Source organism: Leptospira andrefontaineae (assembly GCF_004770105.1).
Lineage (GTDB): Bacteria > Spirochaetota > Leptospiria > Leptospirales > Leptospiraceae > Leptospira_B > Leptospira_B andrefontaineae.
The window spans coordinates 1-115,343 of the sequence record NZ_RQEY01000016.1; the positions used below are offsets into that span (position 1 = coordinate 1).

Consider the following 115,343-nt stretch of genomic DNA (forward strand, 5'->3'; position numbering starts at 1 on the left):
TCTTTTGTCTAAAAACAGTTAAACTGATCTCGTTTAAGAATTTTGAAATTATACCTTCGGAGAAATAAATGAAAACCGAATATACGATTTTCCAAATCGATGCATTTACAGATTCCTTATTCAAAGGAAATCCTGCAGCAGTTGTTCCCTGGGAAGGAGAATGGCTACCGGACCTAAAACTCATCGAGTTAGCATCGGAGAATAATTTATCAGAGACTGCATTCTTTCGACCCAGAAAAGAAAAAGGAGAATATGATCTGAGATGGTTTACTCCCGGTGTAGAAGTCGATCTTTGCGGTCATGCAACTTTAGCTACTGCATTTGCGATCTACGAAGTGTTGGAAAATAAATCGGATGTTTCTTCTTTAAAATTCCATACTAAGAGCGGGCTCTTGGAAGTGTTTCGGGAGAATGGAAAATACTATTTGGATTTTCCTGCGAGGCCTCCTGTAAAGACCGAATATTCTCCGAATGATGTGGCTTCTTGTTTTAATATAAAAGCAAAAGAGATTTTAAAAGCTCGAGATATCCTATTCGTTTTTGAAAAAGAATCGGATGTGCGAAATTTAATTCCGAATCATGAAGCTCTGAAAAATCTTCCATTCTTTGCCGCGATTGTGACTGCGCCCGCAGACAGTGGGAAGTCCTACGATTTTGTTTCCAGATTTTTCGCTCCTGCCAAAGGAGTTCCAGAAGATCCAGTGACCGGTTCTTCTCATTGTACATTGATCCCCTATTGGTCGGAAAAATTTGGGAAGAAGGAACTGAATGCCTACCAAGCTTCTGCAAGAGGGGGACATTTGGTTTGCGAGGACAGAGAAGAAAGAGTTCGCATCGGAGGAAACTGCAAACTTTATATGAAGGGAACCTTTTATTTAGAGTAGAAGTTTTACTTGTAAGATTTATTCTTCAGACCTGAATCCAAAATTTGTAATACCTTCTCTGCAGCTTGCAAAGCGTTATTCTTATCAATTTGTAATACAGGATTATTCAGTTGGCATTCGTTGAGCAGAACTGAATAACCATGAACCAAGGACCAGGCAGCGGTTGCTATTTCTCTTGCTTCGAATTTATTGATCTTTTGAGATTCACAAATAAGAACTGTTTCCCAAAGTTTTAAAAAAGAATTTTTACCTGCCTTCGTTAGATCTTCTAAGTCACCCACTGGTCCAAGATCTATATGCCACATTGCTCTATAATAACCAACATTTTCCAAACAAAAAGAAATATAAGCAATGCCAAGTCTTCTCAATCGATCGAATGGATCAGATGGAGAAGAAGCATTCTCCGCTTTAGTAAATTCTTCAGTGATCTTTATAAATCCATCTTTTGAAATTTCTGCGAGAAGGTCCCTATGAGAAGGGAAATGTCTATAAGCAGCGGCATGACTGACTCCTGCTTCTCTTGCGATCTCCCTAATCGTAAACGCTGAATCTTTACTTATTTCTAGACGTTTTAGGGCCAGTGTTTTTAGGGTCTCCGCCAGATTCCCATGGTGATAAGAACCTTCCGGTTTTTTCATTTTTTTCTTTGCGGGCATAAAAAATTTCCTAAAAAATGTTGACGTTGGTAACATTTGGTGTTACCAATAGTAACATTCTCGGACCAATAATAGATTTTTCAAGTAAATCCCGGATCAGATCGGGAAATTAAGAGGTTTTATGACTCCAGAACTAACATTTAAACTGGCCAGCAATTTTGCGATTATAGGCTGGCTATTACTCGCTGGTCTTCCAAATGCCAGAGTAACCAAATTATTGATAAGGAACGGGGTTTGGCCTTTGATCCTTTCCGGATTGTATTTGTTGATACTTGCATTATATGCAAGAGGAGGATTCGATTTCGGATCTCTGGAAGGTGTGACCAAACTTTTCGCTAATCCTTGGGTATTGCTCGCAGGATGGGTTCACTATCTTGCATTCGACTTATTTGTCGGAATTTGGGAAACGAAAGAAGCAGAAGTTTTAGGGATTTCCAGATGGATACTCATCCCTTGTTTGTTTTTCACGTTGATGTTCGGACCAATCGGTTATCTATTATTTCAGATCGTTCGTTGGAGAAAAGGAGGAAGCCATGCAAGCATCTAATATCATATATCCGAATCATTCTCAGTCGGAAGGTTTTTTCTATTCTTTAAGAAAGAATAGAAGCCTAAGTTTTTATACTGGGTTGGTATCTTTACTTTTAATACCAGTCTATCTTCTTCTTTCCCAACTCGATCCAAGGACCGTTATGGGAATCAACACTTGGATCAAACCAATCAAGTTTGCAGTTTCGATTGGGATCTTTCTTTGGACAATGGCCTGGTTTTTGGATCAGCTTAACGATTTTCCTGTTTTTAGAGATAGAATGGAGAAGTATTTCGTGATCGCTCTCTCGGTAGAGTTAATACTGATCACTTTTCAAGCGGGTAGAGGTGTACAATCCCACTTTAATAATTCTACCATTCTAAATTCGGTGATCTATGGGATTATGGGGCTTTTTATTTTTCCTATGATGGTAGTGCCAATCTTAATGGATCGGAAATTTAAACTTTTAAGTTCAAAATTTGATCCTAGGATTTTGATCTCGATTAGATTTTCTCTTTGGATATTAGCGATCGCTTCTATCATTGGGTTTATTATATCTCAAAGGCTCGCTCATGCTGTAGGAGTTCCAGATGGTGGCCCCGGATTGCCTCTTGTAAATTGGAGCAAGAACGGCGGAGATATTCGTATTGCACATTTTGTCGGAATTCATGCTTTGCAAGTTCTACCTTTGTTTGCTTTCTTAGCAATTAAACAAAGTTGGAATTCTTTAAGTGTTAGAATTGTATCTATAGGTTATGCAATCCTAGTAGGAGCAGTTTTTGTAAATGCGATGTTTAGTCGTCCTTTAATCTAAGATACTACGGATCCGAACCTATCGTCTAAAAAGGAAATCATAATGGAATATTTTAAATCAGTATTGATCTTTCTGTTCGCAGGTCTCTGCGAGATAGGCGGTGGGTATCTTGTATGGCTTTGGTACAAAGAATCCAAATCAGTAATCTATCTGATTGCGGGGGGATTGATCTTGGCCTTGTATGGAGTAGTTGCCGCTTTACAATCTTCTTCCTTTGGAAGAGTGTATGCTACCTACGGTGGATTTTTTATCGTAATGTCTTTGCTTTGGGCTTGGAAGATGGATGGATTCCAACCGGATAGATACGATATTATCGGATCCTTGATAGCGCTCTTCGGAGTTGCAGTGATCTATTATACTCCTAGATAAAAGATCTTTAAAATAGAAGAACTAACCTCTTTCTGTTCCGAAATAAAATTTTCCTTGTTTGCGGATCAGGTTCCTTTGGATCAATCCATCGGCAATGATGAGTAGGCCTTGAGCTGCCGCATGTTTCTTTTCGTCCGGAACATCATTTTGTTTGGACATTAATTCGTGAACGAAAGCTCTACGTTTTGCATCCATAACTCCTAACATGGAACCGCAAACTTTTTTATCTCCCACTAAGAATGCAAGAGCCAAGGTTTGAGGAGGAGTTTCATTGCATAAATAAAACAATGCGAGATTATCAAAGAAGGATAATTCTTCGAAGGACTTTAGAGTTAATTCTTCCTTATCTTCTCCGCTCATATTGACTCCTGTTCTTTGATCTTAGAATCCAGATATTCCACTAAGTATTTGGAATTCGGCTCTTCTCCGGTTGCTTGTCGGATCAGTTCCTTTGCTTCCAAACTTCTACCCTTACTGTGAACATGTTTTCTAAGCCAATTAAGGAGAGAAGAAGTTTCTCTGTTTTTCAATTCATCCTTAAACTTGGGATTCTGTTTCAAGAAGGCAGAATAGAGTTGGGCCGCGTAAATATTTCCCAAAGAGTAAGTAGGAAAATAACCGAAGGCTCCTCCGCTCCAATGAACATCCTGTAAAAAACCTTTAGAGTCGTCCGGAACAACCACACCTAATAAAGATTTCATTCCATCTTTCCATGCGCCTGAAAGATCTTTTAATAAAAGTTCCTTTTTGAAGATCGCTCTTTCGATCTGGAATCTTAGGATCACATGTAGATTATAAGTGATCTGGTCTGCTTCTACTCGGATCAAAGATGGATTGGATTTATTCACAAAAGAATAAAGTTTAGAAAAAGGAAGAGAAGATTCTGAAATACCTAAGTTCTTCAGAAATAATGGATAGATCCCTTCCCAAAATTCTTTGGATCTTCCCACCTGATTTTCCCAAAGGCGGCTCTGGGATTCGTGAACACCTAAAGAAACAGAATCTTTTAAAGGAGAGGGACCTCCTACAATCAAAGAGATCCCCGCTTCATACAAAGCGTGACCAGTTTCATGCAAAACCGAATACACGGAAGAAAGAGGGTCGGATTTTTCATAACGAGTGGTGATCCTTTTGTCAAAAGAACCTAAAGAAGTGGAGAACGGATGAGCACTTGAATCTAAACGAAATCCAGACTCAGGCAAACCTAAAAGAACAGGAAGACTTGTATTAAAAGGAATTTGTGACTCGATCGGAAAACTTCCCTGAAAAGGAAAGCTTGCATCTTTTGCCTTTGCAATCAAAGGTACTAAAGATTTTCTAAGATCTGCAAATAGAATTTCTAAATCTGCTGCTTTTGCTTCCGGTTCATATTCATCTAAAAGAGCGTCATACGCTTCCGTAGAATAACCGAAATAGTCGGCCTTTTGAAAAACTAGATCTACTATCTTTTGCAAAACAGGAAAGAAAGAAGAAGCATCATTCTTCTTTCTTGCATCTACCCAAATAGAATGAGCCTGGCTTGTGACTTTGGAAAATTCTTCCACCCAAGAGATGGGTAAACAAGAAGAACGATCCAGATCTTTGAATAATAAATATAGCTCTCTTTCTCTAAGTGATTTGCCTGGAAGATCGTTGCGGGAATTTTCTTCCCTGGCTTTCTCCGCTAAACTACGAAATGAATCACCGATAAAAGATTTATGAGCCAACCCGGAAAGAAAACTAAGTTGGTCACCTCTTTCAGCTAAACCATCACTTGGGATGCCGATTTCCATATCCCAATGCAATACACTTCCAATGTTTCTAAGATGATAAATATTACGAAATTCATCCCGATAGGCTTTGAACGCCGGAAGGATATTTTCCCAATTTTGAAGCTCGGATTCCCACATACTTAAAAAACATTCTTTTCGATTGACATCTCGCCCACCAACCAAAAACTGACTTTTGTCTATCGCGGGCATGGTGTAATGGCTAGCACCGTAGCCTTCCAAGCTTCTAGTGAGGGTTCGAGTCCCTCTGCCCGCAAAAATTTCCCTTTTCAATCAAAACAAAATTGCGTAGAGGTCGAGTCAACCTTTCACCTCACCCAAAGATCGTATCTAAATACATCATAAACACAAACCCAAAGATTAGCGTCAAAGCAGAGAAGTCGTGGAATCCTTTCTTATGAGTTTCCGGAATGATCTCGCCTACTATGATAAACAACATAGAATTTCTAAATCTCATTTTGTCAGAAAGTTTTTTCTGGACTTGTTTTTACTTCGTGTTTAAATCTGACCTCATTCTTTGTATTGGTGGAGAATTATGGATCGAATTCTAAAATACGTTTCTATTCTTTTGATTTTATTGTTTGCAGTGACTTTGTCTGCTCAAAACGAAACCTATACTGTAACTGCAAATTCTTGGCCTGCTGATTTTTCTTCTTTCGAATCATTTAGAGATACGAATGCAAGTACTTCTCAAGGAGCGGTTATCGTTCTTTTGGCTGCGCTTTCTATTTATTCCAAAAATGCGGAAGAAGGTAAGAAGGCGTTAATCATCTGTCTTGATGCTAACTCTCTCATCTCGGATACTTCTCCCAACGGATACAAAGGTTTCAATATCAATCGGAATACCATCGATTTAGTGAAAAGACAGTTGGAACAACATCCTTATTTGATCGGTTCTTATCTTCCTGGTTCTTCTTTCCAAAACGGTTATAAACCTTCTAACCCTCCGTACAATTTTACACTAACTTCGAATAGATTCAGTGGAACAGAGGAGTCTGGACAGAAGAAATTATTTCTTCCTTCTTCCGGAGCTGATACTCCGAGGCCTGTGACTGTAAAAAGAAATGCTAAAGGTGTATGGAAGGCTTCGGAGTTCTCCAGTTTATTGGTAGGTATTAAAAAGCCTGCGACTTCTAATCCAGCGGATGATCTTTGATCATTTTTCATATTTCTGATCTTAAATTCTGGAAGTAATTTCAGGGATCTTATCCTCTAATCGTTATAGCTGGGACTTCCGGTTATAACGATGTTCTCTTTTCGGACTTTTTCTTTCGTACTTCTGGCCTTCTCCCTTTCTTTGAGCTCTTGCAAACATCATTCGAATGGAGAAAGAGATTCTATTTTATTATTTCTTTTAACTAGAGTTTGGATCCCTTCTCCTGGGACTACTTTCCAAATCCAATTTTCAGATACCTTAGATGAATCTGTGGATGCACAAGTATTCGATATAGATTCAGATCTCACTGATTCCGATCCGACAGTGATCCAAAGATTACATGCTGCCGGTAAAAAGGTGATTTGTTATATAGATGTGGGTTCTTATGAAAACTATAGATCGGATGCTTCTAAATTCCCGCCGGAAATATTAGGAAATGTTTATAGTGGTTATCCAGACGAACAATGGTTGGATATAAGGCGTATTGATCTTTTGAATCCGATATTTTCCGCAAGATTTGATAAGGCGAAAGCAAAAGGTTGTGATGCAATCGATCCTGACAACCTAGACGGATATCAAAACGATACCGGTTTTCCATTGAGTGCAGATGACCAGATCAGATTTAATCGCTGGGTCAGCGACTTAGCACATTTTAGAGGAATGTCAGTAGGTTTGAAAAATGATCCGGATCAAATTCCATATTTGATCCGAAACTTTGATTGGGCTATTACTGAAAGTTGTTACGACGGCGGCTGGTGCAATTTAGAAGAAGCATTTCCAAATAAAGGTTCTGCAGTTTTTCAGATAGAATATGTGGAAAATGGAACGACCAAGAACGATTTCTGTTCTCAGTCGATCTCTCTTCGTTTATCCGGTTTTTTGAAAAATCAAAGTTTGGATGCTTATCGGGATCCTTGTCCTTAAGAAGCTTCCTTTTGAAGCATATCCGCAGCAAAAGCTTCTTCTAATTGACGAACCGCATTTTTGGAATAAGCAATGAGTTCTTTTTCGTTATGTCTGAGTTTGAATTGGTCTTCGACCATTTTCTCATCATAGTCTCTGAACTTTTGGATGAAGTATTTTACTTCCGAAGGTAAAAATCCCAGATCTTTTAAAGTTTCTTCTGCAAGCTCTAAAGAAGAAGCAAATGTGTCTCTTCGTATCGTTTCAATCCCCAGTTCCATCAGATCGAAGAAGTGGGATCTGTTTCTTGCTCTTGCGATAATTCTTAAGTTCGGGAAATTCTCCTTAGCCATCTTTGCGATCTTTACGGATAACTCTGCATCTTGGATTGCAAGTACAAGTATCTCTGCATGAGCCGCTCCTGCTGCAGTTAAAAGATCTAATCTACTTGCATCTCCATAGTAGATCTTATGACCGAATTTTCTGGCTGCATTTACTTGATCTGCATTATGTTCTAATGCAGTGAATCTTATTTTATGGAGATATAACATCCTGGAAATGATTTGTCCTACCCTTCCAAAACCTGCGATGATTACGCGGTTCTTTTCGTAAATAGGATCGGCCGGTCTTTCTTCTTCTTCGTGTAAATAAGGATCTATTACTTTTTCCTTAATAATTCCTACAAAAGGAGTGAGTATCATAGAAGCAGTAACGATTACTATAGAATAATCGGTGATCTCTTTAGAAAGAACACTTAATTGGGCAGCTACATTCAGGATCACGAATGCAAATTCTCCGCCTTGGGAGATGCTAACTGCAAGATTGGAAGAAGAATCTGAAGTAAGTTTCGCTAGCTTTCCTAAAACAAAAAGGACAATCCCTTTCACTGACATTAGTCCGAATGCAAGGCCGAAGATCAAGAACGGATGATTGATCAGAATTTCCAAATTCATGGACATTCCAACAGCAAGGAAGAATAGACCTAATAATAATCCTTTAAAAGGTTCTAGGTTTGCTTCTAACTCATGTCTGTATTCGGAATCTGCGAGCAACACACCACCTAAGAAAGAACCGAGTGCCATGGATAAGCCTACCTTCTCCATTGCGAAAGAGACTCCTAACACTAACACCAGAGAAAGTGCTACGAAAATTTCATGATTTCCGGTAGCAGCTATCATTCTGAAAAGAGGCCTCATTAAAAAACGTCCGCTCAAGATTACCAAAAGGATTGCTGCAATTGCAGTTCCTAATTTATAAAAATTGAATCCATTATGAGCGCTTTGACCGGGCTCCAAAGCAGCCAAAGGAAGAATTGCCATCACAGGGATTACCGCTAAATCCTGGAAGAGAAGGATTGCAAATGCGGATCTTCCATAAGAAGTATTGAGTTGGTTTTTTTCAGCCAAAGACTGAAGAGCAAACGCAGTGGAAGAAAGTGATAAACTCACTCCTAAAATAATCGAAGAAATGAATCCCAATTGAAACAGATATCCGATCAATCCACCTAGCAAAAGTGAGGAAACTGCAACTTGGAACAATCCCATTCCAAAAACCGGTTTTCTGAGCACCCAAAGTGTCTGGGGTCTGAGTTCCAACCCGATCAAAAAAAGAAGAAGGACTACACCGAATTCTGCAAAATGCATGATCTCGGTTCCGCCGGTCACAAGTCGGATCCCATGAGGTCCGATCAGAATTCCTCCGACGACATAACCTATGATCGAACCGATCCCTAATTTTTTAAACACGGGAACACATAGAACGGCTGTGCTAAGTAATATAATGGCAGTAACCAGTAGACTTTTCTCTTCCATCAATGCTCTTCCTTTCGGTCTGGATTAATTTTCATTAGACATTTTACGGATAGGTAATAAAACCACTTTTCCTAAGTATGATTCTTGTTCTCAAACTGGAAAACGCTATAATTATTTTGGATTTATATAAGGAAAAAGCGGTTTCTTCATTAGATTCGCGTTAAGAAACATCTTTCGATTAAAAATGAGTAGATGATAGATAATTCTAAAAAAATCAAAAATTTATGATTCGCAAATTCAGATTTTCCAAATTTATATTTCTACTCTGCGTTTATTCATTTTCGGGAACGCTTTTTTCAGAAGATTTAAAGACCCAAGAGACATTGGATAAACCCAAAGACAAGATTGCCCAAAGTAAGGACGAGAATCTAAAGGTTGATGCACAAGATTCTTCGGAAACAAAACAAGAAGAGGAGGTCGGCCTTAAAAAAGAAGAACTGAATCTTAAAAAGAAAAACGATATGGTGATCCCGATCCAATTCGGTTTTTTCATCGATGGTTATTATAATGCCAGTTTGAATCGCCCCGATTCCAAAGAATTATCTTATACCACTCAAGCAACTCGTACGAACGAATACAATATCAACCTAGCTTATCTGGATGCAAAAGTAGATACCGATAAGTATAGAGGAAGATTCGCAGTCCAATACGGCACATCGGTTGTCGCAAATTATTCGGGAGAAGGGACCACAGGTAAAACTTCTAATGAAACTTCGATCCGAAACATGCAAGAAGCGTACGGTGGAGTTCGATTAGGAAAATCCACGTGGCTGGATGCTGGAATTTATTTCGGGCATCTAGGATACGAATCTTGGATCTCACATGACAACTTTGTGTATACGCGAGCATTCTCACTGGACTACGTACCTTATTACGTTTCCGGAGCAAGATTGAGCGGTAAGATCACCGATAAACTTTCTTACCAACTTCATTTGAATAATGGATACCAAGTAGTTTCGGACAATAATAAAGATGTCTCCGGAGGTTTCCGATTGGAATGGAATCCTCTTCATAACCTGATGTTCCGTTGGAATACTTTTATAGGAAATGAACAACCAACTACTACTCCGAAAGAAACCAGATATTATAATAATTTTATCGCAGAATGGAAACTGTCACAACGACTTATATTAGCTTCTTCTTTTGATGTGGCTTATCAGGAAAGAGCAAGCAGAGAAGATTTGGTCTATACTCCGGAAGGTCCGATCTATTTACGTCGAGATGGAACAGCTTTTAGACAGACCTATGTAGGAAATTTATGGTTTGCATATCGATTCTTACCTGATTGGAGAATTGGTGTTCGATTAGAAAGATATCTGGATAGAGAGCAGATGATCGTGGTCACTAACACGAAAGACGGCTTTCAGACCAGCGGTGCGACTGCGACATTAGATTATCATCCGGACCCTGCGATTTTGGTGAGATTCACTTACCAATACAGAAGATCAATGGATTCCATTTATCCTCATGAGAATAATACGTCCAAGCTAGATCGTATGTTCATCTTTTCTCTTTCTCTTAAGATTTAAATCGATCCGACAAAATTATTGGGAGAAGTTTTTTCCCGGAAATACCGGGAGGAGATAGAAGAATATTCTTACCTATTTTAGAATTTACACTGGAGCCGATTGCAATCCGATTTCTTTCGCAAACATCTAAGCACGAAACTTCCAGAACTTTAATACCGCGGATTCCTTCTGACCGAAGAGCATCTTTTAATTCAGATTTCAGACGGGTTTTTCTGCCGTTTGTTTCTCCGTTGATTTTCATCGCACATTTACTACATACGAAAATTGCCTCTTCCCAATCTGCAGAAATAGATTCTACATTTTGTATCTGGCTTTCTTCTCTTCCTTGAAATAAAGAAATTAAATTCATTTTGTTTCCTCTTAGATCATGTTGGAGGAAGAGCCGGATCCTTGGATTTATTTCGCATCTTTTTACTAAAATTCGATTTTTACAGTTAGACTCCGGTCTTAAAAATTTTCGTTTTTTCATTGTATACTTTTAGAATTTTTCTAAAAAAGATTGAACAAAATTAAATTGTATGCAATCTATTTACTACGTAACTAGGAGGTGCCCACCTGTGGCCCAGAATTTATACGAACTAACCGCTACTTTAAACAACGGATCGGAAAAGAAATTACAAGATTATAAGGGAAAGGTCCTATTGATCGTCAATACCGCTAGTCAATGCGGATTTACTCCTCAATACAAAGGACTTCAGGAAATGTACGATAAGTACAAAGGAAAAGGTCTGGAAATATTAGGATTCCCTTGCGACCAATTCGGTCACCAGGAGCCAGGAAGCGACGCAGAGATCCAAAGCTTCTGCCAAGTAAACTTCGGTGTGAATTTTCCTCTTTTCAAAAAGATAGAAGTAAACGGAGACGGAACTCATCCTGTTTACCAATATCTCAAAAAACAAGCACCTGGGCTTTTAGGAAAATCCATTAAATGGAATTTTACTAAATTCTTGATCGATAAACAAGGGAATGTGATCAAAAGATTCGCTCCAATGACTCCTCCGGAAAAACTGGATAAACAGATCGAGGAACTTCTTTCAAAGTGAATTACGAATCCTTAAAGTTAGAGAAACAGATCTGTTTCCCACTTTACGCTTCTTCCAGGGCGGTGACTGCTTTATACAGACCGCTTTTGGAGGAATTTGATATTACTTATCCTCAATATCTTGTTCTTCTTGTCCTTTGGGAAACGGATAGAATCCCTCTAAAAGAAATAGGGGAAAAATTATTTCTGGATTCTGGGACCCTAACTCCTCTTCTCAAAAAAATGGAATCTTCCGGCCTTTTGACAAGAGATAGATCCGACCAAGACGAACGTTCTCTTGTGGTTAGCCTAACCACAAAAGGAAAAAAATTGCAAAAAAAAGCGGTTTGTATTCCGGAACGATTGTTGGAAGAATCAGGTCTTACTGCCGAAAAGGTACAAGGCCTGAAACGAGATCTGGACGACCTTCTTATTATCCTAGAACAAAAATTAAGAAATTCGGCGTGACAAATCCGTTTTATCGAAAACTATAGAGCCGCTTTTTTTAAATAAAGCGCTCGCGCTAAGGAGTTAAGAATGAAACGTCAATTATCCGCAATATCATTTGCTGCGGTACTTATATTCGGAGCTTGTTCTTCCGATCAAAAAAAATCAGAAGCTGCTTACGTTCCGAATTCTGATATTCGTGTTGTAGAAGCGAATATGGTTAAAGAGGGAGATAAAAGAATTAAAGCAGAAGCTGTTTTAGGAACTCCTACTTTCGAAGAGAACACCCAAGACGGATCCGTTTTAGAATGGTATTTTGAATCCACTACTTATCAAAAGAATTCTTACAAAACTCTGGCAGAAAAACCTTCCAGAATAGATGACAGCACTAAGTATATCAAAGTGATCGTAGATAAAAAAGGTGTGATCAAAAAATACGAATACAAACTGTAATTCGAATATAGATTAACATCTACAAGAAGGGCCGCAATTTACAGCGGCCTTTTTTATTTTTAGATATCGTCTTCCATTAGATCGATTCCGGCAAATCCCAAGAGAAAGTCTAAAAATTCCCCAAAATTAAATCCTAATCTTATTCCATATCGAATGGAAATATACAATTCCACTTCGAATAAAAATGCGGAAGGATAGTCGTCTTTATTTTTAGGATTTTGGGCTAAGAATGTTTGGATCGCCTCGTTCCTTTTGTGGGGATCTAAACTTTCTAAATATTTTCGAAAGAATGCTTCTTTTTTGGCCTTTCTTCTTTCAGAGACTGGATTATTATAAAAACGTAAATATCTGATTTCGTAACTTTTAGAATTTAATCTTTCGTCGGAAAGTTCAGGAGTTGGATTTGGGTCCTGCTCTGATTCAGGGTTTTCCGGGAGTAATAGAAAGTTATCACCTGTTTGTGAATTCTGTTCAGGCTTTTTTGTTTCTTCTTTTTTAGGAGTTTCGCTAGGAGGCAAGGAGTGAAACTTCTCCCCTCCTAAAAATCCAAAGATCAATTGTTGGGATCTATAAGGCCCGTAAGTTCCACCTCTTAATCCGTAACCGGTTCCTAAGTCTCTTTTGCCGGGCTCAGATTCCCCACCTTGAAAAACAAACCCGGTTGCAAGAGGTCCAATACGAACCCCGATCCCATAACCAGGAGATTCGATCCCTGCGGTGAAAACGTCTCCAAGATCTTTTTTTCTGTGAGACCAGTAAGTTGAACAATCGATCACTACAAATCCCAAAAGAAAAATACAGAAAAAATGTATGATGAGTCTTTTTTTCATTTCGGGAAATAGTCTGAATTTAGTCGCCAAGATTAGCTTTCCGCTAAGCTCTCCGTTTCATCAGGAAAGGCAATCGTAAAAGTGGAGAAATTTTATTGGTTTTCTTCCTCTAGTCTTATTGAAAAGTATCCCGTTAGAAAAATTAAAATTGGAATGAATAGATGAACGAATTGGAAGAAACGCGAGTCCGTCATAAAAACATCGCCGTCTTCGGAGGCGGGCCGATGGGAGTTCATCTTTCCGTATCATTAGCCGAAAGAGCCGACAGACTTTTTCTTTGGTACTTTGATAAGAAGAAGGCGGATCGTCTTCAAAAAGATAGATCCGCAGAATTGTTGGAAGAATTTGTTCCCCTTGCTGACAATATTATTGTTACAAACGATTTCGATTTTTTATCACAAGGTTCTTGGATAATCGTTATCGCAGTTCCTTCCCGACAAAAGGAAAACGTGATCGATAGGATTTCTTCTTATCTTTCTGAACAAGAAGAACATACGATTATTTCTTTTACCAAAGGTTTAGTTTCTACTTCTACTCGTAGAAAGACAAATGCAGTCACTTTCTCTGACTATGTAATCAAAGTCAGGGAGATGAAAGAAAATCTGAACATGGAGTATGTAGCCGTGGCAGGGCCGAACCTTCTTTCAGAGATGGCTAAAGGAAAGCATAGCTTCTTCTCGATTGCATCCACAGGTGAAAGAGCTTCCGAGGTCATGGAAGATCTTTTTTCAGGTCCCAGAAATCATATTAAAACTTTTGAAGATATCAGAACCTTAGAATTATTCGGTGTGATGAAAAATCCGATCGCGATCGCGTGCGGGCTTGTGAATGGAATTCCTGAATGTGGATCCAATTTTGAAGGTGAGCTGATCAGCTTAGGTTTTTCAGAAATATTAACTCTACTAAACGCGTTGGAACTTCCTGTAAAACCTGCGATGGAATTCGGGTTAGCAGATCTGATCACTACCGCAACTTCCAGATCCAGTCGGAACAGAGCTTATGGACAAAGATTTATTCGTAAATTGATCTCTGGAGAAGACTCTCCGAATCTACTTGAAAGAATTGAGTTATTCTTAAATCCAAAAGAATTTATCCAAAAAGAAATGAGCCAGAGCGAAACACATGTTGAAGGGGCCTATGCACTTTCTACCATTCTGGATCTGGCAGAAGAGAAGAAGGTGGAACTCCCACTTTTTACTACGCTCTTCGAAGTTCTTACTAGAAAAGTTTCTCCTACGGAGATGATCCGATTCGTTTCCAAATCTACTAGCGATGATATCAGAAATATTTCCAGAACAGCTCGCAAAAGATTCGGTCTGTCATTAGCCTCCGGGAAGGAATTCCAACAAGCCTTAAGAAGAAGGGTGCTTCGACATGTTCATTCTCAACCTGGATTATCGGACCGGATCTTAAAGCAGTCCGGACTCCAGGTTAAGTCTTTAGAAAAAAGATATTCTGAAGCTGTGGAGACTGAAGCAGGAACGGATCTAATGCTTTTGCCAAGAGAGATTGAGTTATGGAAAGAAGCAGAAGTCGCGTACGAAAATGGAAAAAGCAGAAATCTAGAACGTTTGGTGGAGTTTTATGTTTCTGAAATTGCGGACGAATATAGTCCGCTTTTTAGAGAATCTCTTATTCATTTAGTTGCTCCTGCTCGTTTTGCGATTGGAGGTTTCAAACCTGGAGGAGGGCTTCCTAAGATCGGCGGAAATATAAAAGAGATCAAAGCTCTCGCTTCCAGATATGATATTTTATATACTCCAACTCATAGATCTCATTTGGATTCTATCGAAGTGGCTTTCGGTTTGAGATGGCTTGGGCTTCCCGTTCCAAGATATGCGGCGGATAAAAAAGTAATGGGAACTCCAGGGCTTGCCCGGGTTTTAAAATCCTTGGGCGCTTACATGGTGGATCGAAAGAGAAATCGAAACCTTCTCTACTTAGAATGTTTGACCCAATATTCTACAATGATGTTAGAAGCTGGAATTCCTACGTTGGTATATCCGGAAGGAACCAGATCTAGAACCGGCGGCATCATTCCGATCAAAACGGGAATTCTCTCTACATCTGTGGATGCATTTAAACATACGGGAAGTGAAGTGATCATAGTTCCTATCGTTCTTTCCTACGAGAACGTTCCGGAAGATGTGGAGTTTGCTGGAAAAGACACTCATCTTTCATTTAGGGATTTCTTATTCAAAAGAACAGAAGTGTATATGGATCTTTGTGAACCGATCCCTGTTTCCAGATATATTCAAGAAGATGATCCTACTCTTTCCATTTCTATGGAGATTTCCAGATCCTGGCAGGCTCACCATAAAATTCTTCCAAACCATATAGTTGCAAAACTTTTAATGGAAGCAGATGGAGAAATCAGTTCTTCCGATCTATCTAAGATGATCGAAGAAATGATCCTGACTAGAAAAGGAAATTATCTGACTAAGGATGTTTCTGAAATTTTAGACCGAGGGCTTAAGGTTCTAAATTCCAGAAAATTTATCAAAAAGGAAAACGGCCAGATCAAGGCATTAGAACCTGAACTTCTGCAATATTATGGAAACATGGTACCAGACCCGACCTAGTCGGGTCCGTTTTATTAATCTACTTTGATCTTAGATGCGATGAGAACCGCTCTTTTGCGAAGCATAGAAATGGATTCGTCTTTATCTGAATAAGTCAGGGCCACTCCCATTCTTCTGTATTTTTTAGTGATCGGTTTTCCGAAAATTCTAAGATCGGATTCAGGCATTTCACATGCTTTATCCAGTCCTTGTATATTCGGGACCTGTCCTTCTGTTTGAGCGAGAATAACAGCGCTTGCTCCTCTTCTTACCAAAAGAATTTCAGGAATAGGAAGACCTAAAACAGTTCTAGCATGTAACTCGAATTCATTAAAACTTTGAGTGCCAGCTAAGGTAACCATTCCAGTATCGTGAGGTCTCGGAGAAAGTTCCGAAAAATAAACATCATCTTTCGTAAGGAAAAATTCTACTCCCCAAATACCTGCGCCGCCTAATTCTTTAGTGACCTTCTCTCCCATTTCCTGAGCGGACTTAAGTTGCGAATCGCTGATCTCGGCAGGTTGCCAACTTTCTTGGTAATCTCCTCTTTCTTGTCTATGACCGATAGGAGGACAGAACAAGGTTCTTCCCGACTTTTGAGTGACGGTTAACAAAGTGATCTCGGATTCGAAAGAGATAAATTCTTCGACGATGATCTCGGAAGCACCCGTTCTTCCTTTGGTTTGAGAAGCGACCCAAGCAGGTTCAATATCTGCCTCGGTTTTAATTACGGACTGCCCTTTTCCGGAAGAAGACATCAAAGGTTTTACAACGCAAGGAATTCCAATAGTCGAAATTGCTTCTTTCAATCCTTCTAAGGTTGAGGCATATTTATACTTTGCTGTTTTTAAGCCTAAGGTTTGAGAAGCAAGATCTCTGATCGCTTTACGGTTCATTGTAAAGTTTGCGGCTTTAGCACTTGGAACTACTTGGTAACCTTGTTTTTCGTATTCGTAAAATCTTTCTGTTCGAATTGCTTCAATTTCCGGAACGATCAGATCCGGTTTATGTTTGGCAACGACTCTATCTAACGCGTCTCCATCCAACATATCGATGACTTCTTTTTCATGAGCGACCTGCATTGCGGGTGCTCCGTCATAACTATCGACTGTAATTACATATTGGCCTAATCTTTGGGCTGCGATTACGAATTCTTTTCCGAGCTCACCTGAGCCGAGCAGAAGTATTTTCTTTCTCATAGGTTCTTTTGAGAGAATTTCCGGAGAGGAAGGAGAATGGAAAGGAAAAAATAAGGACTTGGCCGATTTGCAGAATACAAACCGGCCTTATGAGTTTACTTTTTCTTTTTAGTGACCACGTCGAAGTTTTTGTATTGAATATACTCTACTTCGGAAATATTCAAACGGAAGATACCTTTGGTAGAGTGCACCAACATGATATTTCCTACCTGGGTCACCACTGCTCCATATAATATCGTTTTATCTAGTTTATGAATGGATTCTAAAACACTGTAATATTTTTTGATCTCTTCTTCAGAATCTAGTTTTTGAGAACCTGCAATTGACTCTACTTTATCCAGAGCAATATTCAGTTTTTCACTTTGGTCCTTCTCTATTTCTTTTGCTAAGGACTTACTGTCCAAGGTTCCAGAGATAAGATCTTCATCTACTTTTACTAGGGTTTCCAGATCAGCACTTTCTCTAGGATCTCTTTCGAATTTCCCTTTTTGGACAGTACGAACTAGATCAGTTCTGAAACTTTCAATACTTTGGGAGACTGCTGCATCATCTAATCGATTTAAAATGGTTTGAGCGAGTTGGTCGAATTCAGGTTTAACTTCTGCCTCTTCTTCCTCGGAGATTACGATCTCATTTTCTTCCAACAACTTTTGGAGTTTTTGGTAGTTTGGATTTTCTGCAATTTTATCCGCTTGGATTACCTGGCTGACGGGAGCCTTCAAGGTCATAGCGACCATTCCCTCGTATACTTTGATCTTAGGAAGTGTGCCTTGGACTACTTCAAAAGAGAATGCTGTTCCTCGAACGCCGGCGATCGCGGTAGGTGTGGAAATTTTGAACTGTTCCTTCTGGCTTAACTTATTCGTTTTTACAAGAAGAAGCCCTGTTCTAACTGCGAGGGAAGTTTCTTCCGAACCTTGTCCATGGAGAGAATCGATACTTAAATTTGTATAAGACTTTAAACGGATCACATGACCCAAACTTGTTTGTAGGTCCAAGGTCCCGCTATTTGTTTTGATGGTATCGTCTTTTTGTAAGACACTTCCTAAAGAAAGAGGGATAAGTTTTCCGTTTCTTTCCACTTCTACTTTTCCAGTCAGAAAAATGACCACTAAACCTGGCTTGGATTTAGAAACTTTTGAGCAGAAGTTTGAGGATCCGATGAATGTTACAATCAGTAACAGAAGAAAGAGTTTTCGATTCATTTGTTTATTCCGCCTGGAAATAAAATAGTTCCGATCTATTTAGAACGGATAAAATATATTTCCAATAATAAATAACAAACTGAAACTTACGTTTTTGCAAAAATTCTGAAAATTCCTTTTTATAGAATAGTTTGCTCCGGCTAAAGTGGTTTTATCCATATGTATAACTCGATTTTCGTCCTGATCTTTTTGTTTTTAGTATTTCCTCTTGCTTCTAACGATATAGGAAAAATCAGATTTAGCGGAACCGCAACCGATTTGGAAACCGGCAATTTGCTGTATAAGGATTTTCATGAGGAAACTTGGGAAAACGGCAAACACGTTAGTTCTATTATTATCTATAAGGATCCGGAAGGAAAAGTTTTCGCAAAGAAAAAGATCAATTTTCTGAAGAATAGAATTCTTCCAGAATTTCAATTGGAGGATTATAGAGACGGATATCTGGAAGGAGGAGTATTACAAGGCGCAACTTCGGTTAAATTATTTGCCCGCAAAAAACTCGAGGATATAATCCAAGAAAAGACCGTAGAGACTGGGAATTTATCCGCCCTAGACGGAGGTTTTGATTATTTCGTGATCGATCATTGGGAAGAACTACTATCCGGCAAAAAAATAAATTTTCACTTTTTAGTTCCGTCGGAAAGAGATAAGTTCCTTTTCTCTGTAGAAAAGACCAAAGAAGGGGATTATAAAGGTAAACCTGCCTTGTTCCTAAAACTGAAGATAGCGAGTGCTATTCTTTCCATGTTCGTAAAACCGATTGATTTAGTGTATGATATAGAATCCAAAAGAATTATGGAGTATAGGGGAACCAGTAATATTAACGATGAAAACGGTAAAAGTTATAAAGTAAAAATCGTTTACGGGCTTAGATAAAATTCTAAAACCCAAGTCTCCAAAATGCGAGCCCCTTTAACTTTACGTTTTTCGCATATTCTTCCCAGAGTTTTAGATCCAGGACAAGGCTACCTTCTCCTTTGTCAGTACTGATCAGATAAATTCCTTCTTTTTCTTTTCCGTATTGGATTACGAAGTTTCTGTCGGAGGATTGGGTCAGAAGTTTAGGACGTTTTACACCCTTCTTCCAATAATAACCGTAAAGAGGGAGACCTAACCAAATCTGTTCCGGTTTATATGTTTTAAGAAGATATTTTACATTTAGTTTTGCCCAATTAAATTCGGTCACCGGTCCCGGAGATGTTTTAATGGAATGCAGATCGTAAGCCATAAGCACAATTTCATCTGCGAGATTTTCTTTATAAATTTCAGAATGAAAACCGGATAGTTTAGGATCGAATCCTTCCGGAGGAAAAATTGCTAAAGTAAGAAGTTTACCTTTTTTCTTTAGGGCTGGTTGGAGTTCCAACAAGAGCTCTTTATAATGAGTAGAATATTCCAGGCCTAATCCTTCGAAATCCAAATGGATCCCTGAATAGAAAGAATGATTGTCCAAATAGAGTTCGAGATTTCGGACGAGAGTTTTTCTGAGTTGGGGAGAAGTTAGGACCTTCTTCCCTATCGCAAGGGAGCGAAAAGTAATGAGTGGGAACCATCGGATCTCATTCTTCTTTCCAATTATTTGAAGGGTAGAAGGTACCAAAGTCCCGGAAACTTCTCCATTAGCGCTGATATAATTCCCTGTAAAAGAAATGCTGGTCCCTGGTTTGAAAACCTTCTCCCAGTAAGCTAAGGGTTTAGAGCTTAGATCCTGGCTTATAGTATACTTCCAGACATTCTCCTGAGCCGATAAGGGACATAGGGAAATGCAAATGACGGAGGTAAAAATGGATCCGAGCCTTGAAAAGATCTTCATTTATCCGTCCTGTAATATTAAGGAAACCGATCCTTGATTTTTCTTCAATCCTGAAGGTTTGATCTCCGATTTTAAATACATAGCCAGGGTCGAAGAATTAGGCAGGATGCGAATGATGGCAATCACGAATACAGGAATGGGTGAATTGATCCGAGACGGATTAGATCGTCTTGGTATTTTATCCTCCTCTAAGAGGGCGGAGATCACCCTACATTCTACCAGCTTATTCGAACTATATAAAGTGAGATTGCCTGACGCTTCTCAACTTGCCATTAAGATCATTCCTAAAAAAGAAATGGCCGATACCGAAGCAGAAGGTTTGGAACAACTTTGTAGACTCGGAGTTCGAGTCCCGGAATATCTAGGAACTGTTCATCTCGGAAAAGTTTCACTTCTTGCAATGGAATTTGTACAAACAGGTTCTTCCGCCGGGTTTAGAGAAGACCTAATCGCCAGCTTAAAAAATTTATACAAAAACGAATTCGGTTCCTGGGGTTGGAAGAAGGATAACTTTATTGGTTCTCTGAATCAAGCCAACGGTTGGTTCTCTTCCTTTAGAGAATTTTATTGGGAAAGAAGATTAAAACCTCAGATAGAACTTGCACAAGTTCGAAAACTTCTGACAGACAAAGACTCATCCGCAATCAAGGGGATCTTTGATAAATTTTCTGAAGATTGGGGATTGGATCATGTAAAACCTAGAATGGTCCATGGAGATCTTTGGTCAGGAAACGTTTTGCAAGGTAAGAATGGTTTTGCATATTTGATAGATCCTTCCGTGGCTTATTCTCATCCGGAACAAGACCTTGCAATGTTGCAATTATTCGGAAGTCCTTTAAATCTGGAAGAGATGCAGGATATTCTGGCCACTGCAGGTTTGGATGATCCGGGTAATCTAAAGGATAGAATCCAATTCTGGCAGTTGTATCCGGTACTTGTGCATATCAATTTATTCGGAGCTTCTTACCTGACTAGCCTCCGGCACATTCTACGCTATTACGGCGTGAAATAGTTTTCTTGATAGAATCCAAGTTTTCTGTTCTTTAGTAAGAAACCGACTTAAATCCGGGGAATGTCTTTGCCCAAAATCGCAAAAAAGAAAGCGCCAATAGCTTCCAAACAAAAAGAGAAAAACTCTAAGCTAAATCTGAGAAAATCACCTTCTCAAAAAAGAGCTATAGAGAGGGTCGAGTATATCCTGGATATAGTCGCTGATCTTTTGGATGAGGTTGGAACAGAAGGTCTTACTACAAATCTGATTGCGCAAAGAGCTGGCATACCTATCGGTTCTTTATATCAATATTTTCCAAATAAACACGCCATCCTAAAAGCTGTCGGGCAAAGGCATTTGGAAAGAGTGAATTCGATGATATTGAATTTTCTGGAAACTTCTCCAAGCAAAACTGAATGGGAAAATCTTGTAGATAAACTCATAGATGCATTTGCTCAACTTTATAAATCCGAGCCCGGGTTTATACCGATGTGGTCGAATAAAAACTTAGATCCTGAACTTGTGATTATAGATAGAGAAAATAATAGGGCGATCGCCAACTTTATAGCGGAGTTATTTTTCGGAGTCATTCCTTGGATGAAGAAAAAAGAGGAAATGATGGTCATGTCCCGGATCATGGTAGAAGTATCCGATTCTGTTCTAAGCCGTTGGCTCCGAGAAAGACAAGATAGCGCACTTGCTGATGGGATCTTACAAGAGCTGAAAACAATGCTTAAAGCTTATATGAATTATTATATCCAGAGAGGATCTAAATGAAGGCCTTTCTATTCGAATTTCCTCTAACGGCTTTTATTGTAGCTCTGATCACCATTTCTCAAATTATTCTTACCGTATTTGTTCCGGAAGAAATTATAAACGCGTTCTTTATCAGTCGGCCTGGGGAATTTTATCCTTGGAAATGGATTGGAATGGTTTTCTTACATGCCGACTTCACCCATTTATTTTGGAATATGATCTTTCTATTTTTCTTAGGAAGGATCGTAGAATATAAAGTCGGCCAAGCAAAATGGCTACTTTTCTTTTTTATGGGCGCACTTGTTTCCGGCGGTTTGGATTCTTTCGTAAGAGGAATGATCTTGGGAGAAAACCAACCTGCTATTGGAGCCTCAGGTGCTGTGTCTGGATTGGCAGCCGTTGCCGCTTTACTTTCTCCTTTTTCAATTCGAGTTAGAAAGAGAAGTTATCCTTTTCCTGTTTTTGCAGTGGCTTGGCTTATGGTATATTCTGATATCACCAATTTATTTTCCAGGGATCAGGTGGCACATTGGGCTCATTTAGGTGGATTCATTTCTGTTGTATTCACTGCATATTTTTTAAATAATAAGATCAAACGAGAGCTACACACTGGATTTGCATTAAACTTAGTATTTGTCGTCTTACTCTTGATCTTAGGATTTTTTGTCGGGGCGAGATAATTGATAGAAGTTCAATTTACTGCTTACGAATACAATTCAAACGATTCTTTCTCCAATTCAGTTTATGAAATGAAAGGTTCGGAAGAATCTGGCTGGCAGATCTTGCGAAATTCTTCTCCTTATTTAGAACTTGGAAAAGGTTATAGACTTCTCAAAACGGAACTTTGTGGGATCTGCTCAACGGATTTAGACCGCAGATTTTTGCCTTTTCCACTTCCTCAGATCATTGGACACGAAGTAGTTGCATCCGATTATCTTACAGGTAAAAAATACGTATTAGAAATTAATGATACAGTAGTTTCCAGGGGAGAAGAAGCGGATCCTTTTTGCCAAGTTGGAATTCCAACACATAGCCCGACCAGAATGGTTTTGGGAATAGATCGTCTGCCTGGAGGATTCGGACCTTATATACTCGCACCCAAAGGAAACCTAGTCGAAACAAAACAACTAGGAGATATGGAAGCGGTTCTATTAGAGCCTTTCGCTGCCTCATTGCATGGTGTAGAAGTTTCTCTTCATAGGGCCGGATCGGATCTCAAAAAGATCGCAGTTTTAGGTCCAAGGCGTTTGGGCTCTTTAGTAATCGCTGCTTTAGATCTATATAGAAAGAGAAACAATTTAAACTATAAAATTGTTTCTTTCGTCCGACACCAAAACTTAGCGGATCTATCTTTGAGAATGGGAGCCGATCAAGTCTTATACTTTTCGAATTTGGGAGAGGAGAAAGTAGTAGAAGGGCTATTATTTGAGAGAAATGTAGGAGTTCCAACAATCGCATCTTGGTCCGATTACAAACATTCTTTCGATCTAGTATTTGATACTACCGGTTCAATTTCCGGATTAGAAACTAGCATTTATCTTACCTATAAAGAAATTCATAGAAAAACTACGAACGGCCAGGCTTCTCTTGGAATTACACATCTCACCGAGCTAGTGGTGGATGAGATTTCCGTTACAAATCTTAGATCTGGCTTTTTGGATTTGGTTTGGGGGATTTCAACAAGTACTCCCGCTTGGGTGTATGTTTCTTCTTCTGCTTCCTTAAACAAAAAAGAGAAAGAATTATTAGATGATCTGGAAAAGAAGGATCAGATTCGGATCTTTAAAGGTTCGATTGAAGAAGGTAATAAATTCCTAGAGTCTGTAAACTTTACAGGCGACCTACCTAGATTCGATTTTGCAATCCTAGATTCTTCTTCCGAGCTAGACTTAGTGATACGTCCAGATAAGAAGGAAGAAAAATCCTTGGTTCGGCCAAGAGGTTTTATTCTGATCTCCAAGTCTGCAGAGCGAGAATCCAATTTATTTTTAGATTGGATTACAGGCGGTGGAATTTTGAGCACAAGTAGATGTGGGGACTTTGTTCGGACAAGGGAGCTTCTTGTATCCGAGCCCGGATTTTTAAAATCTGTTTCTGAAAACTTGATCAGCAAAGAATTCGATTCCAGATCTATTCCGGAAGCGTACACAGACGCAAGAAAACCGGAGAATATAAAAGTGGTTGTCAGGCATAAAGCTTCCTGAGCGAGTATTTAGTGACTTGCGAGGATGGCTTTGAGCAAACACGGTTTTTTTCAAATCACACAAAAGGTTTTTTTGAGAAAAGGAAAGGAACTTCTCATTCTTAGAGACCGCAAATCCGGATTCGGGGATCTTCCCGGTGGAAGAATGAACGAGGACGAATTTTACGGAGACTGGTTGGAAAGTTTGTCCAGAGAGTTAAAAGAAGAAATGGGAGAATCTTGTGAGATCAAGATCCACCCTCGGCCTATCCTAATCCATAAACATAGAGTCAGTGATGGAAATCATCCATGCGTTATCGTAGCTTATCATGGAGAATTTGTATCGGGAGAGATTACTCTTTCCGACGAGCATGATTATATTGCTTGGGTAGATGCTGCCACTTACGATCCAAAACCTTTATTTTTCGAATACATGTTGGATGCTCTGCAATTATACCAAAAAGAATATGTTCCTCAGATACCTGATGGTAAATTAAATCCCAAAGGTTGGTTGGTATGAGCCCGTTCGTTAGGAATGCACTCGCTTCCTTAGTTTTAGTTCCGATTTTTGCATTTATCGGATGGCTTCTCTCTGGAGTTTCTTTAAGCGAAGAAGAATTCCAAAAAAGGATCTCTAAAAAAGAAACAAAATCCGTTTCTTTAGGTTGGGATAGAAGGTCAGGAAATTTACTCATAGTTCAGTTGGAATTCAAACCTGAATATTTTACTAGAGAAGACAGATTCAGGGCCTGGCTAGAAGAACCACTTGCTCTTGCAAAAGAGAAAGGCTGGCTCCAAAGTTCGACTGTCGTTGCATTTCCTCCGGAAATAGGGAATTACTTTTTCCTAATGGATTCCAGGAAGGAACTTTTGGATTCGGAGAATATTGACTCTGCTTGGAACTGGGCTTTATTCTTCCAAAGGATCTCTATTAAGAATTTCTCTCATGTATTGGATGGAGAAGCTGTTTCTTTTTCGATCGCACAAGATTCCAAAGAAAGATACGAAAGGATTTTCGGAGACCTGGCAAAGATGTATGGAGTCTCTATCTTAGCAGGATCCATTTGTTTACCTTCTCCTGAAGTGAAAGAAGGAAAACTTTCTATCAAACCTGGCGAGTGGCAAGAAAGAGCATACATATTCGATCCTTCCGGAAAATTTTTAGAAGGTTCTTTACTTAGGACTTCTTCCCAAAAATCAACAGACGCACAGGTTGTGGGTTCTGAAAAAGAAATTCTTCCCGAGGTCTGGGTAGCAAATCTTCCTTCTGGTAGATTAGGGATCTTATTCACAGAAGATCTAAAATCTCCCCAAATGGAAGAGATTGTTAAGAAAACTTATGTAAACAAATTGATCGGACTTGGTTCCCAAGAAGACGAAGGTAAGTTTAGAGAATGGATTAAAAATTCTTCTTTTGAATCCAGCGGACAAGTTCAGTTTTCCGGAAAAGTATGGGATCAAGAATTTCCGGCAAAAAGTTTTGCAAAGACTCGTTATGGTTCCCCTGAGCCGATAGAAGGCCAAAAAGGAAACCTGATTATTAATATCTTTTTCTAAAGAATTATTTGTCTCTTGCTTCTTCGTACAATTTGAGGATTCTCCAATCTTCTTCTGGAAACTCCAAATTTGTTAGATATAGTCCGCCTTTTTCATTCTCGCAAAGAACTTTGTTCTGATCCACAAGCCAGATCCTTTCACAAAGTAAAGGTAAAACCTGGCTTTTGCGAGAAGGTCCCCAAAGATGGACTTTGCCTGAATAATTAGAAACGAATTCATTCTTACCCGGAAGTTTCCAAGGATTGATTTCTTTTCTGCTGATCGTGAATAGTTTACTGCTAGAAGGTTTGCCTTTTCCGAATTGTAACCTTCTTAAATGAAGCCTGCCTATGGAGCCGCCTAGATAATATGCGGAGTCGCCGGTGCCATAATAGATCAATGGGCTGATGACTTCTTGGTCTATTTTTTCCACTGATTTCTTTTCCGGTTGGAAATAGTATAAATAATAAGAGCCTGCGTTTCCGGAGAAGAGCAAGAAATCTTTTCCGATCGGATAAAGATAGAATCTTGCTTTGAGTCCTGTAAAAGGTGGAACGATTTTTTCTTTAGAGACAATTAGTTTAGGAGTTCTTGGTTCTACTGTTTTTTCTTCATAGAGTTGGTTGTCTACGAAGTAGTAAATTTTGGAACCATCGTCTGAGATCCCACCTCTGTTCCTACAAGATATTTGTGCGCCTGATTCATACAGAAGATCATTATTTTTTAATGATATAGCAAACAAGCGGCAACCGTTTGTCATCGGATATTCTGCCAAAGCGAAGTTTGCGTTTAAGGAAACTGCAAGAGACGCAGGAACCTCATCTAAACTTTTAGAGCCATTAGATCCATCGCTTGCATCTCTCCAAATTAATTTACTATCTTCCAGATAAACTAATCTTTTTCGGTCGTAAGAGAGTTCGACTATTCTTGGGGTTTCGGGTTTTTCGGAAGAAAGAACTTCGTCGTCTGATTTAGGTTTTACCAGATAATCCTTTAGCATGCCGGAGGCTTTTTCATAACTTTGCTCTTCCAGTAACTCTTGGATCTCTTCTATTAAACTTTCCTGTTTACTTTTACAGTTCCAGGAAAGAAAAACCAGTAATAAGAAAGATAAGATTCTGAACATTCGATAGAACTTAGATTTTGAGTTCAGGCAGTTTCCTCAGCCCATGGCTCGTCCGACTGGACGCTAATAATATCTTTAGAAAATAATTTCTGTGCTCTGGAGGCTACATTACGAGTTTCCAAAAAGGAATATCCTCCAGAAAGTAAGGATCCGAAAATTGGGAGCCAAAATCCGTTTTTAGGTTTTGCAAACTTCTTCCCTTTAATCAAACTTTTTGCAATTTGATAGGTTGCTTCTTGCAGAAGTTTCCAAGCCATAGGTCGGATCAAAACTCTTGCTCCAACATCTTTGAGAACATTTCTGAAAAATGAGGTCTTGTCCTTGAATAAACAATAAGCCATAAGTTCCGGTGTAACCTGATGCTCTTTTCCGTATAAAGCGGCGATGTCTTTTACCAATTTACCTTGGAGCCTTAAGACTAAAATAATTTCGGGAGCCAATGTCACAAGTCCCAAACGTCCTTGGGGAAGGGCGAGAGCGGCGCTCGCTGCTCCTGTTTGGAGAGAAGATTTCTGGGTTAGCTCTTGGATGAGCTCATCAGGCGATCCTATGGTTTTCGCATAGGGGCTACGATAGGAATGCAGACCGGATAAAAGATTCAGTATCTGATCGGAAACTGCTGAGAGAATCGAATTGTAGTTTTCCATGTAGAGGAGTAAGGTACCAAGGCAATGGGATACGGTTTCTATGTTAGACAGACTAGAAAAAATACAACAAAAATACCTCAAAATATCGGACGAACTCACAACCGCGTCCAATCCGGATGATTTAAAACGACTTTATAAGGAACGTTCCCGACTCACGCCCTTATTCGATAAAATTACCGAATACCAAAAATTAATTCAGAACAAAAAAGACGCTGAAGAACTTTTAAAAACCGAAAAAGACGGGGATATGCGCTCCATGTACGAAGAAGAGCGCAAAGAAGCGGAAGAAAGGATAGAAAGTTTGGAGAAGGAGTTGGAAATCCTACTTCTTCCTCCTGATCCGAATTCAGGCAAAAATATACTTCTCGAAATAAGAGCAGGGACCGGTGGAGAAGAAGCTGGATTATTCGTCTCCGACCTATTTAGAATGTACACTAAGTATGCGGACAAGCAAGGCATCCGTCATGAGATCATAGATTCTTCTCCTACCGGGATAGGCGGATTAAAAGAGATCATCTTCGCGATGGAGAATGATAAAGCTTACGATCTTTTTAAATTCGAAGCAGGAACTCATAGAGTGCAAAGAATTCCTGCAACTGAATCCGGAGGTAGGATTCACACAAGTGCTGTGACTGTTGCAGTTTTACCGGAAGCAGAAGAGTCTGAGATCAATATAAACGAAAACGATCTGAGAGTGGATGTATATCGTTCTTCCGGTTCTGGCGGACAGCACGTCAACACTACTGACTCTGCGGTTCGTATCACTCACATTCCAACAGGTATCGCAGTTGCATGTCAGGATGAAAAATCCCAACACAAGAACAAAGCAAAAGCGATGAGGATCTTAAGTGCTAGGATATTAGAAAAACAGGCGGAAGAAAAGAAGGCCGCAGCTGATGCTCTAAAAAAACAGATGGTGGGTTCAGGAGACAGATCCGAAAGAATACGAACGTATAATTTTCCGCAAGGAAGATGTACGGATCATCGGATCGGATTCACTAGTCATAATCTTTCTGCTATAATGGAAGGTGATCTGGACGACTTGATCAACGCCTTAACGGAAGAAGATAGAGTCAAACGCCTCGCAAATTCACAGGCAAATTAGAACCGTTTTAGACTTCTGTTCGTCCAACCGAATAAAGTTGATGTTTCAGCCTAAAATTTTGCGATGGTAATCAGAGTATGATACTAGAGATAGAAGAACCGCATCGTAGGATCTGCGGGGAAAGAATACCATTTGAAAATATACACGCGGTTTCCATGAGCCTTCCGGAAGTCGCTGATGTAATCGGATACGAAGAAAAAAGAACCGAAACTCTTTCCAGATTAAAAGCGGGATATCCTCGATTTGTAGCTCATGCTTATATCGAAAAAATTTTAGATTATAATAGAGAGACCAACGCAGTCGACGGTCCTCAGTTTATCGTAAACTCCCGCAAAGCCGCCGAACATATTGTTTCATTCTTCAAAGTAAAAGGTGCAAGAATCATAGAAGACGAAGGTATCATCACTTTAACAATACCTTCCGATAAAGAAAACGAATCCAAAATATTATCCTTCATCCAACATACGGGATGTTTATTATCTTCTCGCAAGGCAGAAGATTACTTATTCAAAAAAGGACTTATAGATTCTATATACAAAGAAGAATCCAGAAAAGAAAAACCTTATGATAAGGTAGAAGCATCATTATCCTCTTTATATCCGGGAAAAGATCTGCAAGTATATTTAGCAACTTCCGGAATGAATGCAGTTTATGCATCTTTTAGAGCATTGGATAAAATTCGTGCAAAAGAAGGGAAAGATATCTGGCTCAGACTCGGATGGTTGTATGTGGATAATATTAGAATATTAGAAAAATATTCTAGAGGTTCTCATATATTCCATGATGTAGTCGATCTAAAAGAATTAGAAGAATTCCTTTCTAAAGAAGGCCATCGAGTAGCAGCAATCCTTACTGAGTCTCCTACAAATCCACTTATCCAAGTTCCGGATTATCCTGAACTCAAAAAACTTTTGGAAAAATACGGGATTCCTTTGGTGGCCGATATTTCCGTAGCGGGTTCCGCAGTTGTGGATCTTTCTCCGTATGCGGATGTGATCGTAGAAAGTTTAACCAAGTTCGCATCTGGACATGCTGATGTAATGATGGGTGCTTTATTTTTGAATCCTTCTTCTCCTTATTTTGAGAGTTTGAAAAAGGATTCTCCTGAGTTTTTAGAAACTCCTTATATCAGAGACTGCGAACGTATGTCCTTCGAATTAGAAGGGTATGTTGAAAGGGTAAAAGAGATCGGAAGGAATGCTGCAAAGCTTGCAAACTTCTTCTCTGATCATCCTAAGATCAAAGCAGTTCATTGGAGTGGTTCCGAAGAAAATCACGGAAATTTTTCCAAGATCGCAAGAGATAAAGATCTTCATTGTGGAGTGATCACGATCGAGCCTGGAGTTCCTTTGGAACCATTTTATAATTCTTTAAGGTTGCTAAAGGGGCCAAGCTTCGGAACTGAGTTCACTCTGAACATGTTGTATATGTATTTGGCACATTACGAGTTAGTATCTACAGAAGCAGGTAGAGGATTTTTACGAGAAGTAGGATTGGATCCAAGCCTGATCCGAATTTCTATCGGAAGAGAAAATCCGGATCTTCTAATTGCAGAATACAAAAAAGCTCTGGGGGATTAAACCCGCCAGAGCGAAAAATTTGAACGGTTCTAAAGAAGACGTATCTTAGGCAGCAGAACGAACACTTTGTAGTTTGCCACCAGTTTCAGTTTCCGATTGTAAAACAGTTTTATAGAAAATTTGGAATAATCCAAATTTAGAAATTCCTAAAGCATAAATCACTAAAACGGAAACAATTGCCCCTAAGATCCAACCTAATTGGTGAATGATCACGCTGGAGATGATCGCAAATCCCAATGCACCCACGAACACAGTTGCTAAGAACGCAATTGTAGAAGCAAAACCGGAAGGGGATTTTCTAACGGAAAATTCTCCGGAGCCACCTAATTCCCAACCTTCTTTTTCGATCTTTAGAAGTGAAACGATCAGAACTGGAATTAAGATCACGCCCATCGCATATAAAGTGATCGCAACATCAGAGGTTAGCCAGTTGATTGCTGTTCCCCAGGTCCATGTGTGGAATTGTTCCACGGACTCTGAGAAAAATCTTTTATAACCTGTTCCGTCCCATCCATGAACTAGAATGAAGAACATTCCAAAATATCCCGCAGGAACTTGCAGATAAGCTAAGAAATTTTTCCCTGCTTCGATCAATTTCCAAACAACCCAGAAACCTAAGATCCCTTGGGAGATATTCGTTAAACCGAATAAAGCCACAAGCCAACCAGGCATTGTCTTATCTCCAGCATGCATTGTTTCCCAACTAGTAAACTGCCAGACAAGGTAGAGACCGGATGGGGCGAATAATAAACCTAAATAAAGAAGGTTCGAGATGAAATAGGTATTCTTCCAAAATGGGACCTTCTCCTCCTCTTTTTTTATGGAAGGAATAGAACCTGGCGTTGTCTCTCCTGCCTGCAATTTTTTAATTTGGCGAGCTGCGGCCATTGCATAACCGGCTCCCAGGCCGTAGGCCCAAAAAACATCCACTTGAACCATTGGATTAAAATCTCCTCACCTTAATTAGATATAAGAATGACATGTCATTCAGTTTTTGTCAATAGGGGAAATCGAAAAATTTCAAAGAAAAACGTGTTTTACTTTGAAGCGGAAATGACTTATCTGTCATTCCGATTGGGTTGGGAATTTTCATTAAACAGGGAAATTATGAAAAGAACAACAATAAGCTTAATGTTACTTCTCATCATTCTACTTGATTGTAGATTTTTAGGGGTCGGCTCCGAGTCCTTAGAGGATTTGAAAACAAAATATGCGAACTCGGAATCCAAGTACGCTCCGATTGGGGATTTAAATATCCATTATAGAGACGAGGGCCAAGGACCTGTAATCATATTATTACATGGTGTATGTTCTTCATTGCATACATGGGATTCTTGGGCAGAATTATTAAAGTCTCGTTATAGAGTGATCCGCATCGATCTTCCTGGTCATGGTCTTACAGGCCCTCCGAGCGATTTGGAGAAGTTGAATTTGGAAGAAGGTGTAGAAGTCCTGAACAAATTCCTGGAATATCTAAAAGTGGATTCTTTCTATTTGGTAGGGAATTCTATGGGAGGTTATATCTCCTGGAATTATGTATTAAAATATCCTAATAAAGTTCAAAAATTGGTATTGATAGATGCGGCCGGATATGCGCAACCTATGCCTCCTATGATTGCATTGGGAAGTAATCCTATCGTAAGTCCATTTGCACGTCATATGCTGCCAAGTTTTATGGTGGAAAAAAGTGTAGATGAAGTTTACGGAGATCCTACAAAGATCACGCCTGAGATCAAAACAAGATATGTGGATCTTTCTAGAAGAGAAGGAAACAGGCAGGCTTATAATTATTTTTTCAGGACTGCCAGGGAGAAGTTTACTGATCCTAAAATTTCAGAAGGGATCAAACTGGTAAAAACTCCGACCTTGGTTATGTGGGGAAAAGAAGATCATTGGTTAAAATTGGAATATGCACAGAATTGGACTAAGGATCTCCAGAATTCTAAGTTCATTTCTTATGAAGGGGCAGGTCATATTCCTATGGAAGAAATCCCGGATATTACTGCAAAAGATCTTGTGGAGTTCCTTATATTATAAAATTTGAATTTAACGTTTGCCCATTCCTTCTAACATAAGAGTGGGCATTTCTTCCAGCCAACGTTTTGCAAATTTAGAATCTACTTTGGAAGATAGATTGATCCTAATTCCTTCGAACATCATCGCATTTACGGCTTGGGATGCGATTCGAGTATCCAATTCTTTTCTTAAAAATCCTTTTTTCACACCATTCTTCAGGTATAACTCAGTAAGCCTGGCACTTTTATCTATTCCAAGTTGTACTTTTCTTTTTACAGTTTCATCCAATGCCATCGCTTCGAAAAAAACGATCTTTGCTTGCCTTGGGTCTTTACTGAAAAGTTGAAATAGTTCCCAACCGATATTCTTGATCTGGTTTCTGTATTCTTCTATAGTGTTTGATTTTTCAGGACTTTCTTTACGGACTACTTCTAATAACCCAAGAAGGATCCGATCCACTAGTGCATGTAAGATATCTAATTTATTCTTAAAATAACGGTAACAGGTACCATGACCTATGTTTAATTTTCCGGCTATGTCTGCGATCCCTGCCTCGTGGTATCCTTTTTCGGAGAATACATCCAATGCTGCTTCCAGGATCTGTTCTCTTCTTGCTTCTGCCCTGTTGGCGATCGGACTAGGAGGCTTTGTTCTCATGTTCTCCTTACTCTGATTTGGAGAACTAGTTCGCAAGAAATTTTCCTAATTCGGAAGTTCAAAACGGATTTGGAAACTGGCTCCATGATCTTTGGAACTGGAAAAATCCAATTTTCCTTTCAGTTGTTTAGTTAGGACTTGGACCAGGGTTAATCCGAAAGAGTGAGTTGCGATCGGATTCAACTCGTTCGGCAAACCGACTCCGTTGTCTGAAACTTCTAAGGTTACTACATTTTCCTTTTTCTGAAGCCTGACTTGAATCTTTGGCCTTTCATCCGTAGGAGAAAAATTATGAGGGAATGCATATTTGAAAGAATTTGTAAGTAATTCATTCAACGCAAGTCCGAGCGGAATCGCAATGCTGATCTCTAAATGGATAGGGCTTGATATCACATCCACTCTTGTTTCCGCTCCGATCTTATAGGCAGACCTGATCTTCTCCACAAGCCTTTTGGAATAACCTGAAAATTCTACATTTCCCAGATCGTTAGATTGGTATAACTCGTCATGGATCAACGCCATGGTCTGGATCCTGTTTTGGCTTTCAGTAAATGCTTCGTGAATCTTAGGATCGTTTTCGTATTCCGACTGAAGATTAAATAAACTGGAAATCACCTGGAGATTGTTTTTTACTCTGTGATGGATCTCTTTCAACATCACTTCTTTTTCTTTTAAGGAAGATTTTAACTGTCTCTCAGCCTGTTTTTTATCAGTTATCTCCGTAACAGTAATAATGGTAGAAGAGAATGTGTCTTCGAATTCCGGTGCCAAGGACCAACGAATGGATGCTTCGAATTGTTTTCCGTTGCAAGTGGATAATGTAGTTTCTGTATGAAGAACTCTTGCTCCAAAACGAATTCGGGTCAGAAGTTTTTTGAAATAATGATCGTTTCCTTTTCGGAAAAAATTCCTGGCAAGAAATAAGACTTCTTCCTTTGAACTTGCATGGAATAATCGAACGGATTCTTTATTCGCATCTACTACACTTACAGTTTCATAACATTCAGAAACGAATTTGGGATTCGTCTTCAGGAATTTAGTAAATTCCTTTCTGGACATTTTAGGTAATTCCCCGAGCATTCTTTTTACCTCAGAGTAATCACATTCTAAAATTGCGATCGGGACATTCTCGAATAAACCTTTATAGATCGCCTCGCTTGCTCCTAAAAATCGATAGGAGCGATCCAATTCTTGGGTCCTTTCTGCGACTAATCCTTCTAATCTTTTATGCGATTGATAGATCTCTTCTTGTGCATCGATTCTTTCTTTTACTACCGACAAAGCCAGAAGGGAAGCGATTGAGATAGCGGAAAGAAAACTTTGTAAAAGAAGAAGGGAAACTTCTTGTGAAGCGGGAAAATTATATGAATTTCCTTTTGCTGTTCCTAATATCGCTATGATGGAAACGATGATGAGTATGAGAGAAGATTCTCTTCCGCCGAATCTGAGAGAAACAAGTGAAATGACTGCGATCAGAAGATAAGAAAGAGGAAAGTATGCAGGAACTTCATTGATGCTGAAAAAGTAAACGATCCCTCCTCCTAATAAAATCAAGAAGGAGACTAGTCCCACACTTTCTTTCCAAGAATGTACTTGGAATCTCGCGACTCCCGGTCCTAACCAACTTAAAAAAAACGGAAAGTATACGAATACTCCTAAAGAATCCCCCATCCACCAAATGATCCATGTAGGAAAAAGTGAATTTATATCCAGTATTCCTAAAACTAGAAGTCCTGAACATGCGATTGTCGCCGCGATAATACAAACTAATGTTTCTATCCAAAGGAATCTAAGAACGAAGGAGGTGTTTTTCGTAAGATCTAATCCAGGAATAAATTTTTTATATAAATAAGCTCCTGTGAAAGATTGTAATGTGCTTCCGCAGGCAATCAGTGCTGCTGCTCCAAAATAAATACTTAGTTCCTGTCCCGGAAGATCCTCATGCCGGATCTGGCAATTGTATAAAAAGGAACCTGTGAAAATCCCTAGATAAGAAACTCTTCCGAATAATAAAGGAGTGACTAACCCCCAGCCGGATGCAGGCCATATGGGGGACGCGTAATCCGAAAAAGTCCCGAAAGATTCTCCGAATTTTCCCAAAAGAAAATAAACAGAAGTTACCAGAAGAAATTTGGCAGGGGTTTTAAAGAATTTTAGGGATCGATATAACATTAATCTTAGAATCTTATTCATTTCGCTTTTAGGATTCGGAAGCAGCTGAGAATAAGGTTTTAAGACCTTATCCAATGATTTCCGATCTATTTCAAAACTCCAGGAAACCCTTTATTTATTTAGGGGAAGGTTTCTCTGAAGAGGGACGTCTAGTTCTTACGGAGCCGAATGAGATTCTTACTACTAATCGACGAAGTGAAGCAAGGAAATTCCTCTTAGAAATTCAAAACAAGGTCTCACAAGGATACCATGCGGCCGGTTGGATCTCCTACGAAGCCGGAGATTTGTTTTTAAATCCTGACAATATGGAAGAAGTTTCGGAAGATCCACTCCTTTGGTTCGGAATTTTTTCTGAGCGGAGGACCTTAAACCCTACGGAAATTTCGGAATGGGAATCAAAATTTAAGGATAAAGGTTATTCTGCAAAAATCGGATCCGAGATGGATCTCAAAGAATACCAAGAGATCTTTTACAAGATCCGGAACTTTCTCTACGAAGGTGATGTTTATCAGGTCAATTTTACATTTCCCCTACAGATAGAATTAGAAGGTTCTATCGGAAGATTGTTTTTCGAACTCAGAAAAAAACAGCCCGTTCCATACGAGGCTTGGATACATACCGGAGATTCCATTCAGATACAAAGAGATATTCTTTCCTTCTCTCCTGAACTATTTTGGGAAAGAAAATTGAATCAAATCAGAACTGTTCCTATGAAAGGAACAAGACCCAGAGGAAAAGATCTCGCAGAAGATCAAAAATTGAAATTGGAACTTTCCGATTCGGAAAAAGACAAAGCGGAAAATTTGATGATTACCGATCTTCTCCGAAACGATTTGGGAAGGATTTCTTTGCCAGGTTCAGTCAGTGTCTCTAAACTTTTTTCAATCGAAGAATATCCTACAGTTTTCCAGATGACCAGCGAGGTAAGATCAGAACTTTCTTCGGAAATAAAATGGACTGATATTTTAGAAGCATTGTTTCCAGGAGGTTCTATCACAGGGGCTCCTAAAAAAAGATCTTCAGAGATCATCCGTACTTTGGAAGAAAAGAGAGGAGTTTATACCGGTGGAATATTCTATCTTTCTCCCCAAAAAGAAATTTCTTCCATCGCGATCCGCACTCTTGAATTCTTACAAGATCCTTCCGGACAAAAAAAAGGAAGAATGGGTGTAGGTTCCGGAATTACGATCGGTTCCGATCCGAATGCGGAATGGGAAGAATGTTGGTCCAAGGCAAAGTTTCTGAACGATACAAAAGAGAACTTTCACTTGTTCACGACTGCAATTTGTAAAAGAAGAAAGATTTATTTTTTAGAAGATCATAAAGAAAGAATGAGAACATCCGCAAAAGAATTCGGGTTCGTTTGGAAGGAAGAAGGATGGGAATCCGCAGTTAAGGATATTGAGACTAATATTTCTTCCGACAAAAAGTATAGAGTGAAAATTATTCTTTCGCGAAATGGAGAATTCCAATCAGAAGTTTCCGAATTTCATCCAGGCCCCAAAGAAGGGAAGGTTCTTTTCAGCGGAACTTCTACCAATAAAAAAAATCGGTTTTTTTATCATAAGACAAATATCAGGGAACTCTTTTCAACCGGTTATGAATCTGCAGTTTCGAAAGGTTATCTGGATCAAATTTACACAAACAAAGAAGGTTATCTGACGGAAGGAGCAATTCATTCTATTTTTCTTTTCTTAAATGAAGAATGGGTCACTCCCTCTTTAGAAGAAGGAATTCTTCCTGGAGTTGCCCGAAAACAATTGGTTCGAAAATTAAAAGCTAAGGAAAAGAAAATTTCTAAAGATGATCTAAGTCTCGCGTCCAAGATCATTTTAGTAAATTCGCTTAGAGGAATTAGAAGGGTTTCTGGAGTAGATTTCGAATGAGAAGTTTTTTAGGATTGGTTCTTCCGGATCCCATAAAATCGGATCTGGAAAAAATTTGTTTCGGGCTGGAAGAGATCCGCTGGGTTTCTCCGGAAAATTTTCATGCCACCCTGGTCTTTCTGGGAGAGTTAAAACCGGAAGAGATCGAAAAGGTTTCAGAGATCTGCGGTCAAGTATCGGAAAAAAGTTTTTCTTTGGAGATCAAGGGAGTAGGCTTCTTTGGTAATAAATTTCCAGAGATCCTCTATGCAGGTGTAACACTTTCAGAAGAGCTGAAAAGACTCCAAAAGGTTTTAGAATCTACTCTTAGAAGAGAAGGTTTCTCTATTGATAAAAGGGATTATAGGCCTCATATAACGATTGGAAGATTCAAAAGAACTCCTGAAAAACGTTTGGATCTGTATTTAAATGAATTTTCCCAATTCCAAACCGACATAGTTCCAGTGTCGGAATTCCATTTATTTTCTAGTCGCAGCGGAGCGAACGGTCAGATATACTCGGTCGAAGAATCATATCCTCTTCTCTTGGAATAAATGGAAAACCCCAGACAAAATCAATATTCTCCTATCCGGGATTTTTCCGATTTTTTCGCGGATCCTAGACATTCCGCAGAAGAGGTCGTTGGCATTGGTGGAGATTTAAAACCGGATCGTCTTCTGTATGCTTATACTCGAGGGATTTTTCCTTGGGCGGATAAACCTCTACTTTGGTTTTCTTTGGATCCGAGGGCTATCTTTGACCTAAATGTTCTTCATATTAGTTCCAGAGTTCACCGAAGAATTCGCCAAAAAAAGTTTACTGTTACGTTTAATCGCGCATTTGAACAAGTTATGCGTTGCTGCGCATTCCGAACGGAAGAACAAACTTGGATAACAGAGAACTTTCTACAGGGTTTTACCAACTTTCATAAGGAAGGTTATGCTCATAGTGTCGAGGTCTGGGACGAAAATGGACGGTTAGGTGGGGGAGTGTATGGTGTCGCAATCGGTAAATTTTTTGCCGGAGAGTCGATGTTCTCCTTTTTACCTGATTTTGGTAAGATCGGACTCTATTTTCTATTTGAAGCACTGAAGAAGGACGGTTTCACATTATTCGATACCCAGCAGATGAACCCAGTCACTTTGAATCTGGGAGCTTATGAGATCCCGAAAGATAAATTTTTGGACCGTTTGTCACTCGCTGTAGCAATCCCGAATAAATGGGTCCCTCCTGTGGATGAAATCTGATTTTTATGTAAAATGCATTTGATTTGTCTCGCATAATAATAAAATTACGACACAAACCAAAGTTTCTATAGGAAGATCATAATGAACCTATTCAAAAAAATTCTTGTTACCCTTCTTGTGTCTGCAATCGCTCTTTTCGGTTTCACCGGAGTTAGTGCACAAGAGACTACCGGCGATGCTCCTGCAAAGACTGAAGATGCTGGTGCTTCTAAAGCTGAGAAAAAAGAAAAGAAAGCTAAGAAGAAAAAAGGTAAGAAAAAACACCACAAGAAGCATAAGAAAGATTCCAAAAAAGGAAAAGAAGAAGGAACCAAATCTGACTCTACCCCTGCTCCTGCTGAAGAAGGCGCTGGCGAAGAACAACAGTAATATTTTTCCTTTATCACTCCGTTCGAGGTCCTCTCGGACGGAGTTTTCTCTTTTTAATCTCCTCTCCTTTGATTTTGCACTGCACCTACGCTCTAACTACTTCTAAAATTTAGTTGACGGGTCGACTTCTCACATTAACGTAAACGCGCTTTATTGAGATAAGCGTAATATATCCCTTCTTCAAAGGAATAACTCCAATGTACAAGAATTTAGCAGACATGTACCTTAAGGCCGCTGAGTCTTATGGGGACAGACCAGCGTTTTGGTCGAAGGATGAAAATAAAGAATATCAATCGACTAGCTTTAAACAATTAGTAGATCTAGGTCTCTGTTTATCAGAGGCATTAATAGATCTAGGTGTGAAGGCCCGCGAACATATCGGAGTGTTAGCCGATAACCGTTTGGAATGGATCATTGTTGATGCGGGAGTTTTACTCTCCGGTTGTGCAAACGTTCCAAGAGGGACTGACGTAACCGATTCCGAGATGGAATATATCTTAACTCACTCGGAAGCTTCCGTAGTTTTCTTAGAAAACGATAAAATGTACGAGAAGTTTGTTAAGAACAAAGCCAAACTGAAAGGCGTTGAAACCGTCATCATCATGGATAAAGACAGCAAAACAAAAGCGAAAGGCGTTTTGCATCTTTATGATCTGATCGAAACTGGCAAAGAGTTAAGATCCAAAGGCGGACATAAGACTGAAAAAAGAATCGAAGGTATCAAACCGGATGATCTATTCACTCTGATCTATACTTCCGGAACAACTGGAATGCCTAAAGGTGTAATGCTAATGCATTCCAACATGGCGCACCAGATGGAATATGTTGTTCCTTTGATCCTAAAAAAATCAATTATCCGAGACGACGACAGTATGTTGTCGATTCTACCTGTATGGCATATCTTTGAAAGAGTGGTAGAATACTCTGCGATCTCTCTTGGGATCTCTACTTTCTATACTAAGGTTGCTGACCTAAGAAATGACCTGGCAAAAGCCAGACCTTCTTTCATGGCTTCTGCTCCAAGGGTTTGGGAAAGTATTTATACTGGGATTTACAATAAGATCAATGATCCTAAACAAACTCCTCCAGTTCGTAAATTCCTATTCAATACTGCGTATCTGTTCTCTAAGAACTATAACGCAGGGGTTCGTTTCCTGACCGGAAAAGAAGTGGATTACGAAAACCGTAATATCTTCCAATCTTTGGCACTTGCGGTTAAGGCGATTGCCAAGGTGATATTATTTGGGCCATTCACAGTTTCTTTGATCAGTGCTGTTGGATATTCTTATATCAAGATGTATAAGCCTGAATTGGCATTCTTAGCGCCGGTTCTTCTTACAATCGCGATTTTAGGGCTTATCTTTAATTTCAAAACTTTGGACACTATCGTTCTTTCCAAGATCCGCCAAGCTACTGGTGGGCGTTTGAGAGGAACCTTATCCGGTGGTGGAGCTTTACAACGTCACGTAGATAATTTCTTCAACGATATCGGGCTTCTGGTATTAGAAGGTTATGGAATGACCGAAAGTGCTCCTGTGATCTCAGTTCGTCATTATGATCATCCGATCATCGGTTCGGTAGGATATATCGTTCCAAAAACGGAACTTCAGTTGAGAGATGATCATGGAAACGTGCTCACTCATATCAACGATCAAAGGCAGATTCTTGCTGGTAAGCTTGGAGTAAAAGGTATCGTTCATATCAAAGGGCCACAAGTGATGAAGGGATATTACAAAAATCCTGAAACCACTAAGAAGACCATTGTAGACGGATGGTTGAACACCGGAGATATCGGGTTCATCAACTATAAACATACTCTGACACTTACAGGAAGAGCGAAAGAAACTGTGGTTCTTTTGGGCGGAGAAAACGTAGAGCCGGTTCCAATAGAAAACCGTATGGACGAATCTCCTTATATCAAACAATCTATGGTATTCGGTCAGGACCAAAAAGTTCTGGGAGCGATCATCGTTCCGGATCTAGAAGTTCTTCAACCTTGGTTATCTCAGAACGGTATCCAAGCTAAGGACATTAAGGATTTGATCGACAATGCAAAGGTGATCGATTTCTACAAAAAAGAGATCAGAGAATACAATAGTACTAAACACGGATTTAAGTCTTTTGAATTGATCCAACATGTGGTACTTGCACAAAAACCTTTTGAGATAGGAGATGAATTAACTAACCTACTCAAAATGAAAAGGCACGTGATCACTGAAAAATATCAGAAGAGAATCGATAAAGTTTATAAATAAGAACTTACATTCTAATCAGTGCTTTAGAAAATCCCTCGGACTAAACCCGGGGGATTTTTTTTAATCTAATTTATAAATCCTCGGAAGGATCTCTTCACCTAAAGATAAAACAGCAGGATCATGCATTGTTAAAATTTTAGTCCCGTTCGACGATAGAACGGAAACATAATCCAAAAATTCTTTATTATTGGAAAGCGAGAAGGTCCTTTCCGAAGAAAGGACCTGGCCTTGTTTACAAAATTCTATCCAATAACATTCATCTCCTGTAATCAGGAATTTTTTACCCGGAGATATTAACCATTCTATAGCGACTGAACCTTGGGTATGTCCTCTAGTTAATAAGATCCTAAAATTTTGAAAAATTTCCAGGCTGGAATTTACAAATTGAACTTTTCCTGATCTTTCTTTAGCAAGAAGTTTAGGTGCTACAGATCTATTTGTATTTTTCAGCGAATTCCAGTCTTCCGGAGTAATATAAACTTTTGCATTTGGAAAAAGGGCAACCCCTCCCGAATGATCCGAATGAAAATGAGTGAGAATAATCTCTCCGATCATTTCAGATTTGATCCCGGCAGACTTTAAAATTTTATCCGGAGAGATCCAATTATGGACAGTAATTTCAGGAGTTGCTATGGAAGAAGTTCCGGTATCGATTAAAATATAACGTTTATCTAATTTTATTAGATAAAATAAGAATACGATCTCAGACTCACCTTCCTGTTTGTCTGAATTTGTAAGTCGATTAGGATAAAAAGATTTTCCAAGTAAAATTGCATACAAACCATCTTGCAATTCATTAGGAGATAATTTGGAACCGGAAACTTCCTTGTTTCGATTTTTGATTTTTGGGGAAGAAGTTCCGCAATAGAACAATAAAACCGAGACCAATAAAATGAAAATTTTCAAAATAGAAGCACCAACTGATCTACTTTTTCTTGATTTCCTGACTAGCTCAACGGATTTTTAGTCTAATCATTAAATCTACGGGGACGAATTAGGTTTCGACTGTTGTAGTTAAGATGTGGTGGCATGTAGGGGTGAGGGGCCTCTTAAAAACCTTCAAAACTTTAAACGCTAACAACGAATTAGCACTAGCAGCTTAATCGCTACTACGGAAGAAAGGCTTACTCTCCCGGTGGTTTTTCTTCTGCCTTAAACGGGAGACTTTTTAGATCGGTTTTCGGTTCACGATTTAAAGAGTATTTGGATCGAATAGGAAGGACACGCCTGCTTGTGGGCTAAGGCCTTTCGAGATTTAAAACATAAGACAAACATGTAGAGGCCCCATTAAGGCGCAATAGGACCCGGGTTCGAACCCCGGCGTCTCCAATGTAATCTTTTAAATTATTTCAATCCGTCCAAAAAGGCGCTGACTCTTTTCTCATACTCTTTGGGATTTATTTCCCGAGCAGAGCCATGTTCTCCTTTTTCTAAAATCCAGACTTGTTTTGGACCCAAATACAAATCCGCTAAATCCAAAGTCTGTTGAAAAGGAACTACCTGATCTTCTTTGCTATGAATGAATAAGATTGGCACAATGTTGACGTTTGCCAAAGAACTGGCAGGGCTTGGAGAAGTTTCAAATTTTCCTCTTATCTGAGTGAGTTTAATCAAAAGATGAGAAAACAAAGCTGGAATATCTTTTGCCGTACCGGGGAATTCTAAGATCAATCTTTCAAAATTATACATTGGATTTTCTGCGATCACTCCGGAAAGTTTGGGCATCTCCGGCAAAGAGATCAGTATGGAAGATGCTCCCACAGAACTTCCTAACGCGTAAATATGATCGTATCTTTCTGAAAGATATTGATATATAGATAGGACATCCTTGGATTCTCTATAACCGTAACTAAGGCCTGGTATTACACAACTTGCTTCTCCATGACAAGCGAAATCGAAACTAAAAACGTCCAACCCTCTTTTCAAAAAGAAGCGGATATGTTTTGTCATTTCTCTTTTATCACTTCCTCCTCCATGTACTAAAAAGATCGCACCTTTCGATTTTCCTTTTCCATTTTCGAGCGTGCCGATTTTCCAAGTTGGAAGATCAAATCCATTTGTTGATGGTATCTTTAGTTCTTCGAATTTAAACTCATTAGAATTTCTTAAGTCTCCACAAGATGGTCCCCAATGTTTTTCTGTTTCAGCGCTACATGCGGAGAAGTCTTGGTTATTTCTCCAAACAGGGAATAATAACTGATTGCTTGCGGACCAAATCCCGAAGCTCATAAAGATTGGGATGAGTAGAATGATAGTCAGGATAGACCATAATAAGATACGTTTCATAAAACCTCGTTTTCTATCCTTATATCAATCGAGGTTTTGGAAATTGGACAGTCAGGGAGAATTTTTACTTAGGAAAAACCTTTTTTCCAAGCTCTATTCCTAATCGAACATTTTCTGTCAGTAGGCTTGCATTTGTGGTCATTCTTCCTGCAGGAAGCGTTTTTTCTGGAGCTATAATTTCAAAGCGAACCCCTTTCGGTGGATCGTTTAGTATTTCCATAGCTCGGTTATAACGATTGTATCTTTGTTCTATAAATGCTTTTCCCATTTCCGGAAATTTAGGAAATGCAAGACTTCCTAACAAAGGACTTGTAGGAGTTAATCTAAAATCCATAGGTTTCGTAAGAATGACTGTAATATCTTTATAACCTGCGGATAATACCGCTTCAACAGGGATAGGATCTAAGACTCCACCATCGGTATACTTTGAGTTTTCTAAAAGACCATATCCTTTAGTTGCGATTGGCAAAGAAGTAGCGGCTCTTAAAAGTGGAAAAAGATTCTGAGAAGTAGCTCTTATATATTCCGGCTGTAAAGTTTTGAAATTACTAACTACAATATAAAAAGGAACAGTTTTCTTTTGTTTTAGCACATCTACTTTGATCGGTACCTTCTCTTGGAAAATATGATCTATTAGATAATCTTGATCTAATATTCTTTTTCCTCTGAAAAGATTCCAAAAAGAAATCAGATGATTTCCTGCTAATTCTTTTCTCCAAATATCCAAGGCCCTTTCAATATCTTCAGTAGAAGGATTCGGCTCCGTAACATAATATGCGGAAGAGCAAGAACCGGAAGAGACTGCAACGATCAGATCGAATTTGCTAGGCGGATAAGTTGGAGCCATGGAAGAAAGAACTCCACCTGCGAAGGAACCTCTCATTCCTCCACCTTCTATAATTAGCGCTTTGCCTTTTTTCTTTTTGGTAAACTTAGGTAGGAATGACATTGGATAAACTATTTAGAATTATTAGGACGTTTTCTGTACCAAAGCCATAGAATGACTACAAGACTGATCAATGCTCCTAAAAATTCTCTTCCGAGTTCAATATAAGGTTTTTCATCAGTCATTTTTGCGGTGATTAGATTTTCGTTTCCAGTTCTCAGCCAATCAAAGAACCCATCGATCGTAGCTGCGATCTCAATCCCAGCCATACCGATGATAGCATACAATAAAGGAAGTTTGTCCTTATCGAATGCTGCAAGTATACAAGCTAGAGAAGAAGTGAAATACAATAACATCCAATGCAATGGATCCGGATCATTATACTGAACTGCACCTGCAAAAATAAAATAAGCTGCTAAAAGAAGAGAAACTATTTTAAAGATCATATTATTGCCCTATGATTCGGGTATTATTCGATTTGCTTGTCGTTCTTGCAAATCGGTTTTTATTTGTTTTCTTCCGTTGAAGGCAAACCGCTAAATACCAATTTATATGCTGGAGTTTCTTCATTGATCCAACTTTGGTGGAATTTTACTCTTTTTACTTTCCAACCTTTTTCAGTCATCAACTGGCGTATTTGTTTGTCTCTGAAAACTGCTTCGGAGAATGCAATTTCTCCTCCATCAGCGATTGCTTGCAACTTTGCTGCAAAGTTTACAGTATTTCCGAAATAATCTATATTGCTATTTAGGTTTACGGCTAAACAGGGTCCTGTATGTAAACTGATCCGAATTCGGATAGGAGTCTCAGTATTCTCCTCAGAGAAAAATTCTTGGAGCCTTACGGAAGCTTCTACCGCTGCGCTGGGAGAAGGGAAAGCAGCCATCACAGCGTCTCCGATTGTTTTAACTACAGCGCCTTGGAATTCTCTTACCACTTTATAAACTTCTACGAAATGATATCTGACTTCGGAGAATGCACCTGAGTCTCCCTTATTATAATAGAATTTTGTAGAACCCACGATATCAGTGAATAAGATAGTCTGCATTCCAATATCCAATTGCAGATCGGTGGAAAGAGCTTCTTGGGAAAATAGATCTCTGAAGTCTTGGAAATTGAATAAGTCAGTAGGCCTGAGACAATCTTGGTCTTCTTTTCTTTCTTCGATCACAAAACCTTTCCGGGAAGAAGAAAGGTTTTCTAAGATTAGTTTAGGATGATCCGCGATCTCTATCTGTTCCGGAACCTCGTCTGTTTTCCAAACTAAGGTTTCATTTGGGACTTCTTCTTTAATTTCTAATAGAGAATAGTTTTTTTCTCCGTTTACTCTAAGGCGGTAGACTCCAGGAGAAAGTAGTAGTTTAGAATTATATGTTTCTCCTGATTCCAAATATTTTTGGAATCGGATATGGCTTTTGGTAGCAGGTTCCGCAGCACAGAACATTCTCTTTTGCACTTCTCGGATAGAAGGATGTACATGAAAAGTGATCTCGATAGAATTCAATTGATTCGCTTCGAATTGTATATCGCAAACTTCGCAGTTATCTCTTGTAGGAAGATCTCCTAAATGTTGTGCTTCTGTTCTAACTCCTCTGCAATGTGGGCAAACCACATCCCAGCTCATCGTGAATAATCCCAATCTACATCCGTGTAAGAATACAAGCAGCAGTTCTTTTTCCGGGATTTTCCAGGCTTTGGATAGCGACTTGATCCTGATCCGATAAAGGTCCGATTCGTCAGCATCTAAAATATAATTTAAAACTTTATCGACTAGTTCTCTAGGTTGGCCTTCTCGAATATATCCAACTCGTATCTGTTGCATTCTTGCAGGGAAGACAGGATTTTTTTCCGATTTGGATTCTTTGATTACACTTAATGCACTTGGTCCTAACCAACTATAGGATCTTGTTTTGATTAAGTCTTCTACTACGCCTTTTAATCCTTTTTCATAGGCTTTTTCGAGTTGTACCATTACGATCTTTAACAGGTTTTTTCCGAGCCAACCTTTAGGGATCCAACCGAAGTATACGAATAATCTTGTGGAACCTTCTCCCAATGGATAAACAAGGTATCTTGTTCTTACGTAGTAAGCGAATCCTTTGGAATAGATCCTGGCATTATTGAGTTGTTTGCAATATTCCCATTCCCATGGAACTTCTTCCCATTCTGAAACGATACCTGCGTTTTTGGACTTACCGAAGAGTCGTCCGTTGATCTCCTGAAATTTCATTTCAGGAATATCTATCCTTTTATTAAAAGAAGAAGTGTCTATTAACCAAGGCCATACTTCTTGGGGAGAAACATCCAAGTCGAATTTCCAAAGTTTTTCAATCGGCTCTCCTAAAGAGGTCCATTTTTCCTCCCAAGGATATTTTTCCAAATAGGTCTGCAGATCCAAGGTATTCGGATCTAACATATCATTGTCTTCGATGGAATCGATCGTTTGCATCGGTTTCTCCGGAAAGGGTAGAAGAATAAAAAAATTCCTTCCTCTCTTAGATTATCTTTTCGGCAGTTTTGCAAAAAGAAAAGTGGAATAACCTTATGGGCGAAGATTTCATTTTTTCCAAATTTGGAGCCAAATTCCGTAACCAAACTGGGATCGGCCAATTGATGGAGGACCTGGGTAATCTTTCTCCTGGGGTCTCTATGTTGGGCGGTGGAAGCCCTTCCTTAATCCCTGAGGTGGAAGAAGTTTGGAGAAAGATCCTAAACAAATTCTCCGTATCCGGGGCCTGGGATTCTATTTTAGGTAAATATGAAACTCCCACAGGCAAAGAGGAAACATTAGAAACACTTGCTTCCTTATTAAGTTCGGAAACAGGAACTTCGGTCTCTAAAGATCAGATCGCTATCACTAACGGTTCTCAAAACGCATTCTATCTTTTGCTTAATTTTTACTCAGGAAAATTCGAAGACGGAACATTCAAAAAAATATTCTTACCTGTTTTGCCCGAATACATCGGTTACCTGGACCAACCTATAGATCCGGATTCATTTGCTTATTCTTTCGGGAAAGAAGTTGTTACGTCAGAGGATGGATTTCGTTACGAGTTGGACCCTTCTTCTTTTGATCAGATACAGGAGGATCTTGGATGTGTAGTTCTCTCCCGTCCTACAAATCCAACAGGAAGAGTAGCCAAAAAAGAAGAATTACAACTGATCCTTAAGTTTGCGAGAAGCCGCAAGATCCCTTTCCTATTAGATAACGCATATGGTTTTCCTTTTCCAGGAATCGTATTTTCGGACGAGAAACTTTTTCATTCCGAAGGTATGGTTCAAAGTTTTAGTTTTTCTAAAATAGGTCTGCCTGGTGTCAGGACGGGTTTTGTTTTAGGAGATCCCGAAATCATAAAAGCATTAAATAAAGCGAATGCAGTTCTGAATTTGGCAGGTGGAAATCTTGGCCAATATATTGCTTTGGAATTCGTAAAATCAGGAGAATGGTTTAAACTTTCTCGAGACATAGTAAAACCGTATTACCTCAAGAAAAGGGAACTCGCAATTTCCTCGATCCGAAGAGAATGGAAGGGGAAGTTAAAATATAGGATCCATGAAAGTGAGGGGGCTTTCTTTCTTTGGGTCCAATTTGCAGGACTTCGCAAAAAAATTTGCGAAATTTATCCCTTATTAAAAGAAAAAGGGGTCATTATCGTACCAGGTAAATATTTCTATCCGGTTACTAAAAGTGGAGATAGTTACGGTGAAGATTCTATCCGTATGAGTTTTGCCAGAGAAGATTCGGAAATCCAAGAAGGAATACGAAAAATAGGCGAAATTCTAAGTACTTATGCGGATTAATTCGATCTAATTTCAGCTGATTCCGAGTGGAATAAAATTGTTTCATTCTCTCTTTCTTTTATAGATCTTGGTTGGAAGGAAACGATAGAAAATTTCCTAACTCGGATTGTTGTTCCGATACGGTGCAAAACATGGAAACCTTGGAGCAGGAAATATCCTTTGAGGAGCTAGCTTCCAATCAAAACAAGGCCCCGGACTTGGAGGCCCTGGCACCGGATTATATCTTCTTAAATGATGGAGCCGTTGGACTTTCTGCCACTGCCCGTTGTATCCTGGACGAACTTCGAGACTGGCATAAAAAGACCGAAAAACACGGCTCTAAAAGTGTTCATCCATCTTATCTTCTTACCCTTGATAAACTAGGGGAACTTCTCAACAAATTCAGGAACTTAAGTGAGCAGGCAAAATCTCCTCCTTCTGTAGATATGGCTCTTCGCCAATTGATAGATCTAGAAAAGAGGGGAAGGAACAAATCCGCTCTGATCTATCCATTCTTGGTCCGAAACGGGAACAAGGTTTTGGCGAGGATCTCAATCGCGTCTCCGCAAAAGGAAGCGAAGACAGACGTTACTCCTTATAGAAAGGCATGTTTTTCTTTTTCAGAAGAAACAATTGATCTTATCTTAAATAATAGAGCAAAAAAACCTAGAGCTTTGGAAGAAGATCGTCCAGGAGCGATGCTTCTTCATAAAAACAAAAGCGGACAGATCTGGTTATATCCCAAACTTGCTTCTTTACAATCAGAGATGGCGAGCCTTCTCCGAAGAGGTTTTCAACCTTATAGTTATATTCCGATGAATGATTTTCTCGCGGACTTTGCAAACTATGCTAAGAACAAAGGTGCAGTGGTCGAAATTCTTCCTGATTATCATTTGATCTTGGATGATCTTCAACTCAACCCGGATGGAACTTATGTAAACCAACCGGAAGTGATCGCACATTATAGGGCACAAAGTGATGCTTTGGAAGTATTCGCTCTCACTTATCTCAAACAACTTGCGGAAAGAGCTGGATACAATTTATTCCGAGCTCGTATCCAAGACTTTGAAACTCTACATGGAAATGCAGAGCCTGGCAAAAAACAAAACAGCGAAAAGATAGAAGCACTCATTCAGCTTGTAGAAGATTTTCCTTTTGATAAGGAAAAAGACGATCTTGGAAAAAGGGTAGCAGAGACCTGCCAACAATCCGTTCGAGTTATCAGAAAGCTGATCCAAGAAAAAGCGCTATTGAGCGAAAGAAAGATAGAAGGCGCATTCAAAAGTTTGAAGAACCGTCTGAATATCCAAGTTAAAGATCATTCTCAAAATAATCTGACCTTATATAGATTCATACCTGAAAAACGTTTAGATGCTGTTGGTATCACAGATCCTGAACTTGTTTCCAAATATACAAATGACATCATCGCGGATCTAAAAACTAAATTTGGTTTGAAAGAAATCAAGAGAGAAGACGGTACCACCGAAGTCTATGTGGTCGATCCAGGTTATATGGCGGCGGTTTTGCATAAATTAACTTCTGATGCAAAAATAAGCCCGGCCGCAGAAAAGGAGCTTACGATCGCAAAAGAGATCCATGCTTCTTTACTCAGTTCCAAGAACCCTGCACTCAATTCGATGCTCAAAGCGGATTATATAGTAAAGTTACAACAAGACGCGGCTCTCATGGAAAGAGAAGTAGAGGATCGCCAGAAAAGCGAGGCGCTTGCTAAGAAATTCAATCTTTCCATGGGACTTTTGGGTTTTGTGGGAACCATGTTATTCTTCCTAATCGCAAGTGTTCATTTTAATGCGGCCGGCGTTATCCTGGTTGGACTTCCTGTAGCACTTGTGATCGGTGGACTACTTGCAGTATTCTTCAGAGACAAAGAGAAATCGGATATTGGTCCCGGCGGAGTTCCAAAATCTTCCGGTGGCGGCGGATTTGCTGCAAGTTATTCCGGGATCTCCACAGTTAGTGATTATTATCCAAGCGGTGATGATGACGATGCAGATGAACATTTCGGAAAGGCAGAAAGCCCTAAAGAAAAGAAAGTAAGCCTGATCGCAAAAGGTGCAGAACGTTTTGTTTTCCCGAACAGGTTCACTAAGATCCAGGATAAGATACATGATTCCAAATCTATGCGCAAAAAGATCTGGGATAATATAGATAATATCCGTCAATCAGTGGCCCATCTTAGAACTGAATCCGACGATGATAAAGTAGCATCCACAGTAGAATATGCACTTCTTCAAAACTCTGCGACGATTGCGATACCGGATGAGATTGTTCCGGTCGGAATGCCAAGTACTATCATTCTAAGTCACACTGATTTAAAGGCTCCTTTGATCAGGGATCAAATCTCCGAGTTCTTAAGGAATGAAGCCCAAAAGAAAAAATACGATAAAAAACTCGTTAAATATTATACTTTCTTAATTAACACGATAGAAGTAGAATATTATAAATATCTTCCTAGTCGCAAAAAGAAATAGGGAATTACTATGCCCGAACTTCCGGACCTGGTTATCATTCGCGAACGTCTTTTAAAAGAACTTCCAGGCGAGATAATCCAAGAGATAGAGATCTTAGATCCTCTTGTGGTCCGAAACCTTAGCGGTGGGAAATCGGAAACTTCGTTCATAGGTTCCACATTCGAAAGTTTGGAAAGAACAGGACCATTTCTAAATTTTAAATTCGGGCCTAGAAATATAGTCATTCATCCAATGCTTGCCGGCCGCTTCTCCTTAGATCCAAAATATAAGAAGAAGGACCTGGCGGTTCGGATCAAATTCCAAAACAAGATCTTGAACTATGCAGATGATGTTCATATGGGGAAGGTATATTTTACGGAACCTGAATACTTTCCCCAGATCCCAAAGTTTTCCGACCAAGGAGTGGATCTTCTTTCCGAAAACTTTACCCAGGAAGAATTTCTAAAAAGAATAGAGAAGAATCGCCAGCAAGCCCGCGTCTTTCTCATGGACCAGACCAAACTCAGTGCACTTGGGAATGCTTATGCGGACGAGGTGCTTTTCGATTCTAAGATCCATCCCAAAACTCCATGTACTAAACTTTCTGAAGAAGAAAAGATCCAACTCTATCAAAGTATCAAATCCGTCTTAAAGGACGCTATAGATTATATCCGTAAGAAACAGGCGCCTTTGGATTTTAAGGTTAGAGACCATGTGAAGGTTCGAAACAGAAAGAACGAACCCTGTCCCCGTTGCGGAACCACGATCCGCAGGGCAAACGTTTTGGGTCATGATTCCTTCTTCTGTCCCAATTGCCAAAGGGTGCCTGGAGAACAGTTTATAGATTGGAATAAAACTCTCTGAACCAGGAATAAATCGCGCTTGACAGTACAAGCAAATTTTTCAAACTGTCCATAGATTCTCGGTGATTATAGAGAGAGGGTCACACCCGTTCCCATCCCGAACACGGAAGTTAAGCCTCTCATCGCTGATGGTACTGCATGGTTCGCTGTGTGGGAGAGTAGGACGTTGCCGGGTTGCCATTATTTATTCCATTATATTTAGTAGTGAGATTCCGTCCAAGAAACGGATTGACCCTTGGTTCTCCGGAAAAAATGTAAACCGGTAAGACTTACCCAGGGTCTGAAAGTGCAATCTTAGAGATACAGGGAACCATATGAGAAGAACATACCAACCCAGCCGGATTAAACGTGCCCGTACCCACGGATTCCGCGCCAGAATGGCGACTGCCGGCGGAAGAAAAGTCCTTTCCCGCAGAAGAGCTAAAGGCCGTTATAAGCTGACCGTTTCTGACGAAAGAACTGGTAAAAAATTCTAACGAACCCATATAGAAGAGACACTTACATCCAAGAAGGATATTCGGGAGCTTTTTGCTTCCGGAAAACGGGTAACCAATCCTCCTCTCACGGTGATTTATCGGGGAAATGGCCTGGAACAAAACAGGTTTTTATACTGCCCTGAACGTTCGGTCGGAAAGGCCGTTCGCAGAAACCGGATACGGAGAAGATTAAGAGCCGCCGTGGCCGAAACGGTCGGCTTTTTTCCAAAGGGTTTCGATATCGCGATACTTGCGAAACCGAGCCTATTCGAAAAAGATCATACCGAACTTCTGGCTTGTTTGGGTCAATTAGCTCGTAGATTAAAATGAACCGATTCGCCATCTTCCTGATCCGATTATATAAACGTTGGATCTCACCTATTCTTCCGCCTTCCTGCAGATTTCATCCTAGCTGTTCAGAATATGCAATGCAGGCTTTCCAAGAATATGATTTCTTGTCGGCGACTTATCTAAGCACTAAACGAATTTTAAAATGTAACCCACTGTTCGCAGCTGGCGAAGACCCTTTACCACCCAACCCTAGAAGGAATTAGGAATGGAAGATAGACAAAACAGACTTTTTCTCGCGTTAATTTTATCCATGGGAGTTTGGTTTTTAGTAACCTATTACTTCAACCCGGAATCAGGAAAACCGAAACAGCAACAGAAGACCGAACAAACTCCTGTTGAAAATAAGGAAAACGTAAAACAGGAAACTAAGGTTGAACCTAAACCTGTTACGACAATTACGAATCCTAAGGACGTAAAAACTTTTACCTTTAAGACTGAATCTCACGTAATCGTTCTTTCCAGCTTAGGCGGAAGGATCGAAAAATTTTATATTAAAAACTACAAGGATGTTGAAGGAAACGAGATCAATATTACCAGAGCCGACTTCCAAGAAATCGAAGTAGAAGGTGAGAAGATCAAGGCGATCGAACTTTCCAGAGGAAAAGGTTTCGACTTCAACTTCTCTCATAGAAAAGAAGATGTAGCCACTTCAGAATGGAATCATCTGAATTTCAAAGCAGAAGAAAACAAAGAAGATCAAAGTGTTACATTCACTGCCACAGAGAAAGGTGTTCTTCTTAAAAAAGTATTTAGATTCTTCCCTCGCGAAAATTATTTCAAAACAGAGATCTCGATCACTAACCTTGGAAAAGACAAACTCTATTTTGGAGATCGTAATAAGCCTGCTTACTTAAGGACTTTCGGAAGTTTAGGTCCTCTTCCTTTAAATAGAGAGGCAAATACTCAGGAGTTATCCAAATTCTTCCGTGTATACAGAATGGATGGAAGCGAAAAAGATTTCGCTGACGGCGGGGACGCTTGGGGATTCTGGGAAGGAATTCGCAATTTTATCTTCGGGCATCCGAACGGAAACGAATTCTATAAAGAAGTTTGGAGCAGCGGAGAAGGTGTCGATTATATCGGTTCCGGTAGCCGCTACTTCTTAGCAGCATCTGACACTTTGAATCATCCTGCAGAAGGAATTCTTTTAGATAATAGAAAGAAAAACGAAACAGGAACTATCTTAGCTTATTCTAATATCACTTTAGATCCTGGAAAAGAAGAAACTCTAGAATTCGCAAACTATGTCGGGATCAGAGAATGGGACGGGATGTTATTCAGAGATCCTAAATTGGATCCTTTCAAAAATCCTAAGTCCACTTTTATAGGTTTAAGTGCCGACCTGAACAAATCGTTCAACCAAGGTATCTTCACCCCGATCCGAAACGGTATCGTTTGGTTCTTACAACAGTCCTATAAATATACCATTCCAAGTTATGGTTTCGGTATTCTACTCTTTGCATTGGTATTCAAATTAGTCTTCTATCCTCTGAACCAGAAACAAGCAGAGGCAATGAAGAAGATGAGCGCACTTTCTCCTGAACTTAAAAAGTTAAACGAGAAGTATGCAAATGATCCGGCAAAAAAACAAGAGAAGATGTTGGAGTTATACAAAAAACATAATATGAATCCGCTCTCTCAGCTGGGCGGATGTCTTCCTATGTTGATCCAACTTCCTATCTTCTTCGCATTATATGTTGCGTTTGCAGATACGATCGATCTTTGGAAGTCTCCATTCCTTTGGATCTCGGACTTGAGCGAGCCTGATTTTATCTGGACTTCTCCGGCGATTCCTTATCTCGCTGCGACCGGACTTTCTATTAACTTATTGGTATTATTGATGGTCGGAACTCAGTTCCTTTCTATGAAACTGACTTCAGTGCAGACTGACCCGAACCAAAAAATGATGATGTATTTAATGCCGGTGATGATGGTGTTCTTCCTTTGGAGTATGCCGTCCGGACTGACATTGTATTGGACTGTGACTAACGTCCTTTCCATTGCTCAACAGTGGGTAACAAATATTCGTAAGAAAGACGAAACCCCTGTAAAAGTGTGAATTCATATATCGAGGATACGATATGGAAAACTATATTTTCGAAGCCGAAGGAAAAACAAAAGCCGAGGCTGAAGAGATCGCGTTAGAAACCTTAAGACTAGAACCCGGAGACATTCGTTTCGAAACTGTCGAATCCGGTAAGTCTGGATTTTTAGGTTTAACACAAAAAAAACCGGCAGTAGTTCGAGCATTCGTTTCGAACTTCGATATTCCGGCTGAAAAGATCATCCACGGAGTAGTGCTTACACTTCTTCGCAAGATGGGAGTAGAAGCGGATGTTGTCGGAATGGGGGATGTGGATGGAAAGATCTATATTGAACTTACCAGCCGCGAATCCGGACTGATTATCGGAAAGAGAGGAGCTACTTTAGACGCTCTTCAATTTTTGGTAAACTTGATGGTAGATTCTAAGATCCGTCACGGTCGTAAGATCGTATTGGATACAGAATCTTACAGAGACAAAAGAGAACTGTCCTTGATCAGATTGAGCAAGTCAGTAGCTTCTTCTGTTGCGAAATCAGGTAAGTCCAAATTACTTGAGCCAATGAATCCTTTCGAAAGAAGGATCGTTCACATGGCTCTACAAGAGAACGAAAAAGTTTTCACCAGATCGGAAGGAAATGGAACTTATAAAAAAGTTCGTATCATTCCGATGAAAGACAGACACAAGTACAAAGACGTCGTCGAAAAAAGTCCTAACGGGGACTTGCTCGAGGAAGTAAACGACTACTGATCAGTCGTGGCTGATACGATAGCAGCTATCTCCACAGCTTCCGGGGCCGGTGCCATAGGCATTCTTCGGTTATCCGGACCGGAAGCACTTCCTATCGCCTACAGGCATTTATCCTTTTTTGAGGGAGCCCTTCCTCTTTCTTCCATCAAACCTCGTAATGCATATACTTGTCGTTTTGTAGATGGGGAAAAAAAATTAGACCAAGTAGTTTTTATCTATTTCGCAGGCCCGAATTCTTTTACGGGAGAAGATCTATGCGAGATACATACTCATGGAAATCCAATCTTACTACGAGAAGCTTTAGAATGTTTGTTTCGTTCCGGAGCAAGACCGGCCAAACAAGGAGAGTTTACTAAAAGAGCATTCTTAAATGGTAAAATAGATCTAAACGAAGCAGAAGCTATAGGAAGAATTATAGGTGCTCGTTCTAGATTTGAATTAGAGCTGGCCCAAAAAAATGCATTCGGAGAAATTTCCAGACTTGCTTCCAATCTCAGAAGCCAACTGATCTCTCTAAAAGCGGAATGCGAAGCTGAGATCGATTTTTCCACAGAAGATCTTACATTCGAATCCCTTGAAGAAAGAAAAAAAAGAATTCGTTCTATTTCAGATATTTGTTCCAACCTTCTCAAACGATCCAGTGAGACAGAAACTCTTTTGGAAAGAAGTAGAGTTGTATTGTATGGAGAACCGAATACAGGCAAGTCTAGTTTGATGAACCTGATCCTAGGAAGAGATCGTTCTATTATCTCCGAAATTCCTGGAACTACTCGAGATTATATCAGCGAAGATTTTTTACTCTCAGGAGTTCCTATCAGACTCATAGATACCGCAGGTGTTCGAGAAACCGGTGATAAGATCGAGAAGATGGGGATTGAAAGAAGTGAGAAAGAATTCTCCCAAGCAGATGTAAGACTTTTCGTGATAGATGTTTCTCAGAAGAACGATTGGAACAAATTTGCGGAAGAGAACAGATCTAAGTTAGAAGGCGCCATTGTAGCAGCAAATAAATCAGATATAAGAGACCCAAGCTGGGATCCTCAATATATCTTAAAGAAAAATTATCCCGGCACTGTTTTGGTCGAAGTTTCCTGCAAGTCCAGACAAGGACTGGATACCTTGGTCTCTGAAATTTCCTTCAAACTACAAGGTTTGGAAAGTTCAGAAGATTATGTCCTTTTGGAAGAAAGGAACAGATTTCATTTTTCTTCTATCACTCGAAGCCTGGAAAACTGTCTGACTTTAATGGAAGAAGGCGCTCCAGCTGAGATTTACATCAAAGAAATAGATTCCGCTTTGGAACAAATCGGGGAAGTAAATGGAAGAGTGGACACCGAAGAAATTTTAGGAAGAATTTTTAGTAAATTCTGCGTTGGGAAATAAGCTCTTTCAGAAATAGAATAGAACCTAGGCCCGATCGTCGAAAAATTGGTTTTATCGTTATGAGAGAAAAATCCCTCGAATATCATTCCCTTCATCCAAAGGGAAAAATACAAGTTGTTCCAACAAAGCCGACTAGAGATTCCTTCGACTTATCCTTAGCATACTCACCGGGAGTTGCTTATCCTTGTCTGGAAATTAAAGAAAATCCGGATCTGGTGTATGAATACACAAATAAAGGGAATCTGGTAGGAATTATTACTAACGGAACCGCAATCTTAGGTCTGGGAGATATCGGACCTGCCGCAGGAAAACCTGTGATGGAAGGTAAGGCGGTACTTTTCAAAAAATTCGCTGGGATCGACGTATTTGATATAGAAGTAGATGCCAAAGATCCGGATGATTTTATAAAAGCAGTCAAAATGCTTGAGCCAACTTTTGGTGGGATCAACCTAGAAGATATCAAGGCCCCTGAAAGTTTTTATATAGAAGAAGAACTCATCAAAGGAATGAATATCCCGGTCTTCCATGATGACCAGCACGGGACAGCGATCATTACAGTTGCAGGATTGCTGAACGCATTCGAGATCAATAAAAAACGTCCAAGCGATGTGAAGATGGTAGTTTGTGGGGCGGGAGCTGCGGGGATTGCGATTGCGGAACTCGTCCAACATATCGGTATCAGAAAAGAACATATCTTCTTAGTGGATACAAAAGGTGTGATCCATACTGAAAGAACCGATCTAAATTCTACCAAACAGAAATACGTCCAAAAGACCAATGCTCGAACTCTTGCAGACGTTATGCAAGATGCAGATATTTTCGTGGGTGTTTCCGTAGCCGATATGGTAACCGAAGACATGGTAAAATCTATGGCTCCGAATCCGGTTATCTTCGCTTTAGCAAACCCAGATCCTGAAATTCCTTATGCGGTAGCAAAAAAGGTCCGCCCAGATATTATTATGGGAACTGGAAGAAGCGATATGCCGAACCAAGTGAATAACGTGTTAGGTTTCCCGTTTATTTTCAGAGGAGCTTTGGACGTAAGAGCGAAACATATCACTCTGGAAATGAAATTAGCTGCAGCCCGTGCTTTGGCAGAGCTCGCTAGGATGGAAGTTCCGGATGCAGTGAGTCTTGCTTACGGCGGAGAAAAATTCGTATTCGGTCCTGATTATCTGATCCCAAAACCTTTTGATCAAAGGGTTTTGTATCATGTTGCTCCGGCCGTTGCAGAAGCGGCAGTCCAAAGCGGAACCGCAAGAAGACCTTATCCTGGACGGGAAAATTACGTTTCTTTCTTAGAAGGTTTGATGAGGTCGTAAGACCTTCTTCGGGAATCTTTAGAATTTAACGTCTAAACCCTTAGAACTTGCTCAAGAAAGCATGTATTTGTTTCCGAAAATAATATACTAGCTCGGCTCTAACAAAAAGCCAAATCAAGATCGGAGCAAAAGGGAAGATTTATGCCCGAAATGGAAAGTAATTCCACGCCCCCAGCTTCGAATCCGCTCTCGGAAGATGGAGTCATTCCGGTTGATCGTGTAGATCTGATCCCGGAAGAGGAACTTCGTAACCTTCTTCTCCAAACAACTCCCAAAGCGATGAGGGATTTAGATATGATTGAGAAGGGAGTGGAGAACTTCTTCTTATTCAATTATTCTCCTTTCGCCCTCGCAAAATTCGAGCAGTTACAATTCTTAAAGCCCGCTGATCTAAAATATTTCGAAGATAAGAATGGATTTGTTCTCTACCAATATCTATTCGTTTCGGAAGAAACAAAAGAATTAGGATTAGCTAATGTTGCGATCCGTCCAGCTTCCAGGAGAGCGGACCAAATCCAAAAGATCAAATCCGCTTGTTTGGCTCAATCTGCGGCAGCTTTTTTACAATTCATTGTCCGAAGAGATATCAATTTGGCGGATAGAAGGTCCGCTGGAGAATTGAGGGACTGGGTAATAAGGCAATACCTCAACACTGATGAGAAGGGAAATCTTTTGGATTTCCAAGATTCCAGAAATCTTCCTTATTCAATGAGGAATGTTAAAACTCTTTCTGTAGAATCCTTTCTACAAAGGAATTTTAAGATCAGAGAAGACATACTGACTTCTTTAATTTCTCTTTTGAGCAAAAAACCGAATGAGATCGTCGGCTTCTTATCTCAAATCAAAGCAGTTCCGGATGCGTTACTTGCATTAGAAAAAAGAGGAAATCGTCCTCCTTTATTAAGACTTCATTTAGAATTTCATGTTATCCAACCTTCCTTAGAAGAACTTGTAGGTGAAACTTCTCTAGACACTAAAAAACCGAATGCAAATGAAGAGACTGAATTAGAGATCATTTTCGAATTATTCATCGGTTTGTCTAGAAAGATCTTAATTTCGCTTCTTCCCGGAGAGCAAGCCGGATGGATTAAACCCTCCGGAACAGAACAGGGTGCGGACTATTTAAGGGAATTGTCAAAACACCCTGCGTTCACATCCGGTAAAACTTGGGAAGGTTCCGATATATTCCTACAAGCTTTCGACATATTATTAAGTTCCATGTCTTCTCTTTCCAGCTTGAGAAAAGAGTCCCTAATCAATTTAGCTTTTAGTGATATAGTAATTCGGATCAGAGAATCCAAAGAACCGCTCGTTGTGGATTCAAATGCCTTAAAGATCAAAGACTCATCCATCCAAGCAGCAGGTCTGACTAAAACGGAAGTTTTGGACCAGGTGTTAGAAAGATTTAAAACTAGAAATGATATTCTAACCAGAGAAAAAGTAACGGGTGCCGGTCCAGGGATTGTTGCTCTTGCTTTAGAAAATGTGGTTTCTTCATTTCTAACCAATAAAGAAAGAAGGACCTCAATCCATACTTTGATCCGTAAGAATGGACAGCCAAAAGGAATTTATGCTTTTCTAAAAGATGTAGTAGAAGGTGTGGATTCTGAACTTGTGATAGATGATCAGATCCGTCTTTCTAAAGCAATCGCAGATTGGGAAAAAGAAACTGAAAAACAAAGATTGAAAGCGATCCAAGATTCAAAATCTATCTTGGTAAAACTTTTGGAATGGATCCTTAGTTTGTTCGGTGTGAATCTTTCTCCTGCTCCTTCTTCAAAAAAGGACATTGAGCCGGCTGACGAATTCCAATCTTCCAAACAAAGTAAGAAGTCCCAAACTAGCGGACCTTCTGCGGAGCCAGAGAAAGAAGCTCCTAAAAAGAAAAAGTCTTTGGGAGTACTCGTAGGTCCTAAGGAAAAATCCACTTTGATCCCAGCAAAGGTCCAGAAAGCGATAGATTACGTGGACCGTAAAAATAACGGAATAATCTGGTTGGATGAAGTAGTGAATGCTAGTTCTTCTCCGGAATTCGGAAAAGACAAAGTAGCCGACCTTATGTATTATGACCAGAAGCGGAGATATATCGAGATTCGCTCCATGAATTCTATTCGGCATGTATTTATCCGAAAAGAATTAGAATCCGATTCCGCCTGGTTGGATTCTACCTTGGAATATTTGGAGAATGTCACCGCCAAAAAACCGGAGTTTGCAGCCCTAGCGGATACTCTTCGCAAATTCCGAGACGAGTGATCACTTCAAGTTCTGATTAGGACATTCGTTCCGATCCCGGAAAATCCAACCCGATCAATTCATTACTATTGAACGGAGGATTCATGAAAACTAGAATCGAAACCGACTCCATGGGAGAAATCCAGGTAGACGATTCCAAATACTGGGGCGCTCAAACCGAAAGGTCTCTTCATCACTTTCATATCGGGAACGATCGTTTCCCAAGGGAAATGATCCGTGCTCTTGGAGTTCTTAAAAAATCAGCGGCTATCGTAAATGCTCAGCTTGGTCTTTTGACTGATGAGAAAAAAAATCTGATCGTTCAAGCTGCAGATGAGGTGATCTCTGGAAAATTGGACGAACATTTTCCTTTAAGCGTTTGGCAAACAGGTTCCGGAACCCAAACTAATATGAACTCAAACGAAGTGATCTCTAATCGTGCGATTGAGATTGCAGGCGGAGTTAAAGGTTCTAAAAAACCGGTCCATCCTAATGACGATGTAAATAAGGCTCAATCTTCTAACGATACTTTCCCGACAGCTATGCATATCGCTGCTGCCGAGCAATTAGTGAATAAACTTTTGCCTGCATTAGAGCAGTTAAAGAATACTCTAAAGAAGAAGTCTGATGAGTTCAAAGACATCATCAAGATCGGAAGAACTCACTTACAGGACGCGACTCCTTTAACTCTTGGCCAAGAATTCTCCGGTTATGTAAAACAATTAGAGTACAATATCGAAAGAGTGAAATCTGTTCTTCCTTCTGTTTACAGATTGGCTCTTGGCGGAACTGCAGTTGGAACTGGATTGAACACTCACCCTGAGTTTGCAATAAAAGCTGCGGCTCAAATCGCTAAGGAAACTGGGCTTCCTTTTACTTCTGCAGAGAATAAATTCGAAGCATTAGCTGCTCATGATTCATTAGTAGAAACTCATGGGGTTCTAAAAACAATCGCTGCTTCTTTTATGAAGATCGCAAACGATGTGAGATGGTTATCTTCCGGTCCTAGATGTGGAATTGGTGAGATCTCTATTCCTGAGAATGAGCCGGGGTCTTCTATTATGCCTGGAAAGGTGAACCCTACTCAGTCGGAACAAATGACCATGGTAGCTTCTCAAGTAATCGCTAACGATGTTGCTGTGAATATTGGTGGTGCTTCCGGGAATTTCGAACTGAATGTTTTCAAGCCCCTGATCATTCATAATGTTCTGAATTCTATCCGACTATTGGCAGATTCTGCAGTTTCTTTCGAAGAACATTGTGCAAGAGGGATCGAGCCGAATAAGGAAAACATCAAAGAACATTTGAAGAATAGTTTGATGCTTGTGACTGCGTTAAATCCGCATATCGGTTATGATAATGCTGCTAAGATCGCTAAAAACGCTCACAAAAAAGGAACTAGCCTGAAAGAATCCGGGATTGAACTTGGCTTATTGACTTCTGAGCAATTTGACCAATGGGTTCTTCCAGAAAAAATGATCTCCCCAAGTGTAGATTGATTCAATCTGAAAGATCTCAAATGACCTGAGGGTATAAAAAAAGGCAGTGTAAAAACACTGCCTTTTTTATCGGATCGAAACCCTACTGATTATTGTTGTTGAACAAATTTGAAGGTTACTCTGCGGTTTTTAGGATCTTTTGCATCCAATCCGGAAACTGGAGAAGAAGAACCAGCACTCTTAGTAACAATACGTGCTGCGGGAATTCCTTGTTTAACTAAGGATTGTTTAACCGCTTTTGCACGAATTTCTCCGTAGAAAACGTTTCCTTTTTTATCGCCTTCTGCTTCTTCAGGTCCTACTTGGTCAGTGTGACCAGTGATCTCTAATGCCCAAGAATCAGGAAGTTTAGAAATTCCGTCTTTAAGAACAGAAATATTAACTTTTGCCCACTCGCTGAAATCTCCCGCGCTAACATCAGCTTTTTTGTAGCTGAATCCTGGACGAGTGATCCCGTCTGGATAGCGGAAGTCTTTAATTTGATTATTGATAGCGTCTGCAGGAGAGTCTACGTTGACGTTACGAGAAGCTGCGGAATTTTGTTCTCCAGGCTCAGGAGCCGCTTGGTCTTTGTTGTCTGCAGAAGAGCAAAGAGCTAAGGAAAAAACCGTTGCACCGATGAGCAGGATATTGAGAATTTTTTTTACCATGTTGTATTCCTTCCTTGATTAGGGTAGGGGTTTATTTCGATGAATTTATCCAAAATATACCTATTCTCGCAAAATGGGAAATCTTTTTTAGACCTCTGTGCGAAAGGGACACGTTTTCCCTGCTTATATATTTCTTAGGAGAACTATTATGAATCTGGAACTTCATGCCGAAGTTAACGCCGACTCTGAGGGATCCAGACTCGATCGATTTTTAAAGGATTATCTGGGAGATGAGATCTCCAGAGCTTCCATCCAACATTGGATCGATTCAGGTTGGGTCAAAGATGGATCAGGAAAAATTTTACTGAAATCATCCTACAAGGTAAGTCCTGGAGAAAATTTCCATATATCAGTTCCTCCTAAACCTCCATTGAACTTAACTCCAGTAAAAATGGATATTGAAGTTTTAAAAGAGACTCCACAGTATTTGATCATTCGTAAACCGGCAGGTATCGCATCTCATAGTGGGCCTGGAGATAGATCCGCTACCTTGGTTAACGGACTACTCTACAAATTTAAGGAACTTTCGAGTATCGGGGGAGAATCAAGGCCGGGTATCGTGCATCGTTTGGATAAACCAACGGAAGGGATCATGATCGTAGCTAAGAATGATCAAGCACATGCAAAACTTTCAGAGTTGTTTAGAAGAAGGAATATTACCAAGAAATATCTTGCTTGGGTCCAGGGCACACTTCCGGAAGGAGAAGGTACGATAGACAGGCCTATTGGAAGACATCCTATTGAAAGATTGAAAATGACTGTGACCACCAAGGGTAGAGCCTCAGTTACTCATTACAGGATCTTGAAAACTGCGGTTTCCAAAAACGGTAGAAAGTTCTCACTTATCGAAGCAGATCTAGAAACAGGAAGAACTCATCAGATCAGAGTCCATTTTCAGAGTTTAAGATGCCCTGTGGTTGGAGACCTACTCTACTCCAGGAATGCGGCACTTTTCGAGAATTATGGACTTTTACTTCTTTCATATTGGTTAGAATTCAAGGATCCTTTTACAGGAGAAGAAGTGCAGGTCATTTTGGATCCTCCCCAAAGATTTGAAAATTTCGAAAATAATTTGGAGAATTTTTAACCCGAAGACCTTGTGTGATAAAAGGTCTTCGGATCTATAGATAAGTTATTGGAAGGAAACGGAAATTTTTCCGTCAGCAACATAACCTGCCTTTCTTAACTCTTGCAGATAAGCGACTTCGTTTTTCAGATCAATGGTTATATCCAATTTTCCGGTTCCTTTTTCTGTAGCGGCTTGGAATCTAAACTCATATTCTCCCGGATCTAATTTAGCTTTTAGTCCGCTATAATCGAAGTCTTCATTAAAATATAAAATGATTTCTTTGCGTGCGGCAGATAGTTCCGGTCTAAAAACTCCTGCTTGTTTTGAGCTCGACCAAGAAGAATATTTTCCTTCAGGATTCGAAGTTTGTTTTGCATATAGAACGATTCGGAACTTTTTACCGTTCGCTTCTTGAGGACCTACAGGATCTGCCAAACAAAGTAGAGCCCACATTTCTCCTGAAAAATTCCATTTGGAAACTTCTGCAGGTAAAGCGGAGTCCCTTGAAATTTCTTTATCAAAAAAGTAAACTGTACCTTTTTTCTTTCCTTCACAAAGATCCTTTGCCCAAGTTCCAGATGCCGCAAATAAAAGCACTAAAACGGCCGCAATTCGAACGAGTTTCATTCAAAGCTCCTGATTTAATTTACTAAGTCTAAGGTTGGGACGAAATTTTAGATTAAATGTTATCCTTTTCAATATAAAATTAAGGAAATTTTTTGCTGGATGATTACGAATTATACATCAGATACTTGTACGTACTAACGCTTATGGAAGAAGATAAAATAGAAAAGATCAAACAAGGTTTTTGGCCTAAGGTGAAGAAGGTCGCGGGGAAGGTTCCTTTTCTTGCGGATGCAATCGCTTTATACTATGCGATGTTGGATCCTTCTACCCCCCTAAAAGCAAAACTTACGATCGCAGGTGCACTTGCTTATTTTCTTACACCTTTTGATGCGATCCCGGATATTCTATTCGGTGCAGGTTATATAGACGATGCAGGTGTGGTTGCTGCAGTTTTAGCAGCTGCATCCATGTACGTAAAAGAAGAACATAAGAAGAAGGCGGCGGATTTTTTAGATTCCAATCCAGAGGGTACCCTGGAGAATTGAAAAACTTCTCCAATGAGCTACCAAAACGAAATCAAGATAAGATACCAACACTTCCTAAACTTTGCCCCGACAATCTCTGAGTTCCTAAAAAAAACTCACGAAAGAGAAGATCTGCAAATTTCCTTTAAAGGAAATATTGAATCTGACTTAGTCACGATTGCAGACAAGGGTTCCGAAGAATTGATCGTCTCCGAGATCAGAAAAGCATTTCCTAACGATCATATCTTAGGGGAAGAAGGAAGTAACTACGAAGGAAATTCTCAGTTTAAATGGATCATAGATCCTTTAGATGGAACTGTAAATTATTCTCATCGTATTCCCCTTTATTGCTGCTGTATCGGATTGGAAGATTTAGAAAATAGATCAGCAGTGATGGGGATCGTTCCAATGCCTGCTCTAGGGCATGTATATCATGCAATGTTGGGAGAAGGTGCATTCAAAGATAAAACTCCCATTAAAGTTACTCAAACTAAAGAAATCAAAAAGGCTCTATTATGCACTGGTTTTCCTTATGATAGAGAAGAGAAGATTGAACAACTTATGTTCAATCTGAAAAAATTTATCTTAAGATCTCGTGGTGTGAGAAGGACAGGGTCCGCTGGTTTAGATATTTGCTGGGTAGCAGAAGGTAAATTCGACGCATTCTGGGAAGAAGATCTGAAACCTTGGGATATGACTGCCGCCGCCGCAATCCTTCAGGAAGCTGGTGGAAAGTTAAGTACCTTTGCTAACAATACATTTCATCCATACGTGACCAGTCTGATTGCGTCTAACGGAGTATTGCATGAGAAAATGGTAGAGACCTTGCAGGAGTATTTAGATATATGAGTTGGGTTTTATTGGTATTAGCAGGACTTTTCGAAGTAGGATTTACTACTTGTATGAAATTATCCGACGGTTTTAAGGACTGGAGATACGGCCTCGGATTTTTCGTGTTTGCTTCCTTGAGCTTTTACTTTTTGAACAAGGCGACTCAGAATATTTCTCTTGGAACAGCTTATGCTGTTTGGACTGGAATAGGCGCCGCAGGAACTGCGATTATCGGAATTCTTTCCTTTGGAGATTCTATCAATACTTGGAGGATCTTCTTTCTTTCTACTTTGATATTATCAGTGATTGGATTAAAGTTTTTAGGCGGGGAGTAATTTTACTCAGAGTATCTTCTTCTGATACATCTTTCTACGATATGGGCGATCTTTTTTTCCACGATATCAGGATTGAAGTTCGCCTGAACGTATCTCTTGCCATTCAGCCCCATTTCTTCTCTTTCCCTACTATGGTTTACTAAATATTCTGCGACTGCACAAAAGCTGTCTAGATCTGAATAATATAAACCGCCATTACTTCTCAAACAATGTCCTTTCAGAACATCTGATCTTCCATTAACTAGGACAGCTTTTTTACGGATCCAAGCTTCCATAATAATAATGGAAAAACTTTCCATAGGAGAAGGGTTGATCAAAATATCCGAAGAACGGATAATTTCATCCTTTGCTTCTTCGCTTACGAAACCTAAAGGAGATACATGAGAAAATTTTGATATTCTTTGTAGGAGTTTGGAATCTCCTCTTCCTGCCAGAAGTAGTTTATCGTTCCTGCCGCTTCTTTTCTGCCACTCGGAAAAGTATTGGGCCATTTCCAAGACACCTTTTCCTTCGTCTATTCTTCCAACGTACAAAAACTGAAAGGAGTCCTGGGGATTTTTTTTCTCTGAAGTTTTTTTCTCCGTTTCTTCCGGAATAGCTAAATGCATTCCGATCACATTTCCTAGGCTGGGCTCATATCCGTATAATTTATGAAAGAGTGCTTTTTCTTCGGGAGTATTAAAACAATATGCTGAGTCGTCTTTGAAAAGATTGGAATATACGGATAATTTTGCAGGAGGCTCGTCATGCAATGTAGGAATCACAACAGACTTCTTTGCAACTAAGGGAAGTCCATAAACCATCGGATAATATAGATAAGAAACAAAAACGAATACATCATAATCTCTTTCATTTGTTTCTATGTATTGGATCAGATCAGGACAATAAGGGCCCTGCATATCCACCCAGATCCTTTCTTTTTCCTCTTGGGAGCTGATACTTTTTCCTGATTCAGAATTTCTGAATAGTTTATCTGAAAATCTATTGAACTTAGAAATATTTCTTTCTTTATCTACGGAGAATCTTAAAACTCTGATCCGGTTTCCTGGTTCTGGTTCTATCCATTCTCTACTGACCTTCTTCTCTAGATCTTTTCCAAGAAGTACGGGTTCCAAGTCGGTGATTGGGATTTGATTTTTCCAAGTGATATAATCCAAGGAGCGGCTCGCAAGAACCGTTACCTCATAGAACTTGGATAATATTAGAGTATATTGATAGATTAGTTTTTCGGAACCACCTGAAATATGATCCGAAAAAATAGGAGTAACTACGGCTAATCTTCTACGTGAGTCTAGCAAGGACTGGCCTCAATACTGTTTCTGCGTTGATTTGGGAGAACGAAGATAAACGTCTTTGTTGGGTTTCAAGGATTAAGTCTTTCCAACTTCGATCCGTTACCATTTTGTGGGCAAGTTCCACGATCATATCCATTCTTTTTTCTTTGAATAAGATCCCAGCACCTGAAAGAGTTTCGCCTACAGCGCCTCCATCGAATGCAAGGATCGGAATATTATGCACCATCGCTTCCAATAACGGAACACAAAACCCTTCATGCTCGCTCATCGATAAAAAAAGATCGCAGTTTAAGTACATCGATTTTAATTCTTCATCGGATAAAAAATCAGTGATGATCACATTCTTTCTCAATTTATAAAAATCGAGCATTCGTTCCAATTCTTCTCTGTATAAATACAATTCTTTGGAGCTGAATCCTACCATAAAAAGTTGGAACTCAGGGCCGTAGGCTTTTAGATAATGAAATGCAAATCGGATCAGGTCATCCTGCTTTTTGTTCGGTGCAATTCTTCCTACAAATAAGAAGCGTGGAATATTGGGTCTATTCTTGGGGAAATTTTCCTTAAAAGTCTGTCTTCCTTGCGGAAGCTGGTAAGTGATCGGTAGAACATCTACATTTTCGAAACCCAGATCCATAAGTTCCGATTTATTGTATTCGGAAACTGCGAACACCTTATCGAATTTGTTTCTTAAGGATTCTAATTCTTCTCTTCCTTTACGCAGAAGATAAGTAAGTTTTAGATCGTATTTTTCGAAAAAATGACCCGGCGTTACGTTATGATATATTAGGATTTTAGAATTCTTCGGTTTTAATACTGTTTCCAAAACATCCGAATGGATGGAGTGATGATATATTATAATATCTTTACTATTGGAGGAATATGCCTTATACTTTTTTACAAAAGCATCCGTTCCTGGGCCTGTATTTTCTGCATATATTTCGGAGGAATATCCTATCTTTTTGAAAACAGATTTTAAGGAATTCATCTCATTAGAAATTGCATCCCCTAAATTAAAACCGGCTGCGAATTGATGAACTCCTCTCCTTCTGAAGATCATGAGGCAGCCGCTTCTTTAAACGTGAATATCTGTTTTAAAACTCTTCCGTAAGGCATGGAATCATAATCCATACACACTTCTCTTCTTTTGGAAGAAGCATGAGGACCATCCACTGGTCGTGAGGAAGATTGAGATTCTAATATAAAATGGATCCACTCAGCTAATTTTTCCAAACTGCTTAGATCTTTTTTTCGGAAAAGATATCCTGCGTCCTTTAATGTTTCCGGAACGGCAGTGCAGGCATATGCAAAAACTGGAATATCATAACTCAATGCTTCCACAAGAGGAATGCCAAAACCTTCGTGTTCACTCATGCTGATATAGGCGTCCATCTCTTCCCAAAATCTAGGTAGCTCTGAATCTTGGACCCCCATTCTGAATTGAACATTTCCACCGATTCCAAGTTCTCTTGTCATCTGCTTTAAGTTGGAAAAATATTCTTCGAAAATGCTAGGAACATTTCCGATCAACAAGATCCTATATTTAGGTTCTATTCTATTCAAAAAATAGGAAAGAAATAGGATATCTTCTATCTTTTTGCTTGGGACTAATCTTCCCACATAGCCGAGAGTGTAGCCGTTCTTACGATTCCGTTTTTCTCCCTTCCATCCGTACTTTCTAACAATCGGTAGGACACTGGAGTTTATTATGTTCAGGTCTTCCAAATTGGATGCGCTGTATTTGGAACTCGGAAGAAAGCGCTCTATAGATCTTTTCAGTTTATGTAATTCTAATATGGATTTTTTATAATCCATTTCGAAACTTCTGAATATATCCTGAGAAACGAAAGGTTTAAAAAACTTAGGAGGAGTTATGTTCTGATAACGAACAAATTTTCTGCCGGGAAAGGAAAGAAAAGAATCGATCGGATACCCGGAGCCACCGTATTCCAAAATATGCATGGAACTTGAGGATAGATTATTCTCATTGTGCAGTTCTTCCGTTAATAAGGTTTTGATCGAACCATCACTCAGATCATTTTGGCAAACGATTTCTGTTTTGATGCCGGAAGAATTTAAAACTTCTCTTAAACCCTTGATATCGTTTCCGATCCCGTCCTTATCCCTAAATTCGGAAATATGGAGATAGGCATTCATTTTCTGAAACTAAACACCGAGAAACCGTCTCCGGCCTTGGTATCCACTATATTCTTAAAACCTAATTTTTGTAAGAACTCTCTAAATGCGGACTCGCTGATCTGAGTCAAGAGGATTGGTTGGAAAGGTGAGACCATTCTATTTGAATAATTGGAATATCTAAAGATGAATTCTGTCCCACCGGAAGTTTTAGAAGCCAGGGATTTGAAAAGTTTTTCCAGAACCCAATTTGGCAAAAGGCATAGATTTGCGTTTGAAATAATTTTAGAAGGAAGAGGGGATTCAGGAAGAACTTCTTCAAAAGATAGAAGGGAGACTGAATTCGTAATATTTTCTTTGATATAAGAATATTGGGATTTATTCCAAGTGACTGCTTTAAATTCTATCTGCGCTTTTAAGAGTTGTTTGAGGAATTTTCCCCATTCAGGATTGATCGCGAGAACTGAATCTCCAGGGTTTAATCTGGAAAGGATAAGAGTTTCACTTTCTTCTAGAGTTTCTTCTTCATATAAAAACTCGTTGGACCAAACAAATTCAGGGCTGATCTCTTTTTTAAGAGTATAATTCAATTCTACAAACTCGCTGTAGAACTTCTCGAATTTACGTTTTAACTTTTCATGATCTCCTCTTAAGAGGATCAATTCATTCAAAACACTGTAAAATGCTCGAGTTCTGTTTTCAGAAAGTTTTTTATCTAGAAAGGCATAAAGCTCAATCAATTTGATAAACAGCCAACGGATCGGGCCGCGGATGTACTTAAATTTTGGATTAGTGAATTTAGGAGGAGAGATCCCTTTTTCGAATAAATGAGCTGTTTCTGCAGCATCAAATTCCCTGTATCCTTCAGGGGATTGGGGAGAAAACTTCCAACGAGAAAGACGTTCCAATTCTTCCTTGGAAACCGGTCTTCTGGCAAGCCTGGATTCTATCTCTTCCATGAGCTCGCGGACATTAACCGAGCTGTCCTTGATTTCTATAATATCTGAAGATCTTTCTTCCATGGGAGCCCGGACTTTTATTCGATTGTTTTTTTCTTATTCGACAAAACAATCGTATTTTTACTTCGATTGACCATAACAAACATGAAATACATGATCACAGGAGCGGAAGGTTTTGTCGGATCTTATCTGGTCCGAGAACTTACACGAGGATCTGGGTCCGAACTTCTGGGCCTGGGAATGAATCCCAAAAATACTGAGTTCCCATTTCCTTACAAGGTTTGTGATATCCGAGATATCCAATCACTCCAACAAGTATTCGAGTCCTATTCGCCTGATGTATTGTTCCATTTAGCTGGCCAAACATTCGTTCCAAGATCTATCGAAAATCCTGAGGAAACATTACTTATTAATGTGGCCGGCACATTAAATATTTTAGAATGTTTTAAACGATCTGGTAAAAAAGTTAAATTAGTATATGTATCTTCTTCTGAAGTATATGGAAATATAAAGGAAGAACAACTTCCAGTTTCAGAGAGCCTTCTTCCAAGTCCTGTAAATCCTTACGCTTCTTCCAAGCTCGCAGCTGAAACGTATTGCCTTCAATATTCTCGTTCTTACCAAAATATAGAAACCGTAATTGCAAGGCCTTTTAATCATATTGGTATCGGGCAAAATCCAAACTTTGTGGTTCCGAATTTTTGCAAACAGGTATTGGAAAATATTTCCAAAAACGTTTCTTCTGAAATTTTAGTCGGAGATCTGACTCCTACGCGTGATTTCTTGCATGTGACTGATGTAGTGAAAGCTTATCTTCTTTTAGCAAATAAAGGAATAAGCGGAGAAGTTTATAATATTTGTTCGGGATCTGAAACATCTATCTCTCAAGTTTTGGAATGGATCTTAGAATTTGCGGATTCTAAATTAGTTTCCAAACAAGATCCTTCAAGACTGAGACCTGCGGAAATGAAAAGATCTTTGGGAAATAATTCTAAACTAAGATCCTTAGGTTGGTCCCCAGCCATATCTGTAAAGGAAGCAGTCCGAGAAATTTTCGAACATATTCGAAAAACAGAATATTCTTCTTAAATTACGGAACCCTTCCAGGTTTTAACTCCGCTTCCTTCTATTGGAAACGGTTTTCCTAAATATTTTGGTGCGGTGTTCGCAAGGTTCATATCGATCCAAGCCAAGGTTCTTGCAAAAAATTCTCTGAACCTGCTTGTAGGTCCGCTAATATAGATCCTTCTATCCGATTCATAAGATTGTAGATCTAATCCTATCTTTTTAGAAATGAACGCAGCCCTTGGTTGGTGGAATTTTTGGCTTACAAAGATCGCATCTTTGACTTGGAAAATTTCTTTTGCTCTTACTAAAGTATCTAATGTTCTAAAACCTGCATGATCTACGAACACATCTTTCTCATTCACTCCTCTTTCTAAAACGTACAAAAGCATCGGCTTCACTTCATTATAGTAGCTAGTACCATTATCACCCGAGAGAAGAATTTTTCGGACCTTCCCCTGTTTATAAAGTTCTATCGCACAATCTAGACGATCTTGCAAAACGGGAGAAGGAATTCCTTTGTAAACGGAAGCACCCGGAACGATTGCAACTGTTGCCGGCTTAAGAGAACGATAATTTCCTGCATGAGCACTTCGGTTTTCGTAATCCCATTCGATGGAAAGATCTATCGAAGCCGGAATCCCAATGCAGATTGCGGCAGCGAGTAAAACTGCAAGCCTAAGCTTTCCCCGGAAACGGGCTCCGGGAGTTTTCTGGATTTCCTTGTTTTTTAGTCCAAAGTCCATATTACTTTAAGGGGAGAATACGCCAAAGAACCGGTTCTGGAAAAGGAATTTTCCCCGAAATTCAGGTTTTGTCCCAAATTATGTTCTCTTTAAGAAGACCGGATTTCTTTTTTTCCCGGAACAAAAATTTAGATCGATATTTGGAAACATGGCGGCTACCTTGGGGTCTTAGGATACACTAGGTTATGAACCGAGTAAGACTCATGAATCTCCTGAATTCATTCGTCAGAGTTGCTCTGGCCGGTGTGTTCCTCACGCCGGCGTATCTTTTCTCGCAAGATTCCAAAACCAGTTTTCATACTGCCCGACCTATTCGTACTATCTCCTTCTATCGTAATGAAAGAGCAGCCGGAGTAGTTTTCGGTGACCTAGATTCATTTAAAAATCGTTATATTCTTACAGACACACAACTCGAACGTATCGCTGAGCTGAACCGGAGATATAAGAACGAGCATGAAAGATGGCTTCGTAGATTATCTCCGAAACAAGTCGAACTCGAACTGGTATTGATGGATGAAAATCCAGATCTAGTCAAAGTTCGACTTCTCGTTAACGCGATTGCAAGATATACATCCGAAATCCGGATGAATCAAATCGCGCATCGGCTCGCGATCGAAAGGGTTTTATCCTCTGAGCAAAAAAAGAGGGGAAAGGAAAGGGAATTAGTTACCCTACCCGAGGAGCATAGGGAAGCTCCAGGGTTCCCCTTGAATCTGTTTGTTCCCGAGAGAATAATTTTGCCTGTGCCGGGCATCCTGAGATAAGGAAACTAAAATGGACCAAAGAGAATTTGCCGGATTGATAGACAGTACGAAACATATCGTGCTCTCCGCGATTAAAAAGAATTTATACGAAGAGTTTTACGACACCATCGATGATGTTGTACAAGAGACTTATATCCGTGCTTATAAAAGTTTAGCAGCCAATAAGTTCAGGGGAGAATCTTCCCATAGTACTTGGTTGTATACAATCGCAAGAAACGAATCCTTGAGAATGAACCAAAAGCGTATGCGCCAGGCAAACCTTGCGATGAAGCTGAAGGAAAAAGCAACTCAAGATTCCATCTTAAACCCAAGAGAAGAATATTCAGATTCTGGAATGGACATTGAACTCCAAGATTTGATCTCCAATCTTCCTTGGAAATATAAGTCAGTACTTGCATTAGTTTCCGAAGGATACAAAGAACAACAGATTGCGGAGAAGTTGGGAATTCCGGAAGGAACAGTTAAATCCCGATCATTCCGAGGCAAACAAATGTTGAAGAAACTTTTTTTTCAAGAGACCTAGAGATAATCGGAAATGGAAGATAAAAACAGAGAAAAGTTAGACCAAGAGATTTTCCGTCGTTTAGAAAGTTACGAATGGAGTGATAATATCTCTGCAAAGATAATGAGAAGGCGTAAGATCGCTAGCTTTAAGCGATTTTTCATCTTTTCATTTAGCGGACTTATTATTGTGGGTCTTGGTTTATCTTCTTTTTACTTTCAGCCTGAAGGAGACTCCGAATCCGGAGATTGGCAGGTCTTGATAGAAGAACAAATTGAAGGAACTTTCGAGGAAGCGGAGACTAGTATGCAAACTCCTGATTTGAATCAGGAAGATACTAGTTCTTCTACCGTACCTTCTTCTTCTTTGATGGATATGGATGCGTTGATCGAAACTTCTTTCGAACGTAGATAGGTTTTTAAAAATAAATACAAACTCGGCTTGCTAATATAGCGGTTGTTACATAGAATTGCGGCAAGGATTGGTTGGGTGAAACTAATCCAAATGTCCTTCTTGGACTAGGAGTACACTCTTGTTTTCCTTGCACGAACCGACTTCGAGTCGCACCAAAAAAAATAAACCGAATCTTCCTCCTGGGGTTTTCGGTATCCGGGCACTTCCTTACGTTTCGAAATTGGCAAAAGATCCGATTGGCTTTTTCCAATTGATGCAATCCAAATTCGGAAATTCAGCCCGATTTGGTTTGAGATCGATCGTTTTTCATTTAATTACTCAGCCGGAAGATATCAAAAGAGTCCTTCAAGAGAATAACCAGAACTATCATAAGGGAGTTTTTTACAAAGAACTCGGAAGAATTTTAGGTAAAGGTTTGTTAAATAGCGAAGGAGAATTTTGGAAGAAACAAAGAAAGCTTATCCAACCTTCTTTCCATAAACAAAGGATTTCCGAGTTCGTAGAGATCATGGCTCAGGAAACCGAAAAAACTTCCGAAAATTGGAAGAAGATCTCCAGTTTAGACATTTCTAAAGAGATGATGCGACTAACGTTTGCAATTGTCGGCAGGACTTTATTCAGAACGGAAGTAGAAAGTTATGCTGCAAGAATCGAACATTCTTTAAAGATCGCGCTGGAGTTGGTCACAAAAAGGATCACTCGTATTTTTCCATTTCCATTCAGTTGGCCTACGCCTGAAAATTTAAAACTCAAACGTGCATTGAAAGATATGCATTCCGTAGTCGACGAGTTGATTGCGGAACGTAAAAAAAATCCTTCTAACGATTTGATCTCGATGCTTCTGGAAGTTCGAGATGAAGAAACTGGCGAGACTATGAGCGAAAGCCAGGTAAGGGACGAGGCAATCACACTTCTTCTTGCAGGACATGAAACAACTGCAAACGCATTGTCTTGGGGATTCTATCTTTTATCTAAACATCCTGAGATCTGCGAAAAAGTAAGAGAAGAAGCAAATAGAGTTTTAGGTGATAAGACTCCAACTTTGGAAGATGTTCAAAAATTGACATACACTCGCAAAGTATTGGATGAAGTTTTGAGATTATATCCTCCTGCCTGGGTGATTGAAAGGACTGCAATGGGACCGGATCAAGTGGGCGGTTATGATGTGGAGACCGGCACGAATATCTCCATCTGTATTTTTAATATTCATCGAAATCCGAATTTTTGGGAAAATCCTGACAAGTTTGATCCGGATCGTTTTGATGAAGAAAGATCTGCGGATAGGCCTAAGTATGCATATCTTCCTTTTGGGGGAGGACCAAGGATCTGTATCGGTAATATTTTTGCATTAACCGAAGCTACACTGATACTTGCAATGTTGGTCAAAAACTACAAATTCCAAACGGATTCAAATCATCCAGTCGTTATGGAACCTTTAGTCACATTAAGACCGAAGTATGGAATTTTATTAAACATAGTTTCCACTTGACCCTATCTTTCCCGGCCGGAATCCTTCTACCAGAGGGATTTCGACCATGGAAAAGATGATAAAAAAACGCATCGACCAGGTAAAAGAAAAAGGTCACCAAAGGTTGACGGTTCTTTTAATTCCGCATGGGTTCGATAAGTCCTTCCACTTCCAAATTTCTATCTTCACTATCTTCTTCTTAGTAGGATTATTGTTTGCGATCGTTGGGATCGCAGTTTTAGGAATCGTTCGTTATAATAATACCAGGATCCAGATCAACGCACTTGCATCCGTTTACGGAAAGTACTTCGACGAATATATCGAATATAGCGAAAAGTTAGGAGATATCCGAGACGATTTCGCGAGTCTGAACGAAAATTTACAGGAAGTTCATTCGTTGATCGATGGCGAGTCCGATGAATTGCTTAAACTTCCTGATGAGTCAGACTCAGAAGATTTAGCTGCTACAGAATTAAAGGTAGAAGAAGCGGTAGATAAGGATCTTATGCTCGGAAGATCTTATCTTTCTGAAATTTACGGATATCGTTCTGTAAGAGTCTCCATGGAGAAGAACAAGGCTCTCGTGGATTCAGTGTTTAGCTTCTTAGATTCAAGATATGGTATTATGAATTCTCTTCCATTCGGAGAGCCATTATTATCTTATAATTTAACTTCTTATTATGGAATGAGAAGATCTCCTACTTTCGGATATATGGAATTCCATGACGGGGTAGACTTAGCAAACGTTCCAGGTACTGATATTGCTGCGACCGGAGACGGAAGAGTTTATAGAGCTATTTACTCTAATAGAGGATATGGAAATCATATAGTGATCGCTCATGCAAACGGATATTATAGTTTGTATGGTCACTGTACTTCTTTAAAAGTAAGAGAAGGTGAATATGTTCATAAGGGACAGAGGATCGCTACTGTGGGAGCCACAGGGAACGTAACTGGTCCCCACCTTCATTATGAAGTATGGATCGGAGAATCAAATCGTACCGATCCTATGGATTATATGAAAGTAGGTTTCGGCCAATATTAATTTTATATAATCAACTATGCCTAAAAAAGTCCCGGCTAAAAAGACCTCCTCTAAAAAAGCGGAGCCAACCGAAGTATCTAAAAAAGTTTCCATAGATCTGCCAAAGGATCCAAAGCAGGCGGAAAAAGAAATGCGCTCTTTGGAAGAGCAGCTCCGCTATCATCAATACTTATATTACGTTAAGAACACTCCCAAAATATCTGATTATGATTTCGATCAGATGTTCAAAAGGCTCCAAGCTTTCGAAGAAACATTTCCAAAATTAGCAGATCCTGCCAGTCCCACCTTGAGCGTTGGTTCCGATCTGGACAAAGATTTCGAGAAATTCACTCATAAACTCCCTGTTCTCTCACTAGAAAACACCTATAACGAAGAAGAACTAATGGAATGGATCCAGAAAACTGGGCCGGATGAGCTATATTCTGTGGAATGGAAGATAGATGGCGCTTCTCTCATGTTATATTATGAAAATGGAATTCTTGCTAACGGAGTGACCAGAGGCACAGGAGGGATCGGAGATGATGTTACTGAAAACATCCGGACCATTCGATCCATTCCGCTTAGGTTATCTGAAACTGTTTCCATTTATTTAAGAGGAGAGGTTTATATGACATTCTCCGACTTTGAAGAATTTAACGAGGCTTCTGAAGGAAGGTATGCCAATCCTAGAAATTTATCCTCAGGTTCTTTGAAGCAGAAAAATTCTTCAGACGTTGCAAAACGACCTCTCAGAATATTTACTTATGATGCATTTTTTCCGGGTTCTAAGGCAAAATTTAAAACTCACCAAGAGGTAATGAAGAAGGCAGAAGACCTAAAATTTCCTCTTCCTCCTGATACTAAATTGCTGAAAGGTTCTGAGATCCCTGCTGCGATCAAAGACTTTAAAAAGAAGAAAGAGAAAGTCGGATTTCCTACGGACGGATTAGTTATCAAACTCAACGATCTTTCTAAAAGAGAAGCCTTAGGTTATACGTCTCATTCTCCTCGTTGGGCTCGTGCTTATAAGTTCGATGCTTTGATGAAAGAAAGTAAGATTGTAGGAATTGATTACGCAGTAGGACGAACAGGAAAGATCACTCCAAGAGCAGAAATCGAGCCTATCAGTTTAGCCGGAACTACGGTTACATTTGCAACATTACATAACCAAGATTATATTGATGAGCTAGGAGTAGGGATTGGAGCAATCGTAAGAATTTCCAAAAGAGGGGAGATCATTCCTGCAGTGGAGGAAGTTGTCACTCCGGGAAAGGAAGTTTTCAAAATCCCACTTCGTTGCCCTTGCTGCGGTACTAAGACCGAAAAGAAACAAGACTCCGTAGATTATTTTTGTCCGAACCCCGAATGCCCTGATCGAGTTAAGAATGGTATCATATTCTATTGTTCACGCAAACAAATGGATATAGAAGGTCTGGGAGAGAAACAGGTAGAATTTTTATATGATCAAAAGTATATCAAGGATATAGCAGATCTTTATTCTCTAAATAAACATAAAGAAAAGTTAATGGAAGAGGAAGGATACGGAGAAAAGAGCGTATCCATCATCCTAAACGGGATTGAAGAATCCAAGAAGAAGGATTTTAGATTTGTACTCTCTTCTTTGGGTTTGAGAGAGATCGGTCCTAAAGTTGCTGAACTTCTGACGGAGAATGGGTATGATACGATCGATTCTATTATCGCTGCAGCTAAAAATCCTAAGAAGCTGGAAAACGTCTTAGAAATTCCAGGCATTGGCCCTTCTACTGTAGAAGCGATTCAGGAGAATTTTACCGATAAACGAATTCTTTCTCTTATCGATCGTTTGAAAAAAGCCGGACTCAAGATGAAGGCTGACCCAATCGAGAAATCGGATAAACAGCCATTTGCAGGACAAAGCTGGTGTGTATCCGGTTCCTTTGAAAACTTCCAGCCTAGAGATAAGGCGATGGATCTGGTTGTTTATTACGGTGGTAAAAAAGTAGGATCTATCTCCTCTAAAACAACTCACCTTTTGGCAGGGCCAGGCGCCGGTTCTAAATTGGATAAGGCGCAAGAGTTAGGAGTACAAGTAGTCTCTGAGGATGAGTTTTTAAAAATTCTAAAACAAAACGCAATCAAGATCTAAATGGACTCTTATAAAATTATACTTCGCGTATAGTTTTATAATCTTCTCTATTCTTTCATCCTTATCGCTAAAGGATTGAAAATTCTCTACTTTCATTACTATATAACTATGACACAAAAGAAATGCCCTCAATGTTCCAGCATTTTAGAATGTGGGGTGGACCAAGAGGCCTGCTGGTGTTTTGATATTCGTTTAGATCCGGAAGCTTTGAAAAATATAAGAGAAATGTATGAAGACTGCTTATGTAAAGATTGTTTAGCACGTTTTGAAACGAACGTAGTTAATCAAAAAATTTGAATAACGCCCGTATAATATGTGAACGTTTGTTCAACACATTTCAGTTTTTTTAATCTAAATAAAAATCGATTGAAGCATAGGTCCTTCAACATAGTGTTTCCGCCGTAGGGAAAAAATCCTAGTTTATAGTGTTCTCAGGGGGAGTTCTTGGAAACTGATCAAAAATATTTTTACGATATGCTGGAGAAGACGGCATCTAAATTTCCGAATAAGGAAAGTTTTTCCCGTAGAACCAAAGACGGAATTAAAGGAAGGACATTTTCAGAAATGAAGTCCTTAACAGATTCTTTAATCGCAGGATTGATCGAAGAAGGAGTTCAAAAAGACGATAAGATCTTATATCTCTGTGACTCTAGTCAGAACTGGATCATAGGTGATATTGCAATCATTTCTGCGGGTGCCGTTTCTGTTCCAAGGGGAACGGATGTGGTAGACGAAGATATATTATATATTGTTAATCATTCCGAAAGCAAATACGCGATCGTCCAAAAAGAAAAAGATAAACAAAGATTAGTAAATCTCGGTTCTAAACTTCCAAGCTTGAAAAAAGTTTTTGTGATCGAAGATGATATAGGCGATCTGAAATCGGGAGCCGATACGATCCAAGGTCTGATCGAAAAAGGAAAATCAAATCTTTCAAAAGATCCTGATATTGTTCGTAAAAGACTCAAAGAAAAATCTCCGAATGAACTTGCTACTTTGATCTATACATCCGGAACTACGGGTGCTCCTAAAGGAGTAATGCTCACTCAAACTGGTTGGATTTCCGCAGTAGAGAAAGTAATTGGATTTGTTCAATTGACTTCTGCAGATTCAGGTGTGAGCCTTCTCCCACCTTGGCATGCGTTCGAAAGAGCGATCGAATATTGTATTCTTGAATTGGGTGCCGGGTTTCTTGTTTCCAATATCAGCAATTTGAAAGAGGATTTGAAGGAATTCCAACCTACATTATTCCCTTCTGTTCCAAGGATTTGGGAATCCTTATATAATGGAATTATGAATAAGGTCTCTAAGGAATCCGGTTTAAAAAGAGGAGTATTCAATTTCTGTTTGAAGATCGGAAATCTTTGGGCTGTTCAAAAAGGAGTTCTATTCGGTTACGATTTCAGGATAGAAAAGCCTAATTTTATTGTTTGGACCTTTTCCAAATTATCCTCTTTGCTTTTTCTGATCCTATTATCTCCTCTCAAGTTACTTGCACTTTTGGTATTTAAACCGATCCACAGTGCTCTTGGTGGGAAGTTAAGAGTTTCCGTTTCTGCGGGAAGTGCACTTCCTTCCGTAGTGGATAAATTTTTATCTTCTATAGGATTAATCGTTTTGGAAGGATATGGGATGACTGAAACTTCCGCAGTACTTTCCATTCGTAAACCTAAACAACCTTCTCCTGGAACTGTGGGAACTCCAATACAAGGGTATGAATGTATTCTAAAGGACGAACACGGTAAGTTGGTCCCCCAAGGTGGAAAAGGAAGCCTTTGGGTAAAATCCAAACAGGTTCTTATGGGATATTATAAACGCCCTGAGTTGAATGATGTTGTTTTTGATAAAAACGGTTTCTTTGATACAGGAGACATCATGCGTTTCAATTATAGAGGCGAATTGGTATTTGCGGGAAGAGCAAAAGATACTATAGTGCTTGCTGGAGGAGAAAATGTGGAGCCTGTTCCTATCGAGGATCAGCTTTTAAATTCTCCTTATGTGAACCAAGTGATGGTAACAGGTCATGAGGCAAAACATTTGGTGGTTCTAATCGTTCCGGATTTCGAAAGATTGAAGGCTGAGTTTTCCGATCTGCCGGATGATGCGAATGTTTGGAATTCTCATCCTAAAATTAGAGAGATCTTTAAGAAGGAAGTTTCGGATAGAATATCCCGTAAAACAGGATTCAAATCTTTCGAATTGATCCCTCAAAATGCGTTCTATGTCATCCCAAGACCTTTTGACCCGGACAAGGAAATGACCAGAACCTTAAAAATAAAAAGAAACGAAATATTAGAAAGTTTTAAAAAAGAAGTTTCCGATCTAACCAAAAATTAGAACGGGATTGGGAGAAAAATTATGTTTTTGAATCCGTATTTAACGTCCTCCGATCTGGAGTTTTACGAAACCGTAAAGGACTTTGCCAAAGAAAGAGTATTACCTTCTGTAGAAGATCGAGACGAACACGGCGTATGGGGGGACGATATCTGGAAGGAAATGGGTAATATGGGCTTACTCGGTATTCCTGTTCCGGAAGAATTCGGCGGCCAAGGTGGAACCTGCCTCCAATGTTGTATTGCTCAAGAAGCGTTTAACGCAGGTTCTCTCGACGGAGGATTCGGACTTTCTTGGGGAGCTCATATGATCATTGGGACACTTCCTATTCTTTTCCAAGGAACAGAAGCCCAAAAGAAAAAATACCTTCCTAAACTTGCATCAGGAGAATGGATAGCCGGTCTTGCATTAACTGAGCCTGATTCAGGTTCAGATGCAGCTGCAATGAACACATTCGCAACCAAAGTAGATGGCGGTTTCATTCTAAATGGAAGCAAACTGTTTATCACCAATGGACCTAACGGACAAGTATTCATCGTAATGGCTAGAACGACCAAATCTAGAGGACCAATGGGAGTTTCCGCATTCATAGTGGAATCTCATATGAAAGGTTTTCATGTAAGTAAGGTTCTTAAGAAGTTAGGACACAACACTTCCATGACTGCAGAACTTTCTTTCCAAGATATGTTTGTGCCTGATGAAAATCTTTTAGGCCCGCTAAACTCAGGCTTCGTTCGAATCGGAAAAGGAACCTTGGAATGGGAAAGAACAGTTCTTGTTGCTGCGGTTCCAGGTGGAATGGAATTCGGATTAGAACTTTGTTTGGATTACGCTTGGAAGCGTCACCAATTCGGAAAACCGATCTTATCCTTCTTCGGAGTACAGGAGAAGATTGCACGTAACTGGGCATATCTATGTGCTTCCAGAAGATTGATCTATTTCGTGGCAAATAAGAAGGACCAAGATCCAACTGCGAGTCTTCCATTCGAAAGCTCCGCATTAAAAGTTTTTGTTACGGAAACTGCAGAGGAGCTAGCAAGCGATGCAGTTCAGATCCATGGCGGAATGGGTTATATGAGAGAATGTCATGTAAGCCGCCAATATAGAGACGTAAGACTTGGCACAATCGGTGGGGGAACCACTGAAGTTCAAAAAAGTATTATATCTTCTACCTACAAAGGTTTTGAAAAGTTGATGGGAGTTTTAGAACAATCTCAGCCGGAAGAGATCAGAGTTAAGGCTGAGAAAATTTTAGCAAACACTCCTGAAGAAAAAGTTCTTACTGCGGCAAAAGAACTCTTAAAAGCAGCGGGAGAACATTCTGACAGAAAGAAAAAACAAGCATTAGAATTCGGATTTGCTGATCTTGCAGTATTCGTCACCACAGTTCAATTAGGATTCTGGGACACAGCAAATTCAACTTCCGAATATAAATCGGAAGATAGACAAAGAGATCTAAAAATACTTACCTTCTATGCTGGATGTAGATTTTTCAAAAGTGTACATTTCTTAAAAGAACTGGATGCAGAAAAAACTAAAAACCTGATGAGACTTTTCTCCGAACTTCCTTCTGTGGAAAAAGAAGTGGCTGATTGCGTAGAGTTCCTGAAAAACGGGGTCTTAGGCGCGCAACTAGCTTAATCCACAAAAAAGAATAAGGAAACAGGAATGTACGAAAGAGGCAAGACTTACGACGAAATACAAATAGGAGATAAGGGAAGTTTCACAAAAACGATTACTGAAACAGATATCTATCTGTTCGCAGGGATCAGCGGAGATTTTAATCCTCTGCATGTGGACGAAGAATATGCAAAGACCACCGCGTTTGGGACAAGGATCGCTCACGGTGGACTTGCAGCTTCTTTACTAGCTCCTGTACTCGGGATGAAACTTCCCGGGTTAGGCACAGTCGCATTAGAAACATTAACAAAGTTCCGCAAACCTGTGTATCCTGGAGATACGATTACTTGTACAGTCACGGTGAAAGAAAAAATCCCAAGACTGAAAGCTGTCTCCATGAACATAGAGTGGACCAATCAAAAAAAAGAAACAATCGGCAAGGGAGAATGTAAAGTTCTGCCTCCTTCTGCCCAAGCTTAGGATTTTCAGGAGTTATAAATGAGTTTTCCCGTTCTATTAGGAGTCGCTGACAGTACGACCAAAGATTTTTTGGAAGATGAATACAAATCGTGGAGCGGGTCTCAAAAAGTTTTTCAACATTATAGAAAATCCATAAACACACTTTTGGATTTTCTTGGAATGAAGAATGAAACACTATCTTCTGAGATCACCGACTTCGTGAGTATAGAAGCAGCTTCTTTGGGAAAGGGTGGTTATGGACATACGGTTCGTATCGCTAACGAGCTCGGATACACCGGAATGAAAGCCCATGTGATAGACTTGGGAGGCGCGAGTGTTACCGGAGCCATCGGACAAGCGAGGACCATCTTAGTAGATAATCCGGATGCAGTTGTACTTGTAGCTGCTGCAGATATTCCTAAATCGGCATTCCGTCAAGTTTCCGATCTAAAGATGGTAAACGAAACAGTATGTCATCCTGAATTCGAATTAGATAATGGTGCCACCCTAATCGCAATGTACGGACTCATGATGAAAAGAATGATGTTCGAAGATGGGATCAGCTTAGATGATCTAAAAGAGATCACTCAAAAATTCAGATCCAATGCGATCGGAAACCCAAGAGCCTTCTATTATGGACAAGAGATCACTGAAAAACAAATGTCTCGTCCTATCTCCGATCCATATCCAACTCCAATGATCGCAATCGTAACAGATCATGGATTTGCTACAATCTTAGTTTCCGAAAAAAAAGCAGAGGAATGGAAATCAAAAGGTCTGATCCGAAAAGATCTAAAACCTTTACATCTTGTGGGAGCTTCTCACGCAGCCCATAGCGAATATTTCATTTTAAAAGGTGGATTTGATTCTCCTTCTGGAAATTCTGCTGAAAGACTTTTTGCCCAATCAGGTTATCAAAGAGAAGAAGTGGACTACGCTTGGATCTATGATTGTTTTCCTGGACAAGTGATCCAACAGTCCGCTCAATATTTTAAATTGGGTAAAAAGGAAGTCGTGAATGCTCTCAAAACTTCTTCATTAAAACTTTCTAATGGAAAGCAAATCCCTATCAATCAGATGGGCGGTATTCTAAATTACCAAGCAGCTATGTCTATTTCTGCGGCCACAGGGCTAGTAGATATCGCTGTCCAATACGGTCTATATGCACAGTCTGCAGATATAGGAAAAGTTCAGGCATATTCTCCGAGTTTAGCTCTTTTGGGAGGGAATGGTGGAATAGATAGTATCAATTCTATTGCGTTATTCTCATCGGAACGTCCTTCAAGCGATAGAAAGTCCAGGTCTCCGGTAATTTCTCCTCTTACTTTAAACAAACCAGGTGCAGATATTGGTGAAGAAGGTGTCGTTTGGTCTTCTACAACAGTTAACATGAATCCAGGATTCTCTTGGAAGCCTCCTTATTCTTTAGCTCTGATCAAGTTGGCAGAAAATCGTTTCGTTCTTGCAAACATCCACGAGAAGGATGGGACGATGCGCAAGTCTGGGGACGAATTGCAATACGACAGAACTCGGGTAAAGATCGAAAAAGAAGGCCGAAGATGGAAGGCCGTACTTTTATAAACCGATCGTTCGTCTTGCAAAACTAAATAGATTTTTTCTAATATTCTTCGCAGAAATCTAAAAAAAAATTGATTAGAATTGTTTTAAGAAGAAATACTTTTGCTTTGTTTTTGGAAAAAAATTTCCGAACTTGAAGTACGCTCTAAATCCTTTCCGTCAGATTTTTTCTCGGAAAGGAAAAGCGTTATCGGATTTGAATGATCTGAAAACAAGGCAGTCAAAATTTCAGTCTAATACATGAGTATGGCTAGCCCCGGATAAAACCGGATATCTGAAAAGAAAATGCGAGAACCCTTTCCGTGATTTGATCTTTGTAAAGGGGACGATATTCTTGTTTATCACTGCGGAGAACATTCGAACTGGAGAAGTCAGGACCTTTCTTGGAAAAGAAAGGATTTTAGTGCCTGATTCCAAACATACTGAGTTAGCACCTTCCCTTTCAGCACATTGGGAAACGGTAGAAGAATGTTTAGACTTACGTAAATATTCCAAATTTTTCTATGTCTCCGAAACGGAAGGCAGATGGCAAAGGGGAGAAGAAGTTTTAATCTCCACCGAAAGACCTATTTCAGACAGACCAGGAAGTAAAAGCCTCTCAATGGATCACGTAGATAGCTACAGAGTACTAGGAATTTTTTTAGAAAAGGAATAAAATCCGAGTAGAATACGAATTGGGAGAAGATAAGGTACGGACCCGACGCGATTCACTAACAATGGTCCAAAAAAAGAAAAAGAAACCATCACCTAAAAAGAAGGTAGTTAAACGGGCAAAATCCTCTTCTACCGGGACAAAAAGCGTACGTATCCCAAGAGATAACGACGTTAAGATGAGCGAAATGGTGGATTTGGCCGCCGAGATATTCGTTCAGACATTAGAGATCTCAGCTAAAATTCCGGACAAGCTCAGATCCAGACTGATCAAAAAACTCAAGGATGCTGCAAAAGAAGCGTTATCCTGAACAGATTCTACCCTGCCTCCAGGGATAGATTTTCAATTTTTCAGAAATTTTTTTCCAAAAACCTCGCTCAAACGAGGTGGGATTCCGTATTTATGTCCGTCGAAATTATTATGGAAACGATGTTTTTAGCAACAGCCCTTTTCTTGATTCTTTTCGAACAATATAAGGAAAGAAAGACCCGAGAGAAGGTATTTGTAGAACCTTTACGTAACTTCCTTCACCGTTAACCTACGGTCCAAGCGCCGGGCGAAAGGATGCCCCGGCCTTCGTTTTTCTCGCCTCGTTAATGTTGGAACCGACTTGAATCCTTCCGGATACCAGGGATAATGGCCTTGGGCGGATTTCAACTTCTATGAAGAACAAATTACTCACACCTATCAAAGCGATAGATACCTTCGTTAAATGCAAAAAAGAAGGGGAGCGTATTCCCATTCTGGTTTGGGACAGTTTAAGGACCTACCAAAGATGGAATCAGGTGGAGTTAACAGGACTTCTAAACGCTAGCGCCTATTTTCCTGATATTCTTTTTGAAAAAGATATGGAGAAGAAGATCCAGCAACGTCTGGACGAATTTAATTCCAGGATCGTGGACATTCCTATTAAATGAATCAAACTGCTGAACCTAATATTTTATACCAAGAAGCAAATCCTTACGGATCCTTAACCGCGTATTTAGAAGACGACGGAAGAACCGTTTATCTTTATCTACAAGCGGAAGAAAGCCCCGACTTTGCGATCAAATCCGTTTGGGTATGTAATCGAATCGATGCGCCTAAAACAAGAACAGATCAAGATCTAAGATCAGGCCTTGCACCATTCTTAACAGAAGAAGAAGTTGCTGATCCAAAAGGCCAACCTGAGTTCGATCCCAAAGAGATCCATTTCATTTGGTCAGAAGAAGGAAACGGAGTCTCTTTATTCTATAAAGAAGAACTGATCGCATATCTTCCTCCTTGGTCAGGTATCAAAGGATTTCATGGATATTCTAAATTTGCGAAAATGGATACAATCACTGCATATCCATTAGGTAACACGGAATTCGGAGTGATTCCTGATCGTATCAACCAAGACAGAAATTTTTGGGAATATAGATCTACTAAAGGGGTTTGGAAGAATATACAAGAATCCAGACTTGCTTATCTAGAATATGTGTTTGGTAAACATGATAAGTATTGGTCTGCTGATGGTGGAAAATATCCACAACTAGGTATCGTAAGATTCGCTCCTAAGAATATGCCTGGCGTTTATGTATATTCTACTGTAGGAATGAGCGCACAAAATCTTCCTTCTGTTGAATTATACAGAAAAGATTACGAAAATTATGCGAGAATAGAGTTAGTCTGTGCAGTAAAAGTTTCAGACGAGGATAGATCCGAAAGTTGGGTCCCACACCAAATCGGGGAGATCATTCGTTATCCTTGGGTCATCGGTAAATGGTTTGGACATGGACATTCTATCGCGATGAACAGAAGAGATCCGGAAGCTTTGTACTTAAGTTTTAGCTCTTTTGTTATCAGAGAGATCGGAAAAGAAGAAGGATTCCCTGAATTAACAGATCTAAAGTCTGAAAGAGGAAATCCGATCAAATTTCTGGCTATGATCCCTGTTTCAGAGGAAGAAAGGGTCTTTATTGAAGAAAAAGGCGCTGAAGAGTTCTTTTCTCTATTAGATTCCACTCAATCTAAGTGGATCCATAATCCAGAGAGACAATCTACAATCTGATCGCGGAATGAAGACTTTTATCTCTAAGCGATGTCTAATTCTTCTAAACTTATTCTTAGCATTTAGTTTTTTAAATCTAAGTTTAAATGCTCAAGATAAAACTTCTACAGCTTCAATAGAAAAAATTTGGGAGAATATTTACTCTCAAGACTTCGTCTCTGCTAAAAAACTAGTACAAAAAGAACTTCAATCTTCTAATTCAGAGTCATTGCAGCTTCTTTCCTTGATGGAAATCTGTTTGAATGGCCTCGAAAGATATAAACAAGCGGATGAAAGTCGTAAAAAGATCCTAAACGTTTGGGAAAAGAACCATAAAAAGGCTTATCTAGAAGAGAATTATCCCTTAAATCTTGCTACTTGGACTAGAATGGCAGTAGTTACACCGAATATTTTAGTATTAGGAGCGGAATATTACCTTCCTTATCCTGTAAATGCTAAGAAAGAAGGCTTCTATTATCATAAATTCACTGCATATAACCGCTATAGTAAGCATGCTATTAAGTTTTTTAAGTTAGAGAACTCTCCTAAAACCGAAAAAGAGTATAGATTATTCGAAATTTCGGAAGAAGGAGAAGCAAAACTAGTTAAAAGTTACGGAAATACACTGCCGGATTTCAGAGATGAGATGAAAGATGTGATTAAATATCTAAATCTTTAAGTGATCTTACCTAAAGTGTTGTATTTTTACAACAGTATCCGTTAGAAAATCGGAAAATACTAATAAAGAAGGGCTATAAAAGAAAAAACCCGCCTCAAAGAAGCGGGTTTTAAGCTTCATTTCTTCCGTATCAAGTACGGAAGAGATGTTGTTGAAGTTAGTTATTTCTTTTTCGCAACTTTCTTCTTAGCAGCTTTTTTCTTAGCTACTTTTTTCTTAGCTGCTTTCTTGACTGCTTTCTTTTTTGCAACCATTGACGTCCTCCATGTATTAGAACTTTATTGCCCTTCATATAATATGAAAGATCAAGAAAGGTCTTGGATAGTGACATAATTAAGCAATTTACTTTTCATTGTAAAGTATTTTAATTAATTTTAGGAAAAAAATTTTAAGAAGTTGATTTATCACAAAGTGATACTTACTCGGAGACTTCTAGACAAACAAAAGAGATATCATCGCTAGGTTCTTTGTAATTTCTAAACTCTTCTAGCGTTTTTTTGATAAGATCAGCTAGTGATTGAGCATCTTTATCATGATTTAAGGATAATATTCGTAAAAGATTCTCTTCTCCGAAGATTTCTTCGTTATCATCGAACGTTTCAGTCACTCCGTCGGTGAACAAAACTAATTTATCACCTGGATTTAAATGAATAGTTAAGATTCTATAATCAGTTGGTAGAACACCTAATACTCTTTGAGTTTCGTTTCTAAGTTCTATTCTTCCACCTTTTCGAATACAAATCGGCGGAGTATGACCTGCATTTACGAATGAAAATGCTCCATCGCTAGCGTTATATATCCCTGCGATGGATGTCATGAACTCGCTTCCTCTATATCTCTCGATCAAAAACAAGTTAATCGCTCTAAAAATATCAGGAAGAGAAGAAGAATTGCCCAATTGACGGCGAATAATTCCTCTTACTGCAGAAACTAGATAACCTGACCCAAGTCCATGTCCTGATACATCTCCTAAGAATAATAACTGTCTCTTAGGAGAAAGTTTGAGAATATCTAGATAATCTCCTGAAATTCCTACTGCAGGAAGAGTAAAATAGCCTAATTGAACCGATTTTATGGTCTCTAACTCAGGTAAATGAAGAGTTTTATCCAAGACCGCCGCCATATTTAGATCTCTAACGATCCTTTTTTTCTCTACTTCATCTACTAGAAGGGAGTAGTTGCGTATGAGTAAGGATGCTAATCTAGTACATTCTTTTAAGAATCTTAGCTCACCTAGTGTGAAATTCTTACGATTGATCTTCTCTCCAACCAAAAATACTGCGATTACCTCTTTTCCTTTTTCAAAATTGAATAAAGGATATGCTAGTTGGACTTCCATCTGGTTTAAAAATTTAAACACAGACTCTCTAATCCCTAATCCATACGCTAGGTGAGAAGTAATCGTAACTTCAGTATGATTTTCGAAATAGGTCCAGATCTCGGATCCATAAGGAATTCGAATGAAGTTTAGATTTCTAAGGTCTGTGCCTGAAAATTTATCCGCTGGGATCAATATTTGGAGTTTTTTCACTTCTAGGGCATCAACAAGTCTGCGGATCAAACTATTGATTGTCGCCCTCATAGAGATTGGAGCGCCGATCATTACGGATAATTCTTCAAGTGCTGTGTGAAGTTTCGGATTATTCCTAAAACTCCAATAATCTATCCACTTATACAATTTATTGTTCAACGAACCTAAAAAGTAAGCAGCGGCCACTACATAGAATAAATTCCACTCTCTTTGGTGTTTTCCTAAAAATCCGGGATTCCATCTTACAAAAAATTCAAGACCGAATAAATATCCGAAAGTTAAGATCAAGATAGAATAAATAGAAGTTAAAGAAGAGCTGAAAGCGATCTGAACTGGGACCAATGAATAAGTGTAAGTCCCGAACACAATTAGAACTGGAAACAGGATCAAAGCCGTCATCAAATAAGGACGGATCATGAAAAAACTTTTAGTGGATCCTAACTCGGCCATTAAGAATGGAACGACCGTAATTAAGAAGAATGCTAAAACGATACTTAACTTCTTGGAAACTTCCTGAAAAGTCCCTTTGTTCCTGAATGTATGAAATACCAATTGCAAGATACAAATTCCTGCGGAGAACAGATTGAAATACATTCCATTCACAGATAAGAACTGGAATAGATCCGGATTTCCTTTTTGGGAAAGGCCTACAAATCCTGCGACCAAGGAAAATATTACCTGTGGCGCAAACCATCTGGAAGGTATTTCTTTTCCTCTTAATCTAAAGGAAACATCTAAGATCAAAAATCCTGTGAAATATAAGAAAAAGAAAAACGGAAAAAGGAAGTCGTGAAACGCTAATAAGAAGAAATTAAATAAGAATAAGGATGATAAAGACCCGAATAATAAGAAAATGTATAAATCTCTGGTATAAAAGAAAAACCAAATCGCTACTAAGAAATATAATAAGGATAAAAATATATCCGGTAAGAAATCCTTCAAAACTTCAAACGAGGATCTCATATCCAATGAGAGACTTTTAACTATACTTCCTTCTTTTGCAAAAAAATGGAATGAGTGTCCGGATAGTCCGTAATCTGCTCCTAACTTTCGAACGATCTCATATTCGATTAGGTCTATTTTCATTCCGACAAGATTCGAATGGGAAGTGCTCGCAACAGCGATCTTTCCGTTAGGATAAAAGTAAAAAGGAAACCTTGCTTCTTTAGAATAAGAATTCAATAATCCCGAAAACAGGATCAAACTGAAAAGGATTACTGAAAGAAATACGATCAGAATATTTCTCACGGCTGTATCCCCAAATGTTGAAAGGAAATAATATTACGATCATTCCAAGTTAAGAAGAGTGCGTCTTTTCCTGGAGTTTCTATATTCTCCCAACCGATAGATGCTAAGTTCCTATCAGGCTTAGAAGCATCGAATAATTTGAAATTTTTCCCTATGAATCTAAGAGAGATCTTACCTGTTTCTTTTTGGACCATTCCTACTGCGAGGTCGTATCTCTCTGTCCAAGAAATCTCTTTTAAGTTATCTTCCACTAAAGATTTGATTTGAAGAATATTTTTTAATTCTCCGTTCAATCGAGAAGAATATAGAGTTCCTAATATATAACAGAGAGCTAAAACAGATACTGCATTAGTTACGCTCAAACGTAAGAATACAAAATAAAAATCTCCGGAAGGACTTTGGAAGAATTCCAGAAGTTCTCCTGGTTCTCTGGACAATAAATCTATTTTGATATCTCCTACCATTGGAGGTTCCGGGGATTCCAAAAACTTGCGGATCTTTCCTGCATTCTCCAATTCTTTTCTGTATTTTTTATTTTCTGCGATTTGAGAAGAAAGGATCTGATTATGAACAGCCAGAGCACATTTCCCTGCTAAGAAGCCTAACTCATGTCTTACATTGTCCTTTGGAATATTAGAAACCGCTAAAAATCCAAAAAGTTTTTCTCTAAATACGAAAGGAAGGATGAAGTTTGCTCTCAAACTTACAAAGTCTTCGTTAATAATTTTATTTTGATCCGGTTCTCCTATCATGGCACCGGATCTTTTGTTCAAGATGTAAGTGAGAAGTGCCGCTCTAGGATTAATCCCTTCTAATGTATTAACTTTTCTTTGTTTTTTATGAGCGTACGTGTATAACTCATAATGGACTAAGTCATTCTTTAAGATCGCTAACTTTCCGAAATTACTATTGGTTAGTCTTACTAATTCCGGGAATACGTTCTTGATCAATCCTTCTGAATCAAATCTTCTATGAGCTAGTCTGGAAGAACCCGGATCATCGCTTAGATATTCTGAAACGAATGTAGACTTTAAGAATCCTGAAATTTTTTCCTGTATAGGTAATATCCCGAAAACTCCGAAGACCAAACAGGTAAGTACTGCGATCTCACTTACGAATTCTATTTCTTTAGGAAGAAGATAAATACTAAGTTCGTATAGACCTAGGATAACGAATACGGAAAGTAATCGTACAGCTACAGTAATAGCTGAAGAGATAAGTCGTAGATCAGAAAAATAGGTCTTCACGTTTCAGGGATTCGATACGGATTCGACAAACTTAGGTTGTGTAGTATGCGTTTTCCTTCACGTAACCTTCGGTCAGGTCGCATCCCCAGAACACCATCTCTTTGTTTCCGGTATTCAATACCACATCGACGAAGATCTCGGAATTCTTTTTTAGATACTCCGACAATTTTTTGAGGGTTTCCGAATCTGCACCTTTGACCGGAAGTCCTCCGAAATAAATTTCCAAAGAGTCAAAAGGGATAGGTTCATCAAAAACTTTGCCAACTGCCATGACCAATCTTCCCCAATTCGGATCTCCTCCGTAAATTGCAGTTTTGATCAATGGTGAATTTAGAATGGATTTACCGATCTTTCTGGCCTGGGACTCATCCTTGGATTTTTTGATACGAACTTCGATCAATTTAGTGGCGCCTTCTCCATCTCTTGCTACTTCTTTGGCAAGATCGGTGCATATTCCTAAAAGTGCCGATTTGAATTCGTTCGCATCTACGGAACCCGCAAGACCATTACTGAGCAAGGCAACAGTATCGGATGTAGAAGTATCCGAGTCTATGGTGATACAATTAAAACTTAAGTCCACGCAGTCTTTTAAGATCGGATAAACTTCTCCTTCGATCTGAGCATCAGTAAGAATATAAGAAAGCATAGTTGCCATATTCGGCTCTATCATTCCTGCACCCTTCGCCATGCCAAAGATAACTGCTTCTCCATTCGAAGATTTTATCTTTCTCACGGAAATTTTTCTACGAGTGTCGGTGGTCATGATAGCTTCTGCTACTTCATCCAGATTACCCGGTTTTAAATTCGATTTTGCCTGAGCACATGCGGGGAGAATTACCTGCATAGGCAGAGGAACTCCAATTACTCCGGTAGAAGAAGGTAGTACGGAAGTTTCCGCAATGCCAAGAGACTTTGCGATCTCGGAACAGATCTGTCTGGAATTTGAGATCCCTTTTTCTCCTGTGGCAACATTTGAGTTTTTAGAATTGATAACTACGGCTTGTAGAACTCCATCTTGTATATGTTCTTTGCCTACGATGACTGGAGCTCCCGGGAAATTATTTTTAGTAAATACCGCAGCAGCCTTGCAGGGTTTTTCAGAGTAGATAACTCCGAAATCTTTGGTTTTGTCTTTGATACCTATATTTGTACCAAATGAAAAAAAACCCTTGGGATAATCCATGTTCTAACCTCGACCGGAGGGTCCGGGATCTCGGTAACGCGTAGCGCATCACCGTTTTTTATATTGAATCTCTATATTCGCGTTGGGGCTGTTTTAGGAAAAGCGTATTACGAGTAAATGCTCGGATTTCAAACTTCCGAAATTTCGGAATACTCTAACGGAATTGTCACAGAGAAGATAGTTCCGCCTTCCGGATTATCGAAAACTTTGACAGAACCGTGATGTAACCTAACAATATGTTTCACGATAGAAAGACCTAAGCCTGTTCCGCCTTCTTTCCTGGATCTGTTCTTATCCACTCGGAAGAATCTTTCAAAAATCCTTTCTTTATCCTCGTCCTTGATCCCGATCCCTTGGTCAATGACCTGAAAATTCACCGAGTCAGGTTCCACCTTTGCAATTTTCAAAGTGATTGTTTTATCATCCGGAGAATAAGAAGAAGCATTCGAAATTAAATTTAAAAGCATATGCTCTAGAAGAACCCAGTCGGCAGAAATAGTCAGAGGAGAAGGCATATCCACTACTAACTTTTGTCCTTTCGGAGAAATTACTCCGTCCACAGTGAAAGAAAGATTTTCTACCAGGGACTTTAACGTGAATTCTTCAGGTTGAGCGATTGCAGATTGGTTTTCAATTCTAGTGATCGTAAGCATGTCTTCTACGATGCGTACCATTCTGTCTGTGTTTCTAGAGATTGCGTCTAAAAACCTTTTCTCATGGCTATCTTCCAAAAGTTTTAAACGGCCTAGTAATGTTTCCGTGTAACCTTTGATAGAAGTGATCGGTGTTTTTAATTCATGAGAAGCATTTTGTACGAACTGTTCTCTTATCAGATAAGATTGTTTTTCTTCCGTGATGTTTCGAATCACTCCGATAAACATCAATAGATTTCCGTTCGTTCGAAGCGGATACATTTTGATTGCGTAAAAATTTTGGCTTAGATCCAGCTCTGTTTTAGGTTCACTCTTTCCGGAAAGATTTCTTTTTATAAAGTCTAGAAGTCTCGGATCTTTGACTGCATCTTCTACCTTTCTAGAACCTGAATTAGGTTCGATCAAGGAACCGGGAATACTTCTGTTTTGAAAAACGATAGAGCCTTCCAGATCGACCGAGAATACACCTTCTTTCAAGTTTTGTAATACTGAATCGAACTTTTCCTTTTCGATGGTAAGATCCACGAATTGGTGTTTCAAACGTCCGGACATTAGATTGATGGAGACAGCAAGATCAGCTAACTCTTGGATCTCAGGAAGACTTAGCTCGGAGCCGAAATCTCCAGCGTTGATCTCTCCAGTTTTCATCTCGATCTGGTTGAGAGTTTGTGTTACGCTTCTAGCAATGGAGAAGGACATATAAAAAGTCCCAAACATTGCGAGAAGGATATAAGCAGAGAATAAAAGTATTTTCAGGTCAGGGTTGATCAAGTCCTCTAAAAAGAGGACGATCCCCGCGACAGCCATAAGGAAAACGAGTAGAAGCCAGTTACTTAAGAGTAGTTTAGAAAATAAGCTACGCCTCATTGAATCTGTAACCAATCCCGCGAATGGTTTCTAACCTCTCCTTCTCTTCTCCTAGTTTATCCCGGAGTCTTTTAATATTAACATCAACAGCGCGATCCGTCACGTAAATATCTTTGCCCCAAACCTTATCTAGAAGTTTGTCTCTGGTAAATGCAACGCCTGTATTGGTCATAAATAGATAAAGAATTTTATACTCGATCAATGTAAGATCGATTTCTTCATTATTAATGAATACTTTGTGAGCTTTTGGGTTTAAGAAAATTTTGCCGACCGTGATGTTTCCTTCTTGGTCTTGCTCATCTTCTCCTTCTCCCGATCTTCTTAATACGGAACGAACTCTTGCGATGAGTTCTCTGGTGGAGAATGGTTTTCTAACATAATCGTCCGCACCAAGCTCCAGTCCTAAAACTGCGTCGGTCTCTCCGGACTTTGCGGTCACCATAATGATTGGAAGAGAATATTTTTCTTTGATCCTTTTGCAAAGATCCATTCCCCCGATACCTGGAAGCATTAGATCCAATACCACCAAGTCGGGCAGATTTTTTTCGATCCTAGGAAGCACCTCTAAACCGTTTTGGCAGGTGTCAACTTGGTAGCCATTCTCTTCTAAATGAAATTTGATCAGTTCTGCGATATCCTCTTCGTCATCTACTACGAGGATTTTTTGGCCTGGGCTGCCGGAAGCATTTTTCATAAATTCGCTGAAGCTCTTTCTCCTACGCCTCGGAGGATTTTTATCGTTAGTCGTCGGGGTGGAGGATCCTTGGATTTGGATAGGTTCCATCCCTTCAGATTGTCAGAAAATCGTTACAAAAGGTTTACACCAATATTACAATCGCCGGAAAAAGATTATTCTGGGCTTCTTCTTATGACAACCAGTAAACAAAAAGGAATATGTTCCTTTTTGAGTTCTATATTAGACGAGGGGTTACTCAATCCCTATCCTTAATAATTTCGTTTAACTCGCTGATTAGTTTTCTTTGGCGGAAAAGGACATAAAGAACAAATCCTGAAAATAAAACCAAACCCAAAACGTAAACCCAGAGTAGACCTTTTAATCTGCTCTGTTCTTCTTCGATCGCTTTGATTGTAGTTAGGTGTTCGACTAAGAAAAAGTAATTATCGGATTGGGCCCAGGATTTTCTGGCTTCTTCCCTGATCTGGGTGATCAGAACATCCGCTTCTTGTTTACTCATGTTTTGGATGAGTGGGAAGACAGAGTCTAACTTCATTTCTAAGAATTCTTTTGCAGTTAATTTGGTCTCAGGTTGTTTTTCTTGTGCGGAGATTTGGTTTCCGAAGGTAAGCAATAAAGATAAGGCGATCCCAAAACTGAAATATTTCATTCGTCGAATCCTAACTTGTTTTTCCATTCCTTGGTATAAGGACTCTTATTTTGCACAAGATAAATCCCTATTAGAACCGTAAAAAGCAGGAACAAAAAGCCGCTAGTAGCTAAAATCGCATGTAAAATCCCTGTTTGGAAGAGAAAATTCCAATCCGTAAACAAAAGAACGGTTAAAGGAGAAAAAGCCAAGATCAGGATTGTGATCAAGATCAGCCGGATATGCCTCAGATGGATCAAATGAAGCATTACTTTTTTCTTAAGCATAGGTGGTACATCGTCGTTCACCCTGCCTTCCGGAGGTTTTACAAAAAAATCCAATTGCTCCCGCAACTCGTCGGGAAGTTTATCTTTTTCCGTGCTCATCGTCTTTCTTCAGCCAATCGCGTAGGATTTCTTTCCCTCGAAAAATATAACTCTTTAAAGTATTCATTTTCAAGTTTAAATTTTCGGAGATATCTTTATAGGACATATTCTCGAAGTAGTGTAACGATATAGGTTTCCTATATAGCTCGGGTAACTTGTCTACCAGGGATCTGATCTTTTCCGTGGTTTCTTTTTCTAATACTTCGGATTCTTGAGAGGAGAAATTGTCTCCCAGCTTCTCGCTGGATAACGTATCTATTGGAGCATCTATCTCCGGGTGCTCTTTACGGTATCTGCGGATGATCTCATTTCTTGCAATGGAGAAGACCCAAGTGGAGAATTTGGACTTTCCTCTGAATGTGGACAATCCTTCGAATGCTTTCAGAAAAACATCCTGTGTAAAGTCCTCTGCTTCCGCTTCGTTTCGGAACGCTTTTTTTGCCTGAGAATAAACCATCGCCTCATACTTTAATACGAGTTGTTCGAATGATTCAAAATCTCCGGCTAGAACTTTTTGAATATTGGCCCAATCCTCCGGATCGCATAGGATTGGTTCTTCCGGTTTCATGGGAGTAATAATAAACCTATTTTATGGAAGGATCGGATTTCAGTAGGACCGATTCACTTCCTAGGAGACCATTTATAATAACAGAGAAGACCTAAGCCTGTACCAAGGGGGATCAATCCTCCTAGCATCGCTAAAGATTTTCCTAATACTAAAATGAAAGTAACGGAAAGAGCTACACCAACAAAGGTAAGTATCAGTCCTAAGAAGAAGGAATAAAGACGCAGATCAAATTTTTCTTTTTGATAAAGGCCTGCTTTGATGATCGCCATTCTCTGACGATACCACCAAAAGAATAGGAAGAATAATAATAACCATCCGAAGATGATGCCTACGATCGGAATACTATACAGGATCGCTTTGTATTCTCCACCAGGCTGACTTGCTTGGATGGCGAACTTGATCTCTTCTAGACTGCGAAAGAGGGCTTCCTTTTCTTCCGGAGTCATCTGCTAAGAACCGCCACCTTAAGTGAAGAAGTTTCTCCCTTTTTAAAGTAAGGGATTTTTTGTTCAATGCCAGGTCTGCCGGCGAGAGACTCATACCAGTCTTCTTCTTTCCAGCTTTCTTTTAGATAACTAGTGCGGATGTCGGAATTAAATAGATCCTTAATTTTGCTCATTGGAATGCTCCTATGTAAAATGCCTTTCGAAGTTCGAATACGAACTTTAAAACTCCCGGAAAAAGGGTTTTAAATTATGTCGTATATAATTTCGGTCCACTTTTGGAATCCCTAAAGTGGAAAACCTCGTAGGACTACATTTTTTAGAGACGTAAGGGTTAGAAGAAAAATTGGGAGATGAGACAAAAAAATAGAAAGAAAGAAAAATCAAAAACCTTGGATCTTTCGTTTTATGCGGAAACTATTCGGACTTTTTCACGTCCAAGAACGGCGCTGAATTTAGGTTAGGAGTTCTTAAAATGGGAGAACGATCGAACCCTGCATGTTCTCTTAAGAAGTCCACAATGATCCTTGCAGTGGCTCCCCATAAAAGCCCTTCCTCTATATCAAAGTAAAATACTTCTAATAAAGGTGAGTCAGGCTTCCTTCTTCCCTTAATACTGTAGAATGGGGCCTCCCAAAGTCTGTCCAGCTCCAGCACGATGACTCTTTCTACTTCTTCCGGATTGAATTCGAATTTGAAATCTCCTGAATATTTAGCTAAGAATGGAGTGATGTGAAATCCAGTATGAGTGAGTTGCCCTCTGTAATTTCCGATCACGGATAATTCTTTGTCTGGAGCTCCCATCTCTTCTTCCCATTCTCTGAGAGCTGTGAATAGAAGGTCCTTATCCTCTGGATCTTTGACTCCACCTGGAAAAGAGATCTGTCCAGGATGTGAGGCAAGATTCGGATTTCTTTTTTGAAGAAGGAAGCCGTCTTGTCCGTTCTTTTGGAATACAGGCATGACTACGGAAGAATGTGCTACATCTTCCGGTAGATTTGGTTCTCCTTCCGGTAGAAAGGGAAGTTCCTTTTTTAGTTTATCTAATTCTAATCTAATCAAATTTCTTTTTGATCGGGATCAAACCGGACAAGGTGGTCTCGTACGGTTTAGATTGCATTGCAGCTATAATAGAAGGTCCGTAATTTTCTACCTTCCAGTTGGAAAAGATACCTAGCTCTTTTAACTCTTCGATAGATTTAGGATTTCTTTTCGCAATCTCCGCGATATTCTTATTAGACGGCATCAAGTTGTGACCCATCCGGCGAATGGACATGATTGTTTCTCTCCACTGCCTTAATCTTTTAAATCTGTCCGCTTCTTCCCCTGCCAAATCTTCAATGGATCTTTTGAATAGATCATTTTTTTGGATAGGAGGACCGCTTGGATTTTTATAAACCTGATATAAATTTTCGGCGTCTTTTTTGCCTAAAATATCTATAAGTTTGTTCAACTCACCTCGTGACTTGACTAATTCCAGAACCTTATCGTTATTCCAAACTCTGAAAGGAGCCTTGTTCACTCTTTTTGCTTTTTCGTCTCGGAAGCCTAGAGTATCGTGAAGTGCCCTTCTTTCGTCGGAACCCAACTCAAGAACATTGGGAAATTTTTCCAGATTGATGGAGAATCCTTCGAAAGGTTCAGGCTCCTCTTCCGCGATTTTTGCGAACTCAGAAACCGCTTCGTCTAACAATTTACGTTTTCCGAGTTCCTCGCTCATTTTAGTCCAAATGGATTCCAGATAAACCGTGTCCAGGGCTGCATATTGGAGCTGACTTTTTTCTAGAGGGCGCTTTTCCCAGTTGGATTTTTGCTCCTTCTTCGAAAGTTTGACCTTGTGGTAATGTTCCACAAGATACAACAAAGAGTTCTGTTCTAAGTCTAATAAACGAGAGCTGAACATCGTATCTGCGATGTTGATAAACTTGAAACCGAAGTCTCTTTTCAGAGCTTTGATATCGTCCGAAGCGGAATGAAATATTTTTAAAATGCTAGGATTCTCGAATAGAGGGCCTAACCCGGTGAGGTCGTCCAAACGAATAGGGTCAAAGATATAATTCTTACCCTTAGAGGATATTTGGATGAGACAAACTTTGGAATAGTAGGTGTAATAACCGCTGGATTCCGTATCAATAGAGAGGCAATCGGATTGAGAGAGAGTAATCAATGCCAACTGTAGGCTTCGGACGTTGTCTACGACAATATAATCGGATTGTATTTGCATCTAAAAGGCGACCTGGGAGACTAGCGTCGGAAGGGGGACCATGAGTTCGATTCCCAATACGTCCAGTCTACGGACCCTAGTCCGAGATGACAAACCAAAAGAAGAATGTGCCATCTTTGGGATTTTTAATTCTCCCGAAGCGGCCAATTTCACTTACCTCGGCTTGTATTCTATGCAGCATAGAGGCCAAGAATCGAGCGGGATCGTTTCCTCCGATGGAGAACATCTCTACCGCTACGCCGGAATGGGATTAGTAGCCAATATTTTTACCGAAGGCAAGATCCGGGAGCTAACCGGAACCGCGGCCATCGGGCATAATCGTTATTCTACCACTGGTGCGAGCTTCTTAAGGAACGCTCAACCTCTTAGGGTTGAGTCCCATTTAGGGCCGATCGCTCTGGCTCACAACGGAAACCTTGTAAATTCTTGGGAAGTTCGTTCTCAATTGGAAAAAGAAGGTTCCATTTTCCAAACTACAATCGACTCAGAAGTGATCGTCCATCTCATGGCTCGCTCCGGAGAAACCGATCTACTTTCCGCACTTTCTTCTGCTCTGAAAAAAGTGAGAGGGGCATATTCCCTTGTTGTTCTTACCAAAAACCAATTGATTGCTGTTCGTGACCCGAACGGTTTCCGTCCTTTGGTTATGGGAAGAAGGGATGACGGATCCATAGTATTCGCATCCGAAACCTGCGCATTCGATATCACCGATACCACTTACGAAAGAGATGTGGAACCTGGTGAAATGATCGTTGTGGATAGAACTGGAACCCGTTCCTTCTATCCTTTCCCACCTGCAAAACCTGCGCTTTGTATTTTCGAATACATTTATTTCGCGAGACCAGATTCCAATATTTTTGGTGAGTCAGTTTACAAAGTCCGCAAGGCACTTGGAAACCAACTCGCTCAAGAACTTCCTGTGCAAGCCGATGTTGTGATCCCTGTTCCGGATTCTGCAAATATAGCAGCGCTTGGATATTCAGAGGCTTCCGGAATTCCTTTCCAACAGGGATTGATCCGTTCTCACTATGTGGGTAGGACTTTCATCGAGCCGGACCAAAAGATCCGAGATTTTGGTGCTAAGATCAAATACAATGTAGTGAAGAATGTAGTGGATGGAAAACGTGTTGTGATCGTGGACGATTCCATCATGAGAGGAACCACCAGCCGTAAGATCATTAAGATGATCCGAAATGCAGGTGCTACCGAGATCCACTTAAGAGTTTCCGCTCCTCCTACTGTTTCCCCTTGTTATTACGGGATAGACATTCCAACCCATAAAGAATTGATCGCTGCTACACATACGATCGAAGAGATCCGAAAGTATTTGAGAGTGGATTCTATTGCTTATCTTTCAGTGGATTCTATGCACAAAGCGGTGAATGATCATAGGGGCGGAGGTTTCTGCAACGCTTGTTTTACCTCGGATTATCCTGTGGAATTCCAAAGCGATATGGGAAATCAAAAGAGTTTATTCAAGGAATACGAGGTAGAAGAAAGGGTCTAAATATTTCCGTTCCATCGGAGTTTTAGACCTTTATTTTACTCTAAAAACTTGAGGCCTTCTTCCGAAGGTGATGAAGTCCGACTCTTCTCCTTTGATATAAGCGGACAATAGGCTTTTTTCAGAAAATCCTATATGGTTCTGCTCTTCTAACATTCCTAATATTTCTAAAGCAGCATCCTTATCCAAAGTATTCAGATAATTTAATACTTCCTGGTGTGAGTTCTTTTTATGAGCTTCTTCTATAATTTTGAGAACTTCTTCTCTTGCTCTTAATAGGGATTCTTTTCTTTCTACAAGTCCTTCCATCGTAGAGAGTATAATATTAATCTCTGGATCTTCTGAAAATAATTCAATTAGATGAGGATAGATCCCCGGGAATCGGATCGGGAATTCGTAGAGAGAATCTTCTAACCCTCTGTAGAGTTCTGCTTCTTCTTCTTTATTTAATCCTAAAGATTCTCCAAGCATGAGCAGAGTTTCGATAGGCATAAGTCCTAAAAATCTTGCCGCGAATATATTATCTTTTTTGGTTCTAAGACAGAATAAAATAAATTTGGAAATTCTTTCCGGAGGAAGTCCGTTCCAGAATTGTGCTGCTTTTGAATCCAGAAAATTACTTTCTGTTCCAAAGACCTTCTTCTCTTTTTTAAGTTTTTGGAATATTTTAAAATCTTCTTTTACGATCCTATACAGTAAAGAATCGTCCATCTCCAGAATTGTGGACATTACTTGGTCCGGAGAAGAGATAGAAAGAAAATATCGGACTAGATCGAAACCAATTTCTGATCTTGTAGAAAAATTCTCTAAAATATCTGCGGGTGCTTGTTGGAATGCAGTGGCTCCAACTGAGAAAGAGTTAACCCCTTCTAAAAACTTTTCTAATTTTTCGAAGGCAAAACAAGCCTGTTCACCGGAGTCATTCCAATTCGATTCCCTATAAAAATCCCTACAATTTCCGGGACAGGGTTTGGACTCAGAGACTCCCGCTAGGCAGGTTCTTTCTTCTTGTCTTTTGTTTTCAGGGAATAAGGTCACCGCAATCACGCATATCCGGAGCGTATGGATTTAGGATTTTCATGCCGGAAAACACCCATGTCTTTTTGACCATCGGACAATAGAAACGGTTTCTTCCAGACTGTAGTCCATGCGCTTTCATTGTACTCGCTAAAACTTCGCTGAACTTCGAATAGGCCTCAAAGGATATTTTCACATCCGAAGATTTTACCTCTTCCAATACATTCTTCATTTCTAGCGCTGAAGATTCCAAGCCACCTTTTGCTTCTACCAAAGAATTTATGGAAGAAATTAATCCACTTACGTCCGGAGAAACACTCTCCGTTGTTAAGAGAAATTGAATTATCTTATCGTTTTCCGACAAAACTTTTTCGAATAGGGGTTTTTCTGTCTCTAATACAGGCTTCTCTTCCTTTTTGCAGAAGGAAAGAGAAAGTAATAATGAGGATAATAAAATTAGTATAACGAATCGTTTCATCCTATTCTCCAAATATGAGTAAATACTCGGGAATCGAGCCTCTTAGACCATAAAAAAATCTTTTTTAGGTTCTGGCAACCGTTAGAGCTTCAAACTAATCTCTGAAAAAATGGGTTCAAAGCTTTTGCCTATATAGGAAATTAGGAGGAAAGGCAAGGCTCTAATGTATTTTGATAAGCATGTTTTTGTCTGCGAGAATGTCAGAGCAGAAGGAGAAAGGCCTTCTTGTGGTCCGAAAGGATCTCCTCAATTACTCGCTTATATGAAAAAGAGAGTACAAGAACTTGGATTAAAAGGTAAGATCCGTATCCAAAAATCAGGATGTTTGGATCGATGCGAGCTGGGCCCAGTGCAGGTTTCTTATCCGGAAGGTCTTTGGTTTTCTATCAAAACTCAAGAAGACGCGGAAGCATTTATACAAAATCATATAATAGAAAATAAACCGGAAGCGATCCGGCATCTGACATTAAAGGACGAAGAGTGAGAGGGTAATCAAATGGCAAAAAAATTCGAACTACCAAAATCGTATCTTGCATACGAATTGAAAGAATACAGCAACGAACCTGGAAGAGCTAAGATTGTAGAAAAAGAACTGAAACCTTTAAAGAAGGGAGAGGTTCTACTTAAGGTTCATTCCGGTTCCATAAATCCATCTGATCTAATGTTCATGAGAGGACTTTACGGAATTAAGAAAAAACTTCCTGTCGTTCCCGGTTTTGAAGGAAGCGGTTTGGTAATAGCAAGCGGCGGAGGTTGGAGAGCAAATTCTCTTGTGGGTAAACCGGTCGCATGTGTGGCTCCGAATAAAGGTGACGGACCTTACGCAGAATACATGATCACTGATGCGTATTCCTGTTTTACTTTAGGTAAAGATGTGAGTTTGGAACAAGGCGCTTGTTTGTTCGTAAATCCTATCACTGCTTGGGCGCTGTTAGACCAAGTCATCCGAGAAAAACATAAGGCATATGTCCAAACTGCAGCCGCTTCCGCATTGGGAAAAATGTTATTAAGACTTTCTAATAAGAAAGGAATCCCTGGTATTCATGTTGTTAGAAGAAAGGAGCAGGTTGATCTTCTTAAATCTCTCGGTGCAGAACATGTATTGGATTCCAGTTCTCCGAATTTTGATAGGGAACTTAGGGTTCTTTCCAATAAACTGAATGCTACGATTATGTTGGATGCAGTTGCGGGAGAGATCACTGGAAGAGCATTAGCCGCAATGCCTTATGGGAGTAAATGTGTGGTTTACGGTGCATTATCAGAAGAGCCCATTTCTTACCATGCAGGACTTGGTATTTTTCAGGACAAAAAGATAGAAGGTTATTGGCTTTCTTCTTGGATGCCTCAGCAAAACCCTTTAAAAATCTGGAAGATCACTTCAGAGATCCGTTCTCTTTTAGGAAAAGAATTCCAAACTCAGATCGCTGCTAAGTATCCACTCAAAGAGGCGGACAAAGCTATCCAAGAATATGCAAATAATATGACCAGAGGGAAGGTTCTCATTTCCAATGGTTGGGAGCTTTGATGGGAATATTTTCCCCGCATATTAAAGGGCAGAGAGGTTTTCTGCCGTTCGTCTTGGTTTTAGGGACCTTCTTACTTTTTAACTCCTGCTTAGGAGATCTAAGGGAGAATGTCAAAAAACTACAAGCTTGTAAGTTTCGGATCTTGGAAACAAAAACGGAGAAGGTAGAAATTCTACCTTTTCCACCTTCTCCCAAAATCTTGATGACCTCTCGATTGGAAATAGAGAACCCGAACGATTCTTCCGTTAAAATTTATAAGTTTGATCTTGGCGTAATAACTACCGGCACCGATGGTAAAGAGGCTGAATTAGCTCGGGTTATTTCGGAAGAAGAAACAGATATTCCTGCCTTTTCCAAAACTGTTGTCCAACTCAGGATAGAAACAAGCTTTGAAAAGAGAGAGAATCAGGATAAACTATTACTTGGAATTTTAGTAGTCACAAACTTAATCGCTGGAAAAGATCCGAATTTGAGAATGAAAGGATCAGTGAGATACAAAACCGTTTTAGGAGAAGTAGATCTTCCTTTGGATGAAAAAATACGATTATTACCACCTAAGAAGCCGGAGCATGAAATTTAACTCTTTAAGTTTTAGAACTACCAATAAGAGCCTAATCCTTCTTATAATCTTAACTCTTGGTTTGTTGAATTGTTCCAATGTGGACGACGATTTTTACACTTTCGGGGAAGCAGGCACTAAGATCATAGTAGCTTACGCCGCAAAAGATGCAGAATGCGGATCTAGCAGAAATATCACATCTTTAGTTCCGGGAAGACAAAGGAAGAAGGACGTGGACAATTGTGTTGCCTCGGTCGCTTTCGAGAAGTGTAGTTTTTGGACCCAGGCCGGAGATCCTGTCCCGTTTGCATGCAAGGCGATCGAGTATAGATTGAAGTGATGGGATGGATAGCCAGACATTTTGATTATCTGATTTTTGCTGCGCTGGCTTTGTCCGGCCTCTCCTATCTTTATATACTTCTCACTCGAAACAGAAGACACGATTCCAAATCAGTAGTTCATTATAATATTCCTTCGGAAGAACCAATGAGTTTCGATCCGAATGAAAAACCCAAAAAGAAAGAACCAAAAATAAATGTTTTAGAAGTTTTTGATTACAACGGGATTAAGATCATGCATGAGAACGGAATGTACACTGTGAATCATGCAGGAGAGATCCAAGTTTATGGTTCTTGGCAGGAACTTCCTTCCAGATATCAGGCAATGGTAAAGGAGATGGACAAGTCTTCTGTGGGGCAAAAGAAGAAGGGAAATTATTATATGGAAGTTTTGAATGGGACTTACTACGTTATTTTCCCTGATGGCAAAAAGCATAAGTATCCCAAGTTCGAAGATATTCCGGAAAAGATCAGAAAGGCATTGGGTTACTGACCCTCTGCGATTTGGATTCAATCCTTGAAGTTTCGGGTTTTTTATCTTCTAATATTCGTTTTATTCCAATGTAATTCTTATTTTGAATCCATTTTGGATCCAACTGAATTAAGAATGCCTGCAGACGGTAAATCAGTTGCCGTTTTAAAAATTTCGAATCCGATCTTCGGTGTAAAAGATCATTTTATTTGGGAAGGCATAGATCCAGAATTACTCAAACTTCTCTCGAGCGAAAAAAATGAAAGAGAAGACGTCTTACGTGTGCAAGCTGGGAAGGTCCCCGCAAATATTATCATCCGAACCGAAAAAGGTAGAACGGTCCAAATTTCCCTGTTCAGCCGAGATGGGGATTTTGACCAGGATGGGTTTCCTGATTCTGCGGAGCTTAGAACAGAATCGGATCGCCAGGCATTTCGGGACTGGTTTGTTAGGATCTCTTTGTCACAATATTTAAAAGAGAATTCCTCCTGGAACTTGAAGGAAAGGGATTGCAGCGGATTGATTCGTTTCGCATATAAGGAGTCTCTGAAGGCTCATACTCAGGACTGGCAAACTCGGACTGGGATCTTGCTGGATAAAAATTTACCGGATGTCCGGGAATTTAATTACCCGGATATACCCTATATTGGTAAAAATTTATTTCGGGTCGGAGAGGGCAAATTCGGAGAATTTGCAGACGCGGAAAGTTTGGAAAAGTTCCATTCTTCCTTTGTTTCCAAAGAGTTGGAGTCGGGACTAGCGGGAGATATTCTCTTTTTCAGATCGGATCGTGGTGTTGGAACAAATTTCCATTCTATGATCTTGGTAGAAGGGGAAAGTAAAAATCCTCAGCTTTTATATCATACAGGTTCGGATCGAGGGATCAAATTGATCCGAGCAAAAGAATTGGAAAGAAGTGTGTTGTTTTCCCCGGAAAAGAATAACCGAAATTTTCTTGGGGTTTATAGATTTCGGATTTTAGACTAGGAATTTCAGAATGAGAACTCGTATATCGGATCGCAAAAAGATAATATTCTCTTTTCTCGCAATTTTGATCTCTGCATTAGGATTATTTTATGTGAAACCGAATTTGTTCGGTTCCTCTGCATTCTATCTCGGAACGGATCGAAGTTTCGGCTCAGGTGAAAACGCATATGTAAATCTGGAAGGAAATGGAACCGTAAATTACGAGTTCAGAGTATATAAGATTGCAGATCCTCAAGCATTCTTGACCAAAAAAGTAAAAGAAAGATTGGTCCAAGAGAATAATGACGGTGCCTTTGGAAATCCGATCGCACTTTTCACACGAACTGTTGATAAATTCAGAAACGATTTTCGTAAAGTTGCAAGAAAGGAATTCAATTCTAAGACTAGATCCGAACTGAAAAAAACATTAGGAATTGATTATGAAAAACCTGATGAATATAAACCTCTAGCTGTCCCTGCCATATTAAAGGACCAGGAATTGGTCGCAACATTCTCTATTCCGACGGTTACTTCCTTTTGGGCATATCGTAGGATTCCTGTCCCGATCAGAGATAATGGTGTTTATCTTGTGGAGGGAGTTTCCGGATCTCAGCTGGCTTATACCATCCTGATCAAATCGGGTTTAAACTTTTTAGTAAAACAATCTGACGCAGAGACATTCGTATATGTGGGTCGCAAAGATAGTGGAGAGCCAGTTTCGGATGTGGATCTCACTCTTTTTAATTTGGAGAATGGCCAAGCATTTCAAACAGGAAAAACAAGTTCGGACGGAACTTATTTTTATAAGGGAAGAAGTCCTGTAAAAGGAATGGTTCTTGCTCATAAGAACGGAGAATATTCTGTTTCCGATCCTGAATTTTATTCCAGTTCCTTTTATGGAGAAGGTGGGCCAAGAGCCTATATGTATACGGATCGCCCAGTGTATAGACCGGGAGATACCGTTTATTTCAAGGGAATAGTTAGAAACTTCTCCCAAGATGATTATAGAACGATTTCAGGTACAGGTGTAATTGCTATTGCAAGTGAACAGGGAGAAACTTCTATCCCAAGTGTTCCGATCAATATCTCAGGCGACAACGGAACTTTTTCGGGGGAATTTGTAGTTCCGGAATCGGAGAATACAACTCTTGGAAATTATTCTCTTATATTAAATTTCCGTGATAAAACTTTCCAAACCGAATTTGCCGTAGAGGCTTATAAAAAACCTACTTTTTTAGTTTCGGTATCCGTTCCTAAATCCAATTATTTGCAAAGGGAAGAAGTAAACGCTCTTGTAAAGGCTAGATATTATTACGGCCAACCGGTTGCTGGACAAGAAGTTGCTTATAGGGTATTCCGCAGACCTAAATTTGATTATTCTCCTGTCGGAACGATCAACTTTGATGCTTCTTCCGATTATCTGGAACAGTCAGGCCAAAGTGATAAACAAGAATTGGTTTTGGATGGAAAAGGAAAATTAGATTCCAAAGGGCAATATTCTATCAGCTTTAAACCGGATAAATCGGATGCAGATTCTGTTTATACGATCATTGCTTCCGTTCAGTCCGAGGATATGACCTTGGATGGATCCGCTTCCTTCTCCGTGAATCGAAGTGCTTTCTTTGTTAGGATCTCTAAAGACAATTCAGTCTACGAGCCTGGTAAAGACGCAAAGTTAACCGTAAGTTTGATAGCTTATGATAAAACTTTGAGTGAAGTCGAACGCCAGAAGATGGTGGGAAATCGAAATGTAGACCTTATTCTTTATAATAGAGATATCCAATTCGTAAGAGAAGCAAATCGTTCTAAAATTTCTTCCTTGTCCGTGATGACTTCCGCATCGGGAGTCGGGACTGCTTCTTTTACAATTCCTAAAAGAGGGCAGTTTGTTTTAGTCGCGGAAACAAAGGACCCGAACGGAAATACTACAAAGTCTGAAACCTTCTTCTGGGCTTCTTCTGTTTCCGATTCTATCGAAATTCCTTTCAAAGATATTACTCTCAAGCCTGGTAAAGATATTTATTCTGTAGGTGACACTGCGGAAATTCTGGTTTTAAGTCCTGTTTCCAATGGGCATATGATCTTGACCCTGGAAGGAAATCGTATCTTCAAAAAAGAAGTGGTAAAGATGAAAGGGAACGCTTTGAAATATGCGGTCCCTATCTCTGCAGAGATGAGCCCGAACTTCACGTTATCTGCAGTTCAGTTTTCAGGAAATGATGTTTATAAAAGCCAGGTAAGAGTGGTCGCTCCTCCGGAGCAGAAGTTTTTGAAAGTGGCTCTGGAACCGGGACGCAAGGTATATCGTCCAGGTGATAAAGCGGAGATCCGTTTGAAAACTACTGGCCTAGGTGGTGCTGGGGTTTCTGCAGAAGTTTCTCTCGCAATTGTAGATGAGGCCATTTATCAGATCAAAGAAGAGAAGACCCCTAATATAGGAACATTCTTCTATCATCCAAGAAGAAATAACGTGCAGACCACTTTAGCTTCTGCCTATAAATTCTTCGGTTATTCCGAGAACAAAAGATTAAAACTAGCCTTGGGTAAAAAGGGAGATTCAGTTTATTCAGCGATGAAAAACGAGGACCAGGCTCGGGATCGTTTTAAAGATACAAGTTATTGGAATGCAAAAGTAAAAACTGGGCCTGATGGAACTGCAACAGTTAGTTTTAATCTTCCGGATAATTTGACTTCTTGGAGAGTGACTGCGATCGCGATCACTCCGGATACAAAAGTGGGAAGGGGACAAACCAGTTTTGTTGCTAAAAAAGATCTAATGATCTTAGGTGGAATGCCAAGATTTATCATCAAGGGAGAAACTCAAAAAGTTTCCGCTACGATTTCCAATCAATCTCCAACCAAACTTCCTATCAAAGTTACTGTAAAGGCAGAAGGTGCAAAAATTTTAGGTAACTCAGAAACTACGATCAATCTAGAACCGGGCCAAAATCAATCTCTACATTTCGATGTGCAAACTCTTGCAGATCCTAAGATCAAATCCGCAAAGATCAGCATTCTTGCTGCGGGTGCGGGTTACCAAGATTTACTTAAATCAGAAATTCCACTTAAAACTTGGGGATTGCCTAAAACTATCTCTGATAGTTTAGGAATGGAAGAAGGAGAACATTCGGGAGTTCTAAATTTAGAAGCGCCTAAAGAATTAGGAGATCCTCGTTTGGAGATTCGACTAAGCCCTGCTTCCTTGCCTGCTTTAAGACAGTCTTTGGATTATCTTGCGGATTATCCTTACGGTTGTGTGGAACAAACTATGAGTAGGTTCTATCCTCTTTTATCAGCCCAAAAAGCAGGCTTCATCAACGAAAGGCTTAAGAAAGAACTTCCTAAGATGATAGATGTAGGACTGAAAAGAGTGTCGGAACTCCAACGAACTGACGGTGGATTCGGTTGGTTCGAAGGTGGGGTGGAAAGTGACGTCCTAATGTCCGCTTATGTTTACAGAGGGTTGGCTATTAGTCAGAAAAACGGTACCAAAGTTTCTGCTCCGGTAGTAAACAGAGCCAGAGCTTATTTGTATGATGTTTTAGGAAAAGGAGACCTTTCTCCGAATGCAAAAGCATATATTATTTTCTCCTTAAGTGAAGGAGGAAATGTAGAAGATTCTATCGTGGACGGTTTGGTAAAATCTTCCGGCAAATTGAATCAATATGGACAGGCACTGCTTGCATTAACTTTAGCTAATAAAGGTAAGAAAGCAGAAGCTTCTACCTGGTTTAAAAAAGGTATAGAGTCCAGTGGATTTGGTAAAAAGGCTTTCTTAAAACTTACTTCTTACGGTAAAAATCCTCGTTGGGAAGAAGATAGGATCGAAACAATTTCCGCACTCTTAAGCGCAGGAGTTCGATTAGGAGAAGACAAGGTCATTCTTGCAAATCTAGCTTCTTCTCTTTTATCAAATCGTATCGAACTTGCTTGGAATAACTCAAGAGATACATCTGCTGCGGTCTTGGCTCTGTCAGAGTTTTTAGCTTCTGTTCGTGAATCTGAAACTCCTGCAAATGTGGAGATCGTTCTGAACGGAACCAGTTTGAAAACGGTGACTCTTCCTCCTAAGTCGGAGCAGGGAGAATTGTATAAGATCCCTATCCCTTCCGAGTTGATACGATCCGGATCAAACAAGGTAGAAGTTCTGAAGAAGGACGGGCCAGTTCTTTATGCAACCGCTTCCTTGTATTACACGGACCGAAGCAAAAAGATACAATCTTACTCCAATGGTATCAAAGTAAAACGGACATACTATAAATTAAAAGTGGATTCGAATGATATCACTCCGGTGGAATCCAAAACTTTCCAAGCAGGAGATCTTGTCATGGTGGAAGTTTCCGTCCAGAAAGAAGGCGATGCAGATTCTTATTACCAAGTAGAAGATTCCCTATTACCTGGATTCTCATTCTTACAAAGGGATGCGGAGTATTACGCAGGTGATCTGAAAATGGAATATCTAAGTCGCCAGATCTATGACGATAGAGCTGTGTTCTTTGTAGGAGGTCCTACAAAAGAATTTAAGGTCCGGTATTTCATACGGGCAGAAGTAGGAGGGAAGTATAAGGTAATTCCAGCAAGAGCTTCCCTGATGTATTATTCAGAAGTAACAGGAGCAAGTTCAGATGATGAAATCAATGTTCAATAATTTACTCCTGAGCGCTCTTTTACTTTTTGGACCTGCAATATTTGCGCAGACAGTGACTATAGATTCTCCTCATGGAGGTTTCACTACGGAGAGGATCCAAACTGTTTCTGGTTCCGTTAGCGGAAATTTGGAAAAAGCAACCATAGTAATTAACGGAATTCCTCAGATGATCCGTTTGAATGGGGGAAAATTTTCCTTAAGCACTGTGGTTGCTCCCGGAACAAATCTGATAGAAGTGAAAGCAGGCAACGCGAGTGATCGAGTTTCCTTCTTTGCTGCTGTTCCACCTAGAGATATCAAAGTTGTTCTAACCTGGGATACGGCTACTGATGTGGATCTTTGGGTTTTAGATCCTACGGGAGAAAAATGTTTTTATGCAAATCGTTCCACCAAATCTGGAGGGAATTTGGATGTGGACGTTGTGGATGGATATGGACCAGAAACGTTTACTATGTCTAAGGCGCTACCTGGGAATTATTCTGTTCAGGTGCAATACTATGGCTCTTATGATAAACCGGTCACCAGAGTGAACGTATATGTGGTCTTAAATGAAGGAAAGCCGAACGAAAAAAGAAAACAATTCCAGTTCGTGATGACCCGTTCCCAACAAGTATATCATATCGCGAATTTTGAGATAGATCCGGAATCCTAAGATGTTTTTTTCCGATCCAAGTATATCTTTTGGAAAATTGAATAGGAGATTTGGGACACGTTTCCTGACTTCTATTGTAGTTATATATTCAACTTCCATAATATATTTGGGTGCGGAAACTGTGTCTATAGATTCTCCTCATGGTGGTTTTACTACTGAAAGAATACAGAAAATTTCAGGAACTGTGACCGGTATTAGTCCTGAAAAAGTCACAGTAGTTATCAATGGTATCCCTCAAATGGTGCCATTGTATGCAGGTAAATTTTCTTTTAGCACTGTGGCTTCTCCCGGAGATAATTTGATAGAGGTTCGTGCTGGCAAGGCTTATGATAAGGTCAGCTTTTTTGCAAAGGTTCCTTCTCGCGATATCAAAGTTGTTTTAACCTGGGATACTGCGAGTTATACGGATCTTTGGGTAATTGATCCTTCAGGAGAGAAGTGTTACTGGGCCCATACTTCCACTAAGTCCGGAGGCAATCTTGTATATGACGATTCTACTTTTGCTCCTCAGACTTTTACCATGTCCAAGGCTTTGCCTGGAAATTATGCGGTGCAGGCACAATACTATGCCCCATTTAATGCACAGGTAACAAGAGCCAAAGTGTACGTAGTTCTATATGAAGGAACTCCCAGAGAAAAGAGAAAACAATACCAATTCACAATGACTAGGGCTCAGCAAGTCTATCATCTGGGAAATTTCGAGATAGAGCCGGATTGATAGAATGAATTCCAAAGTATATTATAAAATCCGAATTATATCGATTGGAATCCTGCTATATGCACTGCAGTTAGAAGCTGCTCCTAAGTTTTCTTATTCTTATCTGGATGAAGCTGTAAGGGAATTCGAATCTAAAAATTCCACATCCTCTGTAGTTTTAATGGAAATGGATTCCGGAAAAGTAGAATATATATACAGACCGGAGATAGCTGTTTCTAAAAAATTACCACCTGGTTCTTTGGTAAAGACCTTCTCTGCTTTAACTTTGCTAAAATACAAAGACAGACTTGGATTTTCTCCGGAAAAGAAAATATTATGCAAAGGTAGATTTTACCCTAAGGAAAATATAACTCCCACTAAATCTGACCTAAACACATTACATCTTCCTCAGGATGAAAATGGAAAAGAATATCTGAGATGTTCCTTGGCAAAAGGTCATGGGGAAATGGATCTTCGATCCGCTTTAGTTCAGTCTTGTAACGTATATTTTTTAACGAGTGCTTCTTCTGATCCTGATCTATTTTATTCTAAACTACATGAGGATTGGAGTTTAGGAAAATCCACAAGATCTAGATTAGATTCCTATATAGAACCTTCTGATATAAATTTTATATCTATTAGTTCTTTACGAAAAGTTTCCGCTTCTATTGGAGAAGGTGGACTTCTCCTAAGTCCTTTAAAAATTTCTCAGTTATATTCTTCCATTTGGAAAGAAGGACCAAGACTTTCTCCTTATTGGGGAACCAACCAAGAACCTGTTCGATCGGAAGAGAATCCTTATAATGGAAAGGATTTGAGATGGATTGTTTCCACTCTTTCCGAGGTTCCGAAAACTGGAACTTTAAAAGATTTGAATGTTTCCGAAAACGGAAACTTGGAGATCCTGGGCGGCAAAACCGGGACTGGCACTAAATTTATGCATAAATATGAAACCCATGGATGGACAGTATTATCTTTTCGTAAAGATCGAAAATCATATGTGCTGACCGTTTTTGTGGACAATGGCTCCGGAGGGAATCAGGCTAAATCTTTGGCTGGGATTCTCCTGAATAAGATCGATTCTAAAAGTAATGATTCTGCAATAAAATCAGGTAAATAAAAATGAGAACTTGCATCCAAATTTTTAAAACAAAAATAATTCCTAAGATCAAGGATCTTTTCTCTAAAGAATCTTTGGAAAATTTTAAAACCGGGTTCAGAGAAAATATATTAAAAGATCCTAAAGTTGGAGCTCCTACAGGCGCAGGAGTTGTACTTTTGGCGATCGGTTTTTATCTTTCTCTCAAAGGATATTCGATTGACTCGGCAATTAAGGATCCTGCTCTTCTCATTCCTAAAAAAGCAAGTATGCTTGTGGAAGTATATCGTCCTGAAGAGTTTGTAGAGGACCTGGAAAAGACGAATTTGGGAAGAGAACTTTCCGATGACGGTACTTTCCAAAAAATCCTAACTTTACCTGAACTCAGAAAGATCAGCTCAGTTTTATATCTATTAGAAGCGAAAGCAGGAGTAATGACAAAGCCGTCCAGGCTCGCAGCATTATTCGATGGGCCAGTGGCAGCTGCGACTTTTCCTAAATCCAATTTTTTACTCGTAGGTAAGGCAAGTGCAAGTTCCAAGTTAGGAGTGAGTTTGATCACTGCTTTTAAGGGAGAAAAGGTCGTAATTAAAGAAACTGCTAAACAAGAAAAACCACAAACTCCTCCGCAAACAGAAGAAGGATATTATACTCCTACCGGTTCTGAAAACACACATTCTGCAGATGATTTCGCTGATCAATTTGCGGCAGGCTCCGAAAAATTCGGAAACTTAGAAGCATTTAAATATGAATTCGGTTCTGGAAAAATTTTAGCGATTGTGCTAGGAGATTTTATCATTCTCACAGACTCAGAAGATCTATTAGAAAAATCTTTAGATCTGGCTTCTTCTGCAAATAATGATTCTTTAGGAAACCAAAGTGGTTTTGATGTTCTTAGAAAAGAAGCCTCTAAAAAAGAAAAAAAGGTCCTGTTTTATGCAGGAACTGATTCTTTGATCGCTCCATTTCTTAAACCTTCCTTCGGGAATTCAGGAGCTGCTTTACTTTTGGGTTGGGAAACCGGAAGAAATCTGGATGGAAAAGTTTTTAAGATAGGTGGAGACAAAAACCAAGTAGTTAGTTCCGGCCCTGCTCTCTCCAAAGTAATACCTCGTGAAACAAATTTAGTATTTTATTCCGAAGAATTAAAACCATCCGAAGTTTGGAAATCTTTAGAATCCATTAGTGGAGAATGGGAACAATTCGGAGAGGGTTTAAATGAATTCGGTAAAAATGCAGGAATCCATGAACAATACTTTGGCTCCGAGAAAGGGGTCGCTTTCAGTTTTAATGGATTAGAATATAGATCAGGAATGGTTTATCCGAGATTTGGGATTTCTTTACCTGCTTCTGTGCCGGACGATAAACTTTTAAAAGCGATTTTCAAAGTTGGAAACCCTGTTAAGGTTTCTTATCAGAATACGAATTTAGAATCTTATCCTTTGCGAAAAGGTGGTTTCTATACTCCTGCTTCTTTGAAAGTAGGAAATTGGAAATACTTAGCTTCCGATAGAAAAAGTGCAGAAGAAACTGTTTCTTCCGGAAATGGAAATCGACCAAATCAAGCCGATCTGTTTTCTTCCGGTCCTGCAAAAGAATTGGCGTATTATCCGCATCATTTAGTGGTCCGTGTGCCTGGAATTTTGGATGATCTCAAAAGTTTTTATTTATACGGAGCAGAAGGATCTCCTGAGTATACTTCTAAAACGATTGATAGAGATGTACAACCTATCTTAGACAAACTAAAAGTTTTTGAACGATTGGTGATCTCTTTCGGTTCCGGAAAAGAAGGAGAAGATTGGGGAAAATTAAAGGTCTTTTAATACCTGGACTTTACAAATTGTGAATATATGTTCTGGATTTCAGTATTTGGAAGTTCTAAAAATGCTCTAAATCTCGCTTCTCCTTTTGTTTTTAAAAGCCAGGAGCCCCAGAGAAAAAGTTTCTGGTATAAGATCTTCTTTTTGGATCCGTTTCTTGCCTGGATTTCTTTAATACAATCTTCGTCGAATTTTTCCCAACTCCAAGGAAATCTGAGATCTACAGATGTTGGTTTCGGATTTGTAGGATATAAAGATTCACAATAAGATTCTTGCATCCAAAAGGAAGTTTCAGATTTGGATTCGGGAGCTAAAAAATGACAGATCTCATGTTTGATCACTGTATCTAAAATTCCTTTTTTAGCTAAACTTTCCGGATTTTGAAAAAAGAATTTGTTACTTCCTGGAGAATAGAATGCGGCCAAACTTCCAGGTTGGCCTGAGTATTTTCTGAATACATCGGAGTTCTCTGAGATAAAGATTTGGGTGTTTTGAGGAATTCTTTTTTCTAGTCTTTCCGATTCGGATCGGATCTCCATGACGAATTTTTCCGCAAATATTTCGAGTAGTCTTTCCGGATTTTTTTGTTTGTTCCAGTCATCTAAAAAGTAAAATTCAAATCCTTCTACTTTTCTTTTGGCAGATTGAGCATTCAATGTTTCAAAAAATAACATTATAAAAAGTAAATATATAATAGATGTAGTAAGAATTGGTTTCAAGGAATTTGCCTCAGTTCTGCTCCAGGAAAATAAAAACGAAGTATCTCTTCCGATTTTGTTCCTCGAAACGCCATTTCTCTTGCTCCATATTGGCAAAGACCGATCCCATGTCCGAATCCTTTTCCTTTAAAATAAAATCCTCGAGAGCTTGTTTCGATCTTAAAATCGTTACTCTTGGTTTTATTCCAGCCCAGTTTTTTACCGATTTTAGATAAGAATTCAGATGCTTGGATATTCCTTTTTCCGGAATAATCCTTATATTCTAAAGATGTTATCCTGGATTCGGAATATTTGGGCTCTAATTCAATGATTTGTTTCACTTCTAAGGCAGATTCCATTTCTTCTTTTGTGATAAAAGTTTCCCAAGAGAAGTATGGAGAATTTTTACATTGAACATCCCCACCGTTTGTATCAGAGCCGGATCTGTAATAGTGTGGATTTTTAAAATTCTTCCAGAGAACAGAAGGAGAAGATAAATTTCCTCCGCAAGTAGAATGAAAGAATGTCTCTAAAACTTTTTCGCTTTTATCTTGCAGAAGTATTTTTTTAGATGAAGAGAAGTTTATATTCTC

114 protein-coding genes, 1 tRNA gene, 1 rRNA gene and 1 other RNA gene (1 of these 117 running past the window's edge) are annotated in these 115,343 nt (G+C 39.5%); 74 read left to right on the forward strand and 43 right to left on the reverse strand.

The window, feature by feature from the left end; genetic code table 11:
- The first annotated feature begins 68 nt into the window (after positions 1-68).
- Complete coding sequence (locus EHO65_RS09965) at positions 69-884, forward strand: PhzF family phenazine biosynthesis protein (RefSeq protein ID WP_135773950.1); 816 nt, start codon at positions 69-71, stop codon at positions 882-884.
- Between the two features lie 5 nt (positions 885-889).
- Here the strand turns inward: EHO65_RS09965 and EHO65_RS09970 are convergent, their stop codons facing one another.
- A complete protein-coding gene (locus tag EHO65_RS09970) occupies positions 890-1,540 on the reverse strand; it encodes a TetR/AcrR family transcriptional regulator (protein ID WP_135773951.1) in 651 nt (216 codons plus the stop codon).
- A gap of 121 nt (positions 1,541-1,661) precedes the next feature.
- Between EHO65_RS09970 and EHO65_RS09975 the strand changes: the two genes are divergently transcribed.
- From EHO65_RS09975 to EHO65_RS09985, 3 genes are read left to right on the forward strand one after another with little or no spacing between them, the layout of a single operon-like run.
- Positions 1,662-2,087 carry an ABA4-like family protein gene (locus tag EHO65_RS09975; protein ID WP_135773952.1) on the forward strand — a complete coding sequence of 142 codons (426 nt, stop codon included), beginning with the start codon at positions 1,662-1,664 and terminating at the stop codon, positions 2,085-2,087.
- Positions 2,074-2,883 carry a hypothetical protein gene (locus EHO65_RS09980; RefSeq protein ID WP_135773953.1) on the forward strand — a complete coding sequence of 270 codons (810 nt, stop codon included), beginning with the start codon at positions 2,074-2,076 and terminating at the stop codon, positions 2,881-2,883. The genes EHO65_RS09975 and EHO65_RS09980 overlap by 14 nt, the downstream gene beginning before the upstream one ends.
- Positions 2,884-2,925: 42 nt before the next feature.
- A complete protein-coding gene (locus EHO65_RS09985) occupies positions 2,926-3,252 on the forward strand; it encodes a YnfA family protein (RefSeq protein ID WP_135773954.1) in 327 nt (108 codons plus the stop codon).
- A gap of 21 nt (positions 3,253-3,273) precedes the next feature.
- On the opposite strand, the gene EHO65_RS19910 is transcribed toward EHO65_RS09985, so the two are convergent.
- Together EHO65_RS19910 and EHO65_RS09990 are read right to left on the reverse strand one after the other, a co-directional pair.
- On the reverse strand, positions 3,274-3,612 hold the full coding sequence (locus EHO65_RS19910; protein ID WP_167482022.1) for a hypothetical protein: 339 nt from the start codon (positions 3,610-3,612) through the stop codon (positions 3,274-3,276).
- Complete coding sequence (locus EHO65_RS09990; protein WP_167482027.1) at positions 3,609-5,141, reverse strand: carboxypeptidase M32; 1,533 nt, start codon at positions 5,139-5,141, stop codon at positions 3,609-3,611. Before EHO65_RS09990 ends, EHO65_RS19910 begins: the two co-directional genes overlap by 4 nt.
- Positions 5,142-5,205: 64 nt before the next feature.
- Here EHO65_RS09990 and EHO65_RS09995 point away from each other — a divergent pair.
- Positions 5,206-5,277, forward strand: a tRNA-Gly gene (locus tag EHO65_RS09995).
- Between the two features lie 57 nt (positions 5,278-5,334).
- Here the strand turns inward: EHO65_RS09995 and EHO65_RS10000 are convergent.
- Positions 5,335-5,478: a zinc permease gene (locus EHO65_RS10000; RefSeq protein ID WP_135773955.1), complete on the reverse strand. Its 144-nt coding sequence runs from the start codon at positions 5,476-5,478 to the stop codon at positions 5,335-5,337.
- Positions 5,479-5,556: 78 nt separating this feature from the next.
- Between EHO65_RS10000 and EHO65_RS10005 the strand changes: the two genes are divergently transcribed.
- Both EHO65_RS10005 and EHO65_RS10010 read left to right on the forward strand, forming a co-directional pair.
- On the forward strand, positions 5,557-6,177 hold the full coding sequence (locus tag EHO65_RS10005; protein WP_135773956.1) for a DUF6935 domain-containing protein: 621 nt from the start codon (positions 5,557-5,559) through the stop codon (positions 6,175-6,177).
- 90 nt (positions 6,178-6,267) lie between these two features.
- Entirely contained in the window at positions 6,268-7,101 is an 834-nt protein-coding gene (locus tag EHO65_RS10010; protein WP_135773957.1) for an endo alpha-1,4 polygalactosaminidase, read from the forward strand.
- Here the strand turns inward: EHO65_RS10010 and EHO65_RS10015 are convergent.
- Positions 7,098-8,891, reverse strand: coding sequence for a monovalent cation:proton antiporter-2 (CPA2) family protein (locus EHO65_RS10015; RefSeq protein WP_135773958.1), 1,794 nt, complete (start codon positions 8,889-8,891; stop codon positions 7,098-7,100). The genes EHO65_RS10010 and EHO65_RS10015 overlap by 4 nt on opposite strands.
- A gap of 224 nt (positions 8,892-9,115) precedes the next feature.
- Here EHO65_RS10015 and EHO65_RS10020 point away from each other — a divergent pair, with 224 nt between their 5' ends.
- On the forward strand, positions 9,116-10,420 hold the full coding sequence (locus EHO65_RS10020) for a porin (RefSeq protein ID WP_135773959.1): 1,305 nt from the start codon (positions 9,116-9,118) through the stop codon (positions 10,418-10,420).
- Here EHO65_RS10020 and EHO65_RS10025 read toward each other — a convergent pair.
- Positions 10,410-10,769, reverse strand: coding sequence for a hypothetical protein (locus EHO65_RS10025; RefSeq protein ID WP_135773960.1), 360 nt, complete (start codon positions 10,767-10,769; stop codon positions 10,410-10,412). The genes EHO65_RS10020 and EHO65_RS10025 overlap by 11 nt on opposite strands.
- Positions 10,770-10,977: 208 nt before the next feature.
- On the opposite strand from EHO65_RS10025, the gene EHO65_RS10030 reads away from it, so the two are divergent.
- From EHO65_RS10030 to EHO65_RS10040, 3 genes are all read left to right on the forward strand, one after another.
- Positions 10,978-11,463 carry a glutathione peroxidase gene (locus tag EHO65_RS10030; protein ID WP_086447482.1) on the forward strand — a complete coding sequence of 162 codons (486 nt, stop codon included), beginning with the start codon at positions 10,978-10,980 and terminating at the stop codon, positions 11,461-11,463.
- On the forward strand, positions 11,460-11,909 hold the full coding sequence (locus EHO65_RS10035) for a MarR family winged helix-turn-helix transcriptional regulator (RefSeq protein WP_135773961.1): 450 nt from the start codon (positions 11,460-11,462) through the stop codon (positions 11,907-11,909). Before EHO65_RS10030 ends, EHO65_RS10035 begins: the two co-directional genes overlap by 4 nt.
- Before the next feature lie 69 nt (positions 11,910-11,978).
- Positions 11,979-12,341, forward strand: coding sequence for an LIC13410 family lipoprotein (locus EHO65_RS10040; RefSeq protein WP_135614497.1), 363 nt, complete (start codon positions 11,979-11,981; stop codon positions 12,339-12,341).
- A gap of 59 nt (positions 12,342-12,400) precedes the next feature.
- Here EHO65_RS10040 and EHO65_RS10045 read toward each other — a convergent pair whose 3' ends face one another.
- Complete coding sequence (locus EHO65_RS10045; protein ID WP_208744060.1) at positions 12,401-13,171, reverse strand: LIC13411 family adhesin; 771 nt, start codon at positions 13,169-13,171, stop codon at positions 12,401-12,403.
- 161 nt (positions 13,172-13,332) lie between these two features.
- Here EHO65_RS10045 and EHO65_RS10050 point away from each other — a divergent pair, with 161 nt between their 5' ends.
- Positions 13,333-15,753, forward strand: coding sequence for a 1-acyl-sn-glycerol-3-phosphate acyltransferase (locus tag EHO65_RS10050; protein WP_135773963.1), 2,421 nt, complete (start codon positions 13,333-13,335; stop codon positions 15,751-15,753).
- 14 nt (positions 15,754-15,767) lie between these two features.
- On the opposite strand, the gene purT is transcribed toward EHO65_RS10050, so the two are convergent.
- Together purT and EHO65_RS10060 are read right to left on the reverse strand one after the other, a co-directional pair.
- Positions 15,768-16,931, reverse strand: coding sequence for a formate-dependent phosphoribosylglycinamide formyltransferase (gene purT / locus EHO65_RS10055; protein WP_135773964.1), 1,164 nt, complete (start codon positions 16,929-16,931; stop codon positions 15,768-15,770).
- Between the two features lie 95 nt (positions 16,932-17,026).
- Positions 17,027-18,136: a FecR family protein gene (locus EHO65_RS10060; RefSeq protein ID WP_135773965.1), complete on the reverse strand. Its 1,110-nt coding sequence runs from the start codon at positions 18,134-18,136 to the stop codon at positions 17,027-17,029.
- Positions 18,137-18,295: 159 nt separating this feature from the next.
- Here EHO65_RS10060 and EHO65_RS10065 point away from each other — a divergent pair, with 159 nt between their 5' ends.
- The gene (locus EHO65_RS10065; RefSeq protein ID WP_135773966.1) at positions 18,296-19,012 is read left to right on the forward strand and encodes a hypothetical protein; all 717 of its coding nucleotides are present in this window, start codon (positions 18,296-18,298) and stop codon (positions 19,010-19,012) included.
- A 4-nt stretch (positions 19,013-19,016) separates the two neighbouring features.
- Here the strand turns inward: EHO65_RS10065 and EHO65_RS10070 are convergent, their stop codons facing one another.
- A complete protein-coding gene (locus EHO65_RS10070) occupies positions 19,017-19,949 on the reverse strand; it encodes a glycosyl hydrolase family 18 protein (RefSeq protein WP_135773967.1) in 933 nt (310 codons plus the stop codon).
- A 115-nt stretch (positions 19,950-20,064) separates the two neighbouring features.
- Here EHO65_RS10070 and EHO65_RS10075 point away from each other — a divergent pair, with 115 nt between their 5' ends.
- The 6 genes from EHO65_RS10075 to EHO65_RS10100 are packed head-to-tail and all read left to right on the forward strand — an operon-like array spanning position 20,065 to position 25,435.
- Positions 20,065-20,961, forward strand: coding sequence for a fructosamine kinase family protein (locus tag EHO65_RS10075; RefSeq protein WP_135774492.1), 897 nt, complete (start codon positions 20,065-20,067; stop codon positions 20,959-20,961).
- A 60-nt stretch (positions 20,962-21,021) separates the two neighbouring features.
- A complete protein-coding gene (locus EHO65_RS10080; RefSeq protein WP_425269338.1) occupies positions 21,022-21,717 on the forward strand; it encodes a TetR/AcrR family transcriptional regulator in 696 nt (231 codons plus the stop codon).
- Complete coding sequence (locus tag EHO65_RS10085) at positions 21,714-22,376, forward strand: rhomboid family intramembrane serine protease (protein WP_135773968.1); 663 nt, start codon at positions 21,714-21,716, stop codon at positions 22,374-22,376. Before EHO65_RS10080 ends, EHO65_RS10085 begins: the two co-directional genes overlap by 4 nt.
- On the forward strand, positions 22,377-23,900 hold the full coding sequence (locus EHO65_RS10090) for an alcohol dehydrogenase catalytic domain-containing protein (protein ID WP_135773969.1): 1,524 nt from the start codon (positions 22,377-22,379) through the stop codon (positions 23,898-23,900).
- A 30-nt stretch (positions 23,901-23,930) separates the two neighbouring features.
- Positions 23,931-24,398 (forward strand): NUDIX hydrolase, encoded by a 468-nt coding sequence (locus EHO65_RS10095; RefSeq protein WP_135773970.1) that lies wholly within the window; start codon positions 23,931-23,933, stop codon positions 24,396-24,398.
- Complete coding sequence (locus EHO65_RS10100; RefSeq protein WP_135773971.1) at positions 24,395-25,435, forward strand: hypothetical protein; 1,041 nt, start codon at positions 24,395-24,397, stop codon at positions 25,433-25,435. Before EHO65_RS10095 ends, EHO65_RS10100 begins: the two co-directional genes overlap by 4 nt.
- 4 nt (positions 25,436-25,439) lie before the next feature.
- Here EHO65_RS10100 and EHO65_RS10105 read toward each other — a convergent pair whose 3' ends face one another.
- Both EHO65_RS10105 and EHO65_RS10110 read right to left on the reverse strand, forming a co-directional pair.
- Positions 25,440-26,540 (reverse strand): hypothetical protein, encoded by a 1,101-nt coding sequence (locus tag EHO65_RS10105; RefSeq protein ID WP_135773972.1) that lies wholly within the window; start codon positions 26,538-26,540, stop codon positions 25,440-25,442.
- Positions 26,541-26,563: 23 nt separating this feature from the next.
- Complete coding sequence (locus tag EHO65_RS10110) at positions 26,564-27,187, reverse strand: hypothetical protein (RefSeq protein ID WP_135773973.1); 624 nt, start codon at positions 27,185-27,187, stop codon at positions 26,564-26,566.
- A 40-nt stretch (positions 27,188-27,227) separates the two neighbouring features.
- Here EHO65_RS10110 and prfA point away from each other — a divergent pair, with 40 nt between their 5' ends.
- Positions 27,228-28,292 (forward strand): peptide chain release factor 1, encoded by a 1,065-nt coding sequence (gene prfA / locus EHO65_RS10115; RefSeq protein WP_100704773.1) that lies wholly within the window; start codon positions 27,228-27,230, stop codon positions 28,290-28,292.
- A gap of 77 nt (positions 28,293-28,369) precedes the next feature.
- On the forward strand, positions 28,370-29,872 hold the full coding sequence (locus tag EHO65_RS10120) for an aminotransferase class I/II-fold pyridoxal phosphate-dependent enzyme (protein ID WP_135773974.1): 1,503 nt from the start codon (positions 28,370-28,372) through the stop codon (positions 29,870-29,872).
- A gap of 45 nt (positions 29,873-29,917) precedes the next feature.
- On the opposite strand, the gene EHO65_RS10125 is transcribed toward EHO65_RS10120, so the two are convergent.
- A complete protein-coding gene (locus EHO65_RS10125; protein WP_135773975.1) occupies positions 29,918-30,811 on the reverse strand; it encodes a hypothetical protein in 894 nt (297 codons plus the stop codon).
- A 168-nt stretch (positions 30,812-30,979) separates the two neighbouring features.
- Here EHO65_RS10125 and EHO65_RS10130 point away from each other — a divergent pair, with 168 nt between their 5' ends.
- A complete protein-coding gene (locus EHO65_RS10130) occupies positions 30,980-31,909 on the forward strand; it encodes an alpha/beta fold hydrolase (protein ID WP_244243496.1) in 930 nt (309 codons plus the stop codon).
- Positions 31,910-31,918: 9 nt separating this feature from the next.
- Here the strand turns inward: EHO65_RS10130 and EHO65_RS10135 are convergent, their stop codons facing one another.
- Positions 31,919-32,545, reverse strand: coding sequence for a TetR/AcrR family transcriptional regulator (locus EHO65_RS10135; RefSeq protein WP_086447466.1), 627 nt, complete (start codon positions 32,543-32,545; stop codon positions 31,919-31,921).
- Between the two features lie 45 nt (positions 32,546-32,590).
- Entirely contained in the window at positions 32,591-34,738 is a 2,148-nt protein-coding gene (locus tag EHO65_RS10140) for a histidine kinase dimerization/phosphoacceptor domain -containing protein (protein ID WP_244243497.1), read from the reverse strand.
- A gap of 53 nt (positions 34,739-34,791) precedes the next feature.
- Here EHO65_RS10140 and pabB point away from each other — a divergent pair, with 53 nt between their 5' ends.
- The 5 genes from pabB to EHO65_RS10165 all read left to right on the forward strand — a co-directional run bounded on the left by pabB (position 34,792) and on the right by EHO65_RS10165 (position 40,453).
- The gene (pabB, locus tag EHO65_RS10145) at positions 34,792-36,603 is read left to right on the forward strand and encodes an aminodeoxychorismate synthase component I (RefSeq protein WP_135773977.1); all 1,812 of its coding nucleotides are present in this window, start codon (positions 34,792-34,794) and stop codon (positions 36,601-36,603) included.
- A complete protein-coding gene (thpR, locus tag EHO65_RS10150) occupies positions 36,600-37,136 on the forward strand; it encodes an RNA 2',3'-cyclic phosphodiesterase (RefSeq protein ID WP_135773978.1) in 537 nt (178 codons plus the stop codon). The genes pabB and thpR overlap by 4 nt, the downstream gene beginning before the upstream one ends.
- A gap of 33 nt (positions 37,137-37,169) precedes the next feature.
- Complete coding sequence (gene aat, locus EHO65_RS10155; protein WP_167482028.1) at positions 37,170-37,829, forward strand: leucyl/phenylalanyl-tRNA--protein transferase; 660 nt, start codon at positions 37,170-37,172, stop codon at positions 37,827-37,829.
- 81 nt (positions 37,830-37,910) lie between these two features.
- Entirely contained in the window at positions 37,911-38,198 is a 288-nt protein-coding gene (locus tag EHO65_RS10160; protein WP_100722490.1) for a hypothetical protein, read from the forward strand.
- A 197-nt stretch (positions 38,199-38,395) separates the two neighbouring features.
- Complete coding sequence (locus EHO65_RS10165) at positions 38,396-40,453, forward strand: AMP-dependent synthetase/ligase (RefSeq protein ID WP_135773980.1); 2,058 nt, start codon at positions 38,396-38,398, stop codon at positions 40,451-40,453.
- A gap of 60 nt (positions 40,454-40,513) precedes the next feature.
- Here the strand turns inward: EHO65_RS10165 and EHO65_RS10170 are convergent, their stop codons facing one another.
- On the reverse strand, positions 40,514-41,359 hold the full coding sequence (locus EHO65_RS10170; protein ID WP_135773982.1) for an MBL fold metallo-hydrolase: 846 nt from the start codon (positions 41,357-41,359) through the stop codon (positions 40,514-40,516).
- 79 nt (positions 41,360-41,438) lie between these two features.
- Here EHO65_RS10170 and ssrA point away from each other — a divergent pair.
- Positions 41,439-41,785: a transfer-messenger RNA gene (ssrA, locus tag EHO65_RS10175) on the forward strand.
- Positions 41,786-41,797: 12 nt separating this feature from the next.
- Here ssrA and EHO65_RS10180 read toward each other — a convergent pair.
- The 4 genes from EHO65_RS10180 to EHO65_RS10195 all read right to left on the reverse strand — a co-directional run bounded on the left by EHO65_RS10180 (position 41,798) and on the right by EHO65_RS10195 (position 46,074).
- A complete protein-coding gene (locus tag EHO65_RS10180; protein ID WP_135773984.1) occupies positions 41,798-42,739 on the reverse strand; it encodes an alpha/beta hydrolase in 942 nt (313 codons plus the stop codon).
- Between the two features lie 64 nt (positions 42,740-42,803).
- Positions 42,804-43,688, reverse strand: coding sequence for a patatin-like phospholipase family protein (locus EHO65_RS10185; RefSeq protein WP_135773985.1), 885 nt, complete (start codon positions 43,686-43,688; stop codon positions 42,804-42,806).
- A gap of 8 nt (positions 43,689-43,696) precedes the next feature.
- Positions 43,697-44,071 (reverse strand): transmembrane 220 family protein, encoded by a 375-nt coding sequence (locus EHO65_RS10190; RefSeq protein ID WP_135773987.1) that lies wholly within the window; start codon positions 44,069-44,071, stop codon positions 43,697-43,699.
- A gap of 59 nt (positions 44,072-44,130) precedes the next feature.
- Positions 44,131-46,074: an adenylate/guanylate cyclase domain-containing protein gene (locus tag EHO65_RS10195; RefSeq protein ID WP_135773990.1), complete on the reverse strand. Its 1,944-nt coding sequence runs from the start codon at positions 46,072-46,074 to the stop codon at positions 44,131-44,133.
- A 95-nt stretch (positions 46,075-46,169) separates the two neighbouring features.
- Between EHO65_RS10195 and EHO65_RS10200 the strand changes: the two genes are divergently transcribed.
- The 13 genes from EHO65_RS10200 (at position 46,170) to fumC (ending at position 60,794) form a co-directional block, all read left to right on the forward strand.
- Positions 46,170-47,426 carry a pyridoxal phosphate-dependent aminotransferase gene (locus tag EHO65_RS10200; RefSeq protein ID WP_135773992.1) on the forward strand — a complete coding sequence of 419 codons (1,257 nt, stop codon included), beginning with the start codon at positions 46,170-46,172 and terminating at the stop codon, positions 47,424-47,426.
- Between the two features lie 131 nt (positions 47,427-47,557).
- A complete protein-coding gene (locus EHO65_RS10205; protein ID WP_135773994.1) occupies positions 47,558-49,897 on the forward strand; it encodes a hypothetical protein in 2,340 nt (779 codons plus the stop codon).
- 9 nt (positions 49,898-49,906) lie between these two features.
- The gene (locus EHO65_RS10210; protein WP_135773996.1) at positions 49,907-50,740 is read left to right on the forward strand and encodes an Fpg/Nei family DNA glycosylase; all 834 of its coding nucleotides are present in this window, start codon (positions 49,907-49,909) and stop codon (positions 50,738-50,740) included.
- A gap of 57 nt (positions 50,741-50,797) precedes the next feature.
- Positions 50,798-50,914: ribosomal RNA gene (rrf, locus tag EHO65_RS10215) — 5S ribosomal RNA — on the forward strand.
- A gap of 139 nt (positions 50,915-51,053) precedes the next feature.
- On the forward strand, positions 51,054-51,215 hold the full coding sequence (gene rpmH, locus EHO65_RS10220) for a 50S ribosomal protein L34 (RefSeq protein ID WP_020769764.1): 162 nt from the start codon (positions 51,054-51,056) through the stop codon (positions 51,213-51,215).
- Positions 51,216-51,224: 9 nt separating this feature from the next.
- On the forward strand, positions 51,225-51,545 hold the full coding sequence (gene rnpA, locus EHO65_RS10225) for a ribonuclease P protein component (RefSeq protein ID WP_081467337.1): 321 nt from the start codon (positions 51,225-51,227) through the stop codon (positions 51,543-51,545).
- Positions 51,542-51,769 carry a membrane protein insertion efficiency factor YidD gene (gene yidD / locus EHO65_RS10230; RefSeq protein ID WP_135773998.1) on the forward strand — a complete coding sequence of 76 codons (228 nt, stop codon included), beginning with the start codon at positions 51,542-51,544 and terminating at the stop codon, positions 51,767-51,769. Before rnpA ends, yidD begins: the two co-directional genes overlap by 4 nt.
- Before the next feature lie 2 nt (positions 51,770-51,771).
- On the forward strand, positions 51,772-53,625 hold the full coding sequence (yidC, locus tag EHO65_RS10235; protein ID WP_135774000.1) for a membrane protein insertase YidC: 1,854 nt from the start codon (positions 51,772-51,774) through the stop codon (positions 53,623-53,625).
- A 22-nt stretch (positions 53,626-53,647) separates the two neighbouring features.
- Positions 53,648-54,358, forward strand: a complete 711-nt coding sequence (gene jag / locus EHO65_RS10240; protein ID WP_135774003.1) for an RNA-binding cell elongation regulator Jag/EloR — start codon at positions 53,648-53,650, stop codon at positions 54,356-54,358.
- A 6-nt stretch (positions 54,359-54,364) separates the two neighbouring features.
- On the forward strand, positions 54,365-55,741 hold the full coding sequence (gene mnmE, locus EHO65_RS10245; RefSeq protein WP_135774005.1) for a tRNA uridine-5-carboxymethylaminomethyl(34) synthesis GTPase MnmE: 1,377 nt from the start codon (positions 54,365-54,367) through the stop codon (positions 55,739-55,741).
- 59 nt (positions 55,742-55,800) lie between these two features.
- Positions 55,801-57,063, forward strand: coding sequence for a malic enzyme-like NAD(P)-binding protein (locus tag EHO65_RS10250; protein WP_135774007.1), 1,263 nt, complete (start codon positions 55,801-55,803; stop codon positions 57,061-57,063).
- A 141-nt stretch (positions 57,064-57,204) separates the two neighbouring features.
- Complete coding sequence (locus tag EHO65_RS10255) at positions 57,205-59,316, forward strand: hypothetical protein (RefSeq protein WP_135774009.1); 2,112 nt, start codon at positions 57,205-57,207, stop codon at positions 59,314-59,316.
- Between the two features lie 83 nt (positions 59,317-59,399).
- On the forward strand, positions 59,400-60,794 hold the full coding sequence (fumC, locus tag EHO65_RS10260) for a class II fumarate hydratase (RefSeq protein WP_135774011.1): 1,395 nt from the start codon (positions 59,400-59,402) through the stop codon (positions 60,792-60,794).
- Between the two features lie 89 nt (positions 60,795-60,883).
- Here the strand turns inward: fumC and loa22 are convergent, their stop codons facing one another.
- Positions 60,884-61,444, reverse strand: coding sequence for an OmpA family outer membrane lipoprotein Loa22 (gene loa22 / locus EHO65_RS10265; protein ID WP_135627780.1), 561 nt, complete (start codon positions 61,442-61,444; stop codon positions 60,884-60,886).
- 148 nt (positions 61,445-61,592) lie between these two features.
- On the opposite strand from loa22, the gene EHO65_RS10270 reads away from it, so the two are divergent.
- Entirely contained in the window at positions 61,593-62,531 is a 939-nt protein-coding gene (locus EHO65_RS10270; RefSeq protein WP_135774013.1) for an RluA family pseudouridine synthase, read from the forward strand.
- Between the two features lie 45 nt (positions 62,532-62,576).
- On the opposite strand, the gene EHO65_RS10275 is transcribed toward EHO65_RS10270, so the two are convergent.
- Positions 62,577-63,140, reverse strand: coding sequence for a hypothetical protein (locus EHO65_RS10275; RefSeq protein ID WP_135774015.1), 564 nt, complete (start codon positions 63,138-63,140; stop codon positions 62,577-62,579).
- Between the two features lie 143 nt (positions 63,141-63,283).
- Between EHO65_RS10275 and EHO65_RS10280 the strand changes: the two genes are divergently transcribed.
- Genes EHO65_RS10280 through EHO65_RS10290 form a run of 3 tightly spaced genes read left to right on the forward strand, consistent with a single transcriptional unit; the run spans position 63,284 to position 64,770 of the window.
- Positions 63,284-63,625: a YkvA family protein gene (locus tag EHO65_RS10280; protein WP_135678565.1), complete on the forward strand. Its 342-nt coding sequence runs from the start codon at positions 63,284-63,286 to the stop codon at positions 63,623-63,625.
- 12 nt (positions 63,626-63,637) lie between these two features.
- Positions 63,638-64,453: an inositol monophosphatase family protein gene (locus EHO65_RS10285; protein ID WP_135774017.1), complete on the forward strand. Its 816-nt coding sequence runs from the start codon at positions 63,638-63,640 to the stop codon at positions 64,451-64,453.
- Positions 64,450-64,770 (forward strand): DMT family transporter, encoded by a 321-nt coding sequence (locus EHO65_RS10290; RefSeq protein ID WP_135774019.1) that lies wholly within the window; start codon positions 64,450-64,452, stop codon positions 64,768-64,770. The genes EHO65_RS10285 and EHO65_RS10290 overlap by 4 nt, the downstream gene beginning before the upstream one ends.
- 2 nt (positions 64,771-64,772) lie before the next feature.
- Here the strand turns inward: EHO65_RS10290 and EHO65_RS10295 are convergent, their stop codons facing one another.
- The 4 genes from EHO65_RS10295 to EHO65_RS10310 are packed head-to-tail and all read right to left on the reverse strand — an operon-like array spanning position 64,773 to position 69,223.
- The gene (locus tag EHO65_RS10295; protein ID WP_135774021.1) at positions 64,773-66,068 is read right to left on the reverse strand and encodes a glycosyltransferase family 4 protein; all 1,296 of its coding nucleotides are present in this window, start codon (positions 66,066-66,068) and stop codon (positions 64,773-64,775) included.
- Positions 66,052-67,125, reverse strand: coding sequence for a glycosyltransferase family 4 protein (locus tag EHO65_RS10300; RefSeq protein ID WP_135774023.1), 1,074 nt, complete (start codon positions 67,123-67,125; stop codon positions 66,052-66,054). The genes EHO65_RS10295 and EHO65_RS10300 overlap by 17 nt, the downstream gene beginning before the upstream one ends.
- Entirely contained in the window at positions 67,122-68,222 is a 1,101-nt protein-coding gene (locus tag EHO65_RS10305; protein ID WP_135774025.1) for a glycosyltransferase, read from the reverse strand. Before EHO65_RS10305 ends, EHO65_RS10300 begins: the two co-directional genes overlap by 4 nt.
- Entirely contained in the window at positions 68,219-69,223 is a 1,005-nt protein-coding gene (locus EHO65_RS10310) for an LIC_10202 family protein (RefSeq protein ID WP_135774027.1), read from the reverse strand. The genes EHO65_RS10305 and EHO65_RS10310 overlap by 4 nt, the downstream gene beginning before the upstream one ends.
- 81 nt (positions 69,224-69,304) lie before the next feature.
- Between EHO65_RS10310 and EHO65_RS10315 the strand changes: the two genes are divergently transcribed.
- Positions 69,305-70,249: a GDP-mannose 4,6-dehydratase gene (locus tag EHO65_RS10315; RefSeq protein WP_135774029.1), complete on the forward strand. Its 945-nt coding sequence runs from the start codon at positions 69,305-69,307 to the stop codon at positions 70,247-70,249.
- Here the strand turns inward: EHO65_RS10315 and EHO65_RS10320 are convergent.
- A complete protein-coding gene (locus tag EHO65_RS10320; protein ID WP_135774031.1) occupies positions 70,246-70,971 on the reverse strand; it encodes a SanA/YdcF family protein in 726 nt (241 codons plus the stop codon). The genes EHO65_RS10315 and EHO65_RS10320 overlap by 4 nt on opposite strands.
- Positions 70,972-71,156: 185 nt before the next feature.
- Here EHO65_RS10320 and EHO65_RS10325 point away from each other — a divergent pair, with 185 nt between their 5' ends.
- The 16 genes from EHO65_RS10325 (at position 71,157) to EHO65_RS10400 (ending at position 86,601) form a co-directional block, all read left to right on the forward strand.
- Complete coding sequence (locus EHO65_RS10325) at positions 71,157-71,735, forward strand: hypothetical protein (protein WP_135774033.1); 579 nt, start codon at positions 71,157-71,159, stop codon at positions 71,733-71,735.
- A gap of 10 nt (positions 71,736-71,745) precedes the next feature.
- On the forward strand, positions 71,746-72,258 hold the full coding sequence (locus EHO65_RS10330; protein ID WP_135774034.1) for an RNA polymerase sigma factor: 513 nt from the start codon (positions 71,746-71,748) through the stop codon (positions 72,256-72,258).
- A 12-nt stretch (positions 72,259-72,270) separates the two neighbouring features.
- A complete protein-coding gene (locus EHO65_RS10335; RefSeq protein WP_135774036.1) occupies positions 72,271-72,651 on the forward strand; it encodes a hypothetical protein in 381 nt (126 codons plus the stop codon).
- Between the two features lie 118 nt (positions 72,652-72,769).
- Entirely contained in the window at positions 72,770-74,140 is a 1,371-nt protein-coding gene (locus EHO65_RS10340) for a cytochrome P450 (protein ID WP_135774038.1), read from the forward strand.
- 46 nt (positions 74,141-74,186) lie between these two features.
- A complete protein-coding gene (locus EHO65_RS10345) occupies positions 74,187-75,164 on the forward strand; it encodes a M23 family metallopeptidase (RefSeq protein ID WP_135774040.1) in 978 nt (325 codons plus the stop codon).
- A 16-nt stretch (positions 75,165-75,180) separates the two neighbouring features.
- Positions 75,181-77,268, forward strand: coding sequence for an NAD-dependent DNA ligase LigA (ligA, locus tag EHO65_RS10350; protein WP_279632290.1), 2,088 nt, complete (start codon positions 75,181-75,183; stop codon positions 77,266-77,268).
- Between the two features lie 108 nt (positions 77,269-77,376).
- Positions 77,377-77,565, forward strand: coding sequence for a cysteine-rich CWC family protein (locus EHO65_RS20165; RefSeq protein ID WP_135774043.1), 189 nt, complete (start codon positions 77,377-77,379; stop codon positions 77,563-77,565).
- Positions 77,566-77,712: 147 nt separating this feature from the next.
- Positions 77,713-79,605, forward strand: a complete 1,893-nt coding sequence (locus EHO65_RS10360; RefSeq protein ID WP_135774045.1) for an AMP-dependent synthetase/ligase — start codon at positions 77,713-77,715, stop codon at positions 79,603-79,605.
- 21 nt (positions 79,606-79,626) lie between these two features.
- Positions 79,627-81,243 carry an acyl-CoA dehydrogenase family protein gene (locus EHO65_RS10365; RefSeq protein ID WP_135774047.1) on the forward strand — a complete coding sequence of 539 codons (1,617 nt, stop codon included), beginning with the start codon at positions 79,627-79,629 and terminating at the stop codon, positions 81,241-81,243.
- 27 nt (positions 81,244-81,270) lie between these two features.
- On the forward strand, positions 81,271-81,702 hold the full coding sequence (locus EHO65_RS10370; RefSeq protein WP_086447425.1) for a MaoC family dehydratase: 432 nt from the start codon (positions 81,271-81,273) through the stop codon (positions 81,700-81,702).
- Between the two features lie 18 nt (positions 81,703-81,720).
- A complete protein-coding gene (locus tag EHO65_RS10375; protein WP_135774048.1) occupies positions 81,721-83,262 on the forward strand; it encodes a thiolase C-terminal domain-containing protein in 1,542 nt (513 codons plus the stop codon).
- 304 nt (positions 83,263-83,566) lie between these two features.
- Positions 83,567-83,914 carry a hypothetical protein gene (locus tag EHO65_RS10380; RefSeq protein WP_244243499.1) on the forward strand — a complete coding sequence of 116 codons (348 nt, stop codon included), beginning with the start codon at positions 83,567-83,569 and terminating at the stop codon, positions 83,912-83,914.
- Positions 83,915-83,975: 61 nt separating this feature from the next.
- Positions 83,976-84,221 carry a hypothetical protein gene (locus EHO65_RS10385; protein WP_135614442.1) on the forward strand — a complete coding sequence of 82 codons (246 nt, stop codon included), beginning with the start codon at positions 83,976-83,978 and terminating at the stop codon, positions 84,219-84,221.
- 352 nt (positions 84,222-84,573) lie between these two features.
- A complete protein-coding gene (locus tag EHO65_RS10390) occupies positions 84,574-84,828 on the forward strand; it encodes a hypothetical protein (protein ID WP_135774050.1) in 255 nt (84 codons plus the stop codon).
- Positions 84,825-85,943, forward strand: a complete 1,119-nt coding sequence (locus EHO65_RS10395) for a suppressor of fused domain protein (protein WP_135774052.1) — start codon at positions 84,825-84,827, stop codon at positions 85,941-85,943. The genes EHO65_RS10390 and EHO65_RS10395 overlap by 4 nt, the downstream gene beginning before the upstream one ends.
- A 7-nt stretch (positions 85,944-85,950) precedes the next feature.
- Positions 85,951-86,601 (forward strand): hypothetical protein, encoded by a 651-nt coding sequence (locus EHO65_RS10400; protein ID WP_135774054.1) that lies wholly within the window; start codon positions 85,951-85,953, stop codon positions 86,599-86,601.
- A gap of 418 nt (positions 86,602-87,019) precedes the next feature.
- Here EHO65_RS10400 and EHO65_RS10405 read toward each other — a convergent pair whose 3' ends face one another.
- The 12 genes from EHO65_RS10405 to EHO65_RS10460 form a co-directional block, all read right to left on the reverse strand.
- On the reverse strand, positions 87,020-89,380 hold the full coding sequence (locus tag EHO65_RS10405; protein ID WP_135774056.1) for a PP2C family protein-serine/threonine phosphatase: 2,361 nt from the start codon (positions 89,378-89,380) through the stop codon (positions 87,020-87,022).
- On the reverse strand, positions 89,377-90,627 hold the full coding sequence (locus EHO65_RS10410; RefSeq protein ID WP_135774058.1) for a hypothetical protein: 1,251 nt from the start codon (positions 90,625-90,627) through the stop codon (positions 89,377-89,379). Before EHO65_RS10410 ends, EHO65_RS10405 begins: the two co-directional genes overlap by 4 nt.
- A gap of 31 nt (positions 90,628-90,658) precedes the next feature.
- A complete protein-coding gene (argJ, locus tag EHO65_RS10415) occupies positions 90,659-91,810 on the reverse strand; it encodes a bifunctional glutamate N-acetyltransferase/amino-acid acetyltransferase ArgJ (protein ID WP_135774060.1) in 1,152 nt (383 codons plus the stop codon).
- 128 nt (positions 91,811-91,938) lie between these two features.
- On the reverse strand, positions 91,939-93,330 hold the full coding sequence (locus EHO65_RS10420; protein ID WP_135774062.1) for a HAMP domain-containing sensor histidine kinase: 1,392 nt from the start codon (positions 93,328-93,330) through the stop codon (positions 91,939-91,941).
- Entirely contained in the window at positions 93,320-94,024 is a 705-nt protein-coding gene (locus EHO65_RS10425; protein WP_008590830.1) for a response regulator, read from the reverse strand. The genes EHO65_RS10420 and EHO65_RS10425 overlap by 11 nt, the downstream gene beginning before the upstream one ends.
- A 238-nt stretch (positions 94,025-94,262) precedes the next feature.
- Positions 94,263-94,676, reverse strand: coding sequence for a hypothetical protein (locus EHO65_RS10435; RefSeq protein WP_135774066.1), 414 nt, complete (start codon positions 94,674-94,676; stop codon positions 94,263-94,265).
- The gene (locus tag EHO65_RS10440; RefSeq protein WP_135757737.1) at positions 94,673-95,041 is read right to left on the reverse strand and encodes a hypothetical protein; all 369 of its coding nucleotides are present in this window, start codon (positions 95,039-95,041) and stop codon (positions 94,673-94,675) included. The genes EHO65_RS10435 and EHO65_RS10440 overlap by 4 nt, the downstream gene beginning before the upstream one ends.
- Positions 95,022-95,609, reverse strand: a complete 588-nt coding sequence (locus EHO65_RS10445; protein WP_100722536.1) for an RNA polymerase sigma factor — start codon at positions 95,607-95,609, stop codon at positions 95,022-95,024. Before EHO65_RS10445 ends, EHO65_RS10440 begins: the two co-directional genes overlap by 20 nt.
- 53 nt (positions 95,610-95,662) lie before the next feature.
- Positions 95,663-96,055, reverse strand: a complete 393-nt coding sequence (locus tag EHO65_RS10450; RefSeq protein WP_135614431.1) for a hypothetical protein — start codon at positions 96,053-96,055, stop codon at positions 95,663-95,665.
- Positions 96,052-96,228, reverse strand: coding sequence for an LIMLP_16695 family PerRB-regulated protein (locus EHO65_RS19915; protein WP_086448547.1), 177 nt, complete (start codon positions 96,226-96,228; stop codon positions 96,052-96,054). The genes EHO65_RS10450 and EHO65_RS19915 overlap by 4 nt, the downstream gene beginning before the upstream one ends.
- Before the next feature lie 241 nt (positions 96,229-96,469).
- Positions 96,470-97,111 carry an NUDIX hydrolase gene (locus EHO65_RS10455; protein ID WP_425269340.1) on the reverse strand — a complete coding sequence of 214 codons (642 nt, stop codon included), beginning with the start codon at positions 97,109-97,111 and terminating at the stop codon, positions 96,470-96,472.
- Complete coding sequence (locus EHO65_RS10460) at positions 97,107-98,276, reverse strand: ribonuclease D (RefSeq protein ID WP_135774070.1); 1,170 nt, start codon at positions 98,274-98,276, stop codon at positions 97,107-97,109. Before EHO65_RS10460 ends, EHO65_RS10455 begins: the two co-directional genes overlap by 5 nt.
- A gap of 40 nt (positions 98,277-98,316) precedes the next feature.
- On the opposite strand from EHO65_RS10460, the gene purF reads away from it, so the two are divergent.
- Positions 98,317-99,783, forward strand: a complete 1,467-nt coding sequence (gene purF, locus EHO65_RS10465; RefSeq protein WP_135774072.1) for an amidophosphoribosyltransferase — start codon at positions 98,317-98,319, stop codon at positions 99,781-99,783.
- 30 nt (positions 99,784-99,813) lie between these two features.
- Here purF and EHO65_RS10470 read toward each other — a convergent pair whose 3' ends face one another.
- Entirely contained in the window at positions 99,814-100,818 is a 1,005-nt protein-coding gene (locus EHO65_RS10470; RefSeq protein WP_135774501.1) for a hypothetical protein, read from the reverse strand.
- Positions 100,802-101,275: an LIC13259/LIC11441 family protein gene (locus EHO65_RS10475; RefSeq protein WP_135774074.1), complete on the reverse strand. Its 474-nt coding sequence runs from the start codon at positions 101,273-101,275 to the stop codon at positions 100,802-100,804. Before EHO65_RS10475 ends, EHO65_RS10470 begins: the two co-directional genes overlap by 17 nt.
- Positions 101,276-101,438: 163 nt before the next feature.
- On the opposite strand from EHO65_RS10475, the gene EHO65_RS10480 reads away from it, so the two are divergent.
- The 11 genes from EHO65_RS10480 to EHO65_RS10530 are packed head-to-tail and all read left to right on the forward strand — an operon-like array spanning position 101,439 to position 114,055.
- Positions 101,439-101,759: a (2Fe-2S) ferredoxin domain-containing protein gene (locus EHO65_RS10480; protein ID WP_135774076.1), complete on the forward strand. Its 321-nt coding sequence runs from the start codon at positions 101,439-101,441 to the stop codon at positions 101,757-101,759.
- Between the two features lie 12 nt (positions 101,760-101,771).
- The gene (locus EHO65_RS10485) at positions 101,772-102,800 is read left to right on the forward strand and encodes a zinc-binding dehydrogenase (RefSeq protein ID WP_135774078.1); all 1,029 of its coding nucleotides are present in this window, start codon (positions 101,772-101,774) and stop codon (positions 102,798-102,800) included.
- Positions 102,800-103,381: an LEA/WHy family protein gene (locus EHO65_RS10490; protein ID WP_135774080.1), complete on the forward strand. Its 582-nt coding sequence runs from the start codon at positions 102,800-102,802 to the stop codon at positions 103,379-103,381. Before EHO65_RS10485 ends, EHO65_RS10490 begins: the two co-directional genes overlap by 1 nt.
- Positions 103,371-103,700 carry an LIC13255 family lipoprotein gene (locus EHO65_RS10495; protein ID WP_135774082.1) on the forward strand — a complete coding sequence of 110 codons (330 nt, stop codon included), beginning with the start codon at positions 103,371-103,373 and terminating at the stop codon, positions 103,698-103,700. The genes EHO65_RS10490 and EHO65_RS10495 overlap by 11 nt, the downstream gene beginning before the upstream one ends.
- On the forward strand, positions 103,700-104,191 hold the full coding sequence (locus EHO65_RS10500) for a hypothetical protein (protein ID WP_135774084.1): 492 nt from the start codon (positions 103,700-103,702) through the stop codon (positions 104,189-104,191). The genes EHO65_RS10495 and EHO65_RS10500 overlap by 1 nt, the downstream gene beginning before the upstream one ends.
- A 24-nt stretch (positions 104,192-104,215) precedes the next feature.
- Positions 104,216-105,157, forward strand: coding sequence for a DUF1175 family protein (locus tag EHO65_RS10505; protein ID WP_135774087.1), 942 nt, complete (start codon positions 104,216-104,218; stop codon positions 105,155-105,157).
- 10 nt (positions 105,158-105,167) lie between these two features.
- Positions 105,168-109,784, forward strand: coding sequence for an alpha-2-macroglobulin family protein (locus EHO65_RS10510; RefSeq protein WP_135774089.1), 4,617 nt, complete (start codon positions 105,168-105,170; stop codon positions 109,782-109,784).
- A complete protein-coding gene (locus tag EHO65_RS10515; RefSeq protein WP_208744064.1) occupies positions 109,765-110,436 on the forward strand; it encodes a YfaP family protein in 672 nt (223 codons plus the stop codon). Before EHO65_RS10510 ends, EHO65_RS10515 begins: the two co-directional genes overlap by 20 nt.
- A gap of 1 nt (position 110,437) precedes the next feature.
- A complete protein-coding gene (locus EHO65_RS10520; RefSeq protein WP_135774094.1) occupies positions 110,438-111,154 on the forward strand; it encodes a DUF2135 domain-containing protein in 717 nt (238 codons plus the stop codon).
- A gap of 4 nt (positions 111,155-111,158) precedes the next feature.
- Entirely contained in the window at positions 111,159-112,253 is a 1,095-nt protein-coding gene (locus tag EHO65_RS10525) for a penicillin-binding transpeptidase domain-containing protein (RefSeq protein WP_135774096.1), read from the forward strand.
- A 2-nt stretch (positions 112,254-112,255) separates the two neighbouring features.
- A complete protein-coding gene (locus tag EHO65_RS10530) occupies positions 112,256-114,055 on the forward strand; it encodes a hypothetical protein (protein ID WP_135774098.1) in 1,800 nt (599 codons plus the stop codon).
- Here the strand turns inward: EHO65_RS10530 and EHO65_RS10535 are convergent.
- Together EHO65_RS10535 and EHO65_RS10540 are read right to left on the reverse strand one after the other, a co-directional pair.
- Positions 114,052-114,771 carry a hypothetical protein gene (locus EHO65_RS10535; RefSeq protein WP_244243500.1) on the reverse strand — a complete coding sequence of 240 codons (720 nt, stop codon included), beginning with the start codon at positions 114,769-114,771 and terminating at the stop codon, positions 114,052-114,054. The genes EHO65_RS10530 and EHO65_RS10535 overlap by 4 nt on opposite strands.
- Positions 114,768-115,343 carry the final stretch of a SpoIID/LytB domain-containing protein gene (locus EHO65_RS10540; protein WP_135774100.1) on the reverse strand. It continues 606 nt past the right edge of the window, so 576 of the gene's 1,182 nt are visible here — the last part of the coding sequence; the start codon falls outside the window, past its right edge — the gene reads right to left on this strand; the stop codon is at positions 114,768-114,770. The genes EHO65_RS10535 and EHO65_RS10540 overlap by 4 nt, the downstream gene beginning before the upstream one ends.

Coding starts and splice junctions, on each gene's coding strand:
- EHO65_RS09965 (WP_135773950.1), top strand. CDS start 69: ATGAAAACCGAATATACGATTTTCCAAATCGATGCATTTACAGATTCC.
- EHO65_RS09970 (WP_135773951.1), bottom strand. CDS start 1,540: ATGCCCGCAAAGAAAAAAATGAAAAAACCGGAAGGTTCTTATCACCAT.
- EHO65_RS09975 (WP_135773952.1), top strand. CDS start 1,662: ATGACTCCAGAACTAACATTTAAACTGGCCAGCAATTTTGCGATTATA.
- EHO65_RS09980 (WP_135773953.1), top strand. CDS start 2,074: ATGCAAGCATCTAATATCATATATCCGAATCATTCTCAGTCGGAAGGT.
- EHO65_RS09985 (WP_135773954.1), top strand. CDS start 2,926: ATGGAATATTTTAAATCAGTATTGATCTTTCTGTTCGCAGGTCTCTGC.
- EHO65_RS19910 (WP_167482022.1), bottom strand. CDS start 3,612: ATGAGCGGAGAAGATAAGGAAGAATTAACTCTAAAGTCCTTCGAAGAA.
- EHO65_RS09990 (WP_167482027.1), bottom strand. CDS start 5,141: ATGTGGGAATCCGAGCTTCAAAATTGGGAAAATATCCTTCCGGCGTTC.
- EHO65_RS10000 (WP_135773955.1), bottom strand. CDS start 5,478: ATGAGATTTAGAAATTCTATGTTGTTTATCATAGTAGGCGAGATCATT.
- EHO65_RS10005 (WP_135773956.1), top strand. CDS start 5,557: ATGGATCGAATTCTAAAATACGTTTCTATTCTTTTGATTTTATTGTTT.
- EHO65_RS10010 (WP_135773957.1), top strand. CDS start 6,268: ATGTTCTCTTTTCGGACTTTTTCTTTCGTACTTCTGGCCTTCTCCCTT.
- EHO65_RS10015 (WP_135773958.1), bottom strand. CDS start 8,891: ATGGAAGAGAAAAGTCTACTGGTTACTGCCATTATATTACTTAGCACA.
- EHO65_RS10020 (WP_135773959.1), top strand. CDS start 9,116: ATGATTCGCAAATTCAGATTTTCCAAATTTATATTTCTACTCTGCGTT.
- EHO65_RS10025 (WP_135773960.1), bottom strand. CDS start 10,769: ATGAATTTAATTTCTTTATTTCAAGGAAGAGAAGAAAGCCAGATACAA.
- EHO65_RS10040 (WP_135614497.1), top strand. CDS start 11,979: ATGAAACGTCAATTATCCGCAATATCATTTGCTGCGGTACTTATATTC.
- EHO65_RS10045 (WP_208744060.1), bottom strand. CDS start 13,171: ATGAAAAAAAGACTCATCATACATTTTTTCTGTATTTTTCTTTTGGGA.
- EHO65_RS10050 (WP_135773963.1), top strand. CDS start 13,333: ATGAACGAATTGGAAGAAACGCGAGTCCGTCATAAAAACATCGCCGTC.
- purT (WP_135773964.1), bottom strand. CDS start 16,931: ATGAGAAAGAAAATACTTCTGCTCGGCTCAGGTGAGCTCGGAAAAGAA.
- EHO65_RS10060 (WP_135773965.1), bottom strand. CDS start 18,136: ATGAATCGAAAACTCTTTCTTCTGTTACTGATTGTAACATTCATCGGA.
- EHO65_RS10065 (WP_135773966.1), top strand. CDS start 18,296: ATGTATAACTCGATTTTCGTCCTGATCTTTTTGTTTTTAGTATTTCCT.
- EHO65_RS10070 (WP_135773967.1), bottom strand. CDS start 19,949: ATGAAGATCTTTTCAAGGCTCGGATCCATTTTTACCTCCGTCATTTGC.
- EHO65_RS10075 (WP_135774492.1), top strand. CDS start 20,065: ATGGCAATCACGAATACAGGAATGGGTGAATTGATCCGAGACGGATTA.
- EHO65_RS10080 (WP_425269338.1), top strand. CDS start 21,022: ATGTCTTTGCCCAAAATCGCAAAAAAGAAAGCGCCAATAGCTTCCAAA.
- EHO65_RS10085 (WP_135773968.1), top strand. CDS start 21,714: ATGAAGGCCTTTCTATTCGAATTTCCTCTAACGGCTTTTATTGTAGCT.
- EHO65_RS10100 (WP_135773971.1), top strand. CDS start 24,395: ATGAGCCCGTTCGTTAGGAATGCACTCGCTTCCTTAGTTTTAGTTCCG.
- EHO65_RS10105 (WP_135773972.1), bottom strand. CDS start 26,540: ATGTTCAGAATCTTATCTTTCTTATTACTGGTTTTTCTTTCCTGGAAC.
- EHO65_RS10110 (WP_135773973.1), bottom strand. CDS start 27,187: ATGGAAAACTACAATTCGATTCTCTCAGCAGTTTCCGATCAGATACTG.
- prfA (WP_100704773.1), top strand. CDS start 27,228: ATGTTAGACAGACTAGAAAAAATACAACAAAAATACCTCAAAATATCG.
- EHO65_RS10120 (WP_135773974.1), top strand. CDS start 28,370: ATGATACTAGAGATAGAAGAACCGCATCGTAGGATCTGCGGGGAAAGA.
- EHO65_RS10125 (WP_135773975.1), bottom strand. CDS start 30,811: ATGGTTCAAGTGGATGTTTTTTGGGCCTACGGCCTGGGAGCCGGTTAT.
- EHO65_RS10130 (WP_244243496.1), top strand. CDS start 30,980: ATGAAAAGAACAACAATAAGCTTAATGTTACTTCTCATCATTCTACTT.
- EHO65_RS10135 (WP_086447466.1), bottom strand. CDS start 32,545: ATGAGAACAAAGCCTCCTAGTCCGATCGCCAACAGGGCAGAAGCAAGA.
- EHO65_RS10140 (WP_244243497.1), bottom strand. CDS start 34,738: ATGAATAAGATTCTAAGATTAATGTTATATCGATCCCTAAAATTCTTT.
- pabB (WP_135773977.1), top strand. CDS start 34,792: ATGATTTCCGATCTATTTCAAAACTCCAGGAAACCCTTTATTTATTTA.
- thpR (WP_135773978.1), top strand. CDS start 36,600: ATGAGAAGTTTTTTAGGATTGGTTCTTCCGGATCCCATAAAATCGGAT.
- EHO65_RS10160 (WP_100722490.1), top strand. CDS start 37,911: ATGAACCTATTCAAAAAAATTCTTGTTACCCTTCTTGTGTCTGCAATC.
- EHO65_RS10165 (WP_135773980.1), top strand. CDS start 38,396: ATGTACAAGAATTTAGCAGACATGTACCTTAAGGCCGCTGAGTCTTAT.
- EHO65_RS10180 (WP_135773984.1), bottom strand. CDS start 42,739: ATGAAACGTATCTTATTATGGTCTATCCTGACTATCATTCTACTCATC.
- EHO65_RS10185 (WP_135773985.1), bottom strand. CDS start 43,688: ATGTCATTCCTACCTAAGTTTACCAAAAAGAAAAAAGGCAAAGCGCTA.
- EHO65_RS10190 (WP_135773987.1), bottom strand. CDS start 44,071: ATGATCTTTAAAATAGTTTCTCTTCTTTTAGCAGCTTATTTTATTTTT.
- EHO65_RS10195 (WP_135773990.1), bottom strand. CDS start 46,074: ATGCAAACGATCGATTCCATCGAAGACAATGATATGTTAGATCCGAAT.
- EHO65_RS10200 (WP_135773992.1), top strand. CDS start 46,170: ATGGGCGAAGATTTCATTTTTTCCAAATTTGGAGCCAAATTCCGTAAC.
- EHO65_RS10205 (WP_135773994.1), top strand. CDS start 47,558: ATGGAAACCTTGGAGCAGGAAATATCCTTTGAGGAGCTAGCTTCCAAT.
- EHO65_RS10210 (WP_135773996.1), top strand. CDS start 49,907: ATGCCCGAACTTCCGGACCTGGTTATCATTCGCGAACGTCTTTTAAAA.
- rpmH (WP_020769764.1), top strand. CDS start 51,054: ATGAGAAGAACATACCAACCCAGCCGGATTAAACGTGCCCGTACCCAC.
- yidD (WP_135773998.1), top strand. CDS start 51,542: ATGAACCGATTCGCCATCTTCCTGATCCGATTATATAAACGTTGGATC.
- yidC (WP_135774000.1), top strand. CDS start 51,772: ATGGAAGATAGACAAAACAGACTTTTTCTCGCGTTAATTTTATCCATG.
- jag (WP_135774003.1), top strand. CDS start 53,648: ATGGAAAACTATATTTTCGAAGCCGAAGGAAAAACAAAAGCCGAGGCT.
- EHO65_RS10250 (WP_135774007.1), top strand. CDS start 55,801: ATGAGAGAAAAATCCCTCGAATATCATTCCCTTCATCCAAAGGGAAAA.
- EHO65_RS10255 (WP_135774009.1), top strand. CDS start 57,205: ATGCCCGAAATGGAAAGTAATTCCACGCCCCCAGCTTCGAATCCGCTC.
- fumC (WP_135774011.1), top strand. CDS start 59,400: ATGAAAACTAGAATCGAAACCGACTCCATGGGAGAAATCCAGGTAGAC.
- loa22 (WP_135627780.1), bottom strand. CDS start 61,444: ATGGTAAAAAAAATTCTCAATATCCTGCTCATCGGTGCAACGGTTTTT.
- EHO65_RS10270 (WP_135774013.1), top strand. CDS start 61,593: ATGAATCTGGAACTTCATGCCGAAGTTAACGCCGACTCTGAGGGATCC.
- EHO65_RS10275 (WP_135774015.1), bottom strand. CDS start 63,140: ATGAAACTCGTTCGAATTGCGGCCGTTTTAGTGCTTTTATTTGCGGCA.
- EHO65_RS10280 (WP_135678565.1), top strand. CDS start 63,284: ATGGAAGAAGATAAAATAGAAAAGATCAAACAAGGTTTTTGGCCTAAG.
- EHO65_RS10285 (WP_135774017.1), top strand. CDS start 63,638: ATGAGCTACCAAAACGAAATCAAGATAAGATACCAACACTTCCTAAAC.
- EHO65_RS10290 (WP_135774019.1), top strand. CDS start 64,450: ATGAGTTGGGTTTTATTGGTATTAGCAGGACTTTTCGAAGTAGGATTT.
- EHO65_RS10300 (WP_135774023.1), bottom strand. CDS start 67,125: ATGATCTTCAGAAGGAGAGGAGTTCATCAATTCGCAGCCGGTTTTAAT.
- EHO65_RS10305 (WP_135774025.1), bottom strand. CDS start 68,222: ATGAATGCCTATCTCCATATTTCCGAATTTAGGGATAAGGACGGGATC.
- EHO65_RS10310 (WP_135774027.1), bottom strand. CDS start 69,223: ATGGAAGAAAGATCTTCAGATATTATAGAAATCAAGGACAGCTCGGTT.
- EHO65_RS10315 (WP_135774029.1), top strand. CDS start 69,305: ATGAAATACATGATCACAGGAGCGGAAGGTTTTGTCGGATCTTATCTG.
- EHO65_RS10320 (WP_135774031.1), bottom strand. CDS start 70,971: ATGGACTTTGGACTAAAAAACAAGGAAATCCAGAAAACTCCCGGAGCC.
- EHO65_RS10325 (WP_135774033.1), top strand. CDS start 71,157: ATGAACCGAGTAAGACTCATGAATCTCCTGAATTCATTCGTCAGAGTT.
- EHO65_RS10330 (WP_135774034.1), top strand. CDS start 71,746: ATGGACCAAAGAGAATTTGCCGGATTGATAGACAGTACGAAACATATC.
- EHO65_RS10335 (WP_135774036.1), top strand. CDS start 72,271: ATGGAAGATAAAAACAGAGAAAAGTTAGACCAAGAGATTTTCCGTCGT.
- EHO65_RS10345 (WP_135774040.1), top strand. CDS start 74,187: ATGGAAAAGATGATAAAAAAACGCATCGACCAGGTAAAAGAAAAAGGT.
- ligA (WP_279632290.1), top strand. CDS start 75,181: ATGCCTAAAAAAGTCCCGGCTAAAAAGACCTCCTCTAAAAAAGCGGAG.
- EHO65_RS20165 (WP_135774043.1), top strand. CDS start 77,377: ATGACACAAAAGAAATGCCCTCAATGTTCCAGCATTTTAGAATGTGGG.
- EHO65_RS10365 (WP_135774047.1), top strand. CDS start 79,627: ATGTTTTTGAATCCGTATTTAACGTCCTCCGATCTGGAGTTTTACGAA.
- EHO65_RS10370 (WP_086447425.1), top strand. CDS start 81,271: ATGTACGAAAGAGGCAAGACTTACGACGAAATACAAATAGGAGATAAG.
- EHO65_RS10375 (WP_135774048.1), top strand. CDS start 81,721: ATGAGTTTTCCCGTTCTATTAGGAGTCGCTGACAGTACGACCAAAGAT.
- EHO65_RS10385 (WP_135614442.1), top strand. CDS start 83,976: ATGGTCCAAAAAAAGAAAAAGAAACCATCACCTAAAAAGAAGGTAGTT.
- EHO65_RS10390 (WP_135774050.1), top strand. CDS start 84,574: ATGAAGAACAAATTACTCACACCTATCAAAGCGATAGATACCTTCGTT.
- EHO65_RS10395 (WP_135774052.1), top strand. CDS start 84,825: ATGAATCAAACTGCTGAACCTAATATTTTATACCAAGAAGCAAATCCT.
- EHO65_RS10400 (WP_135774054.1), top strand. CDS start 85,951: ATGAAGACTTTTATCTCTAAGCGATGTCTAATTCTTCTAAACTTATTC.
- argJ (WP_135774060.1), bottom strand. CDS start 91,810: ATGGATTATCCCAAGGGTTTTTTTTCATTTGGTACAAATATAGGTATC.
- EHO65_RS10420 (WP_135774062.1), bottom strand. CDS start 93,330: ATGAGGCGTAGCTTATTTTCTAAACTACTCTTAAGTAACTGGCTTCTA.
- EHO65_RS10425 (WP_008590830.1), bottom strand. CDS start 94,024: ATGAAAAATGCTTCCGGCAGCCCAGGCCAAAAAATCCTCGTAGTAGAT.
- EHO65_RS10435 (WP_135774066.1), bottom strand. CDS start 94,676: ATGAAATATTTCAGTTTTGGGATCGCCTTATCTTTATTGCTTACCTTC.
- EHO65_RS10440 (WP_135757737.1), bottom strand. CDS start 95,041: ATGAGCACGGAAAAAGATAAACTTCCCGACGAGTTGCGGGAGCAATTG.
- EHO65_RS10445 (WP_100722536.1), bottom strand. CDS start 95,609: ATGAAACCGGAAGAACCAATCCTATGCGATCCGGAGGATTGGGCCAAT.
- EHO65_RS10450 (WP_135614431.1), bottom strand. CDS start 96,055: ATGACTCCGGAAGAAAAGGAAGCCCTCTTTCGCAGTCTAGAAGAGATC.
- EHO65_RS19915 (WP_086448547.1), bottom strand. CDS start 96,228: ATGAGCAAAATTAAGGATCTATTTAATTCCGACATCCGCACTAGTTAT.
- EHO65_RS10460 (WP_135774070.1), bottom strand. CDS start 98,276: ATGCAAATACAATCCGATTATATTGTCGTAGACAACGTCCGAAGCCTA.
- purF (WP_135774072.1), top strand. CDS start 98,317: ATGAGTTCGATTCCCAATACGTCCAGTCTACGGACCCTAGTCCGAGAT.
- EHO65_RS10475 (WP_135774074.1), bottom strand. CDS start 101,275: ATGAAACGATTCGTTATACTAATTTTATTATCCTCATTATTACTTTCT.
- EHO65_RS10480 (WP_135774076.1), top strand. CDS start 101,439: ATGTATTTTGATAAGCATGTTTTTGTCTGCGAGAATGTCAGAGCAGAA.
- EHO65_RS10485 (WP_135774078.1), top strand. CDS start 101,772: ATGGCAAAAAAATTCGAACTACCAAAATCGTATCTTGCATACGAATTG.
- EHO65_RS10490 (WP_135774080.1), top strand. CDS start 102,800: ATGGGAATATTTTCCCCGCATATTAAAGGGCAGAGAGGTTTTCTGCCG.
- EHO65_RS10495 (WP_135774082.1), top strand. CDS start 103,371: ATGAAATTTAACTCTTTAAGTTTTAGAACTACCAATAAGAGCCTAATC.
- EHO65_RS10500 (WP_135774084.1), top strand. CDS start 103,700: ATGGGATGGATAGCCAGACATTTTGATTATCTGATTTTTGCTGCGCTG.
- EHO65_RS10510 (WP_135774089.1), top strand. CDS start 105,168: ATGAGAACTCGTATATCGGATCGCAAAAAGATAATATTCTCTTTTCTC.
- EHO65_RS10515 (WP_208744064.1), top strand. CDS start 109,765: ATGAAATCAATGTTCAATAATTTACTCCTGAGCGCTCTTTTACTTTTT.
- EHO65_RS10520 (WP_135774094.1), top strand. CDS start 110,438: ATGTTTTTTTCCGATCCAAGTATATCTTTTGGAAAATTGAATAGGAGA.
- EHO65_RS10525 (WP_135774096.1), top strand. CDS start 111,159: ATGAATTCCAAAGTATATTATAAAATCCGAATTATATCGATTGGAATC.
- EHO65_RS10530 (WP_135774098.1), top strand. CDS start 112,256: ATGAGAACTTGCATCCAAATTTTTAAAACAAAAATAATTCCTAAGATC.